The following is a 115343-nucleotide window of genomic DNA, read 5'->3' as shown; positions in this document are numbered from 1 at the left end:
TCGGTCGGAATCCTGATCAACCCGGCCATGATTGTGACCTACGCCGGGCCTATTGCCCTCATCACGGTGGTAACGCTGGTGGGGAAAGCCGTGAGTATCACCGCCGGGGGGTTGATCTCGGGCCAGGGATTGAAAACCTCTATCCAATCGGGGATGAGCGTGTCGCAGATTGGGGAGTTCTCGTTTATCATCGCTACGCTGGGCGTGACGCTCAACGTGACCAGTGACTTCCTGTACCCCGTGGCAGTGGCGGTATCGGCCATTACCACGTTCACCACGCCGTACATGATTCAGTTAGCCGAGCCGCTGTACAGAGCTACTGAGCGAATGCTGCCCGAGAAGTGGCTGAAATCTTTGAACGAGTACAGCTCGGGCACCCAAACCATCTCCACTACCAGCGACTGGAAACTGGTGCTCAAGTCTTACATGATCAACCTGGTGGTGTACTCGGTCATCATCATCAGCATTGTGCTGCTCTCTGCCCGTTACCTGAACCCGCTTATCACCCAGCATCTGGTAGACGGAAACCTGGGCAACGTGGTCACCACGGCCATTACCCTCATCTTTATGGCTCCTTTCCTGTGGGCGCTGGCGGTGCACCATCCGCAGCAAGAGGCGCAGGGCCGTATCTGGGCCAACCGTAACTACCGAAGCCTCATCATTGTCCTGGAGTTTGGCCGCATCGCGGTAGCTATCCTTTTCATCTGGTTTCTGCTGAACCAGTTCTTCTCGGTGCAGCTGGCTATTCTGGGGGGACTGTTGATTACAACGCTCATGGTGGTGTTCTCCAAAAGAATCCAGCGGTTCTACATTAGGATTGAGAACCGGTTTGTCAGGAACCTGAACGCCCGGGAAATCCACGAGGCCGCCAAAATGCACCACACCCTCACGCCCTGGAATGTGCACCTTACCAGCTTTGACGTCACCCCCGAATCTGTGGTGGTGGGCAAAAGCCTGCTGGAACTTCAGGTAAGGGAGAAATACGGGATAAACGTGGCCGTGATTGAGCGGGGCAACCGTACCATTCTGGCCCCCACCCGCAATGAGCTTCTGTTCCCCAAAGACAAACTGTACGTCTTTGGGTCAGATGAACAGATGGAAGCTTTCCGGCAGTTTATCCAGACCAGTGTTGTGCTGCCAGACGAGGTAGAAGGACAGAAAGAAGACATCCGGCTACAGAAGCTGCAGGTGAAATCAGACTCGGCCTTGCTGCACAAATCCATCCGGCACTCCGGCGTACGTGAAAAAACCCGGGGTCTGATTGTGGGGATTGAAAGGAAAGGCCAGCGCATTCTCAACCCAGATTCTGAGCTTCATTTTGAAGAAGGCGACATTGTCTGGATTGTGGGCGTGCCCCGGCGCATTAAGCAACTGGAGGAAACCCTGGTAAATGAAGTAGCCCCGTTGTAAACAGGGGTGAAGCTTGGCCCAGCCGGTGGTTTCTGATGACCAGACATTTTCTGTTTTCCTTCTGTTTTTTCAAAAACAGGGCTAAAACGCCTCAGGCCGATTAATTCCCAATCACCTAAAGTATCTTCCATCACCGGTGATATACCTTCTGGCGCAAGCGAACCAGGTAAATACCAGTTGGAGGCGGAGATTTCTATTGGGAGCCAGAAAGGCCGGATGTATGTCTGGCCTTTGTTGGTTTATTTTCTGAAAACAGCCTTAAAACAAGTGTGACTCAGAAAGGGCAGCGGTGCGTTTTTGCCCACTTTTAGCCAAAATGGCTTAAAAACGGAGATAGTCTCTATCAAAACAATGATATACTAGAACAGAACACTCGCGGGACGTGAGCGAGTGAAGTCATTACCCTTACTGTTAATTGCTGTTGCGTAATGCTGCCGGTGGTGCCCGGCGAGTCTGGAGACTCGCTTTATCCCATGTCACGAGACTGGAGTCTCGCGCCAGTTTTTTATTGGCTCACCCTGTAATACCGCCTGCTCCAAAGACCTTGGAGTGTCTTTAGATTTATGAGTGTCTACGCCTCTGCCGTTTTAAGCCTGTTTTCCCTAAATCGACCCCAAAACGCCTAACTGGGCCCAACTACAGCATTCTGTAAAGGAGCAATAAAAAAGGCCAGACAATTGTCTGGCCTTTTTTGGTGGAAACGGGTTAAGAATTAGCCCGCAGTTACTACTGGTTTGGTGGCTACTAGTTTCTCTCTGTCTACGTTGGTGGTGTCCACTACAATTGGAGCGGCAATGAACAGGGTAGAATAAGTACCAGTCAAGGAACCGATCAACATGGCGAAGGAGAAGCCTCGCAGGGTCTCACCACCGAAGATGAACAGGACAATCACTACCAGCAATACCGTTAAGTTGGTGATAATGGTACGGCTGAACGTGCTGTTCAAGGCGGGGTTCACAATGTCGCGGAACTTCAAGCGTGGGTTCTCTTGGGTGTATTCCCGTATCCGGTCAAACACAACCACGGTGTCATTGATGGAGTAACCAATGATGGTTAGGATAGAGGCGATGAATACCTGATCCATCTCAAAAGAAACCCCGAACAGGTTGGCAATGGTGAAGGCCGAGAACACAATCAACACGTCGTGGATCAAGGCGATTACCCCACCCAAGCTGAACTGCCAGCGGCTGAAACGGAACGCCAGGTAAAGGAAGATACCGGCAAAAGAAAGGAGCACCGCAATGATGGCCGTCTTCTGGATATCATCGGCCATGGTAGCGCCTACTTTAGAAGAGCTTACAATGGTTGGGTTCTGCGCGCTGTACTGTTGCAGACCTTGAACTAAGGCGGTTCTTACCGTTTCATCAGCCTGGGTTGACTCATCTTCCGCAATGTAGCTGGTGGTCACTTTCAGGCGGTTGGGAGAACCGTAGGTTTTTACCTCAGTACCGGCACCCTTGAACTCGTCATCCAACGCAGATCTTACCTCAGAGGCCGCAACCGGATTGTTGAAGTTCACCACGTAAGAACGACCGCCTTTGAAGTCTACGCCCAAAGGCAAATCGCCTTTGATGAAGACCGCCGCAATCCCAAAGAGAATGAAGGCCGCAGAGAACACGTACGCTTTCTTACGGTTGCCTAAGATGTCAAACTTGATGTTCTTGAACCAGTTTCTGGAGAGCGGGGTCTCCAAAGAAAGGCCGTTGAAGTTCTTGCCAGAGGTCATCCATTCTACTAACAGACGGGAAATGAATACCGCACTAAAGAAGGAAGTAGCAATACCAATCATCAAGGTGATGGCGAATCCTTTTACCGGGCCAGACCCGAAGAAGTACAGAATAATACCCGCCAATAAGGTAGTCACGTTGGAGTCAAAGATGGAGCTGAAGGCTTTGCTGTATCCTTTTTTGATCGCTTCCTGAATACCTAAGCCCGAGGCCAGTTCTTCCTTGATCCGCTCAAAGATGAGTACGTTCGCATCCACAGACATACCCATGGTCAATACCATACCGGCAATACCCGGCAAGGTGAGGGCGGTGCCAAACTGGGCTAAGATTCCAATGATGAAGAAGATGTTGAAGAACAGGGAAACGTTAGCCACCAAGCCACCTTTGCTGTAATACGCAAACATGAACAAGACTACCAGACCCATACCGGCCAAAGAAGAAACAAGGCCTTGGTTAATGGCCTCCTGACCTAAAGACGGCCCCACAATGGCTTCTTCCACAATACGGGTAGGAGCAGGCATTTTACCGGCTTTCAGGATGTTGGCTAAATCTTGGGCTTCTTCAATGGTGAAAGAACCAGAGATAGAAGAGTTACCGCCACTGATCTCGCTTTGTACCACCGGGGCAGAATACACGTAGTCATCCAGTACAATCGCCACCTGACGACCGATGTTGTCACCGGTCAGACGCTGCCATCTTTTAGAGCCGGCGGCGTTCATGCTCATCGTGATTTCCGGGCGACCGGTCTGGTCGTAATCCTGACGGGCGTCTGAGATGAACTCACCGGTTAAGGGGGCTTTGCCGTCGCGGCCTTTCTTCACGGCGTACAGTTCCAGGAACTCAGCCCCGTCATTGGCAACAATTGGCTTCACACCCCACAGGAACTTCATGTTCTGGGGGAAGATCGCTCTCACTTCCGACTTGGCAAACAGCGCGTTTACTTTGGCGGTGTCACGCACGTTGGTGCCTAAACCACCTGGCAGGGTAGTGAACAGACGCGCTAAAAGTGAGCTTTGGTTAGGGTTGATGGAGTCTTGCTGGGCAGCGGCGCTGTCAGCGAGTTTGCTTAACTGGGCAGCCAACGCAGAAGAATCTGCCCCTGCGGCGGCAGTCAAGGCGTTAGAGGTAGTGTCAGCCGCCGAAGCAAGCGCAGCCGAAGGCGCAGCAGTGCCTTTCAGTTTGTTAGCCGCTTCTTCTTTTACCAGGTAGTCGTTCAACTGGGTGAAATAAGGGCCATATTCCTGTACGCTCCATACTTCCCAGAACTCCAGGTTAGCGGTTCCTTGCAATAATTTACGAACGCGCTCTGGGTTGTCTACGCCCGGTAACTCAATCTGGATGCGGTTGGTACCCTTCAGGTGCTGGATGTTAGGCTGGTTTACCCCGAATTTGTCAATACGGGTGCGCAGAATGTTGAAAGAACGGGCCACCGCATCATCCACTTCTTTGTTGATGACGTTCAGAACCTCCTTGTCAGTAGAGTTGTAGCTTAAAGAACGGGTGGTGCTGTTGGCGAAGATGGAAGCCAGTTTCGCGTTAGGCTGCAACTCACGGTAAGCGCGGTAGAACAGGTCTACAAAGCTCTCCTGGCTGGTGGTCTGCAACTTCTGGGCACGGGTGATGGCTTGCTCAAAAGCGGCATCTCTGCGGCTTCCGGCCATGGCCCGGATGATCTCTACCGGAGAAACCTCCAGCGTTACGTGCATTCCGCCTTTTAAGTCAAGACCCAGGCCAAGCTCGCTTTCTTTTACTTCCTGGTACGTGTACTCCGCACCCAGGAAGTTGAAAACCGGGGCTTTCCAGACAGAGTCCAGGTAAGATTGTCTTTTGTAATGGTCAACGGTGCCGGTTTTGGTGGTGGCAAACCGGGTGGCGTCTTCTTCTACGCCTTTAGAGACCAAAGAGAAGGACAGATAGTACAGGCACAACGCCGATACGATGACCGTCAGGGCAAGGATAAAACCTTTGTTACGCATTGGTAATGAATGAATAAAGAAAAATGAAAGGAATGATGCTACTAGAAAGAGGCGGCTAAGCCGATTATGCCCTGTTTTCTGAAAAGGAAGCAGAAAACGCCAGGCCTAGAGCCCTGAAAGTGAATGCGGAGGTTACCCCGGAAATGCGCGTGAAAAGCGGAAAATTCCGGGCAGAGGCGCTAGGGAGCGTTGGGAGAGATGGGCAGCGTGGCCAGTTGTTGCAGTAAGAACGCCCAGTAGGGGGTGCCTAAGGATGTTTTAACCAATTGCTGCACCGGCGAAATGAAGGTGAGGCGCAGGAAGGCAGCAGGCTCAGCTATCTCTAAAGCAACAAAAGAAGTGGTGGCCTCAAAAGAGACTTTCTGTTTCACCACAGATGATTCCGCATCGCGGCCCTGTTTGTTCACTGCGGCCTGCTCTGCCGGGGAGGCCGAGACGTGGGCATAAGCCGGTAAGGCCCGGTGGTTGACCGTGAGCACCAACAGCAAGGCAATGCTTGTGCAAAGCAGCCGCCAATTACGTTGTATGTAGTGCGTGGGTTTCATCTCTGTAAGCAAAGATAGCGGATTCTTAAAGAAAACAAAAGCCTCTGCTGTGGGTTGAACAGCAGAGGCTTTTGTTAAGTGCCCTTGGGGGTAAGAAAAGGTTATTTTTTGATTTTAGAGTTCAGGTAGGTCACCAATACCTCCAAGCCCACCTCAAAGTTGCGGTTGTTGGGAATGATCACATCGGCATCGTTCTTGAACGGCTTTATGTACTTCTCATACGTGGGGGCCACGTGGTTGGTGTAGCGGTACAACACATCATCCAGGTCATACCCCCGTTCTACTTTATCCCTTAAGATGCGGCGCTGTAGTTTGATGTACTCTTTGGCGTCAATGTACACCTTCATGTCCAGCAGCTTGGCCACTTGTTCAAAGTAGAACACGAAAATGCCTTCCACCACTACAATAGGCGCCGGTTTAAACTCCAACTGGCGCGGAATCACGTTTGCATTGTTGAACGTGTACTCTTTGCGGTAAACGGTTTCGCCTTTGCTTAGCTGGAGAATGTCATGGGCATACGCCTCGCTGTCAATAGAAGTGGGCAAATCAAAGTTGTGAAAGCCGTTTTCGTCTATAAACTGTTTGTCGCGGTCGTGGTAATAGTTGTCCTGCGAGACCAGGCAAATGTCTTCAGGTGCATACGAAGCCAGTAGTCTGCTCAGAAATGTGGTTTTTCCTGATGCGCTCCCTCCCGTGATTCCTACAATAAATGGCTTTTGATGCATAAATTACGTTTGGTTTACGGCGCGCAAAATTAGCTTTTTGTGGGCATGATGCCTAACGCGCCTTCAAAAGAATTTATCAGGTGCCGGTTTGCACGTAGCGGTGTTGCAGAAAGGAAACCAATTGCTGTACCGCCCGCCCCCGGTGGCTGATCTGGTTTTTCTCCCGGCTGTCCATCTCGGCGAAGGTGCGGCCATGGCCCTCCGGCACAAAGATGGGGTCATAGCCAAACCCTTGTTCGCCCCGCGGGGCCTCCATGATGTGGCCTTCCACAATGCCGTCAAACAGGTGCTGCTCGCCTTCTTCCAGAATAAGCGCGATGGAGGTTCTGAAGCGGGCTTTTCGGTTAGGCTGACCTTGCAGTTTCTCTAATACTTTCTGCATGTTGGCCTGGTCTTCGCGGGCGGGGCCGGCGTAACGGGCAGAATAAACGCCGGGTTCGTGGTTAAGCGCTTCTACCTCTAACCCCGTGTCATCGGCGAAGCAGAGTACCTGGTACTTCTCCCACACGTAGGAAGCTTTTTGCAGGGCATTGCCCTCCAACGTGTCCTGGTCTTCGGCCAGTTCCTGGGTGCAGCCCAGGGCTTCCAGGCTGACCAGCTCAAAAGGCGGCCCCAGCAGTTGCTGGATTTCCTTTAATTTATGGGCGTTGTTTGAGGCGAAACAGATTTTCATGGGGTATAAAGTAAGGTGCAGCAATGATACTGCGTGTTAACGGCAGTTCAAAGAAAAACAAAACCTGTATAGTAGATGTTGTGACTCGTTTTGAAACCCTGTAACCAGAATTTCTACTACGTTCATCAAGCTACGCATTTAGGAAGAACGGTAGCGTCTTGCCCAGCCGCTGAACTCCTCAACGTTTTTAATAGGTCATCAGGCTTTTTGATGTAATTTTGCCGCGGCTTTCCCGGTGAATCCTGCAAGGACAATGCTGTTTATGGGCTGTTTTTCCGTTTTCGGGCTTTTTTCAGGAAAACAGGTTAAAAACAGCGCTTGCCTTAAAACAGAAAGCCACGTATGAAGTTAGTTAATCGTGCTCCTTCTTGCCAGAATGGAGCATGAAAGGAAAGCGACAACGTAAAAGCGTATACACTGCTTTTAAACCACATGAATTGCGTTGTGGACTTCAGCAGCGCCTGACAGGTGTCCCGCATTGGAGGGATGCCGAAAATGAAAACAAAGACTATAGATGAAATTCCATAATGATGACGATAAACCGGTAAGACGGCCCCGCGCGCAGGTACTCTCCAAGCAATTAGACCGCGTGTTCACCGAGCTGAATTCCATCGCTTCGTTTATCGGTCGTTTTTTTAAGGAGGTGTTTATGCCGCCTTATGAGTTCAAAGAAATCATTAGGCAGTGCTTTGAGATTGGGGTGAAATCGCTGCCGCTTATTTCCCTTACCGGTTTTATCATTGGCATTGTGTTCATGAACCAGTCCCGGCCCTCTTTGGCCGAGTTTGGGGCTACCTCGTGGCTGCCCTCGTTGGTGTCTTTGGCCATTGTGCGGGCGTTGGCTCCGCTGGTGACGGCTTTGATTGGGGCGGGCCGCATTGGGTCTATGATTGGAGCCGAACTAGGTTCCATGAAAGTGACCGAGCAGATTGAGGCCATGGAAGTATCGGCCACCAATCCCTTTAAGTTTCTGGTGGTAAGCCGCGTGCTGGCCACTACGTTTATGATTCCGGCCCTCATGATGTACACCATGCTGGTGGCGTTATTGGGTGCTTTCCTGAATGTGAACGCAAACGAAGGCACCAGCTTTGTGACGTTTTTTTCCCAGGTTTTTGACGCCATCACGTTTCTGGACATCTTTTCTTCCTTGTTCAAGTCGGCCCTCTTTGGGTTTACCATTGGCGTGGTGGGCTGCTACAAAGGCTACAATTCTTCAAAAGGTACCGAGGGCGTAGGCAAAGCAGCCAATTCGTCCGTAGTAACAGCTATGTTTTTAGTGTTCATTGAGGAGTTGTTATCCTTGCAGATAATTACGGCGCTCCGTTAGTACTTAGAAGGCCATGAAACAGACACAACCGGTTATTGACAGAAGCAACTGCGTCATCAACATCAGGGGGCTGGAGAAATCCTTCGGTGATCTGGATGTCCTGCGCGGCGTGGATCTGGACTTGTACAAAGGGGAGAACCTGGTGGTGCTGGGGAAATCCGGAACCGGGAAGTCGGTGTTGATCAAGATCATCTCTGGCTTGCTCAAACCCGATACCGGGGAGGTAAATGTGCTGGGCAAGAGGGTTGACAAATTGAAAGGCCGGGCACTAGACCAGCTGCGCCTGAAAATAGGCTTCTCTTTCCAGAACAGCGCCCTGTATGACAGCATGACCATCCGGAAGAACCTGGAGTTTCCGCTGGTGCGTAACCGCCGCGACCTGACCCGGGGCGAGGTAGATAAAATGGTAGAAGTGGTGCTAGACGCCGTGGGCCTGTCCCAGACCATTAACCAGATGCCTTCGGAACTGTCTGGCGGGCAGCGGAAACGGATAGGCATTGCCCGCACCTTGATCCTGCGGCCCGAGATCATGCTGTACGATGAGCCCACCGCCGGACTAGACCCCATTACGTGTATTGACATCAATAACCTGATCAACGAAGTGCAAAGCCGCTTCCATACCTCTTCCATCATTATCACCCATGACCTGACCTGCGCCAAAGACGTGGGCGACCGGGTGGTGATGCTGCTGGACGGCCAGTTTCAGCGCCAGGGAACGTTTGAGGAAGTGTTTGACACCCAAGATGAGCGGGTGAAATTATTTCATGATTACAATTTCATAGATTAGATGAGTGCAGTAGAAAATAAGCGAGCCGTAGTGGTGGGAGTCTTTGTGTTTTTAGCGCTGGTGATTCTGGTGGCAGGCATCTTTGTGCTGGGCGGCCAACAAAAACGATTCACCAAAACCATTCAGGTGTCTGCCGTTTTTGATGACGTAACGGGTCTGAAAATAGGCAACCAGGTGCTGTTTTCCGGGGTGCGGGTAGGCGTGGTGCAAGGCATCGCCTTTGAAGGGCCCTCACAGGTAGCCATCACCATGGACATCACCCAGGAAGCCCAGAAATACATCCGCAAAGACGTGAAAGCCACCATTGGTTCAGAAAGTCTAATTGGGAATAAAGCCATTGTGCTCACGGGAGGAACCCCGCAAATGCCTGTGATACAACCGGGGGACCGTATCGCCACCTCGGCCCAACTCAGCACCGAAGAGATGATGCAGACCCTTCAGGAAAACAACAAGAACCTGCTGGCCATCACCAATGACTTCAAACAGTTAAGCGCTGGTTTAGCCAAAGGCGAAGGCCTGGCCGGCGCCCTGCTCACCGATGACCAACTGGCGCAGAACTTCCAGGCCATTCTGGCGAACTTACAGAGAACCTCGGCCACCAGCGTGCGGGCGTCGCAGGCCCTGGCCCAGTTCTCCAACAAACTGAACACCCAGGGCGGCCTAGCCGATGAGTTGCTCACCGATACCGTCACGTTCAACAAGCTGCAAGCCACCATGACGCAACTGGAACAGGTCATGAGCACGGCAAACCAGATCACCAGCAAACTCAACACCACCACCGACAAATTCGGCTCTAACAGCAATGCCCTAGGCGTACTCCTCAACGACCAGGAATTTGCCGTGGACTTGCAGATGACCATGCAGAACCTGGAATCTGGCACAGATAAATTAGATGCCACCCTGGAAAGCCTGCAGCACAGTATTCTGCTCAACGGGTTCTTCCGCCGCAAAGCCAAACGCGACGCCAGACAGAAAGAACGGGAGCAGGAACGCCAGGAAAGGCTCCAGAAGCTGGATGAGAAGGAGGGCAAGAAAAATCAACTCCCCCTAACCCCTCCTGACACGTTAGCGCCCGCTCATTAGCAACGTACCATCTCGGCCTTCGGGCACCCCTCCTAAATTAGGAGGGAAGTTGTTTTGTTGTACGTAAATCAGCTTGTGTTACCTTGAAGGGGGAAAATCCCGCTTGGCAGGCGCTATTGGAATAGAAGTGCTACTACTAGAGAAAGCATTTAATACTATGGCGCGGAAGGTACTTCCGTGACTTTTAACCCATGAGGCACGGGAGTATCTTCCGCGCCATAGTGGCAAATGTATAAAAGGCAGTAGAAAAGAGCTAGAAACTATTCGGCAAGAAAGACGGAGCGCACGGAGGGAAAAAGGAAACAAGAAAGCCCATAAACCAGCAAATCTACCGCGCTACGCCAGCCTAGACAAAAAGCGTGCACAAAAGAAATAGCAGATCAGCTTGGTTGTACTGCTCAAAAATTACGGCAACTCTCTTCGTCTCTCACCTCAAGAATGCTCAGAATAAATCAGCAGAGAAGCCAAAAAGGAAATTCTCCAATCTCTCAATAAACCCATTTACAGGCTCTTTTCCCAAAACAAGCCCCAAAACGCCTACAGCAAATAAGCATTCCATTCCTGCTCCGCCAACACCACCCTGATATGCTCCCGCAGGGTAGTCGCCAAAGAATAGCCGGTGTAGGTAGAAGAGATAGGGTAGAGCGTGTGGTGGCGGTTGATGAGGGTGGCAATCTCCAGTTTCTTGCAATCTTTGTCCAGGAACGCCCGCAAGGTATAAGCTAAAGTTTTACCGGTGTTCAAGACATCATCCACTAACACAACGGTGGTGTTGGTCAAAGAAGAAAGGGCAGGGGAGATGGCAAGGTCATGGGTGAGTGGCTCGGTCTTGTGCAGCGTCACCTTCAGCAAAGAGACCTCCAAAGGCGAAATAGCCCGCAGTTCCTGGGCCAGCAGTTGCGCCAGAAAGTAGCCGTTCTCGTGGATGCCGGCCAGTACCAGTTGCTTCTCCTCAAAGTTGTGCTCATAGATTTCAAACGCCATGCGCTTGATTTTCTGCAGGATCTGGTGATGGTCCAGGATGCGGTTCTCTAGTGTAAAGACCATGGGGCGGTGCTGTTTTCGGGCTAAATTACCAAAATAATTGCCAAAACAGCCGCATGGCACGCGGCAGAGTTGTATCTTTGGAAATATTTCTGAGAAAAGGTTTTAAATCTGAGGCAAATGCTTTACTTTTGCAGTCCTATTCCAGAAATCCGAAGTTAAAAATATAGAATAATGAAAAAGGACCTTCATCCTGAATACAGAGAAGTGGTTTTCCAGGACACTTCCAGTGATTTTAAATTCATCACCCGTTCTACCATGAACTCCAATGAGACCATCACCATGGAAGACGGCAAGACCTACCCCGTAATCAAAGTGGAGGTTTCTTCTGCGTCGCACCCGTTCTACACCGGTAAAAACATCTACGTGGATACCGCCGGGCGTATTGACAAGTTCAAGCAGCGTTACAAGAAATAAGCGTGTTGACGGTTCACCGTATAGAAGTCTTCCTGATACTTTTTCAGGGAGACTTTTTTATTTTTGCCTTATGAACATCATTCTCTTTGATGACCCGGTGCTGCGGGCCAACCTGCTTCCGCTTACCTTCACCCGGCCGGTGGCCGAGATCCGGATCGGCATCATGACCATTGCCCAGAAGTGGCAGCTTCTCTCTGGGGGGGTAGTTTCCTACCTGGCCGAGGATTACCTGCAAAGCAAATTCAGGCAGCGGCTGGAGGGAGGGAAGAACTTTTACGTGAACGGAGCTGTCTGCCCTACGGCTGACCTGGTAGCGCAGATAAACCAGTTACCTGCCGGCGGAACGCTGTTTCAAGACAGTCTTCTGGTGGCCCTGAACGCCGATAGCCTGGAACTGGGAAGCGTAGAGGAGGTATACCAGCACACTACAACCCACAGAAAGCAGATAGAGCTTCCGCCGCATGCGGTCATTCAGCAACTTTGGGATATTTTCAGGTTCAACGGCGCGCAGATACGGGAAGACTTCCAACTGGTCACCAGAGGGCGGGTAAGTCAACCGCTGGCAGACCCGCACACGGTGGCGTATAATGCTGAGAACATCTTCATTGAGGAAGGTGCCCAGTTCAAAGCCGCTATCCTGAACGCCGAAAACGGGCCCATTTACATCGGGAAGAACGCGCAGATACAGGAAGGTACCGTCATTAGAGGGCCATTTGCCATTTGCGAGGAAAGCGTCATCAACATGGGCGGCAAAATGCGCGGCGACGTGACCATAGGGCCTTTCTGCAAAGTGGGCGGCGAGATCAGCAACTGCGTGTTCTTCGGGCACTCCAACAAAAGCCATGACGGGTTTTTGGGCAACTCGGTGGTGGGAGAGTGGTGCAACTTCGGGGCAGATACCAACACCTCCAACCTCAAGAACAACTACTCCAACGTGAAACTGTACAGCCATGCCCAGGAAAAATTCGTAGACACCGGCCTACAGTTCTGTGGCCTGATTATGGCCGATCACGCCAAAACGGGCATCAACACCATGTTCAATACCGGTACGGTGGTGGGCGTGGGGGCCAACGTGTTCGGGGCTGGTTATCCGCCCAATTTTATTCCGTCGTTTACCTGGGGCGGCGGGGCCGAGCCGCAAACGTTCAAGTTGCCAAAGTTCTATGAAGTGGCCGGGGCCGTGTTCGGCCGCCGAGGATTGACGGTCACCCAGGAAGACCGTGCCATCTTTGACCATTTGTTTGAGGTAACCAAGCCTTCCCGCACCTGGGAGGAAGCGCCAGCAGGGACAATCGCTTCACCACAAAAGACAGAAGTGACCGGACAGAAATAACTATCTTTTCTCCTTGTCCTCCTGGAAGGATCTTGGCGGCGAACGGCAATGGGCTTAATTGACCGCTTTTCTAGCTCCCCCACAAGATCCTTTCAGGAAGACAATATAGATAGCCTCATTTGTCCTGCTACACAATCCCTTCGGCGACGGCTGGTTTTTACGCTATTTTCTGAAAAGTAGGGCAAAAACCAGCCGTCGCCGTTATCTTTACAGACAAATGGCGGGGAAGTAGGTTTCTCCGGCCCTCGTTTAAAAACAGTAAATTCATACGTGCAGTTTTCCCAGATATACGGCCACCAGGAAACAAAGCAACTGCTGCTCAATTCCGTCAAAGCCCAGCACGTGGCCCACGCGCAGCTTTTTTTAGGTTCTGAGGGAAGTGCCAACCTGGCGCTGGCGCTGGCCTATGCCCAGTACCTGAACTGCGAAGACCCGCAGCCCCAGGATTCCTGCGGCGTGTGCCCCAGCTGCAACAAAATAGGCAAGCGCATTCACCCAGATCTGAACTTCGTGATGCCGGTGACCAAAGTGAAAGACCAGGATGCCCTGAGCAAGAACTTTGTGACCCAGTGGCGCGTTTTCCTAAGCGATAGCCCGTACCAGACCCTCAACGACTGGATGCAGTTCATTGGCGCCGAGAACAAACAGGGCTCCATTCCGGTAGGCGAGAGCCGAGAGTTGGTGCGCATGACCTCGCTCAAAGCCTTCGAGGCGAAATACAAAGTCATTGTGATCTGGTTGCCCGAGCTCATGAACGCCAGCGCCGCCAACGCCCTCCTGAAGCTGTTGGAAGAACCGCCCGCCGCCACCGTGTTTCTGCTGGTGAGCAACGCCTCAGACAAAATCATGCCCACCATTTTGTCCCGTACCCAACTGGTGAAAGTGCGGGCGTTCACCGATGAAGAAGTCATCCAATACCTGGTAGAGCAGCAAGGCACCGAGCGGGAGCGCGCGTACCAGGTGGTCTCTTTGGCCGAAGGAAACCTGCAGGCCGCCCGCGTCCTGAGCCAGGAAATGACCTCAGATTACTTTACGTTCTTCCTGAGCTGGATGCGCCTGTGCTACAACCATAAGTTTGCTGGCGTACTGGAGCAGAGCGAAGATTTCCAGAAACTGGGCCGCGAGAACCAGAAGAACTTCCTGCAGTTTGCGCTGGGTTTGCTCAGAAAAGTGCTTTTGTACGGCGTAGACAGCAAGCTGATTGCCTTTCTGCCGCCGCCCGAACTGGACTTCGTGCAGAAGTTCGCCAAACTCATCCACCAGGGCAACGGGGCGCAACTGTCGCAGGAATTGAACGAGGCGCATTACCACATTGAGCGGAACGCGCACCCTAAAATCACGTTTTTAAATACGTCCATCCAAATTGCCCAGCTCATCAGGCCGGTGGCATAAGTTACTAATATGGAAACAACCCAATCAACGTCTCCCATTCGCATTGGTACCCGCGGCAGCCGCCTCGCTTTGTGGCAGGCCCATCACGTGGCTGACACGCTGCGCGCCAACGGCCTGGAAGTGGAGATCGTCACCATCACCACCAAGGGAGATATTGTTTTAGACCGTTCTTTGGATAAAATAGGCGCGAAAGGCGTGTTCACCGAGGAACTGGAGGAAAGCCTGCGCACCGGGGCCACCGATATTGCCGTGCACAGTGCCAAAGACGTGCAGTCCACCATTCCAGACGACCTGGAACTGCTGGCCTTCATGGAGCGCGAGAAAGTGCATGACGTGGTGATTTCCTTTGACCCGTTGTTCAAGTTGGGCGAAGGGCAACAAGTCATCGGGACTTCTTCCACCCGCCGCCGGTCTATGCTCAAGCGGTTCTACCCCAACGTGATTACGGCTGAGTGCCGGGGCAACCTGCAAACCCGTATCCAGAAACTGAAAGACGGCCAGTACGATGCCATTCTGCTCGCCTACGCCGGGGTGGCCCGCATGCAGTACGACCACATGATTGCGCAGCATTTGCCATTGGATACATTCATTCCCGCCGCCGGGCAGGGCAGCGTGGCCATTGAGTGCGCCAAAACGCTTCCGCTGGAACGCAAGCTGAACCTGAAATTGGCCTTAGACCACAAACCTACCCACCTCTGCCTCTTGGCCGAACGTGCCTACCTACGCACCATGGAGGGCGGTTGCAGCATCCCGTCCTTCGCCCTGGCTACCCTTGACGGCGAGACCCTGACCCTAAAAGCCGGGATCATCAGCCTGGACGGTGAACAACTTATTCTGGAGGAAATGACCGGTTCTTCTGATCAGGCTGAGGCCATGGGAGAGCAACTGGCGCACGTTGTTCTAAGCCAGGGCGGTGACAGAATCCTGAAATCGATTAGAGCAGAACGCTAATAGCGGAGCCAGAGTTGAACCGAGATTCTTTGAGTTGCCTCACAACGTCAAAAACAAGAAATATAGAATACCTGTTTTCGGCTTTATTTCCTGAAAACAGCCTTAAAACGATGCTTGCAAAATGAAAAGAAGTTTATTCCTACTGACCATGCTGCTGCTGTTGAGTGTGGCGGGCATGGCCCAGAAGAAAAGCAAGAAAGATTACCTGGTCACCATCTCCACGCCACAGGGCATTATACGGTTGGTCTTGTTTGAAGACACGCCCAAGCACCGCGAAAACTTCCTGAAACTGGTGAAACAGAAGTTCTATGACGGCACCACTTTCCACCGGGTTATCAAAGATTTCATGATCCAGGGCGGTGATCCTAACACCAAGGACAGTGACCCCGATAATGACGGAGCCGGTAATCCGGGGTACACCCTTCCTGCCGAAATCCTTCCGCACCACAAGCACGTCTATGGCGCTTTGGCGGCTGCCCGCATGGGCGATGAGATGAACCCTAACCGTGAATCCAGCGGCTCTCAGTTCTACCTGGTAGAGAACCATGAAGGCGTGCCGTTCCTGGACAAGCAATACACCGTGTACGGACAGGTGATTGACGGTTTGTCTGTCATTGACAAAATAGCGGACGCCCCCAAAGATTACCGCGACCGCCCTACCCAGGACATCAAGATGACGGTGACCGCCAACAAGATGAAGAAAAAGAAAATCACTAAATTGTACGGCTACCGCTACGAATAACCTTCCACTATGAAGACCATCCTCATTACCGGTTCCAACGGTCTGCTGGGGCAGAAACTGATTGGCCTGCTGCACACAGAAGCGCACATCAAATTGATAGCCTCTTCCCGTGGGCAGAACAAATTAGCCGGTTTGTACCCGCACGTAGCCTTCGCGGCCATGGACGTGGCCAATGCCGACCAGGTGGAACAGGTAATTGCCCAAACCCAGCCTACGCACATCATCCACACCGCGGCCATGACCAACGTAGATGACTGCGAGAGCCAACGCGAAGAATGCTGGAAACAGAACGTAGACGCGGTAGAGAACCTGGTGAAAGCCTGTGAACGGCACGGCGTGCACCTCATCCACGTCTCCACTGATTTTATCTTCGATGGTGAAAACGGCCCTTATACCGAGGAAGCCGAAGGTGCGCCCGTCAATTTCTACGGCGAGAGCAAACTGGCCGCCGAGGAACTGGTGAAACGCGCCGCCTGCAAATGGGCCATCCTGCGCACCGTATTGGTCTTCGGGATTGTGCATGACTATGGCCGTTCTAACATTGTATTGTGGGTGAAAGGCAGCCTGGAGCAAGGCAAGCACATCAAAGTAGTGAATGACCAACTCCGCACGCCCACCCTCGCCGAAGACCTCGCCCAGGGCTGCTGGCTCGCCGCCCAACACGACGCCCAGGGCATCTTCAACATCTCCGGCGAAGAGTTATTGACCCCGCACCAAATGGCCGTACAGGTAGCCGAGTACTTCAACCTAGACAAAACCCTGATTGAGGAAGTAGACGGCACCCTCTTCACCCAACCCGCCAAACGCCCGCCGCGCACCGGTTTTGACATCACCAAAGCCAAAACGCAGCTAGGCTTCCAGCCCCGCACCTTCAAAGAAAGCATTGCCATTGTGGCAGGGCAGATTTAAGCGGCCGGCCTATCTCTAGAAAATCGGTTTTGGGGCTGTTTTCATCAAAACAGCCCCAAAACCGATTTTGCTTTATTGGGTAAGCTACCATCATCCTTCCCTCTACTTTCCCCGTAGAAAGCGTCTATGCTGAACCGTCTGCTTCGCGCTCTTCAGGGTTACTTTTCGTTCTCCCAACGGGAGCTGAAGCAGTTCTTTATTCTGATTTTTCTGATGGTAGTGCTCATAGCGGCACCATTTTTCTTTTTCCAGGACGATGTTCCCTATGACCCCACCGCCGACCAGCAGCTGCTGGACAGTCTGGTAGTACAATTGGATACCCAGGTAAAAGTAGCCGAAACCGAAAGAGCGGGCTCCTACCGGCGCAAGCCCATCAAACTATACCGCTTCAACCCAAACCAGCTAACCGTGGAGCAGTGGCAGGAATTGGGGCTCAACAAGTACATCGCGCAGCGCATTCTCAACTACAAGGCCAAGGCCGGTGCCTTCAAAAGCAAAGCCCAACTGCAGAAAATCTACGGCCTCCCAGATTCGCTTTTCCAGTTATGGTACCCGTACATCAACCTACCCGATGAAAGCCCCGGGTACGCAGACACGTACAAAAAAGACCAGCCGTTTTCGGGGCCTTATCCAGAAAACAGGCCTAAAACGGAGTACCCGCGCAAGCGGTGGGAGGTACAGCCGTTTGACCTCAACACCGCCGATACCACCGAGCTGAAGCAGATTAAAGGGATTGGCAGTAAGTTGTCGGCCAGGATTGTCGCTTTTAGGAACAAGATGGGCGGCTTCCACTCCGTAGAGCAGGTGGCGGAGGTCTACGGGTTGGCCCCCGAGATAGTGGACAGTGTGCGCAAGTACGGCTTCCTCTCCAAAGCCAACGCACCCCGTAAGATCAACCTCAATACGGCCACGTTTGAAGCGCTTCGGCAACACCCGTACATCGGTTTCAGCCTGGCCAAAGCCATTGTGAATTACCGCACGCAACACGGGCCGTATCCTAGTCTAGAAGAACTCCGCAAAATCAAACTCATAGAGGAGGCAAAGTTCCAGAAGCTGCAGCCGTATTTGACGGTTCAGTAATTTCTGTTTTATGGCTGTTTTACTTAAAACAGCCTGAAATTACAGTAACTAGGTTATTTGTAGGGGTAATCCCTTGTGGATTGCGTGTGGCAATGCGTAATTTAACCACGCCCTAAAAACGCGAAATTCTTCGTACAACACCCTCCAGGCCTCACCGTTTACCTTGTATGCCCAATCCCGAAACCCCGCTTCCGCACCTGCTCAAACAGTACCAGCGCCGTCTCCTGAATCTTAGTGGTTCCAATAGGTCTCTGGTGTTACTTAAGCCCTCCGCCAGCCTGCACTTAGACCTTCACGCTCTGGACTTCGCCCACAAAAGTCCGTCTTATGAGTACGTGAAAGACCTTTTGGCCGGAAAGCAGAACCTAACGCTGTGTGCCGTTGCCGATGCCCGGGATGCCACCTTGGCCCCGCTCACCAAGAGCCTGAAGACCATCCAGCGCCGGGCACACATGATCTGGGAAGAGCGCGGCGCGAAGGAGTTGTTTGTGGGGTGGCCCTTCGTGGAGGGCACTTTCACAGATGGGACGCTCGTGCGCTGCCCCTTGCTGTTTTTCCCGGTGGAACTGCGGGTGAACGAGAAACGCCAATGGCAACTGGTGCGCCCAGAAGACTCGCCTGCTTTCTTCAACAAAAGCTTTCTGCTGGCTTACGCGCATTACCTCAACCTCACGCCAGATGAGGCGCTCATGGAAGAGGACTTTGACGAGTTTCCTTCCGATGACCTGCAATTCCGCACCAAGCTTTATGAACTTTTGAAGGAAAGTAACCTGGAAATCAACTTCAATCAGGAGTTGATGAAAGACGCGTTGCAGCCGTTCAAAGCCTATAAACGCGATGATCTGGAGAAAACCTGGAAACCCGGCCAACTGAAACTCCAACCCGAAGCCGTGCTAGGCATCTTTCCCCAAGCGGGTTCCTACCAATTAGCAGACTACGATGACCTGCTGGAAAACCCGCCCGCGGAGTCTTTGGAGGAACTGCTCTTGCCGCAAACCGAGGTCACCTCCGCGCAGGCGCAACTGGAGCAGCAACTGTTCACCGCCTTTGACGCCGATGCCTCGCAGGAAGCCGCACTCCGGCAGGTGAAAGCGGGGCAAAGTGTGGTGGTGCAGGGGCCGCCGGGCACGGGCAAATCACAGCTCATCTGTAATTTGGTGTCAGATTACCTGGCGCGGGGCAAAAGTGTGTTGGTGGTGTGCCAGAAGCGGGCCGCGCTGGACGTCGTGTACCAACGTCTGTCCACCACCGGCTTAGACCAGTTCTCGGCGTTGGTGCATGACCTGAACTTAGATAGACCGGCGGTTTTCTTTAAAATACGGCAGCAGATTGAGCAGGTAGAAGAATACCAGCGGCAGAACGTGGCGTTAGGCAACATTCAGGCCGAACGGCAGTTTCTGGAAACCAGCCGCCGCATCAACCAGATCTCTGAACGGCTGCACAGTCTGAAAGAGGCATTGTTTGATACCGAGACCTGCGGCTGGTCGCCCAAAGAATTGTACCTGCGCAGCAACCCACGGGCCCCGCACCTCTCCGCCGAAGGCATTTACCTCCACTTCACCGCTACCACCTGGCAAGAGTGGCGTCCGCGCCTGCTGCATTACCTGCAAGACGCGGTACTGCTGCAAAGCCCGGATTTCCCGTGGAACGACCGCCGGTCTTTCCATCACCACACCTGGACAGAACGCCAGAAACTGACCCAACTGCTGACCGAAATCCCGGCTTCGGCGCAAGCCACTGCCGGGCAAGTACAGGAATTGATCCCTTCCCAAGCCGAACCCTGGGACGCGCTCCAGGCCTTACTGCAGGAACTGCCCACCCTTTACGCCGTGCATAACGCCTTGGCAGACAAAGTGGTTTCCCGCCTGTTTTTCGGAAATCTGGCCCAAACCAAGGACTACAAGCAGCGCGAAACCCAACGAACCCAACTGCAACAGGAAACCGCCGCTACGCAAACCAAACTTTCACCTACAGAGGCCCAGCAAGTCACTCAATTATTGGCGGCGTATGACCAAGCCCAACGCGGTTTCCTGAGCAAAATCCAGTGGAGTTTTTCCTCAGATAAAAAGAAACTGGCGGCGTTCGCCGAAGGCAAGAACCTGACCAACTCAGATACCGCCGTAGAGCACCTGCGCACTGCCTTGAAGCAATGGGAAGCTCTGCAAACCCAATGGCAAAACTTAAAATTGCTGGAACCCGCTTTAGAAGTTCCGGCTGATTTTTTTGGAGCGGAGGCTATTCAGGAATTGGCAGCCCTGCAGCAGGCGTGGGAACAGCGGAAAGTCATTCAAAGGCTCATCGCCTATGACGTTTTGCCAGATACTCTATTGCAGACGCAGACAGAGCGTTTTAGGGCTATTTTCTCGCAAACACTGCCAAAACTAAAGCAGCTGCAGGAACAGATCCGCGAGTGGGAAAGCTGGCTTACTCCCTCGCAGATAGAGGTGATGGCTACGGATGCCAATGCCACTCAGAGAATGGGGCAAAGCCTGGCCGAGCACTTCGACCGGATGGTGCTTTTTGATGCTTTGGTGCAAACCTTCTCACCTGAGTTGCGGACTTGGCTGGATGACCTGCGGCCCGCAGTTCCGCAAAGCGTGGAAGCCCAACTGCAGGCAGTAGAGAATAGCGTTTTACTAGCTTGGGTGCAGCATCTGGAAGGCCAAAACCCGGTGCTCACCATTGTGAGTACCGGTGAACTGGAGCGGCTGGAGACTGAACTGCAGGAAAAGATCAAGCAGAAGGCCGAGCTGAGCCGCCAAATCATTTTGCTCAACCTGCGCGAGCAGACGTACAAGAGCATGGAGTACAACCGGCTGGGCAATCCGGTTACGTACCGCCGCTTGCTCACGCAGGTAAGTAAAAAGCGGATGCTGTTCCCGCTGCGCAAACTGAACGCTGAGTTTGGCGCGGAAATACGTCAGTTGCTGCCGTGTTGGCTGGCTTCGCCCGAAACGGTCTCGGCGTTGTTTCCGCTGGAGCGCATCTTTGATCTGGTGATCTTTGACGAAGCCTCGCAGTGTTTCGCGGAGGTGGGTATTCCGGCTATGATTCGGGCAAAACAGGCCGTAATCGCCGGTGATGAGCAGCAGTTGGGGCCGTCAGACCTGTACCGCGTGCGTTTCGGGACAGATGAGGACGAGACGGAGGAACTGTTGGTGGAATCGCTGTTGCAGTTGAGCGCGCTGCACCTGCCGCAGACGCTGCTTTCTGAGCATTACCGCAGCCAATACCCAGAGTTGATTCAGTTCTCCAACCAGCATTTCTACCGGCATAAACTCCAGCTTATTCCTAAGTTGGAGGCCATGAATACCGCCGAGCCGGCGCTGCAATACCTGAAAGTAGAAGGCGTTTGGGAAAACCAGACCAACAGGGTAGAGGCCGAACGCGTGCGCGATTTGGTGTTTGAGTTGATGAGTAAGGGCGAAACCAACATTGGGGTGATTACCTTCAACTTTCCGCAGCAACAGTTGGTGCAGGATTTACTGGAAGAAGCGGCCCTGGCCCAAAACGTGAAACTGCCCCAGGAACTTATCATCAAGAACATTGAGAACATTCAAGGCGATGAGCGGCAATACATCATCTTCTCCATTGGGTACGCGCCTGATGCCACCGGCGTGGTGCGGGCCATGTTCGGGAGCCTGAACGCGGCCAAAGGCGAGAACCGGCTGAACGTGGCCATCACGCGGGCCATCAAACGGGTGTACGTGGTGACCAGTCTGTGGCCCGAGCAATTCCCCACGGAGAACGTGAAACACCCTGGCCCGAGGCTGTTGCGCGAGTACCTGGCCTTTGCCCGCGAGGTGAGCGAGAACGGCTTCACGCCCAGGCCATCGCCCCCGGCCAACATCCCCTCGGCCTTGCTTTTGTACCCGGCGTTAGTAAAGGAGTTTGGCCAAAACAAGACAAATACGCGGTTATCCTTGGAACTTCCCTTTGCCGACCTCACTTTCCGCAACGGCAGCCGGTATGAGGCCGTAGTGTTAACGGATGACGATCTGTACTTCCGTAGACCTTCGGCCAAAGCCTCGCACGCCGATGTGCCTTTGCGCCTCAAAGCCCGGGGCTGGAAATACGGAGCCGTGTACAGCCGTCAGTTCTGGAACCAGCCTGAGCAGGTCTGGCAGAAACTCACCCAATTGTCCCAACCCTATGAAAAGTAAATTACTGGAAATTACCGCCGGCCTTAGCTTGCTCGTTGCCGTGGCCTGTGACACCGGATCGGCGCAGGGCGAAAACGTGGCCTCAGATACATCAGACAAGAAAGAAGGCAAGAAAAAGAAAGACAAGAACCCCGCCTCTGAGGGCTTTGCCGTCAACAACAAGTATGACCTGCGGGAGATGAGCAAAATGGGCAAGGAATCGGTGCCCGAAAGCTCAGGGCTGGAGGCTTCCGCCGATGGCAATTTCTGGACGCACCCAGACGCGGGCAATGAGGCGGTTTTATACAAAATAAACCAATCTGGCGAGCTGCTGGAGACCATGAACGTGCAGGGCGCCAAAAACAATGACTGGGAAGACATTACCCGCGGCACAGACGGGTTCCTCTACCTGGGCGACATGGGCAACAACGAGAACACCCGCCAAGATCTGCAGATTCTGAAGGTAGACGAAAAAGCGAAGAAAGTGGTGGGCACCATCCCGTTCAAGTACGCCGACCAGACAGAGTTTCCGCCATCCAAGCAGAACCAGAATTTTGACGTGGAGGGCTTTCTCCTGCACAACAACGCCTTCTACCTCTTCACCAAAAACCGGGGCAAAGGCGACTGGGTGAAACTCTACAAGGTCGCCAACCAGCCGGGGGCAACCCAGACCGTAGCCCCCCTGGACAGTATCCAGATCACCACCAAAATCACCGCCGCAGACATTTCCCCAGATGGCCGTCACATTGCCCTGCTGGGCGAAGGTTGGGTTTACCTCTTGGCCGCCGATAGCCCCGAGCAGGCATTCAAAGGCAGGAAAGAGCAGATTCCGCTGGGCAAAGTAGGCCAGGCCGAAGGATTGGTCTTCGTGAACGACACCGACATGATGATCTCCAACGAGAAGGGAACGCTGTTTATGCTGAGTCTGAAGAAGTAGCCGTTTTGCGCCTGTTTTCAGGAAAACAGGCGCAAAACGGCAAGTGGGCTCCCTGTTCTTTCCACTTGAAAACTCGGTAATAAAAAGTACCAGGCCTTCCCGCTGGCGAGAAGGTTTGGTAGGTAACTTGAACCCGCTGACCAGCCCGGAAGCGGTTTTCTGTATCTGGTCTGTTTTTTCCAAAACAGCCGGAAAACGCTCCGGTCTTTTTTCCGTTTGAAGGGAATACATCAGGAGGGAAGCATCCTTCAGACCAAACCTTCAACCTCAGCAATATGTCTACTATCATCTTGGTAACCGGCGCGACCGGCACCGTTGGTTCTGCCACCGTAAAAGCACTTTCGGCGTTGGGGGCTGATGTGCGGGCTGGAGTACGCTCCCTCATCAAAGGAGATAACCTCAAGCGCCTGCCCGGGGTAGAACTGGTGGAAATCAACTTTGAGCGGCCAGAGAGTTTGGCGGTGGCTTTCACCGGGGTGAACACTGCTTTCCTGATTACCCCTTTTACTGCCGATCAGGTGGAAATGGCCCAAAAACTGACCGATGCCGCCCAGGCCGCCGGGGTACGGCATGTGGTACGCCTTTCGGCCAGCGGGGCGGAGGTGGAGCCGGGCATCCAACTGGGGCAGTGGCACCGCCAAGCCGAAGATTACCTGAAGAGCTCTGGACTGAATTATACGCTGCTGCGGCCCGGCTCTTTCATGCAGAATTTCGTGCACCAGTACGCGCCCAGTATAAAAGCTGAAAACGCTTTCTATCTGCCCATGGGGAATGGCCGGGTCTCTTACATTGACGTCAGGGATATAGGAGACGTAGCCGCCCAAATCTTACTGCACCCCGATGAACACACGCAAATGGCTTACACCCTCACCGGCCCCCAGGCCCTTTCTGGCTACGAGATAGCCGAGGTTTTCTCCAGCGCCACCGGCCGCCCCATTGAATACCTAGATGTACCGGAAGAAGCCGCCCGCGCCGCCATGCAACAGCAAAACTTACCAGACTGGATGACCGAAAGCCTACTGGAACTGAACGCCATTTCCCGCGCCGGCTACGCCTCTGGCGTGACCAGCGACGTGCAGCAGATCATAGGCCGCCCGCCTTACACGTTTGAGGAATTTGCGGTCACTTACCGGGATTGCTTCTAACGTATCAAATAAAGTATGTCAAACTAATTTTTCCGCGTACTTAGCTTCGTACAACTGCTATACCTTACAACAAAAAGCCCCGCTAGTTTCAGCGGGGCTTTTTGTTGTAAGGTATAGGCTAGAACCTACTAACGGTCATCTCTGGAAGAACCACCACGGGAAGAACGTCCGTCACGGTTGTTATCCTCAGAATCATCATGGTCATTGGAGTTTCCGTATCTGGAGCGATTCTCGTAGCCAGAGCCGCCGCCGCCATAGCTGGATTGTCTGCCTTGCGTGTCACCATAGCCGCCGCGAGAGCCCATACCAGAAGAAGAGGCACCGTAACCGCTGGAGCTGCCGTAGCTGCTGCCCCCTTGGCCGTAGCCGCCCATGCCGTAGTCACGGCTCTGGTCGCCGTAACCGCCGCCGGTAGAGGCACCGCCGTGGCCGTGCTCCTGGCCGCCATTTCTGGAACCGGTACCGGAGGAACCATATCCACCGCGCGAGCCCATGTCATTGCCCAGGTTGCCGTAGTTGGAACCGCCAAAGCTGCCACCGCCATGACCGCCTTGGCCATAGTTGCCGCCTTGTGATCCCTGGCTGGCTCCGTCAGAAGAACCGCCGTAGTTGCCACCGCCCATAGAACCGTAGCCGCCCTGGGAACGGTTGCCGCCTCCCTGCGAAGAACGGGAACCAAAGTCGCCGCCCTGGGCATTGTGGGTGCTGTAACCACCTTGGCCACCGCCACCGCTCATAGAGCCGTAGCCGCTGCTATCGTTGCCTCGGCCGCCCTGTGAGCCGCCACCGCCTTGCCAATCCTGGTTTCCGCCCTGGGAGGAGCCGTAACCACCGCGGGAGCCCCTGTCATTGCCCATAGAACCGCCGTAGCCGCCTCTTGAGCCCATGTCATGTGAACCGTAATTGCTGCCGCCCCGGCCAGAACCGCCGCCACCGTATTGGGTGCTGTACGCGTTTCCGCCCTGGCTGTAGCCACCGTCATAGTCAGAATTGCCATCGTAGCCCTGACCACCGCGTGAGCCGCCACGTGAACCGTATTCTTCGCTGTAAGAACCACCTCTGGAGCCCATAGAACCGTAAGAGCCGCCTTGCTGGTTGCTGTAGCCTTGGCTATATCCACCGTGGCCGCTGCCTTGGCCGCCGCCGTGCATGCCGTAGCCGCTCTCAGTGCCGTAGCCCATTTGGTTTCCGTAATAGCCAGAGCCACCGTAGTTTGAATAACCGCCGCGGTCAGATTCTGAGCGCGAAGAATTTCCGGCGTAGCCGCCTTGTGAACTCATGCCATACGGGTTGCTGCCCATGCCAGAACCGCCGCCGTAACCACCTTGACCGCCTTGTGAGTGACCGGTATGGCCACCATAGCCGCCCATACCATAGTTGGAGCTACCTTGGTTGCTGTTGCCGCCGTAACCGCCTTGTCCGTAGTTGGAACCACCTTGGTTGCCGTAGTTGCCGCCACCTTGTCCGCCGTAACGGTTGTGTTGGTCATCATGGTTGTTCCAGGAGTTTCCGCCGCCGAAGCTGCCGTTATTGCCTCCTCCCTGGTAGCCGTTGCCAGCACCTCCAGCTCCGCCGCCGCCTTGTGCGCCGTAGCCGCCTTGTTCACCGTTGAAGTTACCGCCACCACTAATGCCGCTCATGGAAGAACTGCCCTGGTTGCCGGTTTCGCCACCTTGTGAGCCGCCGTAGCCCATGCCGCTTCCCATGGAGGCCGCTGAGCCGCCGGTTGTGTTGTTATCTGAGGTAGAAGCCGAGGCAGATTTGCCAGATGATTTACCGGTGCCTGATTTATCTCCCGAAGCCTTGGCAGAAGTAGAAGAACCTGCTTTAGAGCCGGCTTTTGGAGTAGAGGAAGTGGAAGAAGTTTTGCTTCCGGCGCCTTTCCTACCCGCTGTCGTTTTGGACTCAGATGAAGAGGTTCCGGTTCCGGAAGTATTGGAAGAATCGCTGGAGCCACTGGCTCCTGAACCACTTTGCCCCGTCATACCAGAAGATGAGCCAGAGCTGCCTTGGGCGCCCGAAGATCCAAGAGAGGCATCTGAGGTTGAGCTTTTGCCCATCGCATCAGATGAAGAGGAGGTTGAAGCGTTTGCACCCATGCCACCGCTGCCTGATCCAGTAGTAGAGGAGCCTTTATTATCGTTTTGCTGCCCTTTTTGATTGTCTTCCATGGTTGAATCTCCTTTGTTTTAGGTTTATGAAATAGTGAGTTTGGAAAGCTTGCCTTAGAAACAGGCGTTGTACCCACTTCTGAGGAAAGTGTTTATACTATACGAACCGGTGTTTGCATGGTTAACTCCCGCATTGCGATTTTTTAATCCAGAAAGAATATATAAGAGAATAGCCTTAAAATTTATGTCAGGTTGGAGGGGTTAATTGTGAATTTAATTTTTGCCCTTGTCTTTTCTGCCTGATTTTTGAAAAAGAGGTAAAAACTAGAAAGTGGTTTTATGCCATTGCTAGATAACAGGTACGCATTGGAGTTGAAGTGGCGGCAGTGCTTTAGCGGGAGGGGCTCTCTTTGGGGCTTATCCAAAGGGAAAATAGCAGCAGATCTCCTCTGGCACGAAAGTAAATCTGTGACTTGCAAAGTTATGTGCCTGATGTTACGCAAACGTGCTGGTAGCTCCTGGTGCGTCTGGAGACTCGCGCCAGTTTTTATTGGCTCCCCCTCCCTGTACTACCGCCTGCTCCAAAAGACCTTGTCGCGTCTTTAGACCTGCGAGTGTCTGTGCCGATGGCTCGCCAATCAGGAGATTGGCTGTCCAGGGGTGCGTAGAGCGCTGGCGCTAACTCTACGCACCACAACAGTATGGTTCTTAGGCACAGGACGGCTGTCTCATGCCAGTTCATGCTAAACCTGTGAGGTCTCCAAGACCTCACAGGTTTCTCCGTTTTGGGCTCGTTTTTCGCAAAACAACCTCTAAACGCATCAGCGGCCTCCTCTGTGAGAGAGGTAGGGGTGAAGCTCCTGCATAACGGCAGTTATATGCGTCACGGAAGTAAATCTGCGCCCTAGCCTGCCAAAAGCAGTAAGTTGGGGAAGCTCCCCTCCTGGGCAAAGGCTAATCTTGTAGAGAAAAATATTTCCCTGCTGTTCGGGAGTTCTACTCCTGAACCTGCCTGCTGCGGAATTCCACTCCGCCGGGAGCCACGGGTAAAAGAAGGGGAGTGGAACTCCCCGGCAATAGGCTTCCGGAGTGGAACTCCGAAAGAGCGGTTTGATTCTCTGGAATCTTTTGGAAATAAATAACCGTTCTTTTTCCCTACAAGATTAGCCTCCGAGGGGGGGGCGCTGTCTCAAGCAGTAATAGCCTTATCTTAACGCACTTATCTCAGCCGGAAGGCTGGGCCCCGTGGCCGTGAGCGGTTACTGCTACTTATGCCAAAAGGAGCCCATAAACCCATAAATCGGGGGTTATTCTAAGGAAAGGAATAAGGCTGGCACAAAGACAATAGCTACTGAGTTTACCTCACTTCTCGCCTCAAGAATACCCGGAAGGGCTGCCAGGATTTTATACTGTTATCCTTTCCCGTCCGCTTTTTTTTGCAGGGTGTTGGGACTGGCGGTGGCAGGAATGTCCACCTCCAGGTTGTTCAGCAGTTCTTCGGCGTCTTCCTGTTCTTCCTGGTTGGGTTCCGGAACGTGGTGCTCGTAAGCTTCCAGGGGTTCATAGTTCAGCCTGACGAACATGGGGAAATGGTCTGAGCCAAAGAAGGGCAGGCGCTTCATCCTGATCAGCCGGAAGGCCGGGTCATAGAAGATATGGTCCAGGGAGTATCGGAAGAAAGGCACGAACGCATTGTAGGTGTTGTAGAACCCCCGGCCAATACGCGGATCCAGTAGGCCGCTTAGTTTCCGGAACAGGTTGGTGGTGTACGACCAGGCCACATCGTTCAGGTCACCTATGACAATGCTGGCGTACGGCGAGTCTTTGGCCATTTTAGCCACCGTGAGTAACTCGGCCTCACGGGTGTCTGTGTCTTTGTGCAGGTGCGGCGGCTGCGGATGGACGGTAAAGAGATCAAACTTTTTGCCGCTTGGCAACTCAATCAAGGTATAAAAGGAGGGAATTCCTTCTTCCACCAAATACCTGACCTCTGAGTCTATGAGCTTGAACTTGCTGTACAGCATCATGCCATAGGTGTTCTCCAGCGGTTCTTTGATGCAGTAAGGATAGCGGTCATCCAGTTCAGAGATGGCGTCTGCCCAGCGCTGGTTGGGTTCATTGATGAGCAGCAGGTCTGGGTCGTTCTCCTTTACCACTTTCAGGAAGCGGTCATAATTGGTGTTGGACATGCGTACGTTGGAAATCATGATCCCGAAGGAGTTCTTGGGAGCCTTGATCCTGGATCTTAGCGCCTGCACCCGCACAAAGGGAGTGAATTTGTGAACGTGCACCAACTCATTGACAATGGCCAGTACCAGCAAACCCGCAAAAATCTTCTGGGTAAGCAACTCGTACCCGAACAGGTAACCATAGCCCCCCAACACCAGCGTACCCAGCAAAGCCACCTGCACCCGTGGAAAATCCAGTATTCTTATCCACCAATTGGTGCTTTTTACCAGCGTTAGCAGCGAAGCCAAAATAAAAAAGCAGCCAAGCAGCTCAAGGGCGAGTTTCATAGGTCAGTAAAAGTTAGGTTCGTTCACATACTGTTTTTGGGGAATAGAGTTGCCTAAGTAGAAATACGGGTAGAAGGCTCTAAACAATTACCGCCAAAAAAAAGTCGTTTCCAGCTTGATTTGCCAAAATCAGGCCAGAAACGACTTTCAGGATTTAACGCTGGCTGGGCTTAAGGAACTGCCTTTTCTACCCGTATGCCTACCGCCATAATGCCCGGTAAGGGGTCTTGGCGCATGTATTGGTTTAGTTTAAGCTGGTATTTCCCGGCCTGGGGGAAACGCACGTTCTTGAGTCCCCTGAACCGGTGGTCAAAGATATCACCGGCGCCGCTACCTTTGGGCTCACCCGTTTTAGGATCCATCAGGAACATCTCGTGCAGCATGGAGCTGATCTGCTTTCCGTCTGGGCCTACCAGAAAGTGCCGCAGGTACAGATTGTAGAACGGGTAATGCAGCGCGTTACGCACGTTGAAAAACACGTTGTACCGCTGCGTGGTATCTGTGATCTCAAACTCAAACACGGGGGCCAACGCCACTGGCCACTGGTTGTCTGGAATGTCCTGGTTTTCCTCAAACACGCGGTTCGCGTCACAGCTGCCCAGCAACAGACCCACGCATAACAAAATCAGGCAAAGACGAAAAGACTTTCCCATTACGCTTCTGCTTGTGGTGGTGCGCCTTCCGGGCTACCGGGGCGGCGGTTTCTGTGGTTCCGGTTGCGGTTCCGGCGGCTGCGTTGCTCTCCTTCGGGCCGTGGCGGGGCTTCTGGTCTTTCCGGTGCTGCTACTGCGCCGGGAGTTGCGGCCTGCGGTGCTGCCGGTTGTGGCCTGTTTTGCGGCGGTCGCTGCCCTGGCAGACGCTCTGGCCGGGGTGGCCGGTTCTCTCTGGGCGGGCGGTTCTGCTGGTTCTGGTCACGCTCTGGGCGGGGCTTGCCTTGCGGCTGCTGGCCTTTCCCCTGGGGTTCGCGCTCAGGCCTTGGCGGTCTGCTTTCAGAGGTTGCCGGTCTGTCGCTACCGCGCTCAGGGCGTGGCCTTGGTTCTGCGGGAACCGGCCGGCCCGAAGGACGGTCACGGCGCACTTCTGGGGTGGGGGCTGCTTGGGCCAACACTTCCGAGGCAGCGGTGGCGGTGCCTCCGTTTTTATTCTTCTTCTTGTTGCGTTTTTTCTTGGCTTTGTATTGCTCGTCCAGACGGTCTAGGTTGCCTTCCAGGGCTTCCACAAAGTCCACCACTTCGGGCTGCTGCTTTTTCACTTCCTCGGCCAGGTTCTCCGGCATTTCGCCGGCGGCGTTCATTTTCAGAACCTCGTGCACCCGCTCCACGGTGACCGGGAACCAGTTGCTGTCGCCCCGGTACCCGAACCACATGATGCGGCGGAAGATGTCGGTCTTCTGCAGAAAGGCGTCTCCGGCTTTGGTTTGGAGCGGGCGGTTTACGTTCGGGATGTCTTTGAGGGCATCCATGTACGTTTCCAGCTCATAGTTGAGGCAGCACTTGAGGCGCCCGCACTGGCCAGACAGCTTGCTGGGGTTCAGAGATAGGTTCTGGTAACGCGCCGCCGTGGTAGAGACGCTCCTAAAATCGGTGAGCCAGGTAGAGCAGCACAGTTCACGGCCGCAAGATCCAATGCCGCCCAAACGTCCGGCTTCGTGCCGCAGGCTGATTTGGCGCATCTCAATCCGTACCTTGAATTCCTCAGCCAGTTTCTTGATCAGTTCCCTGAAATCCACGCGGTCATCGGCGGAGTAGAAGAAGGTGGCTTTGGTTTTATCGGCTTGGTACTCTACGTCTGAGAGCTTCATTTTGAGCTTGAGTTCCTGCACAATGGCACGGGCGCGGTACATGGTGGTGGGTTCCTGCTCGCGGGCGAGGTTGAACTTCTCCATGTCTTTCTCGGTGGCCACGCGGTAGATGCTCCGGAGCTCGTCGTTGTTCTGAACCTTTTTCTTGTTCATCTGCAACCGCACCAGCTCGCCCTTCAGAGACACATGGCCAATGTGGTGCCCGTTGGGCACGTCTACCACCACGGCGTCGCCGGTGATGAGCGGCAGGTGGTTGATGTTCCGGAAAAACTCTTTGCGCCCGCCTTTGAAGCGGATCTCTACTATGTCAAACTCTTTGAAAGACACGGGTATTTCCATGTCTGAGAGCCAATCAAATACATTTAATCGGTTACAGCCTCCCGTGCTGCAACCGCCGTTGCTTTTGCAGCCCGCTACAACTTCGGTGCCGTCAGGCGAAGAAGTCGTTTTGGTGCCGCAGCCGCCACTAGAACATGAACTACATCCCACAGGTCAATTTCCTTTATATAGATAATTCTTGTTTTCAAAAAAATAGCTCCTATTGCCGCCGTAAAAGCCAAGCTCCATCTCCCGTTCAACTACTGGTGATTTTATCCTCTTGAAAATAAATGACTTAGAAGACGAGGTGTATGGGGATGATGGGCTTTCAGCCGTTTGGCTTCGGCAAATACTGAGAGCCTAATTAACAAATATAATAACTTAATCTGAATAGGCAGGTACGTTTGCCTATGTTATCCACATTCTGTTTCAGGCTTATTTTGTTGAAAATAGCCCAAAAACAGCTTAAACTCCCCAACAAAGAGGGCAGGGCTATGCGTTCCCTTAGAGCAGAATGAACCACGTTAACTGAGGTTTAGAGCCTGTTTTCAGAAAAGTAGCCTGAAAACGGGAGGGATGAGCACTGCACGCCAATAAAGAATGGAAGGGGGGTTACTTTACGTGAATTAGGGAATTAGCCTGTTTTGATTCTCTTCCCTGATTTTGTTATTTGGCTTCGGCTTCACCATCACCTTCACCTATGACCTTTGCTTTTGCAGAAACACTGCCGGTAGACAGACTGTGCACGCTCTTCAATGCCGCTTTCGCGGATTATGTACCGCCCATGGTGCTCATGCCAGCCATTCTGGAAATGAAACTTCGGCGGGACGGTACCCACCTGGCCGTTTCTCCGCTGGCCGTTTACCAGAACGAACCTGCGGGTTTTATCTTGAATGGGATTGGGATCTGGCAGGGCCAAACAACCGCGTACAACGGCGGTACCGGCGTGGTGCCAGAAGCCAGGGGGAAGGCGCTTACCCAGCGGTTGTACGCGTTCTGCCTGCCCATGCTCAAAGAACACGGGGTTACGCAGTGTCTGTTGGAAGTGATTCAGGAGAACACGCGGGCACTCGGGATTTATGAGCGCCTGGGGTTTGAGGTTCCCCGGACGTTCCATGTTTTCAGGCATTCCAAAGCAGACCTGCATTGGCATTCGCACGCCCCGCAGGAGGTGTCATTCCACCAGGTTACTTTCCTGAAGTGGCCGCTGTACCAAACGTTCTGGGACGTGGAACCGAGTTGGCAACACCACACGGCCGCCATTGACCGAAGCGCCGCCTACGTGCAGGTCGTAGAAGCGCATGTTTTGGGGGAGTGTGTAGGCTATGGTATTGTGTACTTAACCACCGGTGCCATCGCGCAGTTAGCCGTGGCTCCCGCCTGGCGTAGAAAGGGAGTTGGCCAGGCGTTATTGCAACAATTGGTGTCCGTCACCCCCTCGCCGGTGGTAAGCGTGATTAACGTAGATGAGCGGGGCGAAAGCCTTTTAACATTCTTGAGGGGTAGGAAGATGCCGGAACTACCGGGTCAGTTTGAGATGCTGTGGCAGGTGTGAAGCTGTGGTTTAGGGGCTTTTTGGGAAAAAGAGGCCATACTTGTTATTGGTTGGTTTCTGTGCTTTAGCATTTGCCTGGAATTGGCTTCTTTAGAGAGAATACGCTTCTAGACGTAATTCTATTGCAATTAGGAGGTGCACGCCTTATGCTGTTCCCTTGGTTTGTCTGCCTAATGCGTGGGTGCAGGTGCTGTATTGTTTCATCTTTGGCGGTATGCGCTCACGGCCGCGGGGCCCCGTCTTCCCTTCTCGCACTGCCCTTTCGGCCTGTGAAGTCTGTTGTTCTTAGCTGAGGTCTGTCCAGGGCCAAAAGCGAGGCGCGCTCAGGAAAGATTGGAAATGGGGAAAGTAGCAGAAGCGGTGATGCCGGAACTGGGATGACAATTGTACCTGTGTAGAGACCAGGCAGTGCCTTGTCTCTAATGCGCATTCAAGGTGTATTCCCTCCTGGGAGGGGTAGGGGTGGGTTCTGGCTCCACCAATTCCTGTTAAGGCGCACCAATTATTCAAGAGTGGAATGCTTTTAAAGCATTTATGCTTCAACCTCTCTTCAGTTCAAAACTGTGACTTATAGCCTACCTCACAGCTTCATTCTTACGCCAAGGGCTAAGTTGAAGATTTTGGCAGGGCTTAAGTATGCTGGGTTCTGTACGTAGGAAACAATGTATTCAACGTTAGAGCCAACTTCATAATAGATCCCGAATCTGTTCAGTTTTTCTACTCTGGTGAAATCAACCTGACCGCCTAAGAAGTAATAGAGGTGAAGGGCCGTGGAGAAGCCGTAGTAGCTTTTGGGGTACTTGTCGTGCGGCTCAAAGGCAAAGTACTCGTTCCCGAAGGTGTACCCTAGCTGCAGCCCGGTTCTAAGTGACTGCCAATCCAGTGATGTTACCTGAATAGCGCGTAAGGGCACGTAAGTAGCTTTTATGGCCGTGGTAAAGATTCTGTCTCCGCCTATCTTCTGGGGCAGGTACCCCAAGAACAGATCTGTTTCTAGTTTCTCTTTCAAGAAAGATCTGCCCGCCCCCACAGAGAGAAACCCAAGGTCTCCGGCAAACTGAGCTTTTACGTGGAAAGGTGATGGTGTCCGCTCCTGGCTGTAGGCACGAAGGGAAACAGTATAGAACAGGAGCGAAAGTAGGAAAAGGGCTGCTGGTTTCATGCTAGAAGGCGATTCTTTTGATGTCATAACCGCCTTCCCAGATTCTGATGTAGGAAAAACCTCTTTCTTTCACAGTAGTGGTGGCATGATACAGAATGTGATTATCATATGGGTATTCTGAGAGCCATCTATGGATGTGCCCGTAAAGGCTTAAAGATACCAGATTGCTCTCTTTCAAAGTCTGGTGAAAGGGAAGCTCTAGTTTCTTGTCAAAATCGCCGTCATAGGGCGGAATATGAGAGATAGTAATGGCTTGCTTCCAGGTGGCACCAGGTTCTTGCTGCAATTGCCCGCGCAGCCAACCCAAATCAGGCACTTTTCCATTGAAGCTGTACTCGCGGCTGTTGGTGTCAATGAATACAAACTTGGTATGGCCGTACACAAAGGAGTAGTTGAAGTCACCGTACATCTTTTTATAGACCTTTCTGGCGTTGGCCAGCATGTCATGGTTGCCAATGACCGTGAAGTAGGGCCACTTGAGGTCTTCCATGATATCATGAATCCATTTGAACTCCTGGGTCATCCCGAAATCTGATATGTCCCCCTGGTGTACCACGAAATCAATGTCCTGGAACCCGTTTGCTTTTTTGACAAAGTCTTGGGCGTCATCATAAAAGCGCTGGGTGTCACCCATCACAATCAGTTTTAGGGTATCGCCGGGCTGTTGTTGCCTAATCTTTTGAAGATTGTAGGCCGTTAGGTTTTTCTCGTCACTATCTAGTATGATCTGGTTTGGGTGGTACTCAAAAAGCCCGTCGCAGGAGGAAAGGGCCAGCAGTAAAACCGCCAAGATTGGTAAGCATTTGTTCATAGGGTATGGGAGAAGCTAAAGGGTCAAGTTAAGCGGTGCCAAGGCTGCAGGAATAAGGTATGGCGTTACACAATAGCTGCTCTTGCGCAGTTCTTCTGCCAGACGAATACATCCTTAGCACGTTTGTGCTTGGGCAGCCGAAATCTGTTGCGGAGCAGGGCAAAGTTACGCAGGGTTGCAGAAGCTTTTCTCACGAATCTGGAGCTATTTTATAGTTTTTGTATTCTCCAATTCTATAACCTGTCAGGCGCTCTACAAAGAGCTTAAACCTGTCCTTCAGTTCAAGTCTCTTTTTAGAGATGTCATGCGTAAACTTCCAGTTCTTTTGCCTGACCCGTTCGGTCATGACGGTGGGGTGCGAACCTTCAAACAATTTCAAAGCATCTATGCCTGCATAATCAAATTCCTCGGCTTTGACTATTATCTGATCCATGTACTCATCTGAGTGCCAGAGTTTCCCGAAGTTCTCTTGCTTTCGTTGCATGGCCTTGGGTTCCTTGACATACCCATAATGGTACACGTAGGCGTCTATTGGTTTCACCTGAAGCTTCTGATTTTTACCTTTCCTGAAGCCTTGTGCATCTTGGTAGGAGTAGATGCCATGGTGGTTGCGGATAACCCTAATCTCATGGCGGTACCACCGGGTTGATTCCCCCAGATATTCATAGGAGCCATAAAAGTGCTTATACTTGAAAAGCAGCCCATCTAGAGCAGGAGAGTCTTTGTATTTGAGCATGGCTTCCCTTATATTGGGATAGTACTGGTCATGCACCACTTCATCACCCTGTATGTAAAAAGCCCAGTCAGCGTCAGGGGAGATAGCGGCAAACGCTTTATCTGTCTCAAGCGCTAACACCTGCCCACCTTTCCGGAGAGAGGTATCCCATTCCGTTTCTATGATCCTAATCTTTGGTGAATCTATTCCTCTTATAAGTTCCAGGGTATTGTCTTCTGATTTGCCAACGGCCACTACTACTTCATCACAAAGAGGCAAGATGGAGGAAATGGACTCTAGTATGGGATAATCATATTTTATAGCATTCTTTATAAAGGTAAATCCGCTAACTTTCATACTGGTGGCAGTGACTTTAAACAACCGGGTTTTTTCCTCAAAAGCTTACAAGAATTGTGAAAGGTAGCCGCCTTACAAGTTCTTTAGCGGTTTAATACTTTAAAAATAAGACTTAAAGTATCTGAACTTAATAATTTAGATAAAACGAAAATTTCTTTATAAGAGCAATCCAATGTTTGAAAAAAGAGAAACCCGGCAGTAGTAGATACTGCCGGGTTTCTCTTTTAGAGCTTGTTTACATTTGAGGTTTGCCGCTCAACTAACCAGAGAAAGGTTCTGCGGAAGCGTTTTTTGAGCCGCGTAGCAGCGCTATGGGGCGAAAAAAAGGCGAACGCAGGTTCTTTTTATGGCCGTTTGTAGCGCAAAAATGAAATTTAAACATGCTCTTAAAAGTGGGTAAGGAAAGAGCAGTTAGTAATCACTTTCTCTTCTCTTTTTAGCCCTGTAATAAGCGATCACCCCGTAGCCAATGATGGCGGTTACGGCTAGTTGCCGTAGAAGGCCGGAACGGTTGTGTTGCCATTCGGCTTTCATGCCCTTCTCAGCGATGATGTTAGGGAAACGGCCGCCTTTTATATCTTCAATAATGCCTTCCACCACATTAATGCGGTCTGCCAGCACCAAGGGCAACCAGTGGCCGTAATCGTTCTCGCTTTTCTTGAAGGCCAGGCGCCGGATCATGCCGCTCAGTCCCGATGGTGGGGTAGAAGTACCAAAAACAGAGGTTACGTTTGGGCGTTCTATAGAATGTAACACCTCAACCGTGATTGGTTGCTGCGTTGGTCGTTCCCAGGTATACCCTTTGTCCTCCTCTCGGGAGCGGTTTCTCATGGGGTAGGTAGGATCGTTCTTTGGGTCGGCGTCTATGCCCCAACCTATGATATGTGCATATTTTTCAGGGGTAGTTTCCATGGTATTTCTCCTTTAGATTCTGGCTGATGGTGGAATAAGAACTGGTTTAATGCAGTTGTCTAGCTTCTCAGAGAACATGCGGTACGCATCAGACACTTCTTCCAGCGGAATGCGGTGCGTGATTAGCGCTTTGGGGTTCAGGACGCCGTTTTGCACGTGCTCAATCAATCTTGGAAGCAAGCGTTTCACGGAGGCTTGGTTTGCCCGGATGGTGATACCCTTGTTAAGGACGTTTCCAATTGGGACTAGGTTGTCGGTTGGGCCATAGACTCCTACAATAGAGACAACACCGCCTTTTTTTACGCAATTGATGGCCCAGTGCAAGGCGGTGGCAGAACCCGCCTGCAGAAGCAGTTTTCTACCGGTTATGGTTTGCATGGCGTTACCGGTGGCCTCGGCTCCCACGGCATCAATGCAGACATCGGCACCCAGCCAGTCAGTGGTTTTCTTGATGAACACCGCCGGGTCGCCAATCTCGTTGTAGTTATAAGCCTCGCACTGCGCATAGTTTTTAGCAAACTCCAGACGGTAATCCAGTTTATCAATAATGATCACGCGGCCCGCGCCAAACAGCCAGCAGCAACGGGCGGCCATGATGCCTACCGGCCCGGCCCCAAACACCACCACGGTATCGCCGGGCTGGATACCGCCCATCTCGGCGGCCTGGTACCCGGTAGGCACTACGTCGGTGAGCATAACGGCATCATCTGGATCCATGCCCTCCGGGATCACCGTAGGGCCCACGTTGGCATACGGTACCCGCACGTATTCGGCTTGTCCGCCGTTGTAACCGCCAGCTGTGTGGGAGTACCCAAAGATACCGCCCACGGCCGTGGCCTGCGGGTTAGACTCATGGCAGTTGCCGTACAGTTCCTGCTTACAGAAAACGCACTGCCCGCAGGCAATGTTGAAAGGTACCAGTATGTGGTCGCCCACTTTCAGCTTGGTAACCTCTGACCCTATTTCTTCTACTATGCCGGTGAATTCATGCCCAAACGTCATCCCCACGCGGGTGTCTGGCACTGAACCATTGTACAAGTGAAGGTCAGATCCGCAGATACAGGAACGCGTGACGCGGACAATAGCATCCTGCGGATGCAGGATTTCGGGCATGGGTTTGTGATCTATTCGGACCCGCAAAGGCCCCCGGTAATTCATGGCTAGCATAAGAATTCTCCTTGGGTTAAGGTAACACAATGATTTAAATGTGATTCAATGCTCTGGTAAATGGCTTTACACCAAACAAGTAGCTTTCAGGTATTCACAGTATAGATACTTGCATACTTTTTTAAAGTTTCAGGAGCCAGTTGCAGCAGCAGAAAAAGTGTTGAACCAGAAGGCATTGTCGGCCGGTAAAAGCGGGTGCCGTTTGACTTGATTTTTGGGAAAATGAGCTAAAAACGGAAATTCTCTATTGCCCCTAAGAGGTAACAGATCGCTAAAATTTTGCAGGAACTACTGAGGCGGTTTTTCTAGCTTTGTGCCCTTAAACATCCTGCTAAGCCGTTCTTGTGAAAATTGGCAGGGCGGGATACACTTGTAACGCAGCGTACATGAGCATTGCTTTCAGAGCCATAGAAGAGAGAGACAACCCTGTGCTGGCGAACCTGATTAGAAAGGTTTTCAGGGAATTTAAAATAGATAAGCCCGGAACCGTCTACACAGACCTTACTACCGACGATTTGTATCATCTTTTTCAGACCCCCGGTAGCGCTTACGTGGTAGCCCAAATGGAGGGCGAAATCATAGGCGGCTGCGGCGTGTACCCTACTGACGGCTTGCCCCAGGGCTGTGCCGAACTAGTGAAGTTTTACCTGGCGGCAGAGGTGAGGGGCCAGGGAATAGGCTACCAATTGCTGCAACACAACATAGAACGGGCAAAAGAACTTGGCTACCAGCAACTTTACCTGGAGTCTTTCCCGGAGTTGGCCAAAGCCGTGAGCATGTATGAAAGGGCAGGGTTCACGCCATTAGATCACGCCCTGGGAAACTCGGGCCACTTTGCCTGTAACATCTGGATGCTCAAAAACCTATAGAAGCAGCCTGCATAAAACAGAAAAGGTCAGATGCTTCCATCTGACCTTTTCTGTTTTATGGGGTCACCTGTTGTAAGATGCCGTTTTGAGGCTGTTTTCTCAAAAATGAACCTAAAACGGCTATTTCCCTAGCCACTCTTTAAACGCCGCCGCCCGTTCATTGCTGATGATGATTTCTTTGTCGGTAACAGGTTTTACGTACACTTTCAGGCGGCCTTTCAGGTACGGATGAATCTCATCAATGGAGTGGATGTGGGCGATGAACTGGCGGTTGAGGCGACTGAACTTCTCGGGGTCTAGAAGTTCCTGCAGGGTGTCTAGGGTGTAATCTGTGATGAAGCGCTGGCCGCCGGTGGTGATCAGGAAAACGATCTTGTCCTCGGCGTAGAAATAGGCAATCTCATCAGTAGAGACAGAGCGTATTTTCTGGCCGCTTTTCACCAGGAAGCGGTTTTTATAGTGAGGGGCCTCTGCCGTAGACGAGTTCTTGTTGAGCAGGGCCATGATCTGCTGCATGTCCAGGGCGGGGGCGGCGGGCTGGCTTTGCCGCAAGGCTTTGAATTTGTCCATGGCCGTGCCAAGGTCTTCGTTGCTGATGGGCTTGAGCAGGTAGTCAATGCTGTTCACCTTGAAGGCTTTGATCGCATACTCGTCATACGCCGTGGTGAAGATGATGGGGCAATCTACTTTCACCTTCTGGAAAATCTCAAAACTGTTGCCGTCAGACAAATGGATGTCCAGAAAAGCCAGGTCTGGGGCTGGGTTAGACTCAAACCATTTCACCGCATTCCGGATGGAGTCAATGGTGGCTACCACCTCAATGGTGGGGTCGTAGCGCAACAACTGGGCTTCCAGTTTTTCCGAAGCCAGGTATTCGTCTTCAATCAGGAGAATGTTCATCAGGCAGCCTTGTTAAGAAGCGGTAATTTAGCAATGAAAGTAGAAGCGGTTACTTCCACATCCACTTTTTTGTCGGTGATAAATTTATAGCGGTTGATGATGTTCTTGAGACCCACGCCGGTAGATTCTTCATGGCTTTCCCTAAGCTGCAGGTTGTTCTTGATGATGATGTAATCGCCTTCCACGTACACGTCAATAAAGAGGGGTTCATCGCGGCTCACAATGTTGTGCTTGATGGCGTTTTCCATGAGCAACTGCATGGTGAGGGGCGCTACCTGGAGGTGCAGCAGATCATCGGGCACGTCCATGTTCACGCGCAGGTTTTCCCTGAACCGTATTTTCAGCAGGAAAAGGTAAGAATAGATGAAATCCAGCTCAGTGTGCAGGCTTACCAGCTCTTTGTCTTTGTTCTCCAGCACGTAGCGGTACACTTTAGAAAGCTGCTCTACAAACTTGGCCGCCAGATCCTGGTCTTTGTAGATGAGCGAGGTAAGGGCATTGAGGCTGTTGAACAGAAAATGGGGGTTTACCTGCTGCTTCAAGGACTCAAACTGCACTTTGATGGTCTCCTTTTTCAGCTTTTCAGACTGCATGAGGTAGCGGTGCCACTGGTTGTAGAAGTAAATGCCAGACCGTATAAAATGCACGAACAGCAGAATGATGCTGCCAAACACAAAGAATTCTTTTATGTTGCGCAGGGTAGTGGCATCTTGCGCTTCATACGTCATCTGGCCGAAGATGAGACGGGGCATGATCTCAAAAAGCACCATCACCAAGAGGATGTAAATTTGAACGGCAATCCATTCATAGATGAAGCGGCGCAACCCGTACTCGCGCCAATCATATTTCTTGCTCAGGCGTTTGGCAATGCGGCGGGTACCTTCCAGCACCGCGTTCACCATTAAGGCATCATAGAAAAGGCGGAGACCATCTGACGTGTCAAAATCACGCACTCCCGCGTGGTCAATAAAGAAAAACGTCCAGAAGATAAGGAAAGCGATAGCCGTGTTACCCAGGTAGCGCAACAGGTGCTTATGCTTGAATTTGAATTTTTTTTTCATGAAGGGCGACTGTACAAACAGCCTATCCAAAAACTCTGTGGAGAGAAGCATAGTTCAAGACGTAAGTAAGCGCGCTCCCGCCTATAAAGGGAAAACTGAGGTGCGGTCTACCCATGCTAATGGTTAGTAATGGAATTCTGGTTTACGCGTGCTTTCTGAAAATTAGGCTTAGAGCATGTTTAAACTTTGTCTTTCGTGCTGCAAACGGCATAGAGAGAACCTGCGTTCGCGCTTTCTTCGCCTTCGTAGCGCTGCTACAAGGCTCAAAAACAGGCTTCCGCAGAACCTTACTCTTGCCGTTTTCGCTTACCAATCCAAAGTTTAAACATGCTCTTAAAAACGGAGTCTGGTGGCGCCTGTAAAATGCTGGGGAACGGAAGGCTGCCCCTTTAACGCTGCCGCCAGAAAATGAACTAACTTGTACAGACGGCTTTTTTCATAAGTTTGCGTAAAAACGCAGCAGCACGTTACGCTGCCATTATGGTAAATTGAGGCTTTTGCCGCAGGCAGGCAATAAAATCCTGACCAAAACGGAAATTAATCTACTGAAGCTGTGGTATGTACAGCTCAATTAATTCAGTTCTAACTTAATTACTATGAAATTTATGAATTCTGCCTGGTTGTATTTGATAGTAGCGGGTATCTGCGAAATTGGTTGGGCCATAGGATTAAAGTACACCGAAGGGTTTACCAAGTTGTGGCCTACGGTGATCACCGTCGTCATCATGATCCTGAGTTTTGTCTTGCTGGCCCAGGCCATGCGCACCTTACCGGTTGGCACGGCCTATGCCTCCTGGACGGGAATTGGGGCGGTGGGGACTGTTGTCTTAGGAATGGTCTTGTTCAACGAGCCCAAAGATGCCGTGCGGTTGATCTGCATCGGGTTGATTATTGCCGGGGTGCTCGGGTTGAAGTTTTTGGCGAAGGAATAGGTAGGGAGAGGTTTGTCTTTTGGGTGCTATTTTGCGAAAACAGGCCTAAATCAGATTGTCTATTTTGTTGTAAGTACGCGGACAAAATTAGTTTGTCCTACTCTTTTGTCTTCCTCCTGGAAGGATCTTGGTGGCGAACGGCAATAGCGCTCCATCAAAGCTATTCTAGTTTGCCACAAGATCCTTCCAGGAGGATAAATAGGATAACGTAATGCTGTCTCCGTACTTAGGTGTTTGAGGATAGCCGGCTTTCGCGTAGGTGTAGGAACTGTGTTGTTTCATCCCAAGCGGGAAATGCTCACAGCCGCGAGGCTCTACTTTTCGCCTAAAACCCCGGATGCCGGGCTCCGCCCGATACCTTAGACCTTTAGGCACTCACCCTAAAGGCTGGAAATGAGTGCGGGTAGTGAACGCCTTTGCTGCCTGGAACAGTGAACTACCCCCTGCCCCTCCTTAGCCAAGGAGGGGAGCTTTCCTGACCTACTGTTGGCCTACTTGGGACGAATCAACTACCGTGGCTCACCCCTCCATTTCGCTGGCGCGAGTCTCTGACTCGTGTCTACGGATAATGGGTAGTCTCCTGACTACCCTCGCTGCCCCGCAGCGACAGGCGCATTGCTAATCTTTCTATGTTTTAAAGCCGCATGGGTACAAAAAATTGGCAGATGCTTAGCAACCTTAAAAGCAGTATTATCTAACCCTGTTTCAACCCTGATTTCTGAAAAAGAGCACTAAAACAGCTTATCGCCGGTAGGCCAGCAGAGCCTCGTTGGTGAGGAGGTAGAGGAACTTGTCACCTACCAATACCTGCCGATAGGGGAGAGGCTGCTCTGGCAAGGCAACAGTGCGGGTCTGGAACGTGTAAAGGTGCTGGAAATGGAGCTGGTTGTTGGAGAGGTAATACAACTCATCGCCCACAAAGCCCACGTAGGAAAGAGTAGGCAGTGCTAACTTCTTCTGGTAGTTGCCCATGTTGTCAAACACGTAGACACCCGAGGAGCGGTCTACCATGTACAGTTTGCTTTGGTACTCGCGCAGGAAGGTGATGTCGTGTTGCCTTCGGTCTAGGAGCAGCTCCAGGGGATTTTCAAACCCTACCTGGTTTACCCGGGTATCGATTTTAAGTAGCCGGAACGTGGTTTCGTCAAAAAGCCAGAGCCGGTCATCGGCGGCCAAGGTAGCAGCCCTGATGGTGCCGTCGGTGTATTCCCGTAAATCGGCAAGGCCTAAGGGGGTGAGAAACCTATCCAGGAGTTGTACGCGCTGCCGGTCATCGTAGAACACCATGATCTTGGCGGGGCTCCAGGCCTCTACCATTGCCACGCGTCCCTGGATGGGCGGCGAAAACGTGTTGATGACTTTGCCCAGGGTGTCTAGCTGGAGGATGTTCTGCCGGGCATCTGCCAGGTAAGCGCGGTCAAACCGGTCAATGGAAAGCAAGGCATTTCCTCTAACGGGTAACTGGAACGCCAACCGCCACGCCGGGGCCTGCGCCTGAAGGGAGGCGGGCACCCAAAGGAGCCAACAGGAAATCCCCAGACAGAGTTTAAGCAGGTTGTGGTTCAAAGTACGTGAGCGTGAGATCCTGTCCATCATATACGGCGTAGGAGCAAAAATTGACCCATTCTCCCAAATTCAGGTAGCGGCTACGCTGGCCAATAGGTAAATCTAAAGGTAAGTGGCGGTGCCCGAAGATGTAGAAATCATGGTGCTGCCGTCCTTCCACCCGCTGGCAATAGTGCACCAGCCATTCGTCATCGCCTTTGAAGACCTCGTCTGCCTTGGTGTTCTGGATCCGGCTGCGGCGTGACCAGAAACTAGCGAGCCCAATGCCCATGTTAGGATGGATACGCGCAAAGAACCACTGGCTCACCGGGTTGGCGAACACGCGTTTCAGGACTTTGTACGTGTAATCTTTGGGCCCAAGACCGTCGCCGTGGCCAATGTAGAAAGAATGCGGGCCGATGGTGATGGAAATAGGTTTTCTGAACACGGGAATGTTCAGTTCTTTGGGGAAGTAGTCAAACATCCACATGTCATGGTTTCCCGTGAAAAGATAGATGGGAATACCGCTGTCGGCTATTTCGGCCAGTTTGCCCTGCAACCGGATGAAGCCTCTGGGAATGGCGTGCCGGTATTCAAACCAGAAATCGAAAATATCACCTAAAAGGAAAATGGCCTGGGCATCTGCTTTGATCTGATCTAACCACCGCACAATCTTTTTCTCGCGCGCCAGGCTTTGCTCCGGAGAAGGTACGCCTAAATGGAAATCTGAAGCGAAGTATACTTTTTTACCGGGCGGCAGGTGGTCAATCGGTGTGATCATCAATCAGAAACAAGATAAGTTCTTTGGGGCCGTGGGCACCCATCACCAAGGTTTTCTCAATATCGGCGGTACGGCTGGGGCCGCTCACCAAAGATAGCATGGAAGGCAACCGGTTGCCGTATTTGCCCTCTACAAATTGCAGGGCTTGTTTAATGTCTGGCACCAACTGAGACAGCTTGGCCACCACCAGATGCATGGCCGGGAATATTGAAAGTCTTCTTCCGCTGGCATTGGCCGAGGAAACCAGAATACTGCCGGTACGCGCCACCAACGCCTCGCAGGTGGTGAGGGAAGCCTGCGCGTTGGTGATGAAATCATCCTCGGTGCCGTTGAAGTTGATGCCCCCGGCGTGCAGGATTTTCTTTAACGTGGGTTCCCACACGTAGAGGTTGTCAATGCCGCGTTCTTTCTTGAACTCAAAAAGCTGGTCAAAGAAGTCTTCCTCGTGCTCGCAGTACACAAAGGTGCCGCTGTTGCGGATAAACGTCTCTGCAAACTGTACAGAAAGGTCTTCCAGCAGTGGGCCGTAGACTGAGGTAGAGAAGTCTGGGGTAGGAGGCAGAAAAGGCGCTGACTTCGCCAGCGCCTCTCTTACCTTGCGGAGCACAATCTCTTTGGATTTAGCTTCGTACATGTTGTATTTCCGTTTAGGGCCTACTTTTCAGAAAAGGACTACGAACTGAAGGTAGTTCCTTCTCCGCTGGAAGAAGGGGCACCGGTAGGTTCAGCGGCCGTAGGCGTGTCTTCCAGGTTTTGCTGGGCACCGGTTGGGGTAATGGTATGGTTTTCGCCGGCCACCTCGCTTTGCGTCTTGCTGCGGTCTGTACCGGCGGTATGGGCCTGGTAGTTGGTTAAGCCTTCAAAAGGTCTTGGGCCAACCAAACGCTCCAGGTCATGCTGGAAAAGGATTTCCTTCTCCAGCAATTCTTGGGCTACCATTTCCAACTCGTTCCGTCTCTCTGATAGTAACTGAAGGGTACGCTGGTACGCATCACTTACCAACAGACGTACCTCTGAGTCAATGGTTTCAGCGGTAGTTTCTGAATAAGGCTTCGTAAACGTATTGTCCGGCTGCTTAGAGTCATAGAAAGACAGGTTGCCAATACGTTCATTCATCCCGTACATGGTCACAATGCTGTAGGCCATTTTGGTAATCCGCTCCAGGTCACTCAAGGCACCCGTAGAGATTTTCCCAAACACGATCTGCTCTGCGGCGCGGCCACCCAAGGCCATGCACATCTCGTCTATCAACTGCTCTGTGTTGTACAGGAACTGCTCTTTTGGCAGGTATTGCGCGTAACCCAACGCGGCAACGCCCCGCGGTACAATGCTCACTTTCACCAAAGGGTCACAGTGCTCCAGGAACCACCCGGCAATGGCGTGGCCCGCCTCGTGGTACGCCACAATCTTCTTTTCCTGCGGCGAGATGATTTTGTTTTTCTTCTCCAAACCACCAATCACGCGGTCAATGGCATCGTTGAAGTCCTGCATCTCCACCGCTTTTTTGTTACGGCGGGCCGCAATCAAAGCAGCTTCGTTACACACGTTGGCAATCTCAGCCCCGGCAAAACCAGGCGTTTGGGCCGCCAGTTTCTTGGCGTCCACATCGGTTGATAAAGTCAATGGGCCTAAGTGTACCCCAAAGATATGGGTACGACCGTTGATGTCTGGCTTGTCAATGCTGATCTGGCGGTCAAAACGTCCTGGGCGCAGCAAGGCAGAGTCCAGAATGTCTGGGCGGTTGGTAGCGGCCAGAATGATTACCCCGGAGTCCGTCGCGAAACCGTCCATCTCCACCAAAAGGGAGTTCAGGGTGTTCTCGCGTTCATCGTTCCCGCCGGGCATCTGTCCGCGGCTGCGGCTACGGCCAATGGCGTCAATCTCGTCAATGAAGATGATACACGGGGCTTTCGCTTTGGCTTGCTTGAACAAGTCACGCACGCGGGCGGCACCCACCCCCACAAACATCTCCACGAAGTCAGAACCGGACAGGGAGAAGAACGGCACTTCGGCCTCGCCGGCCACGGCTTTCGCCAATAAGGTTTTACCAGTACCCGGAGGGCCTACCAGCAAGGCACCTTTCGGGATTTTGCCTCCCAGAATGGTGAACTTGGTGGGGTTCTTCAGGAACTCTACAATCTCCTGGATCTCTTCTTTGGCTTCCTCAAGGCCAGCCACGTCTTTGAACGTGATCTTCACCTTGTTTTCGGCATCAAACAGCGCGGCGCGCGATTTCCCGATGTTGAAGATCTGTCCGCCGGCTCCTCCGGTGGCCATGCGGCGCATCAGGAACCAGAAGCCTACCATGAGCAGGATGAAGAACGGCCAGCCCATCAAAAGCTCCAGCAAGCCGGTGCGTTTCTCAATCTCCAGCGGTACGCGTTGTTCACGCGGCAGGTTGGCCTGCAATTGATCCAGATCCTGCTTAAAGCTCTCGGCGGTAATGATTGGGAAGTGGTAGTGCGCGCCTTGGCTGTTCATGCTGAAACTACCCCCGCGGCTCTCCAACTCTGTCCGGTACTTGTCGTTTTTCAGGGCTTCCTCTTTCAAGGTCACCTCCGCCACATTGTTGTTTACCACGGCCACTTTCTTCACATCCTGCGCCAGCAGCATCTCCTCAAAGCGCGGCTGCCGTATCTCTACGGTGGCGTTCAGGTTGTTGTAGTAGGTAAGGCCGAAAATAAAAATCACGAGTGCCGCCAGCACCCATATTTGCATGGTAGGACGGGGCGGCGTAGTGGGGATTATGTTTCTTTTCTTCTTTTTTTCTGGTTTTTCAGTCATGGGTTGTTCTCTCTCAATAAAAAGTAAACCTCTGGGCCGGGGGTTTGTTTAGACCACAGCCGATGTAGTAGTGCCTTCCGTAGGCGCCACGTGCGTAATTTCGGCATCGCCCCAGAGTTCTTCCAGTGCGTAGAAATTACGCTTGTCCTTGAGAAAGATATGGGCCACTACGTCTACATAGTCCAGCACCACCCACTCACGGTTGGTACGGCCTTCACTCTGCCAAGGATGTTCTTTGGTTAATTTAAAAACTTCTTCTTCAATAGACGTAGCAATAGCATCTAGCTGCGTGTCTGAGGTGGCAGAGCTTATGATAAAGTAGTCTGAGACGGCATTCTTCAAAGATTTCAGGTTGAGAACGACAATATCAGCTGCTTTTCTTTCTTGCATGCCTTTTACTACCAGTTCTGCCAATATGTCGGAATTGTCCTGAATCGGGTTGTGTTTCATTTGGGAAATATAAATTTGATCTTCAAAAATACTAAAGTCTTTGCAAAATAAATTACCAGATACCCTTTTTATAGGGCAGCAATTGGTTTTTCTGCCAGAATGTGCCTCTACCAACACAGAGGCACACTTGCTTCTCAACAAAAATGAAGCCACGGATGGTTGTGTCATAGTGGCGGGTGCCCAAACGGGCGGGCGCGGCCAACGTGGCAATACCTGGGATGTGGAGCCTGACAAAAACATTACGTTGTCTGTCATTTTAAAGCCAACCTTTTTAGAGGCGCAGCAGCAGTTCTCGCTCAATATTGCGGTGTCTCTGGCCGCGCTTGACCTGTTGCAGGAGTATTTGCCCGCGGGCGCTAGCCTAAAATGGCCCAATGACCTGTACTGCCATGACAAGAAAATGGGCGGCATCTTGATCGAGAACTCCGTGAGCGGGCGTTTCCTGCAGCACAGCGTGGTGGGCCTTGGGATCAACGTGAACCAGGTGACCTTTGCCCATCCCCGGGCTACCTCGCTGGCTTTGCTTACCGGCCAACAATATCCCCTTCCCAACCTGATCAACAAGTTACTGGAAAGTATTGAAAGAAGATACCTGGCCTTGCGCAGTGGAGCCGACGCGGCCCAAAAAAGGGAGTACCTGCAGCACTTGTACCGCTACCAGGAATGGCATTTGTACGAAGTAGGAGGGCGGGTGCTACCGGGGCAGATAACCGGGGTGGATGCCATTGGGCAACTGGCGGTACTGATGGAACAAAAATTGCAGTTCTTCCAGTTCCAGGAGATTAAGTTTGTGATTGAGGAGTGATGGTTTTAGGCCTGTTTTACGAAAATAAGGCTTAAAGCAGCTTGTATTTAGAAAAGAGTGGACCGGATTTTAGCCGATAGAAGATAGTGAAAATCCTATAATTAAGTTTGTTCTTTAAGTATAGGTTGCTATATTTGACCAATTCTGAAAATAGACACCACCTTCATAGGCATATATGGTATGAAAATCTTTACACGCATTTTCCTGGGGGTGCTAACCCTGGGCTTGGTTTTTGGCAGTAAAGCGTCCACCCTGGGCGTGCTACCCGGTGGCTTGCCGTTGGGTACCCGCACCACCGAAGCTTCTACGTCTGACACCGTTTTCCATAACTGGCGGTCTTCCCTTGGTTCAACGATAGCGGAATTCAGGATATTGCCCGCGCTGAATATCGCATCCATTAACCCGAACGTGAATAAGTATTCGCCTTTGCTGAACCTGACCAACAATGCAGGCGCGAAGGCCAAGCCGGGCTTGCGGCAGATAGTAGCTGCGTACGCCAGTACCGGTAAGATCTTTGCCTCAAACCAGGGAACAAAAGAGCCTAAGTTAGTTCCTTCTTTGAATGCGTACCCAAACCCCTCCAGAGGCATAACAAAAATCTCGCTGAGTTCGCTGGGCGATGAGAACTACAAAATACGAATCTCCAACGCCATTGGGAAAGTGTACAAAGAGATTCGGGTTTTGAAGCCTGCCACCACTGAAACAGTTGAAGTAGACCTTTCTCCCTTGCCCGCCGGTATTTATTTCTACAGCCTGCTGGTGAACGAAAAGATGGTGGAAACCAAACGACTGATTCTGCAACAGCAATAAGTTGCCAGCTGCTTAAGTTATAGAAGAGCCAGCCTGCGCTGGCTCTTTTTTTATTTATTGGGGTTGGCAAGAGGCTAGACGTGCAGAAAATTGCTAATTTCGAGGGTTCAATCTTTAACACATCATGTTGCAATACAATAGGATCAACAATCTGGTAGGTTGGCTGGTATTTGCGGTGGCCACCATCGTGTATGTACTTACCCTGGAGCCAACGGCCAGTTTCTGGGACAGCGGAGAATTCATTGCCAGTTCTTATAAACTATTAGTGCCACATCCGCCCGGGGCTCCTTTTTACCTGTTGCTGGGGCGTATCTTCTCTTTATTCGCGAGTGACCCTTCGCAAGTGGCCTGGTGGGTGAACCTGCTTTCTGCCCTTTCCAGCTCCTTCACCGTCCTGTTCCTGTTCTGGACTATCAGTATTCTGGCGCGCAAATTATTGGTGCCTGCTCCTAAAGCACCGGCAGGGCTTTCCGCTGCGGCTACGGAGACAGAAACCTCTGTAGAGCCAACCCTGGGGCAAACCATTGCCATCATGGGCGCGGCCACCGTAGGAGCATTGGCCTTCACCTTTTCAGATTCGTTCTGGTTTTCGGCGGTTGAGGCCGAGGTGTATGCCATGTCCTCCTTCTTTACCGCCTTTGTGGTGTGGGCCATGCTCCGCTGGGAAAGCCGGGCGCATGACGCCGCTTCAGACAAATGGCTGATCCTCATCGCGTACATGGTGGGGCTTTCCATTGGCGTTCACTTACTGAACCTGGTGGCCATTCCGGCCCTGGCCTTTATTTTCTTCTTCCGGCTTAGAAAGTACTCAAACAAAGGGGCCATTGTAACCCTGGTGGTGAGCGCCGTGATTCTGGGCGTGGTGCTGGTGGGAATCATTCCGGGCCTGCCGTCCATTGCCGGTAGCTTTGAGGTGTTGTTTGTGAACAGCTTCGGGTTGCCGTTTGGCGCGGGGGTGATCTTCTTTGTGGTGCTGTTTATTGGGGCACTGGTGTGGGCCGTGCGCCATGCCATCAAGACCGGGAACCGCACCCTGCACACCGCTCTGCTGAGCTTGATCTTCGTGCTGATTGGCTACTCTTCTTACCTGATCATCCCCATCCGTTCGGGGTATGACCCAACCATTGACGAAAACGACCCAGAGAACATTGTGAGCTTTGTGTCTTACCTGAAGCGGGAGCAGTACGGCGACCGTCCGTTGCTGTTTGGCCCGCAGTTCAACGCTGAGCCCATTGACCAGAAAGAAGGCGATGCGCAGTACATCAAAGGTGAAGACAAATACCTTGAGGTAGGCCGTAAGGTAGAGGCAGTGTATGACTCTAAAGACAAGACGTTATTACCGCGCCTGTACAGCAACCAGCCCGGGCACATTGCCCAGTACAAAAAATGGGTTGACATTCAGGAAGGCCAGAAACCAAGCTTCGGGGCAAACCTGAGTTTCCTGTTCCGTTACCAGATGGGCCACATGTTCTGGCGCTATTTCGGGTGGAACTTTGTGGGCCGGGAGGGTGACATCCAGCAGTCTGGCGTGTTGTGGCCGTGGGAAGGCAGCGAGGGCTTGCCGGACCGCATTGCCGGGAGCAAAGCCCGTAACAACTTCTTGATGCTACCGCTGGCCCTGGGGATTCTGGGCTTGATTTTCCAAATCAGAAGAAAACAGCGCGATGCTTTTGTAGTGGGCCTGCTTTTCTTCTTCACCGGTCTGGCCATTGTGATTTACCTGAACCAGCCACCCATTGAGCCGCGCGAGCGGGATTACACCTTTGCCGGTGCCTTCTACGCCTTCTGCATCTGGATTGGCCTGGGCGTTCTGGCTATCGCCGATTTCCTGCGGAGAACCCTGAAATCTGACGTGTTGGCGGGCGTAGTGGCTACGGTGGCAGGGTTATTGATTCCGGGGGTGATGGCGGCCCAGGGCTGGGATGACCATGACCGCTCAGACCGGTACCATTCCGTAGATTCGGCCAAGAACCTGTTGAGCTCTGTGGCGCCCAACGCCATCCTGTTCACCAACGGCGACAATGATACCTTCCCGCTTTGGTACGCCCAGGAGGTGGAAGGTTTCCGGACGGATGTGCGCGTGGCCGTTCTTTCCTACATGAACACCGACTGGTACCTGGACCAGATGAAGCGGCAGGCCTATGAGTCTGAGCCGTTCCCCATGACGCTGGAGAATGAGAATTACCGCCAGGGCATCAACGACTACCTGCCGTACGTGGAGCGCCCCGAGGTGGCCAGTGGCATTGACCTGAAACAGTACATCCAACTGGTGAAGCAAAACCACCAGGCCCTGCAGATTGGAGACCGTTCAGGACGTACCTATCTGTCTTTCCCAACCAAGAACTTCTTCCTGAACGTTGACAAAAACGCTGTTCTGGCAGCCAACGCCGTAGCCCCGGCCTACAGAGACTCTGTGGTGAGCCAAATGCGCTTTACCATTGACAAGGCCGGTCTGGAGAAAAAGCACCTGGCTATTCTTGACCTCATTGCCAACAACAACTGGCAGCGTCCGGTGTACTTCTCCACCACCGCCGACAACTCTGATTTCCTGGGCTTAGACAACTATCTGCAGTTAGAGGGACTAGCCTACAGAGTGGTACCGGTGCAAAGCAGAACCTCTGATCAGATGGGCTACATCGCCAAAAACATCATGTATGACAACATGATGAACAAGTTCTCCTGGCGCAACCTGGACCGTACAGACATCTTCTATGATGAGAACTACCTGCGTTTCCCGGCCAACGCCCGTGACAAATACTACCAATTGACCATGGAGTACCTGAAAGCCGGAGACAAAGCCACCGCCAAAAAGATCATGGACTACTGCTTCACGCAGTTGCCAGACAAATCTATTCCGTATGACTATTACATTCCGCCGTTTGTGGTGCCGTTGTACGAAGTAGGGGAGCAGAAACGGGCGCAGGAGATTGTGAACACCATGTCGGCCCGGTCAGATGCCGCGCTGCGCTACTATTTCACGCAAAACTCCATGTTTGAGACCGAGATCCGCATCAATCTCTTCATCTTGCAGCAGCTGATCCAGGTGGCCCGCCAGGTGGGCATGACTGAGAAAGCCACCGAGATTGAGCAGAAGTTCATGCAGTATTACGGCCAAATGGGCGGTTCATAAGTAGCTTTGATGCCACATAGGAGAGGCTGGGTAGAAATATCCGGCCTCTTTCTGTTTTAGGGCTGTTTTGTGGAAAATAGGCCTAAAACAGGGGCGGGAAACGTTCGTACCTTCAAAGACCGGTTTTGGTGGGTTTTTCTCAAAAGACGGCCAAAACGGGAAGAGGAAATCTGCCCGGCAAGCTTCTGTTACATTTCTGCGGAAATACGGCTACCTTTGCAGGCAATTCAGAATAGCAGGTAAGCTGCAGATCAACGCATAACATCCATGGAGAATAGAAATTACAGAGATAGAGACGGTGGCGGAAAGCCAAGGCACTACACCCAACCCAAGGTAGATAAAATGGAGATGGTGTTCGGCCTGCGGCCGATACTGGAGGCCTTGCACGCCGGTAAGACCATGGAGAAAATCTATCTGCTCAAAGGAACCAAGCACAGCATCAGTCAGGAAATCACCGAACTGGCCCGCGAAGCCCAGATTCCCATCTCGCTGGTGCCCAACGAGAAACTGGACCAGCTTACCCGCAAAAACCACCAGGGGGCCGTGGCCTATCTGTCGGCGATCTCTTATTCTCCGTTAGACGAGATGGTGGCTTCCCTCTTCGAGAAAGGCAAAGATCCCTTGCTGTTGGTGCTAGACCGTATTACCGATGTGCGGAACTTCGGGGCTATTGCCCGTAACGCCGAGTGTATGGGCGTGGACGCCATTGTGATCCCGAGCCGTGGGGCCGCCCAGATCAATGCCGATGCCCTGAAAACCTCGGCGGGCGCCTTGAACCTGATTCCGGTTTGCCGCGAGCAGAATCTGAAAGACACCCTGCACTTCCTGAAGCAGTCTGGTATACGCGTGGTGGCCTGTACCGAGAAAGCCGACGATAACCTCACCGATGCCGCCGTTGACTTGACCGGCCCGGTGGCCGTGCTCATGGGCAGCGAAGAAGACGGTATTTCGCCGGAATATTTGAAAAGAGCCGATGTGCGCGTGAAAATCCCGATGGTGGGCCAGGTGCAGTCGCTCAACGTGTCGGTGGCCAGCGGCATCATCTTATACGAAGCCCTAAGACAGCGGAAAGCCCAATAGGCCTTCCATTTTAGAGGGCACAAGAAAAGCGTTTTGCGGCTGTTTTCACGAAAGTAGCCGCAAAACGCTTTTCTTGTGCCCTCTTGGTTTTGGTGGAAGTACCCATGATACTGTAATTGGCGCTGGAGACCCAAAGAACCGCCTTGTCAAGGAAACCAGCAGGTAGCCGCAATGGAGTGAGGTAGTACTGCTTGAGACGGCGTCTTGCTTGTTGGTGTTATCCCCCATAGCCGTCTGGCTAAGAAGGAATGTGTATGACGTTGCAGGGTAAGGTCGCTACGGAATACCCGGCCATGTAGCCTCGTTACCCTGTAACGAGGTACTTGTGCAAGGGGAAATGACCTCCGCTTCTCCTTAGCCTGACGGCTATGGTGTTCTCACCAACAAGCCTTCGCCCCACCAACAAGCACAGAACATTTCATAAATGTGATGCAGCCTTTTCGCCGTCTGAAGGGTCTTTCTCAAAAGAGATGCTATGAAAAATAAGTTACTGATTCTGTTACTGGCGTTCCTTTCCTTTTCCTGCTTCGACAAGGAAGATGGGAGTCCAGCGGTGTTGCCTAGTGGTAGTGGTACGTACGTTGGCACGTTTACGCGGTCAAGCCCTACGGCTGATTATGCGACCGCAGAGGTGACCCTTGTTTTGAAGGACAACTCCTTTTCGGGAAGCAGTGAGAAAACCAAGTACCCGGCAATTGGCAAAGGCACCTACCATGTTGTAGAAGGGCAGAAGATAATTTTTGAGGATAAGTCTTTCTGGACGGCAGAATTTGACTGGACGCTTATCCTGGATGGTGAATTCTCTATAAGTACCGCAAATGACATGGTAACCCTTACCAAGCAGCAAGGAGGCATGACTGATGTTTACCGGTTAGTCCGGCAAACGGGGAACCGATAGATGATTGGTAAAGCAAAAAGCGGGGTGCTCTTTACCAAGGGCACCCCGCTTTTTGCTTTAGGTTATAAGAGCTTGTTTAAATTTCAACTTTGTGCTGCAAAGGCCCATAAAAAGAACCTGCATTCACCTTTCTATCGCCCCGTAGCGCTGCTACGCGGCTCAAAAAACGCTTCTGTAGAACCTTTCTCTGGTCATTTTCGCTGGCAAACCTCAAATTTAAACAAGGAAGCTGTTTAGAGTTTTATGCCTGTTTTCCTAAAAGTAGCCTGAAAACGGGTTACAAGCGGATGCTTGCGGCAGTGTACAGATAAACCTCTTGTTTTTGGCCTGTTTTCATAAAAATAGCCTAAAAACAATGGCCAAAGCGGATGCTTCCCCAGAGGAATTGCTTTAAACGCCCATTAATGAAAAATTCTAAGCAGGTTCAAGCTCTAAAACGCTAAATGAAATTCTGGCCTTTCATGGCCCTGGCATCGGCCACAAAGTCTTTCACTTTTTGCTCATCTTCGCGGCGGCACACCATAAACACGTTGTCATGGGCGGCTACAATGTAGTCTTCCAACCCCTGTACCACCACCAGCTGATCTTGCGGGGTTTTGATGATGCAGTTCTTTACGTCATACGTCAAGATATTGCCGTCTATTACATTGCCTTCGGGCGTTTTCTCAGACAAACTGTACAGAGAATCCCAACTGCCCAGGTCTGACCACCCAAAATCGCCCAGAATCACAAATACGTTGTCTGCTTTTTCCATGATGCCGTAGTCAATGGAGATATTGCGGCAGTGGGAATACGCTCTGTTGATGTACGCCTCTTCCTGGTCGGTGTCCAGAACGGGCAGGCCTTCTTCAAAGGTTTCGGCCATGTCGCTCAGGTAGTGGTGGAAGGCTTTCACAATGGCCTGGGCGTTCCAGATGAAGATACCGGCGTTCCAGACAAACTCGCCGCTGTCCAGAAACATTTGGGCAATCTCCAGCGAGGGCTTTTCGGTGAACGTCTTTACCTTTTTGAGGGTGCTGTTTTCATCGTCAATAAACTGGATGTAGCCATAGCCGGTGTGCGGACGGGTGGGCTTGATGCCCAGGGTTACCAGAATCTCGCTGCTGGCGGTGGCGGCCAACGCTTCCTTTACACAGTTTTTGAAAGACTCTTCCCGCAAAATCACGTGGTCTGCCGGGGCAATCACAATGTTGGCGCCGGGGGCTCGCTTCGCGATTTTAAAGCAGGCATACGCAATGCAGGCGGCCGTGTTCCGCCCAATGGGTTCCTGCAGAATCTGGTTATGGGTGAGGTCTGGCAGATGTTCCCGCACCAGGTTGGCGTAGTCGCGGTGGGTGACTACTAGGATGTTCTCTGGCGGGCAAATGCCTGCAAAACGTTTTACGGTGGTTTGGATCATGCTTTCGCCGGTGCCCAGCACATCATGGAATTGCTTGGGATGGCTAACCCGGCTGAACGGCCAGAAGCGACTTCCAATGCCGCCTGCCATGATCACTACGTAGGTATTGTTGTTCATTTAGTTTAGACTAGTCCTTCTTTGAGCAAATCATGTAAGTGTACAAAACCAGAGAAAGTGCCGGCTTTGGTGACAATGAGTTGCGTGATGTTTCTTTTTTGCATAGTAGCCAGGGCTTCTACGGCATATTCGTCACAATCAATGGTGAGCGGCGAGGGGGTCATGATGTCGGCGGCCGTAATTCCCGCTAAATTGTCAAAGTTGGAGAGCATGCGGCGCAAGTCTCCGTCTGTGATAATCCCCGTCAAGTTACCAGAATTATCCAGAACCGCCGTAGCCCCCAGGCGTTTTGAGGATATTTCAATAATAATCTCCTTCAATGTGGCGTCTGTGCTCACTTTTGGGGCGGCATTGAGACTGTAGATATCCCCCACTTTCAGGTAGAGTCTTTTGCCCAGGGAGCCGCCGGGGTGCAGTGCCCCAAAATCTTCTTTGCTGAAATTGCGGGACTCCAGCAGGCAAACGGCCAGGGCATCGCCTAAGGCGAGGTGCGCCGTGGTGCTGGTGGTGGGAGCCAGGTTGTTGGGGCAGGCCTCGCGCTCAATGGTGGCGTTGAGCACAAAATCAGACTGCCGGGCCAGGTACGAATCTACGTTTGACACCAAAGCCGCCAATTTGGTGCCTTTGCGCTTGAGCAACGGAACCAGCACCTTTATTTCTGGGGTATTGCCGCTTTTAGAGAGACAGATCACAAAGTCATCGGCTTGGATCATTCCCAGATCGCCGTGAATGGCATCGGCGGCGTGCATGAAAAGGGCCGGGGTGCCGGTAGAATTGAGGGTGGCCACAATCTTGGCCGCAATATTGGCGCTTTTGCCAATGCCCGTGACCACTACCCGGCCCCTGCTGGCCAGAATGGCTTCTACGCAGGCCTCAAAATCTTCATTCACGTAGTCGGCAAGTTTCAGGATGGCGGTGGCTTCCTCTTCCAACACTTTTTTTGCGATGCTTTTGATATTTTTCGTGATATTCAAGCTAGATTTGTATTAGACAAGACAACAACAGAAAGTACAAACCCTTGTTTCTCGACAACAAGCATATTACATGTTAGTAAAACAAGAATCATTAAAGAACAAATTAAAGGAAGTTTTCGGCTATAGTCAATTCAGGGGCAACCAGGAGGCGATTATTGAAAACATCATGTCTGGCAAGAACACCTTTGTGATCATGCCAACGGGTGCCGGAAAATCACTATGCTATCAGCTCCCGGCTTTGGCCATGGAGGGAACGGCAATCGTGATCTCGCCTCTCATCGCGCTGATGAAAAACCAGGTAGATCAGTTGAACGCTTTCGGGGTGAACGCCCAGTTCCTGAACTCCACGCTCTCCAAAGCCGAGATGAACAAGGTGAAAAGGGAAACGGTGAGCGGCGAGGTGAAACTGCTGTACGTGGCCCCGGAGTCCTTGACCAAGGAAGACACCCTTGATTTCCTGAAACAGGCCAAAATCGCGTTCGTGGCCATTGACGAAGCCCACTGTATTTCTGAGTGGGGGCATGATTTCAGGCCGGAGTACCGCAAAATCAGGGGTATTATTGACAATATTGGCAATCTGCCCATCATCGCGCTCACGGCCACGGCCACGCCCAAGGTGCAGCTGGACATCCAGAAGAACCTGCAGATGGATGACGCCTCAGTGTTCAAGTCCTCTTTCAATCGTACAAATCTGTACTATGAGGTGCGGCCTAAACACAATACCAAAAAGCAGCTCATCCAGTACATCAAAAAGCACAAAGGCAAAAGCGGCATTATCTACTGCCTCAGCCGCAAGAAGGTAGAGGAGATTGCCGAGTTGCTACAGGTAAACGACATTAAAGCGTTGCCGTACCACGCCGGGCTTGACTCGCACGTGCGCATGGCCAACCAAGACGCGTTCCTGAACGAGGACGTGGATGTGATTGTAGCCACCATTGCTTTCGGGATGGGGATTGACAAGCCCGATGTCCGTTTTGTGATTCACTATGACACACCTAAGTCCATTGAAGGCTACTACCAGGAAACCGGCCGCGGCGGCCGTGACGGGCTGGAAGGCAACTGCCTCATGTTCTACAGCTATGATGACATTGTAAAGCTGGAGAAATTCAGCAAAGACAAGCCCGTGACGGAGCGCGACAACTCCAAACTGCTCTTGCAGGAAATGGCCTCTTACGCCGATTCTGCCGTATGCCGCCGCCGCCAGTTGCTGCACTACTTTGGCGAGCACTATGACAAAGACTGCGGTTTCTGTGATAACTGCGTGCACCCTAAAGAGAAGTTTGAAGCCGAGCAGGAGCTGACGTATGCCCTGAAAGCGGCGGTGCAAACAAACCAACGGTTCGCCATTGACCACCTGGTGCACGTGCTCATTGGCTTGAAAGACCAATACGTGGAAAGCTACAGCCATGACCAGTTGGAGGTGTTTGGCGTGGGCAAAGAACAGGAGCCCCCTTTTTGGAATTCCATCATCCGGCAGGCCCTTTTGTTTGACTACCTGGAAAAAGACATTGAAAACATAGGTACGCTCAAGATCACCGAGAAAGGCGAGAAGTTCCTGCAGAGCCCGCACCCCATCAAATTTGCCAAAGACCACAACTTTGACGAGGAGGTGCAGCAGGAAGAAGAGAAAGAGGAAACCCAGGCCGCGGCCGGGCATGACGCCGTTCTTTTTGACATGCTCAAGGCGCTGCGCAAGAAACTGGCCAAAGACATGAACCTGCCGCCGTACGTGTTGTTCCAAGACCCGTCCATCAAAGAGATGGCCACCACGTACCCCACCACCAAAGAAGACCTGGCGCACATTGCCGGGGTGGGCATGGGCAAAGTGCAGAAGTTCGGGAAGCCGTTCCTGGAGCTGATCGCCAAATACGTGGAAGAGAACGACATTGTCACCGCCGCCGACGTGGTTGTGAAAACCACCGTGAACAAGTCAAAGCTCAAAATCTACGTGATTCAGCAGATAGACAAGAAAATGGATCTGGAGGAGATCGCCAGCTCCAAGGGAATTACCATGTCTGAGCTGATTGAGGAGATTGAGCACATCTGCTATTCCGGCACCAAACTCAACCTGGACTATTATATCAACGGGGTTCTGGACGAAGACCGTCAGCAGGAGGTGATTGATTATTTCCTGCACGCCACCACTGATAACATGGCCGAAGCCATCAAAGAACTGGGCACCGATGATTATACCGAGGACGACCTCCGCCTGATGCGGATCAAGTTCCTCTCTAAATACGCGAACTAATTTTGGGCAGAACAGAAAAGCAGGTGACCTCACCTGCTTTTCTGTTTCCTTTATGTGGCACCATTTTAGAGGTGTTTTCTTGAAAAGTAGCCCTAAAACGGCGGCACCAACATTGTATCCTGCTGAGAGCTTGTTTAAATTTGAGTTTCGCAGGCGAAAACGGCCAGAGAAAGGTTCTGCGGAAGCGTTTTTTGAGCCGCGTAGCAGCGCTACGGGGCGAGAAAAAGGCAAACGCAGGTTCTTTTTATGGTTGTTTGCAGCGCGAAACTCGAATTTAAACATGCTCTTAAGCCCCGCTTAAGTTAAAACCATGCTAGTATGAACGTACTGATAATAGGAGCGGGGGGCCGTGAGCACGCCCTGGCCTGGAAAATTAGCCAAAGCCCTTACTGTGACAGAATCTTTGTAGCCCCAGGGAACGCGGGCACCGCGCAGATTGCCACCAACGTAGACATCTCCATCACTGATTTTGAGGAACTGGCCAAGTTTGCCACCGATTTCAACATCATGATGTTGGTGGTAGGCCAAGAGGCAGCGCTGGTAGAAGGCATTGCTGATTATTTCGCGGAGAAGGAGTTTTTGAAGCATATTCTGGTGGTTGGCCCGCGCAAAGCCGGTGCCCAGCTGGAAGGCAGCAAAGATTTCTCCAAACAGTTCATGCGCAAGTACGGCATTCCAACGGCCCGTTATCAGACCTTCACGGCAGAGAACTTTGAGCAGGCGTTAACCTATTTGCAGAACCACCCGTACCCCGTGGTGCTCAAAGCCGATGGCCTGGCTGCCGGCAAAGGGGTGGTCATTGCCCAGAATTACGAAGAAGCGAGTGCCGAACTGGCCGGCATGCTCCAGCAAAACAAATTTGGGAAGGCGGGCAGCAAAGTGGTCATTGAGGAGTTCCTGCAAGGCATTGAGCTTTCAGCCTTTATCCTTACCGATGGCCAGGAGTACGTGCTCCTGCCCGAGGCCAAGGACTATAAGCGTATTGGCGAGGGGGATGCCGGGCTGAACACCGGCGGCATGGGCGCGGTCTCCCCCGTCCCGTTTGCCGATGCAGCCTTCATGGACAAGGTGCGCACCCGCGTGATAGAGCCCACCTTGCGGGGTTTGCAGCAGGAACAGATTCCGTACACCGGTTTCCTGTTCATCGGGCTGATGAACACCAACGGCGAGCCGTACGTGATTGAATACAACGTGCGCCTGGGTGACCCCGAGACCGAGGCCATTCTGCCCCGCATCAACTCAGACCTGTTTGAGCTTTTCAGGGCGCTGCATGACCACGAGTTAGGGCAGTTCCAACTGGAGATTGATCCCCGGTCGGCCACTACTATTTTCCTGGTGTCAGGCGGTTACCCCGAAGAGTACGAGAAAGGCAAAGAGATCCGGGGGCTGGAGAGTGCTTTCCCAGAAAACACCCTTTGTTTCCACGCCGGTACCAAACAAACCCCGTCTGGGCAAATTGTCACTGATGGCGGCAGAGTTATTGCCGTAACCGGTTTGGGGCAGGACATGGAGGAAGCCCTGGAGAAGGCCAACGCCGCCGCCGCCCAGATCACGTGGGAGGGACGCAACTTCCGAAGAGACATTGGCTTTGACCTGAAACCGTATTTCACGGAGCGTATTTAGGTCTCCTGCAACCGAAGTGCGTTTTGCGGCTGTTTTGCGGAAAACGGGCCCAAAACGCAAAGGCCTCTGAAGTCTCCAAGACCTTACAGGTTGAGAAAGTACGGTAGTAAGTACTGGCGCGAGACTCCAGTCTCGTGACAAAGGGTGAAGCGAGTCTCCAGACTCGCCGGAAACCACGAACTTCTTTTTAGTTGTGCGTAGAGTTAGCGCGAGCGCTCTACGCACTTCCGGGCAGCCAATCTCCAGATTGGCGTAGAGGTGATCGGCGCAGACGCTCGCGGGTCTTTTAAAGCAAGCGGTATGGACAAAGAGAAGAGGCAGTTGTTTCTATGCAGTTCCTTATTTCCGTTTATGCCCTGTTTCCCTGAAAACAGGGTAAAAATGACAAAGGCCAACCTGCGCGCTGGCCTTTGTCATTTTAGTGGGCGTCTGTGAACGCGAACTTTGCGGCAGAATCTCGTAAAAGATACCTCATCAAACATAAACGCCCCATGTCCTTACAGCCTGACTACACCACTGCCGAAGAAGCCGTTAAACTGATTAAATCCGGAGACCGTGTGTTTGTGCACGGAGCCGCCATGACGCCGCTGCGGCTGGTAAATGCCGTATCTGCCCGGGGCCCGGAGCTCCGTGAGGTAGAGTTCATCCACATGCACACCGAGGGCGAGGCACCCTACACCCATCCAGAGCACATAGGCAGCTTTAAAACCAACGCCTGTTTTGTGGGCGGTAACATCCGGCAGGCCCTCAACGAAGGCACCGCCGATTACATTCCTATCTTCCTGAGTGAGATTTCTTTGTTGTTTCGCCGTAACATTCTGCCGTTGGATGTGGCCCTGGTGCAGGTGTCGCCGCCCGACGCGCACGGCTTCTGTAGCCTGGGCGCTTCGGTAGATGTGGCTTTGTCGGCGGTGGAGACGGCCAAGATCCTGATTGCCGAGGTGAACCCGCAGGTGCCGCGCTCGCACGGCGACGGGGTGGTGCACATTAGCAAGTTCCACGCCAAGGTGCAGGTAAACGAGCCGCTGCCGGCGCACAAGAACAAACCCGCCGGCGAGGTGGAGACGCAGATTGGGCAACTGGTGGCGTCGCTGGTGGAAGACGGCGCTACGTTGCAGATGGGCATTGGCGGTATTCCAGACGCGGTGCTGGCCCAGCTGGGCAACCATAGAGACCTGGGCATCCACACCGAGATGTTCTCAGACGGCATTATTCCGCTGGTGGAAAAGGGCGTGATTACCGGGGCCAAAAAGAAAGTCCTGAAGCACAAGATTGTGTCCTGCTTTGTGAACGGCTCGCAGAAGGTCTTCGATTTCCTGCACGACAACCCGGCCGTGGTGATGAAGGAGACGGTGTTTACCAATGATACGGCCATTATCCGGCAGAACCCCAAGACCACGGCCATCAACAGTGCCATTGAGGTAGACCTCACCGGCCAGGTCTGCGCCGACAGTATTGGAACGTACCAGTTCTCGGGCGTGGGTGGCCAGATGGACTTCATGCGCGGGGCGGCCCTCTCAGAAGGCGGCAAGCCGATCATCGCGCTCCCGTCCATCACCAACAAAGGCGAGTCCAAGATTGTGCACATGCTCAAACCTGGGGCCAGCGTCACTACCACCCGGGCCCACGTGCGGTACATTGTCACGGAGTTTGGCATCGCTGATCTGTACGGCAAGAACCTCCGGCAGCGCGCCACAGAACTCATTCGCATCGCGCACCCCACGCACCAGGCAGAACTGGAGCGCTTGGCCTTTGAGCGGTTTAAGGTCTTGTAATGGCGGGCTGCTAAACCTGTGAGGTTTTGAAAACCTCACAGGTTTTTGCGTTTACAGCTTGTTTTCAGTAAAACAGCCTTAAAACAGGAGCGCCTGACTTGAGAAAGTCAGGCGCTCCTGTTAATGGTGGAAGGTTTCCGCAGATTAGCAGTACTCTTCAAACGCGCCTTGCAGGTTGTCTACAATGCGGGTTAAGTCGTTGCCTTCAATGTGGTGGCGCTCAATCACGTGTACCAACTCACCGTCTTTGAACAATGCGATGGAAGGCGAAGACGGCGGGTAGGGCAGCATGAACTCACGTACTTTGGCTACAGCTTCGGTCTCCATGCCGGCAAACACCGTTACCAGTTTAGAAGGTTTTTGCTCAGTGCTGGCCACGGCCATTTTCAGGGCTGGACGGGCTTTGGCGGCGGCACAGCCGCACACAGAGTTTACGGCTACCAACACGGTGCCTTCTTTCTGGTTTAAAACGGCTTCTACTTCTTCAGAGGTCATTAACTGCTCAAAGCCAGCAGAGGTAAGGTCTTCCCGGATAGGGGCGACCATATATTCAGGATACATTGCCATGGTGATGGATGAATTAAAGGGTGAATTCTGTTTCTGAGGTAAAATTACGAAATCAATGGTAAAACACCGCAGGTACCTTTCTGGTTTCCAAAAGCATACTAATTCTCTTATCAGAAACTCTTTGTCAACGGCATGGAGGGTATTCCTTTGTTGAGGGGAGTAGAGGATTGGAGCAGCGGCTACCTCCATTTACAGCAGGGACGCATGAAACGAAGAACTGTTGTGGGAAAACTTTTCCCTGAAAAATAGAAGGAAAGAGAGAGAAGTGTTACCTTTGCAGGGCAGAACAACACAGAACCGTGCTCCTCTACATGGACTTCGCTTAAGGAATAGGAGAGAGGACGTAGAAACCTGATTATTTTTAAGCTAGTTTCTTGCAATTTATCAGACAAGCTTGTAGTTTTGCAAACTCATTTAGAATCAGAGTCAAAAGCATTTATCTATATTCACAACCATGGCTAACCATAAGTCAGCATTAAAGAGAATCAGATCTAACAACGCGAAACGCTTGCTGAATCGCTATCAGGCGAAAACCACCCGTACCTTTGTAAAGCGTTTAAGAAACACAACCGACAAAGCCGAGGCGCAAGAGCTGTTCAAGACGGTATCTGGTATGCTGGACAAGTTGGCCAAGAAGAACGTGATTCACAAAAACAAAGCGGCCAACAACAAATCGAAATTGGCTAAATTTGTTAATACATTAGCTGCTGCCTAATTCCTTCAGGTAGTATTTACCTTCTCGGGTAATCATTAGAAGCCTTGCTGTCAGCAAGGCTTTTTGTGTTGTAGTGGGTTTTGTGGCTGCTTTCTAAAAGTACTTCTACAATCCCTATTGGTTTATTTCTGTGCTTGGGCCTGGACTTGGCTTCTTCTTTCGTGAGGTTGGTGGGTGCACGCCTTTTGCTGTTTCTTTGGCTTGTCTGTTTTTGCATGGGATTGGTGGGTGCACGCCTTTTGCTGTTCCCTTGGCTTTTCTGTTTAATACGTGGGTGCAAAGTATTGTTTCATCTCTGGCGGTATGCGCTCACGGCCGCGAGGCCCCGTCTTCCCCTCTCGCACTGCCCTTTCGGCCTGAACTGTTTGTCTACCTTAGTAGATGCCTATCTAGGGCCAAAAGCGAGGCGCGCTCGGGGAAGACTGGAACTGGGGAAAGTAGCAGAAGCCGTGGTGGGAACCCGTAGAGACCAGGCACTGCCTTGTCTCTACGGGTTCCTTTCTCCTGCAAACCACGCATTCTTTTCCCCTGCAGAGTCATATTCCCCTCCTCAGAGGGGTAGGGGTGGGTTTCACAGGCTGCTGTCTCCTGCAAGAGCGCATAATCATTCAAATAAGCCTATAAAGCAAACGGGCCAGCCCTCCTTAGTGGAAGACTGGCCCGTTTGCTTTGTGGAGTTCTAGGGTTAAACGTGGTATGGCTTAGTGTACTACGCTTAACTTAATCATGTTGGCGCGTTTCTTCTCCATTACAGGCATGGAACCAATATTGATGAAGATGTCGCCGGTCTCTAAATGACCTTCTTTTACCAGAATTTCCTTTAAATCGGCGATGGTCTCATCTGTGGATACGAACCGGTCATAGTAGTAACCCCTGATGCCCCAAACCAGGTTAAGGGTATTCAAAAGCACCCGGTTATCGGTGAAGACAAAGATATTGGCTTTAGGGCGATGCTTGGCTAACTGGATAGCTGTGTAACCCGACTTGGTAAGGCAGATAAGTGCCTTGGCATCAGTGTCGCGGGCCAGGTTAACGGCGCTCGCCACCACGGTGTCATTGTAAAAGGTAGGGGCCTCCCGGTTGAATACGAAGTTGCGGTGGTAAACCGCAGCCTGTGTCTCAACGGATTGAATGGTGCGCACCATGCTGCGGATGGTTTCAATAGGGTAAGCTCCGGCGGCCGTCTCAGCACTCAGCATCAGCGTGTCGGCGCCGTCCACTACCGCGTTGGCTACGTCATTGGTCTCGGCACGCGTAGGGCGGGGGTTGGTGATCATGCTTTCCATCATTTGGGTAGCCACAATCACGGGTTTGCCTAAGGCGTTGCATTTCTCCACAATCATCTTCTGGAGCATGGGAACGCCTTCCATCCCTACTTCCACCCCAAGATCGCCGCGGGCCACCATGATCGCATCTGTCGCTTCAATAATGGAGTCAATGTTGCGGATAGCCTCTGGTTTTTCAATCTTGGCTACTACTTTGGTGTCTTTTCCGCGTTCCGCAATTATTTGTTTGATTTCATGGATGTCTTCCACTTTGCGAACAAAGGAAAGCGCGACCCATTCCACGTTGTTGTCCAAGCCGAAGTGCAAGTCCTGGATGTCTTTCTCGGTTAAAGAAGGAGCGGTAACCACGGTGTCTGGCAGGTTCATGCCTTTGCGGGGTTTTACCACACCGCCATAGACTACCTCAGTTAATACCTCATTCACTCCATCTGTACTGATGACGCGCACTTCCAGTTTACCGTCGTCAATCAAGATGGCATCGCCGGGGCGTACATCCTGGGCCAAACGGGTGTAGCTGTGGGACAACCGCTGCGGCGTACCCATAGACTTGTCACAGACAAACGTCAGTTGCTGGCCTTCCACAATCTCAATGGCGCCGTCTTGCACATCATTGATCCGTATTTTGGGGCCCTGCAAATCTTGTAAGAGGCATATATTAAAACCTTCTGCGGCATTGATGGCGCGTACGTGCTCAATCACCTTTAAATGTTCTGGGTGCGTGCCGTGTGAGAAGTTTAAGCGAAAAACATCTACTCCTTCCTGAATAAGCGCGCGCAGGCGCTCAGGGGTGTTGCTGGCGGGGCCAACGGTGGCAATAATCTTGGTGTTGTTGAAATGGATAGCCATGCGCTAAAAAAGCAGGTTTTCTTTATAACGTAAACAATGTGGGTCAAAGGAACGCACGTACTGCACTAGCGGTACGGCGTGTAGGGTCTGAAGGATTTCCTGCTGCCATTGGCTCAGGACCCCAGACACCTGTATGACATAATCGTACTCTTTAATATCAGGGACCAGAAAAGGAGAGGAAAGGGTGCTGGTGCCTACAGAACGATTGCGAAACAAACGGAGAGAGCCATGCTCGGCCCGGTGCAGGTAGTTGGAGATGATCAACCGTCCCTTGTTCAGGAAATCAATACACAGGTCAGCCTGTTTCACCAGCCTGATGCCGAAGTACTTGTTAAGCGCCCAGGCAAGTGTGTATTCCTTGCTGGATGATACCACTCCATAAAGCTCGAAATCAAAATCGTGTTCTACGTCTAGACGGAAAGATTTCATGGGTTGCGGTACTCTGGTGAATGTAAAGTTGGGCTGGCAATTTAAAGAAGGGATTTGGAAACTCAAGTTAACTTTTAGAAAAGTACCAGAATAAAACAAATGCATGCATTTTGTTTGACATTGTGTTTCCAAATCCATTTCTTTGCACTGTGTTTTAAAAAACTTCTAAAAAAATGTCAGAAATCGCAGAAAAAGTAAGAGCTATCATTATTGACAAATTAGGCGTTGAAGAATCTGAGGTAACGCCTGAGGCTAGCTTTACAAACGACCTGGGTGCCGACTCTCTTGATACCGTAGAATTGATCATGGAATTTGAGAAAGAATTCAATGTGTCTATTCCAGACGACCAAGCTGAGAATATTGCAACGGTGGGCCAAGCGATCAGCTACCTGGAAGAGCACGCAAAGTAATCTCCTCCTCCCTTTTTTCTTCTATCGATCCAATTTTACCTAATCAATATAGGTTCTTTTCCTCTACTAGCAGCGTATGGAGCTTAAGAGAGTTGTAGTAACAGGCCTTGGTGCGCTTACCCCACTGGGGAAGTCAGTTTCTGAATATTGGGATGGCCTTGTGAACGGAGTAAGTGGGGCCGCGCCTATCACTCGCTTTGATGCCTCAAAATTTAAGACCCAGTTCGCCTGCGAAGTAAAGGGGTATGATCCTGAGCAGTATTTTGAGCGAAAAGAGGCCCGCAAGATGGACCTCTTTTCGCAATTTGCTGTCATTGTCGCCGACCAAGCCGTTAAGGATGCCAATTTGGAAGATGAGTCTTTAGACAAAGACCGCATTGGGGTAATCTGGGGGTCTGGTATTGGCGGCTTGCGCACGTTCCAGGAAGAATGCGTGAACTTCGCCAACGGCGACGGAACCCCACGCTTCAATCCTTTCTTCATCCCTAAAATGATCGCCGACATCAGCGCCGGTCATATCTCCATCAAATACGGCTTTAGAGGTCCTAACTTTGTGACTGTATCTGCCTGTGCTTCAGCTACCAACGCATTGATTGACTCTTTCAACTACATTAGGTTGGGAATGGCAGATATTGTGTTGAGCGGTGGTTCTGAGGCAGCCGTAACCGAAGCCGGAGTTGGAGGGTTCAACGCCCTGAAAGCCCTTTCTGAGCGCAACGATTCTCCCGAGACCGCTTCCCGTCCGTTTGACAAAGACCGCGATGGGTTTGTGTTGGGCGAAGGAGCCGCCGCCATTGTGCTGGAAGAGTACGACCACGCGAAAGCCCGCGGTGCTAAAATCTACGCCGAGCTGATTGGTGGCGGAATGTCTGCCGATGCGTACCACATTACCGCGCCGCACCCAGAAGGATTAGGCGCCCGCAACGTGATGAAAAACGCCTTGCGCGATGCCGGTATCACGCCAGAGCAGGTAGACTATATCAACGTGCACGGTACTTCCACGCCGCTTGGCGACGTAGGGGAGGCCAAAGCCATTGAGCACGTGTTCGGCGACCATGCGTACAACCTCAACATCAGTTCTACCAAATCCATGACCGGCCACCTGTTAGGGGCGGCCGGGGCCATTGAGGCGGTCGCTTCTATCCTGGCTATCCAAACTGGTATTGTGCCCCCTACTATCAACCATATCACCGACGATGAGCAGTTTAATTCCAAGCTGAATTTCACGTTCAACAAAGCTCAGAAGCGCGAAGTGAACATTGCCTTGAGCAATACCTTCGGATTTGGCGGACACAACACCTCTGTGATTTTCAAGAAATTCACTGAATAGCATTGAGCCCGATCAGACCGGTCTTTCGCGCAATCCATAAATTCTTCTACAAGGACAAGGCTTTTGTGAATGCCATCACCCACATCACGGGCATGGCACCAGATAACCTGCACTTGTACCAGTTGGCGTTCACGCACACCTCATTTGTGCGCCAAAACCTGAACGGAAGCCAGGAAACCAATGAGCGCCTGGAGTTTTTGGGCGATGCCATTCTGGGCGCAGTCATTGCCGAATACCTTTTCAGGAAATACCCTTACAAAGACGAAGGCTTCTTAACCGAGATCCGGTCGCGCATGGTGAACCGGGAGTCTTTGAACAGCCTGGCCGTAAAAGTTGGGCTACATTCGCTTATCAAAGTAGACAACATCTCTGGGGTAACGCGGCACAAGTTCATCAACGGCAACGCCTTAGAAGCTTTAGTAGGCGCTGTGTACCTGGACAAAGGCTACGAAGACACCAAAAGCTTCATCCTGAAGAAATTGGTGAAGCCGCACTTTGACCTGCACCAACTCACCACCACCACCAGCAATTTCAAAAGCAAACTCATAGAGTGGGCCCAGGGCCAGAACCGCAGCATCAGGTTTGAGATTGTAGGCCAGAAACAGAGCGGCAGCACCACTGAGTTTACCGCCGCCGTAGTGGTAGACAATGACATCATTGCCAGCGGCAGCGGCCTCTCCAAGAAGAAAGCCGAACAGGCCGCCGCCGAGAAAAGCATGGAAGTACTCAAAGCCACGGGTATCAACCTCCCTTAATTCCCCCTTCTCCGTTTTAGGCCCCTTTTCCAAAAATAGCCCTAAAACGGCAAAGCCTGTTTGGGTCATTCCATGAATTTACGTGTTCATGGTAGGGGCAATCCCTTGTGGTTGCCCTTTCTTGTGATTGCCTTTTCCATTCTACCTGCTATTTACCCGAGAATGTACGGACAGGTCGCGACCTGTCCTACACTTGCAGAAAACATGCACCATCTAACGTGAAGGGCAACCACAAGGGATTGCCCCTACATTTTCGTGCCGTTTCAAGAGAGAATAGGATGGCTTTTCTCCTCAATTCTTGGTTCTGAAGACAAGGTTCTTAGTTTTGTATGGCTTGGCAGCCGTACGTCTTATATCTGCCAGAAACCCGTATTTCTAACTTGCAGGCATATTTTTGCGTTAGAAAAGCCAAAACAGAACCAAACTATGAAACTTGCCGGCGCCGCCCTCAACCAAACGCCCCTGGATTGGGACAACAATCTCCGCAACATCAAAACCGCCATTGAACAGGCCAAAGAACAGAACGTAGACCTTCTCTGCCTGCCCGAGATGAGTATTCCCGGGTACGGCTGCGAAGACCTGTTTCTGAGCGAATGGGTGAGCGTGGAATGCTTTGAGCGGCTGCTGGAGATCAAGGACTGGTGCGACGGCGTGATCGTGTGCGTGGGCCTTCCCATTAGATTGAACAACACCACCTATAACTGCGCCTGCGTCATCAGAGACAAAGAGATTCTGGGTTTTACCGCCAAACAGTTTCTGGCCAATGACGGCGTACACTATGAGCCGCGCTGGTTCAGTTCCTGGGTGCCTAATACCATAGAGGAATTTGACGCCTATGGCCAGACGTACCAGATAGGGGATATCATCTATGAGCACCAGGGCGTGAAATTCGCGTTTGAGATCTGCGAAGACGCGTGGCGCAACGCCAACCGTCCGGCCTATCGGCATAAAGAAAAGGGTGTGCAGCTCATCATCAACCCCAGCGCCAGCCACTTTGCCATGAGCAAGACCGATGTGCGTTACCGGCTGGTGGTAGATGCGTCCAGGGAGTTTGAATGCACCTATTTGTACGTGAACCTGCTGGGCAACGAGGCCGGGAAAATGATCTATGACGGCGAAATCCTCATTGCGCAGAACGGCAACGTGGTGCTTAGAAACCAGCTCCTTTCCTTTAAGAGCGTGGACTTTGAGTGTGCCGATGTCTCTTTTGAAACGCCGTTGCCGCCCGTAATAATGGATCTGTTGCCCGTAGATGAAAACCTGGAGTTTATTGCGGCTATTTCGCTGGCCCTGTTTGATTACCTGCGCAAAAGCCGCAGCCGCGGGTTTGTGTTGTCGCTGAGCGGCGGGGCCGATTCTTCTTTGTGTGCCGTGGCCGTGGCCGAAATGGTGCGCCGGGCGGTGACCGAGATTGGGCTGGAGGAGTTCGCCCGTAAAACCAACTGCCTTACCCCCAGCGAACGCACTGAATACAGCCTACTTTCTGGAAACGAGCTCCAAAACGCCCTGGTTGGCAAATTGCTGGTGACCGCCTACCAGGGCACCAAAAACTCCTCAGATGACACCTACCGTTCCGCCCAGGAACTAGCCAAATCCATTGGGGCCGTTTTCTACAACTGGACTATTGACGAGGAGGTGAAAAGCTACCAAGGCAAGATTGAACACGCCATCGGCCGCGGGCTGACCTGGGAGCACGATGACATCACGTTGCAGAACATTCAGGCGCGCGTGCGGGCCCCCGGTATCTGGATGCTGGCCAACCTCAGGAATTCCCTTTTGCTGGCCACCTCCAACCGGTCAGAGGCCTCGGTGGGCTACGCCACCATGGACGGCGACACGGCTGGCAGCATTTCGCCCATTGCGGGCGTAGACAAATCGTTTATACGGCAGTGGCTGGTATGGGCCCAGTTGGAGTTAGGCTACGAAGGATTGCAGTACGTGAACAACCTGCAGCCCTCGGCCGAGCTTCGGCCCCTGGAAAATACCCAGACCGATGAGGAAGACCTCATGCCGTACCCGCTCCTGAACCAGATTGAACGCCTCGCCTTCTATGAGCGCCTTTCGCCGCAGCAGGTATTTGAAAGGCTGAAAGGCACTTACCCAGATGAACAATTGCGCCAATTCCTGCAACGCTTCTACTCGCTCTGGAGCCGCAACCAATGGAAACGCGAACGCTACGCCCCGGCCTTCCACCTGGACGACTACAACGTGGATCCGCGCAGCTGGCTCCGGTTCCCCATCCTCAGCGGTGGTTTCCGTCAGGAACTGGATGGGCTGCGGTGAGGATGTGGAAATTGGGAGATGTGAGGTTCTGGCCGCGTTTCTGGGCTGTTTTCTGAATAATAGGCCAGAAACGCGCTACCGTAGAGACGCAAAGCTTGCGTCTTTCCTTTGCAGGAAGCTTTTGCCCTGTTTTAGGTAAAATAGGCTATAAACGTTCATCAACCGCTGGAGACCCAAGGTGTTGCGTTTCCGTAGAAAGCAATTATGGAAGAACTAGAGTGCCCACCGTATTTCAATGACTTGGAACGCCGGGTGTGGCAGTTCGCCGTAGCCGCGCACGGGGAGCAGCGCCGCAAATACAACCATGAGCCGTACGTGCGGCACGTGGAACGGGTGGCGCAGACCGTCATGGAGTACGGCGGTACCACGGGCATGGTCATGGCGGCGCTGCTGCATGATGTACTGGAAGACACGCCGGTAACTGAAACGGAAATGCAGGCCTTTCTGGAAGAGGTCTGTGCGGGTACTATTGTGAAACCCACCGAGGTGCTGCAGATGGTGCTGGATCTCACCGACCAATTCACCAAGGAACATGCCCCTGGCCACAACCGCAAACGCCGCAAGCAGCTGGAGGTGGAACGCCAGGGACAGATCTCGGGCCGCGCCCAAACCATTAAACTCGCCGATATCCTTGACAACACCCGCGACATCATTGCCCAGGATATCAGCTTCGCGAAGGTGTATATACCGGAGATGGTGGGCTTACTGGAAGTCCTGAAATCGGCGGAGCCGTTCCGGCTGTACCTGTTGGCCTGCTATGAAGTGCAGAATGCCTTGTTCAGGTTGGAGGAAGAGCGGCGCAATAAAGCGCAGAAAGACGACGTGATTGACTCATAAATAGGAACCCTGCTTTTCTTCACTAAGAGCTAGTTCAAATTTGAGGTTTGCCGGCGAAAATGATCAGAGAAAGGTTCTGCGGAAGCGTTTTTTGAGCCGCGTAGCAGCGCTACGGGGCGAGGGAAAGGCGAACGCAGGTTCTTTTTATGGTCATTTGCAGCGCAAAGATGAAATTTAAACATGCTCTAATACCAAAAAAGAAGCCCCTGTTTGAGGGGCTTCTTCTGGTTCTGAAAGAAGAGGAAGTACCTAGTTGGCTTCGCCGGCTTTGGCGTCATCGTTGCGGATGGATTTGCTGCGGCGTGGTTGCTGGTTCATCTCCATTTTCCCGAAACGGTACGAAAAACTCACCCGCACGCTGCGGTTGTAATTCTGGTTGATGCTGTTCTGTACGAAAGTACGGCTCTCTAAGTCAGAAGTAAACTTAATGGTCTTAGAAAACGGGTTGTCAATTCCCAGGCTCAGGCTGCCTTTCTTATCCCATAGCTGTTTTCTGATGCTGAAGCTGGAGTAATAGTAACCTGAGAACTTCCCTTGCACGGTGGGGCGGGGCGAACTGTAGTTCCCGAAGAACTGAACGGCCAGATCTTTCCTGATCTCATATCCAGAGTTTAGGCTTACGTTGTACTGCATGGCTGAATTGCTTTGGATAGAACTCCGGAGCGAGATGTAGTTCAGGTTGAAAGACCCACCAATGTTCCACTTGGGCATAGGTTTGGTGTTGCCCGAGAAGCTAAGGCCGTAGGTGGCGTTACGGCCAATGTTGAAGTACGTGGTATACGAAACATCTGGCTGCTGCCAGGTGCCATCAAGTACCGGTAGGGCTCCTTCTTCCCCCACAATGTTCCGGATAGATTCAATGGCATTGTTGGTTTGCCTCCAGTACAGAGACACGTTGATAGAGCTGGTCTTGAAGTAATTGCTATACCCCAGCTCATAGGCGTGTGACAGTTCTGGCTCCAACTCTGGATTCCCGAATGACACGTTTTTATCGTCAATGATATTCACGTATGGGTTCAGGTACCAGATCTGCGGGCGTTGAATCCGCTGGGTGTACCCCACTCTAAACGTCTGGCTTTTGAAGGTTCTGGAGATTAAGATATTGGGGATGAAGTTGTAGTAGTTGTCAGTGAACGGGTCTTGGTAGGGCTGTATGTACTTGCCGTCAATGTTGGTGTATTCAAAACGGGCCCCAGACTTAACGTTGTAGTTTTTGAGCAATTTAAAGCCGTAGGAAGCGTAAGCCGAGTACACATCCTGGTCATAGGTGAACTCATTAGGGCGTAATTCCTCTGCCTCAGTAGACAACCTGATTCTGCGGTACAGGGCATCGCTTTCGGCGTGCCGCAGAATGCCTTTGGTGCCAATCTCTAGTTGGGTCTTGTTCTGGAACGGGTGCACATAATCTACCTGGAACGTCATTTCGCGGTTCACGCCTTCGTTGGTGTTGCGCAGCAGAGTGTCTAGTAGGTAATCCTGGTCTAGGTAAATATCTTGGTTTGTAGAACTGTTGCTGGCTCCTTTGTTCCATTGTGCCAACACAGACAGTTCCTGCTGCGGCTTGAAGATGTGGGTGTAGCCCATGTTCACATCTACGGAGGCGTTCTTGCTGGCCCCTCTGCTTACGTTCTCAATTTGCTGGAGAGCGTCATCATACCTGGTCAGCGACTCCTGGAAACCTTGGTTCCGGTAATTGCCGCGGTAGATATTCACGCCCGCGTTGATGGTGTTAGAGGAATCAAGATCTGCATCAAAGCCCAACTGACCGTATACGCCCCCTCCGCGCCGCTTTGATTCTCCCATTTGGTCAAGCATGGTGTTGAATCCTTCAGAGTCGGGGTTCGTACGCGTTGCACGGTGCAGCTCACTTTCGTTTTTGTTGTTGTACTGCTGGTGGGTACCCAGGCTGGCGTTAAAGCCTACTTTGCCCCGCCGCACGTTCACGTTGGCGTTGCCATTGGAATTACGCGTGCCCACCGAAGTGCTCACGCTCCCGTTCACGCCGTACAACGTGTTCTTTTTGGTGATGATGTTGATGATCCCGGCGGTGCCTTCGGCGTCATATTTGGCCGAGGGACTGGTGATGACCTCCACGGTTTTGATCATGTCAGACGGAATCTGGCGCAGGGCATCGGCCACGCTGTTGGCCATAATGCTGGACGGTTTGTTGTTGATGAGCACCCGCACGTTTGAGGAACCCCGCAACTGCACGTTTCCGTCCAGGTCTACGGTAAGGGAAGGTACTTTCTTGAGCACGTCTGAGGCGTTGCCGCCAATGTTGGTGATGTCCTGGTCAGCGTTGTACACCATGCGGTCTACTTTGTCTTCCACCAGCGGTTTCTCACCTACCACCGTTACTTCCTTCAGTCTGTTCTGCACGGGTCTAAGCACTATCCTGCCTAATTCCACTTCGTTGTCTTTCTCAGAAACACTTACCCCAGAGCGGCTGAACGTTTCATAACCAATAAAGCTCACCGAAACAGAATAGCTCCCGAAGGCCACCCGGGACAAAGTGAACCGGCCCCGCTCATCGGTGACGGTGCCGTCTATGGGCTTGCCGGTGGCGGTGTTAATCAGAGAGACGGTGGCAAATTCCACGGGTTTGTTTGTGGATGAGTCCGTAACCACGCCGCTGATTTTGCCGGTAGCCCGCTGAACGCCGCCGCCCGAGGCAGTAGCTGGAGACGGAATAGGGGCTGGGGAGGGAACTTGGGCATGAAGGCTAGACACAGCCGCCCAATACAGCAAAGCAATGAGTAAAGAATGACGCATGAAGAGGTTCTTGAAGAAAGAATAAGGTATGATGAGATGTAAGATTTTAATAAACCGAATAGTAGATTTTGCATTGGAAAGAGCTGCGGTTACGCAGTTCTAGAAAGGAGAGAAATAGGGATGAAAGACGGGTCGGAAAGAAGGGTGGTAAGGCACTGTATATATTGATAAGTACGCGGTTTGTCTTCGTGCTGGAAGGATCTTGGTGGCGAACGGCAATAGCACTCCATCAAAGCTATTCCAGTTCGCCCACAAGATCCTTCCAGCACGACAAATAGTCATAACGTAATGCTGTCTCCGTACTGAGATTCTATTTATTGAATAAACGATTACCGGCTAAAAGACAGAGCAAGAAAGGAAAGATTGCTTTCCTTTATTTGGGCGTTCTGTTTCCAGCTTGTTTTGGTAAAAGTAAGGTAAAAACTGCCGCCATCATTAGTTTTTGGCAACGTAACGCATTAATTATCTTGCTGTACCACCACGTTCATGCCTATTCCTATGGCCGACATCTTATCCCACTTGGCTTGGCTTGCGTCTTTGTAGAAGGTTGTATGAAAACCGGGCATAGACGCAGCAATGGTTAAACTGTTGTTTTGGGTTCTGGGCGCGCAGTCAATCCATTCCAACGCAATGGCGAAGTCTTGCTCTACGTAAATGCCATAAGGTTCTAAGTCAATTTGCAACCAACCTTTTTCCTTGTTCTTGACGGTATAAAGTATATCTGTGGGCGTAATATTCTGGGCGGGCCTGCCCTCTTGGAGGGTATAAACTTTCACCCTGAATTTTACCTGATCATATCTGTTAGAGGTGAGGCAGAAGTTTAGTTTGCTAAGGAAGGCCAGCTTGTCACGGTTGTTGATTTGGATGCCTAACTCCCTGCCAAGGTTTTCCTCAATTGGTCGTTGAAAAACGCTGAAATTATGATGGAACAGGGTGATAGGGCCGGCATTACCCCCAAGTTCTTTGGTTTTCCATTTCCTGGTGCCCACGCTCACTTCAGAAAGTTGCACCGGTGCGGGATTTAGCGTAATGGTAAACTCGTTTTGGGGAGTTTGGCTGGCCAGAAGTTCCTCTATCTTTATCTCTTGGGCTTCATACCCAATGGCCGAGATTCTGACGACTTTAGTTCTTTGGTTGGCGGGAATGGTAAAGGCGAACCCCCCTTTTTCATCTGAGATAGTGCCCGTAGATTCATCCAGCAGGCCAACACTGGCGTAGGCAATAGGTTTTTGGGTGTCACGGTCTAACACCTTTCCGGCCAGGGAAGCCGCCTGACGCGAGGTTTGGGAGTGATCATAGTTCCTTGAGAAGGCAGGGTAAATAGCCGTGGTCAGCGCGCAGGCTAAGAATGAGGTAAAGATGAACTGCTTCATGAACCGGGAGGTAAGCTTCCGGCAAGAGAATGCACGCTTGCCGGTAAGTAAGAGTTAAGCAAAAAAGAAAGCCGAAAGTACTGTACCTGAGCTACTCCCACCCAATCCTCTACCGCTTGTCAGCCGCTTTTATTTCAAACGGAAGCAACATAGAAGTATTATATATAGCGTAAAAGAATTTTTGGAAGAGCCAGTTTTAATTGAGTTGGATGGCTTTTGGCCTGTTTTCCGTAAAAAGGTGCCAAAACGCGAAACAGAAGCGCGACGGCACTGCTGCCATCGCGCTTCTGCATGTACTTTAAAAGGAATTATTACTGTACGCCACCGCTGCCTTCGCCTTGTTTGGCGTCATCGTTGCGGATAGACTTTTTGCGGCGTGGTGGGCCTTGCTGCTGCATTTTCCCGAAACGGTACTCAAAGCTTAATCTAAACCCACGGTTATATTGGGTCACTAAGGAATGCGTGCTGAAAGGCAGGTCGTTGGTTTGGTTTCTTCCGGCTAATCTGTTCTCAAATTTGAGTGCCTCTCTGAACGGGTTATCCATGCCTAAACTCAAGGCTCCCTTTTTCTCAAATAACTCTTTTCTGATGGCCAGGTTGTGGTAAGAGAAGGAAGAAGCGGTGCCCTGCAACTGTATTCTGGAGGAGTTGAACCCGCCAGAGAACTGGGCGCTAATGCCTTTCCCGAACGTATAGCCCGAGCTGATGTTGAGGTTGTACATCCAGCCGGAGTTGGAGGCGAACGGTGCATTCAGTTCTACATAATACAGGTTCAGGTTCCCGTTGATGTTCCAGGCCGGAATTGGTTTGGTAGAACCAGACAAACTCATGCCGTAGGTTTTGTTTCTGGCGATGTTGTTGAACGTGACAAACGTGGTATCACGCAACACCTCAGAAACAGATTCAATGGCATTGTCTGTTACCCGCATGTACACCGAGGCGTTGATTGACGTGGTTTTGAAGAAGGTGCTGTAGTTTATCTCATACGAGTCGGTTAACTCGGCATCCAATCTTGGGTTACCATACACCACCAGGTTGGGCCCTTGCTGCTGGCGGTACGGGTTCAGGAAGAACAGCTGCGGTCTTTGGATACGCTGGGTAAAGGATGTCCGTAGCTTCATGTTCGGCTTAAGGTCATAGGCCAAGGTAATGTTAGGAATGAAGTTGTCATAATTGGTGGAGAAGTCCTGCGCAGGGTTGGCGAAATCTCCGGCCACGTCTGTGTATTCATACCGTCCGCCAAACTTCAGGGCAGTTTTCTTAGTGAGGTTGAACCCGTAAGATACGTAAGACGCCATTACATTCTGGTCATAGGAGAAGCCACTGTTCAGGTCAACGCCGTCATAAAGCGAGGCACTGGACACATCGCGCAAAATGCCTTTGGCTCCTACTTCCAACAAGGTGTTTTTAGGCATGGGGTGCGCATAATCTGCCTGAAAGGTAAGTTCTTTGTTGAGGCCTTCGTTTTCATTGAGCGTGGCAGAACGCAACGGGCCTTCTACTTCATACCTGGTTTGGTTCACGGTATTGTCCTGCTCCGTTTGGCTGTAGAGGGCCAGTAACGTTAACTCTTGCTGCGGCTTTTTGAACAGATGGGTATAGTCCAGGTTTAAATCCATGCTTAACCGCTGGTTGTCGTTTTTCATGGATAGGTTGTACCTGTCCAGAAGTGACGGCTCCAGAAAACCATTCCCCGCTTCGTTTTGCCCGGCCCGGAAAGTGGTGGCGAACTGGTGCGACCGCATCTTAAAGCTGCCGGTGTTCACCCTGATTCCGGCCGCAAGGGTGTTTTTCTCATTGATATCATAGTCCAGCCCTAACTGGCCAAACCCAAACATGCCGTCCACGGTGCTGGTGCCTAATTGGGAGGTGGTGTTCTCCACTCTCTCTCCGGTAGACGGCAAGATGGCTTGGTTCACCTGGTTCAGGTTCATGGCTCCTTTGCTGTAGAACCTATTCGCGCCCGCGTTTACGTTAATACCAAGTTTCCCTTGCTTGATGCCTACGTTGGCGTTGCCGTTGCTGGAACGGGTGCCTCCGGTTAGCGTCACTGAGCCGGTCACGCCCTGCAAGCTGTTTTTCTTAGTAATGATGTTCACAATACCGGCAGTTCCTTCGGCATCATACTTCGCCGATGGGCTGGTGATAATCTCCACGCTCTTGATCACATCGGCGGGAATTTGCTTGAGGGCATCGGCCACGCTGCCGGCCATCACGGTAGAGGGTTTGCCGTTAATGAGTACCCGCACATTGGAGCTGCCGCGCATCTGAATGTTCCCGTCCTGATCCAGAGAAACGGAAGGCACTTTCTGCATCACATCGGCGGCCGTACCGCCGGCGTTGGTAATGTCTTTTTCGGCGTTGTACACCATGCGGTCTACTTTGTCTTCAATCAATGGCTTTTCGCCCACCACGGTCACTTCCTGTAACTTGGTTTGGGCGGGGCTTAGCGCCACCCGGTTCAGGTTCGCGTTTTGGTCATTGGCCGAGAGGGTGACTTGTTTCAGTTCTTTGGTTTCATACCCAATAAAGCTGATGTTGAGGGTGTACGTACCGTTGGCGACTCTTGCCAGGGTGAAGCGGCCTTTCTCGTCGGTCACGGTGCCGTCTACGGTTTTGCCGGTGCTGGCATTTATCAAGGCGATGGTAGCGAACTCTACCGGTTTAGAGGTTTCAGCATCTACAATGGTTCCGGTGATTCTTCCGGTTCCCTGAGTGGTTGGGGCGGCAGGAGCAGCACCAGCCGAAGGTGGGGTGTTCACTGGGTTCTGCGCCCACAAAGGGGCAGAGGTGGCGCAGCTTAACAAGGTTAAGAGCAGAAGTTTTTTCATAAAAAGGGTTAAAGGAAATAAAAGCGTCTTGCAACGGAAGAGATGGTGCGAGTAGCAGTGAGGAGCCAGAACCGGCTTGTGGCTCCTCTGCACGGCCTCTTATCTTTTCAGTTGAAGCATTAGTATGGAGAGGGAAAGGAATATTACAGCACCCATTACAAAAAGAAGCTTTTTAACAAAACTTTAACAGGCCACCACCTAAGCCATTTTGGTGAAAGCAAAGACAGTGAGCAAATTAGAGTTGTTTTCACTACTTTCCGGTGTTTGGGACTTATTAAAGTGCAAGGAAAAGACGTGGAGAAAAGGAGAACCTACCCAAGGAAATGAGAATGTGAGACAGCAAGCGCCGCGTGTACCTGCCAAATGGTATAGAAAGCGTAGGGGCAATCCCTGGTGGTTGCCCTTTCCGTGTTGTCCATGGTGCTTTTGTCTACCTAAAAGAATCTGGTGGGCGAACCTGCCAGGCCCTTGAATACGCGCTACTACCGTTTGCAACCCAGATCCTCCCAGGAGGACAAAGAGGATAGAATATAATCTCAATTCCAAAAAAGGCAAAAAGGCGAGTTTGCCTAATAGGGCTATCTAAACAGATGCCGTCAAGGTCTTGAGGCCATTTTAGCAAGAGACCACAAAAAACTGTTTTAAAGCTCTTTTACAGAAAAGAGCCCGGAAACGAAGCCCAGGCCCATGCCAAACGCATTTACAGCCAACCTTCCCGCACCGCTTTCGCTACCAGTTCTGAGGTGCTGGCGACCCCGGTTTTGGCCAGGATATTTCTTCGGTGCGTGTTCACGGTGTGCTGGCTGATGTAGAGTTTCTCCCCAATCTCGGGGCTGTGGTTTCCGGCAATGAGTAAGGATAGGATTTCTTTTTCCCGTTTGCTCAGCACTTCCTTGTCTGAGCAGAAGATGTGTTTGGCGTTGACATCCAGGTAGGAGGGTTCTCCTTCCAGACCGATAAAAGACAGAACGGGTTTCCCTTCCTTCTTGAGGTGGGAGATATCGGTGTGCACGCCCAGGGTGCGCAATACGCCGCCTGCCTCATCTGCCTGAATGGTGACTACCTGCTGAAGGATGCGGAGGTACTCGCCGCTGGCTTTCCTGATGCGGTAATCATACCTGACTTTGTACTTCAGACTTTTGCCTGGTGGCAATTGGGTGAAAAACTCGGTCACGGCATTTTCAAAATTCAGGAAATACGGCAGGTCATCGGGGTGAATTCTGTCCAGAATGGCAGGCACGGTGAAATCCTCGGGATGGTAGCCCAGCAAAGCGGTTACGTTCTCACTGACATATTCAATCTTGGCTTCCAGGCAGTTGAAGAGGTAGTAATAGAATTCCCCCACCTCAAAGATGTTCAGCAGTTTCTTATGGATTTCCAGCTCATACTTCAGCTCAGGAACGGTGGATTCTTTGGAAATCTGTTTCCAAATCTTCTGGGCTTCTTCAAATGCAATCAATCCCATCTTCTTGGTACGTTAAAAGTATTGAATAATGGTATGTCTTTAAGTGATAGATATCATTTATTATATCAAGTTACGGATTAGTAAAAAAAAGTATTACATTAATTGAAATATTTAGCTAAAAAATATGCGAAAATCAGGGGTAGCCGAGTTGTGTCTTGTATAAATTCCTGTTTTCTGCTCTTTCACGGGCTGAGGGGCTCCTGTTTTGCCCCTGTTTTTCTGAAAACAGCCTTAAAACGTGTTTGAGTTTTAGGATAGCCAGCGAAAACGGCTAGGGTAAGGCTCTGTTCTGCGGAAGCCTGCTTCAGCCCCTCATGGGAACGCTACGCAGGCGAGGAAAGCGAAACCACAAGGTTCTTCTATGGCCGTCTGCCGCATGAAGGGCAAATCTTAGGCATGTTCCCAAGGAGGCTTATTTGGTCAATAACACCACCCCCAGTTTCAAACCCAGATACAGGTATAAACCTGAGTTTCCGTAATCAAATAGATTCCGGTTGAAACGGGGGGCATGATAATCTGAGGTGGTGCTGCTGTAATTGTAGCCAAGGCCAATGTTGCTGTCCAGCAGAACCCGGCCAGAGAAAAATCCTTCCTGAGTGCCATATAAGACCAGCGCCCCCCACCTGTTTATCTGCTCTGTGAAAGTGTGGTACTTGAACTGATAATACAGCAAGCCATCTTCCGCCCTTTCCTGTATCCAGCCTTCTTTTTCAAAATCTATGTTAAAACGGTGGAAGGAAAACCCATAGGCGATATACTTGGCGGAGTAGGTTTGCTGATTGAATTTCCGGAAGTAGATGCGGTGCTGTACCTCGGCTCCTGCTCCTTTCACATAAGAGAAGTCTTGGGCTTCTTCTTTTCTAGTGGTGAAGAAATCAGCAAAGCGGGTGCTGCCTGCATACACCCTGGCCGAGAACAGAAGGCTGTGTCTCTTGCTGCTCCGCAGGTGCTTCTCCAGATCCAAGTGATAGCCGCGTAGTAGAAGGTGTTGCGGGCTTATCAGCAGTGAAAGCCTCTTGGTGGCCAGCGAGTCAGCTTGCGGAAAGGCGATTTGGGGCAGAACCACAAGAGCCAGAAAGAAGACCACGCGCCATCGTTTCAGGAACATACCAGAGCAGGGTGAGGTTAAAGGGCAGGCTGAACGTCTATTTTGCTAAGCAATTCCAGCGCATTCTGGGTGTAACGGTACTGGTACAACCCATCCTTGCCAACTACCAGAAGGTGACCGTTCATGGGGATCACATCATACGCGCTTATCTTGAAATGCTGTTTTAGCTGGAGCGATTTCACATTACTAGCATCATACATCTTCAACCCATCGTCGCAGACAAATAAAATGTTCTGGTCAATACCCAGGCCTTTGGGGCCGGTCATGGCATACTGGGAAATGAGTTTAGGGGCGTTGATGTTGGCTAAATCTACCACCTGCAATTCATTGATGCCCCGGCAGAAGTTTTCGGCATTGAGCGTGATGTAAGCGTACCGGCCGTCGGTCACTACGGGATCACAACTGACAATGTGCTCATACGTGGACAAAAGCTGGGGATGTTCCTGGTTCTGGATGTCAAGGATGTACATTCCGTTCTGGGAACCTATGAAAAGTTTGTCTTGATAGGGGAAAATAGTCTCAATGCCGGTTCCTAACTCAAAAACATCTTTCATTTTGGGGTGGGCAGGGTCTGCGATGTTGAAGATGTTCACCTTGGTGTCATCAACGGTGTACAACACGTCGCCAGCCACGGCAAAGCGGGCCATGGAGCCTCCCTGGCCGGTAGACTGCGCAGGCGCAACGCTGCTGTCCTGACTACAGGAGAAGAACGTGAAGGCGCAGCAGAGCAGAAAGGCGATAGAGTGAATAGTTGGCTTCATGGCTTTACTGTTTTTTTAATTTCCAGGCTACAATCACCGCATCTTGAGGAGTACCTGAGGCCAGTGCTTCTGAGGTGAAGTGGTCTGGCGGAAGCAGCGCCGGAAAAGTGTTCTTCACCCGGTTGATCTCCCTTATGTTGCTCAGATCACTGATGTCAATGGCAACCAGGTCTACCGCATTGTCTACATAGAGAATATCTTGCTTCACCGCGAAATCCAGATTGCCCGGCACCTGAACAAAAGCGATGTTCTGCGGATCTTCTGGGTTCTGGTTGTGGACCAGATGCACGCCTTTGTAGGGTTCATTGATGAGGATATAATCACCGTAGCGGTACAGCTTGCCGGTTTTGGAGATGGGTTTAGCGGCTTTTAGAAGAACAGAGGCCTCTAACTGCGCCCTGCTCATCAAGATTGGCTCATACGCAGAGACAGAGAACTCTTCGGACCATGAACCAGGGCAGGAGGTAAGCCCGAAAAACAAAGCCATAAGTGCTAAGAGGTAGACGTTTTTCTTCATAAGCAGCTAGAAAATAAGTTCTTGGGTCACTGTAAGTTAAGGAAAAAGAAGTAGCCCCGCCAAGGGTTAACCAAAATTTAACAGTGCAAATATTGTATCCCCAATGCTTGCGCTGAGGTAAGGAGAGGTTTTGAACCCAAAAGGCTGCGTCTAAGGCAGGCAGAAGTGCATTTACCTCTACTTGGAAGAATAGGATCTTTAAAAATTGAAGGCTTTACCAGCAGGAGCCAGGCAAGAAAGCCTTCAGCAAACCAGAAATCAGCTTGCTAAGGAACTAACATGAAAATACATTTCCGCCTTCGCTTAAAAAAGAAGCCTTCTGCTTTCAGGCTATTTTCAGAAAAATAGCCTGAAAGCAGAAGGCTTCTTACAAGGTGTTCTGGAAGAACCGTTACTTTTAACTCACCTGCTCCTGAAGCAACAATTCTTCACTTCTAATGTGCTTTAAAGCCTTGATGCCACTGAACAACTTGGTGAGGAAGATGAATTTGAGGATGAGACCCGAGATGGGGTTGGCACCAGTCTCTGTAGCGTGCACTACCGTGAGCCCCATGTCTAACACTAGAAAACCAATGGCCGCATAAAGAGCGCCCAGTGATTGTTTCTTCTTCACCAGAAACCCCAACAGCACGTAGACTGCCCCAATCAAGACTGCCCCCCAGCCTAGCCCCAGGGCGCTCAGGAATTCCAATTGCGCCAGTTCTGTCAAAAGACCCAACAGAATATTGAAACCGGCAATAAACCACAGAACGTTTTCGGCGGTTTTCACTTGTTCCAGCGGGTGGGTTCCGCTTCCGGGTACTGGTTGCCCGTCTAGCAGCACTTCCAGCACAGGATTGAAGCCTTCTTGTTTCAACTGCACTAAAAGCGCCCGCCCGTTAGACAGGGGGAAAGTCTGTCCCTTCTTCAGCTCTTTTGCGTTGGGAATCTGGCCTATGACGGTGCCATCATGCGTAATGGTCATATTCTTCCAGTTAAAGCTCCATTTTACAGTGATGGTTTCACTGGAAGGTAGCGTAAAGGTTCTGATGGGCATAGGAGCGCGGGTGTGAGAAGTGATGCCTTGAAGATAAGTGAAGGAGAAGTGAGGTGCAAGCGGCGGCTCTGCGTTATAAAGAGTATTTTACTACCTGACGTTCCGCCCTCCTGCCGGTGGTTCCCGGCGAGCCTGGAGACTCGCTTCATCCCGTATCATGAGACTGGAGTCTCGCGCCAGTTTTTTTATTGGTTCACCGTACAATACCGTTTGCTCCCAAAGACCTCGTAGCGTCTTTAGACCTGCGCGCGTTTGCCCCGATAGCTCGCCAATCAGGAGATTGGCTGTCCAAGAGTGCGTAGAGCGCTGGCGCTAACTCTACGCACAACAAAATGTCTCGCACCAGTAGATTCTACACCTGTGAGGTCTCCAACATCTCACAGGTGTAGCGTTTTGAGGCTGTTTTCTGCAAAACAGCCTCAAAACGCATCAGCGGGGCTCTCTTTTCTGTGGGTGAGGCCCTCTTTCTGCGGAAGGTCAGTTAATACGTAAAGCCGTTTTTGATCCTTTTTCTTGAAAACAGGGCCAAAACAAAAAAATCCCGGGAGCTACCTGAGAAAGTAACTACCGGGATTGATCTCTCCAAGAGCTTGTCTACAGAAGAATTCTATTCAAAGTCTGCCATCACCCGTAGTACGGTGCCATCCAACGCTGGGGTGACTTTAATCTGGCAGGAAAGGCGGCTGTGGTTAGTGAGGTTAGGAAGGTTCTCCAGCATGTACATCTCATCATCAGAAGCCTCGGGCAATTCAGGGCCTTCCAGCAGTTCCACGTGGCAGGTGGCGCACAGGGCCATTCCGCCGCAGGTAGCCTGAATGTTGAATTCACTGGCTTTCAATACTTCCATCAAACTCAGGCCCATGTCTGTGGGGGCTGGTACGGCAATACGCTCTCCGGCGGGGGTTTCTACGTAAACGGTGATGTCTTCTTGCATGGCATTACATGGTGGGCACTCCGTTTACGGTAGTGTATTTCAAAACGAATTTCTTGTCTGGGTTGATGATGGAGTACGCGCTCTGGGCCATCAGCGCCGCCTCATGGTAGCCGCACAAGATCAGCTTCAGCTTGCCCGGGTAGGTGTTGATGTCCCCGATGGCGTAGATGCCCGGCACGTTGGTGCTGTAGTCTACGGTGTTCACCACAATGGCAGATTTCTCCAGTTCCAGTCCCCAGTTTTCCAGCGGGCCCAGCTTGGGCACCAACCCGAAGAGCGGGATAAAGTAATCGGTTTTTATTTTGTAAGGATCGGCCCCGTCTGGTACCAGGGTCACGGCGTCTAATTTACCGTTGCCGTGTACCTCAGTCACGTTGGATTTCAGCAACAACCGCATGTGGCCTTCTTCGGCCAGGCTAGATACCTTGGCCGCCGACTCAGGCGCACCTCTGAAGGTGGTGCCGCGGTGTACCAGGGTAAGTTCTTTGGCCACATCGGCCAGGTAAATGGCCCAGTCCAGGGCAGAGTCACCGCCACCGGCCAGAACCACGCGCTTGTCGCGGTAGTGTTCTGGGTCTAGGATCATGTAGTTCACGCCTTTGCCGCCTTCAAAGTTGGCCAGGTTCTCAATGGCGGGCTTGCGCGGCTCAAAAGAACCCAGGCCACCGGCAATCACGACTACTTTGCAGCAAATTTCAGTGTTTTCGTTTGTAACTAGTCTAAACGAGCCATCTTCCAGTCTTTCCAGGTCTTCTACGCGCTCCCCCAGGGTGAAGGTAGGGTGGAAAGGGGCAATCTGCGCCATCTGGTTCTTGATCAGGTCGCCGGCCAGAATAGACGGGAAGCCGGGGATGTCATAGATGGGTTTCTTGGGGTAGATCTCAGAAAGCTGGCCGCCTACCTGGGGCAGGGCGTCTACCACGTGGCACTTCATTTTAAGAAGACCTGCTTCAAACACCGCGAACAGCCCTACCGGCCCGGCGCCAATAATACAGATATCAGTAGTTACAGTTGACATAAAAGGTATATAAATCTAACAGGCAGTCAGGCATCTCCTTTTCTGCCCCCATGGGTTGCGCAAACAAGATACTTTTGGTTTGCGCCCACAAAGTAACATCATTTTAGTTAAAAGTGTTTCCTAAGAAGCAGAACTGATTCTTGCCCCTCATGGATTAAATTGTAATTTTAGCCCTCCTAACTGTTTTTACATGCTGAACTTTATCACCTGGGATGTTTCGCCCGATATTTTTTCGCTTGGCCCGGTAACGGTACGTTGGTACGGGTTGCTGTTTGCCATGGCTTTTGTGCTCACCCAGCCCATTGAGAAATATATCTACCGCAAAGACGGCCGCACCGATGAGGACGTGGATATCCTGACCATGTACATGATCATCGGCACTGTGATTGGCGCGCGCCTGGGGCATTGCTTGTTCTATGATCCGGTCTACTACCTGTCTAACCCTATTGAGATTTTCAAGATTTGGGAAGGCGGCTTGGCCAGCCACGGTGGTACCATCGGGATTTTGGTAGCCCTGTACCTGTTCTGCCGTAAACACAAGTTTGATTACCTGTGGGTGTTAGACCGCATTGTGATTGTGGTGGCCGTGGGCGGAGCCTGCATCCGGTTAGGGAATCTCATGAATTCTGAGATTATTGGCCGCCCGAGCGATGTGCCGTGGGCCTTCAAGTTTGTAAGGAACACTGAGGTCTTTAACGGTGTGCCCGCGTACGTAGATCCGCGCCATCCGTCGCAGCTGTACGAAAGCCTCTTCTGCGTGTTCCTGTTCATCCTGCTGTATTACCTCTGGAAACGTGGTGCCGGACAGATCAGGGGCCTGTTGTTTGGTCTGTTTGTGACGTTGTTGTTCAGTTTCCGGTTTCTGGTAGAGTTCCTGAAAGAAAACCAGGAGGCCTTTGAAGACGAATTGCCTTTGAACATGGGCCAGTGGCTGAGTATCCCGCTAATTATTGTGGGTATTGGCGTCTTGGTTTACGCCGCCAAACAACCCCGAACGCCCCAAAAGGCAACTACCTAATCTGTTTTAGGCCTGATTTTAAGAAAGTAGCTTTAAAACGCCCGTCTTCGCAGAAGCATTTGCGGGACGGGCGTTTTGCTTTAGGGCAGATGGAACATTCGTTTTAAAGGCGCTTTCAGAAAACCAGGCCTAAAACGCGGTTGTGTAATTTCTGTGCATTGGGTTATCTGTTTGTTCCGTGGTATTAGCTGGTGCCTGCAGTTTGCTGTTCCCCTGGCTTGTCCGCTTTTCTCGTGGGTGCAGGTGCGGTATTGTTTCATCTCTGGCGGTATGCGCTCACGGCCGCGGGGCCCCGTCTTCCCCTCTCGCACTGCCCTTTCGGCCTGAGCCGTTTGTCTCTCTTAGTTTTGCTTATCTATGGCCAAAAGCGAGGCGCGCTCGGGGAAGACTGGAACTGGGAAAGTAGCGGAAGCGGTGCTAAAGCAGCAATATCGGTGATGATAGAACCTGTAGAGACAAGGCATGCCTTTTCTCTTACACGCATTCCTATCCCCGGCAAAGGCGTATTCCCCTCTGAGGCTCATCTTGTAGGGAAAAAGCGGCTGATTGTTTCCTTGGCCTGTCCCCTGACAGGCCAAGGCAGGGGACAGGCAGGTTGAACCGCTTTTCTCCCGTCCTGGCAGGGGACAGGACGGGGAAGCGGGTTCGTGCGTTTTAGGCTCGTTTTCCGAAAAACAGGCCCTAAACGCTATCCCCGCTCTTCCGGAGGCGTTCGGTCGGGGAGTTCCACTCCCGAACAGCGGTATCAACAAAAGTTTCCCTACAAGATGGGCCTGGAAGGGGTAGGAGTGGGTTCCGACTTTCCGCCATCTCCTTCAAAGGCGCACCAATCATTCATAGGGGTATTAGAACGGGAATGCCGTGCCGAACTGAAATTCGGCACGGCATTCCCGGTAGAGGAGAAAATTCTAGTTTACCTGTAAACCGCTGTTGGGTACAAAGTCCAGGGAGACGGAGTTCATGCAGTAGCGTTTGTAGGTAGGGGCGGGGCCATCGTCAAACAGGTGGCCCAGGTGGGCATCGCAGCGGCCGCAGAGGACTTCTATGCGCTCCATGCCGAAGGAGTGGTCTTCTTCGTATTTAACGGCTGTTTTCCGGAAAGTCTCAAAGAAGCTGGGCCAGCCGCAGTCACTCGCAAACTTGGCATCAGAGGCAAATAGTTTATTTCCGCAGGCGGCGCAGTAGTACGTGCCTCTGCCGGTGTAATTCCAGAGTTTGCCGGTGAACGCGCGCTCGGTGTCTTTTCTGCGGGCCACCTGGTAAAGATCGGGCGGCAACACTTTCTTCCACTCGGCATCAGAAACGTGCAGGGTGGTGGTGTCTGTGCGGGAGTAGTACGGGTTCTTCGGGTGCTGAGAAGTTGCGGGGCTTTGTTGGGCCGTGACCATTGTGGGTGCCACTACAGCAGATTGTTGCGCGGTTTTCTCGGCCGAACTCTGACAGCTGAGCAAGGGCAACAGGAAAAGAACGATCAAAAAAGGAATATTTTTCATGGAGTAGCGACGCATCATGGGTGAATACCGCTAGAACAAGTACGGCCAACAGAAAGTTTGCGGATTTCCAGCGTCTCTGTTTTCTATTCCCGTTTAGGGGCTGCTTTTAAAGAAACAGCCCCTAAACGGGCGCAACGCGTAAGCCGGAAACACAGAAACGGGGAATTACACCCCAATGTCCTCGTTCCAGACGGCGGGTTTCTCCTGGATAAACTTCTGCATGAGTTCGTGGCACTCCTGGTTGTCCTCTACCGTTATTTCCACCCCGCGGGTGCGCAGCAGTTCTTCCTCGCCCACAAACGACTTGTTTTCGCCTATTACCACTCTGGGGATGCCATACAGCAGAATAGTGCCTGAGCACATAGAGCACGGCGACAAGGTGGTGTACATAGTACACTCGCGGTACACCGAGGCGGGCTGACGACCCGCGTTCTCCAGGGCATCCATTTCGCCGTGCAGAATGGCGCTGCCGTCCTGTACCCGCTTGTTGTGGCCCCGGCCAATAATCTTTCCCTTGTGCACTAGTACCGAGCCGATGGGAATACCACCTTCTTCGTATCCTTTTTTCGCCTCTTCCAGGGCCGCTTGCAAAAATTCGTTCATAGTTTTCTATTGTTTACGATGATGTCTGATGCCTAAAAGTACCGGCGAGACCACCAGACTGATAAGCCCCGCCGATATGAGCACAATGATAGGGTGGTAGGGGTCTCGCTTGATTCCTTCGCCTAGCTGGGATCTAATCCCGACAACCGCCGCCATCACCACCACCATCACTAACCAGTACGTGCTTTCCCCTCTTTTATTTCCGGGTAACTCCCTTTGTTTGGGGAGTTGTACGATAAACCACATTAAGACCAAGAGACCAACCAAAGAAACGATACTCTGCCTCCATAAGCCAGCCATCCGGCTGCTGATGGGCTTTGTCAAGGTGTCTGTGCCCAACTCCACAAAAGGCAGCAGCTCATCCCGGTGACCGGGCGAGTGGGTAAGGATATCCAGCACTAAATGAGAGAAAGTGCCCACCAAGATGCTAAAGATCACCACCACATAGTTCTTCTTGAAATAGGCTGCCCAATCAAACGCGGTATATTTAAGAAGGCGCATCCGCAGAAACGCAGGTAAGTTCTGGAGCAACGGATCGCGTACTACCAGGTGGAAAAGAAAGGAAAGCAACAGCCCCAGCGGTAGGTTGAAGTAAAAGATTCCCCACCAGGTATGGCTGTGGGGGTCATGTTCGCTCATGCGCAGGAACTTCTCAAAGTCAGGGGCCATGCTGCCAATCACCAGGCCTGTGCCAGACCGGCACTTTTTGGGAAGCGCCAGCAACGGCAGAACCACGGCCGGATGGGAGAAGGTGAATGACATGAGATCGGTTTTAAACTGGAAAAGAGTTCCTAAAGGTACAACGCAAGCCGAAAGGTGAAAGGCCGCCTGTCCCGTTTTAGGCCCAGTTTTTCCAAATCTTGCCAAAAAGAGGTGAAATAATGCGGCAGACTGCAGCAAGGCTAGACGGTTTTCTGAGGTCTCTTGCTGGTTAAGGTCTGGAGAATACTTGCTGTTTGATCTTGATCAGGAACGGCAGAAGAATCAGACTCAGTAACCCCGCAGAAATGGCCGCCACAAAAATATAGTAGCGGTTCAGCATGCCGCCCGCCATTACCCATAAGGCTACTACCACGCACACGATCACGCCTGACATACACCAGAACCCCAGAATAGATCTCTTTTCCAGCGGCTTTTTTTCCTGCGGTAATCCATAAATAAAGACAGCCATCACAAAGCCTCCAATCACAGACAGCACCTGCTGCAGGAACGTGAACCAAGGTCGGCTGAAAGGCTCTGGCAAAACCGGCTGCAACAGAAACGGGAACATGCGCACCCCCCGGCCTTCCTTGTGGGTAAACGCGTCCCAGCCTAAGTGCGAGACAATGCCTATCAGCAAGGAAAGTACTACTACCGGCCAATGCTTCCTGAAATGCGTTTTCCAGTCAAACCGCTTGAACCGGTCAAAGCGCTTCCGCAGAAAATAGGGAAGGTGGTCAATGAGCGTGTTCCGGACAATGAGATGGAAGAGAAAGCAAACCAGCAGCCCCACCGGCAGATTGAAATAGAAAATGCTGGGCCACGTGTGACTGTACGGGTCATGGAGGCTCATCCTGATGAACTTCTCAAAATCTGGAGCCATGCTGCCCACAATCAACCCCGTGGCGGAGCGCCACTTCTGGGGCAAGCTAATCAGGGGTAAGACAACGGCTGGGTGCGAAAAGGTGAAGGGCATGTAGAAAGAAACTTAAATCAGCTTAACGGAAAGGCGGAGGGAATGGATGCCGCTACCATTATTGTGTTAACCTTTTCCTGCCTTCCCCTGCGTGTAATAGAAAGACTAATTTGTTGGCACTTTTGGAGCATAAGGATCTTGATGGGTAGAATAGGTCTGGTCTTCGTAAATTAAGAGCTTGTTTACATTTGAGGTTTGCTGGCGAAAACGGCCAGAGAAAGGTTCTGCGGAAGCGTTTTTCTCGCAGCGTAGCAGCGCTACGGTACTAGGAAAAGGTGAACGCAGGTTCTTTTTATGGTCGTTTGTAGCGCAAAGATGAAATTTAAACAAGCTCTAAAATGTACTTTCCGTTGTGGAATCTTTGATAATCTATGCTGAAGTTTTTGTCTGTATAAAGTTCTTCTCCGCTTAGGCTAAAAAAGGTGACTTTCTCTGTTGGTTTAAGAAAGAGGCTCTGGATCTTCCTTAACCTTTGCATGTCCTTTTCCTTAAAATTTGGAGGAAAAGTTGTGTCAATGTCAGGTGTTTTGATAAATACTAACATATTCTCAACAAAGGTGTAATAGCTTGGATAGGCTAAATATGCCTTTTCCTCTTTCTTTTGATCCTTGAGCCTACTGAAGTTCGTATTGATATAATAGCTCCTAATAATTCGTTTATTGTAGGGATTATATTCATCTGGAGGGCTTATAGAAACTACTATATGTCCATAGCCCTTGCTGAAAAGGGTATCTTTCAGCCTTTGTTCTGAGATGAATTTGATGATTTCCTTAGTTAGTACTGTATCTATGATTTCTATTTCCCGGATAGCCAGAGCATTATCCTTTTTGTTTTGATGGATGAGCTTGTCTATTCTATTTTGTATCTGGGTGCTTTGCGAGCAAGAAGCACTTAGGAAAACTAGAAAGAATATAAAGTAGAGGAGTAAAACTTTCATGTTTTATTAGGTGAGACTTGAGGTGTTTTAGGTATTCTACTACTAAATAAACAAAGCAGGGGCATCTGTAATAAGCATCCCTGCTTTGTTTATTTAGTAGTAGAATAGACTTGGATTAAGTACTTTTTAACAAGTTTTATATGGCTTATACGTCCGGAAGGTAAGTTTTCTATGCATGAACCCAACTGCTCCAAGTGATTACTGGGAGCAGTTGGGTTCATTTTTTCAAATGTCAATAATCTTCGTGCTGTTTAAAATATATTGGTCTTACCTTGTATAAATGTAACGTATTCTTACTTGGTTCTACCTCAACTATGAAGAAAACATACTGGTTAAGGTATGGGAAAGGACGTATATGTACATCTTCGGCGACCTGCATGTAATGGGTAAACTTTAATTTTTTAAGAAAGGATTTATCTTCTTTTATGCAATTCCCTTGATGGTAAGAAAATGAAAGTTGATTGAACATGAAATCTAATAGGTTAGGTGTATGGTATATGAATACACTACTTGTTTTACTTGCTTCTCTTCTCTCTGCTTGCATACTTCCATCATTCTGAAATAAGATAAAGATTGTGTCTTGCACGGTAGAAGTTTGGCTAAAAGCCTTGTTACAGGTAAAAAGCACAAAAAAAAAGATGAGGAATTTACTTTTTTTGCCCATTTTATTTTATAAATATTATTTATAGCAGTCAAATTTTTTAGCACTAATGAATTTACTCCATTGTGTCATATATTCTGTTTCTTTACCCTTAGCTGTTACCTCTTGTTGCCAATAATATGAATCACTTGTGCCTTTAAGTGCCATAGCTCTGTACGGCTCTAAACTACTTCCTATTTCCTGAAATGTTAGAGGGTAATTCTCCTGTACGAATTCCCGCAGCCCCTCGGCCATTTGGTCAGTGTGACTGGCGAAAAAATCGTGGGTGAGCCGTTGCAAATTATTGTTTGAACCTTCTGTAGCGTCAATATAACCAATGAGCTCCTGTAAAGTCATATCATCCACGTGCTTTGGTCAACTGGAGACAACATCGGTGCCTAGCACTGATACGGCGTGTTCCCTGAGCTGCGCATGGAAGGCCTCGTGAAAGAACGTTGCCGTAGTCCAGAGAGCGTGCTGTATTTCACCGATATTCTTATTAAGTGTGATATAGTAGTTGTTCCCTGTCCGCAAGGTGGTGCCTTCTCCCGAGGTGGCTCCCAGTCTGAAGGTGAGGTTAATCTGGTTATTTGCTTTGAAGGCAGTAAGCATATTGTTGAAAGAGGAGTTTCCTTGAATAAGTGCCTCATAAATACAATCGATCTTGGGGCTTTGAGTGATAGTCGAGTCTTTGATTACATTATAGCTAGGTTGTGGTTTAGGCTCCGTGTCGCCGTCCCCTCCGCTGCTGCCAGTTCCGCCGTAGCCGCCGTCATTAGCGTTATGAGGAACCGTTTCCTCTGTGTAATCGCAGAGATTTACATAGGTGATATTGGTGTACTTATGGTAGCAATTGTCCCCCACGCACACCCAGCCACTATTTTGCTCCAGCGGCACAGAAAAGCAGCCGGACCGGGCTTGGCTCGGGGATACGCTTCCGGCACTTCCCTTCCTAGCCACCTTGCTTATCTTGCCCTGCGCGTAGTAGTAGCCGTTGACGAACTCCCCGCTTAAGTTGGTGTAGAACAACAAGCCGGTGAAGTCCTGGGGCACGTTTCGGTACCCGAAGTCCCGCGGGGCCTTGCCGTCTGCCGAGTAGGCGTGCATGAGGGCGGCGAAGATTTCTCCCGTTCGCCTATCTTTCAGCACCAGTCCCTTGCTGAGGCCATTCACGGTGGTGCCGTAGCCCTTGAGCAGGAACCCGGGCCGGCTCTCAAATGTAGCAGATGCGTTCACCACGTAGTAGTTCTTGTCCTCCGAGGCTGTGGCCTTGCTCCAGTCTGGGGTGAAGACGTAGGGCTTATGCTTGGCCCTCTTGTTGGCGGCGGCAGACGGCTTGCCTGCGCCGCTGGCCGCAAACCATTCACGGGCCTGCTGCACGGTAAGCCCGTTCATATTTTCAGCTAATTCAGTCACGGGGTCATCTTGCTGGCATCCCCCAAATAGAAGTAAAAAGGCCATCAGAGCCAATAGGTAAAAGTTTTGATTTCGCATATTGAATTTTGGTTAAGTTTAGGTAGGATTAAATATGCTCAGCCAAAAACAAAGGAAACTTTGGGTTAAAACGTAACAAGGCTTTTTGGCCTTAGTAGCACTGCAAATACGGGGTAAAACGTCTATAAAAGACTATTAAGCAAGAAAGTATGGTTAAAAGGATGAAGGGAAAGGGTATTTTTTGACATTCGGGCCCTAATGGAAATACCTGCCTAGGTTCCCACTAGGGACTGTTTTAAGCCCTCTTTTCCCAAAACACCTTCCAAATGCAACCACCAAAAGCTCCCCTCTCCGCGGGAGAGGGGCCGGGGGTGAGGTCTCCTACGGCACCGGGTCGTACCCATGCCCGCCCCAGGGTTGGCAGCGGCCAATCCGTTTCAGGGCCATCCAGCCGCCTTTGAACGGGCCGTACTTCACAATAGCCTGGTGCGCGTAGGCCGAGCAGGTGGGCGTGAAGCGGCAACTGCCGGGCGTGAGCGGCGAAATCATATAGCGGTACACCCACACAATCCCCAGAAAAAGGTGCTTGAAAAGCCAGTTAATTACCTGCATATGCTGCTAGTTTCGGGAAAAAAAGGCACAAATCCTTACCTTTGGGTTTTCTAACAAACAAACGTTATGCTTAAAAAGATCTATAGTTTACTCCTGGTGGGTTGCCTGGGCTTGTCTATGAGCGCCCGCGCCGATGAGGGCATGTGGTTGCCGCTGCTGGTAAAGCGCCTCAACCACGTGGATATGCAGAAACAAGGGCTGCAACTAACCGCCGAGGAAATCTACAACGTGAACAACGCCAGCCTCAAAGATGCCATTGTGCAGTTTGGCGGCTTCTGTACCGGTGAGTTCGTGTCCAAAGAAGGCCTGTTGCTCACCAACCACCACTGCGGGTATGATGCCATCGCTTCAAACTCCACACCGCAGGACAACATCCTCAAAAATGGTTTCTGGGCCATGACCCGCCAGCAGGAAAAGAAAAACGAAGGCCTGTTCGTAGACATTCTGGTGCGCATGGAAGACGTGACCGGCCAGGTGCTGCAAGGCATTACGCCGCAAACGCTTGAGCAGGAGCGGAGCCGTCTGGTAGCCGAGCGTTCCAAGTCCATTGCTGATGCGGCCAAGAACAACGGCCAATACGTGAGTTACGTCCGCGATTTCTTCAATGGCAACGAGTTCTATATGTTCGTGTACGAGCGTTTCTCTGATGTGCGCCTGGTAGGAACCCCGCCGGAAAGCATCGGGAAATTCGGGGGCGACACCGATAACTGGATGTGGCCGCGCCATACCGGTGACTTCTCTATGTTCCGGGTGTACATGAGCCCAGACGGGAAGCCCGCCACCTATTCTGAAAAGAACGTGCCGTACCGTCCTAAGCACCACCTGCCGGTTTCCATGAGCCCCGTGAAAGAAGGCGACTTCTCCATGGTGTTCGGGTTTCCGGGCCGTACCACTCGCTTCATGGCCGGTTCTGGCTTAGGCATGGCGGTGGAACAGTCTAACCCCGCCCGTATCAAATTGCGTGAGCGCCGCCTGGCTTTAATGAAAGAAGCCATGGACGCCTCACCCGCCGACCGCCTCAAACTGGCTTCCAACTACGCCAGCATCAGCAACTACTACAAATACTACATCGGGCAGAACGAAGGCATCAAGCGCATGAAAACGCTGAACAAGAAAGCCGCCGAAGAGAAAGCCTTCCAGGAATGGGCCAACGGCAACGCCAACCGCAAATCTCTTTACGGCTCTGCCTTGGCAGATATCAACGCCTCGTACGCCGGACAGCGCGCTTATAACCTATCGGCCATCTACCGCACCGAGGCTGCTTTGGCGCCGCAATTGATCGCACACGCCTATCAATACACGCCGCTCTACAATATGCTCAAAGCCGGTAACGTAGACAAAGCCAAACTACAGGAACTGACCTCGGCCTACAAAGACATGAACCAGGAGTTCTACGCCAGCTACGTGCCGTCTTCTGACCAGAAGATCTTCGCCGAGCTGATGCAGATGTACTACCACGATGTACCTAAAGCGCAGCACGCCGATATCTTCAAAGACCTGACTTCAACCTACAAAGGCGATTTCAAGAAATGGGCCGCCGATGTGTACAGCAAATCCCTGCTTTCTTCTGAGGCCAAAGCCAACGCATTTTTAGCTAATCCAACGCTGAAAGCCTTAGAAACTGACCCGGCGTTCAAATTCATGCGCGCCGTGCAAACCAACTACCAGGAGAACATCCTCCCCAAACTGAACGAGTACAACGCTGCTTTGGGTCGGGCCAACCGTCTGTACGTAGCCGGTCTGCGCGAAATGCACCCCAACAAGGTGTTCTACCCAGACGCCAATTCTACCCTGCGCCTGAGCTACGGTACCGTCAAAGGCTATGAGCCCCGTGACGGCGTAGAATACAAATACTATACAACCATGGATGGCCTGGCCGAGAAAGAAGACCCTACCAACCCAGAGTTCATCGTGCCCGCCAAACTCATGGAACTTTACCACAAGAAAGACTACGGCCGCTACGGCGAGAACGGGGAGCTGCGCGTAGGCTTCATCACCAACAATGACATCACGGGCGGTAACTCCGGTTCACCTGTCATCAACGGCCGCGGCGAGTTGATAGGCTTGGCCTTTGACGGTAACTGGGAAGCCATGACCGGCGACCTGGTCTTTGACCCCGAGTACAAGCGCTGCATCAACGTAGACATCAAATACGTGCTCTTCGTGATAGACAAACTCTCCGGCGCCGGTCACCTGGTAAACGAGATGACCCTGGTAGACAAAGGCAACCCCAACACCACTTTTAACCCGGCCATCAATGACGTGAAGATGGACGGTAAAATGGAGATTGAGACGCCCGAAGGCCAGATCAAAATCAAGAAAAAACGCAACGAGACCAAAATCAAGAAGGAAACCAAAAAGCAGAAGAGCTAAGAGCTTGTTTACATTTGAGGTTTGCCGGCGAAAATGGCTAGAGAAAGGTTTTGTGGAAGCGTTTTTTGAGCCGCGTAGCAGCGCTACTCAACCGCGAACGCAGGTTCTTTTTAGGATTGTTTGCAGCGCAAAGATGAAATTTAGACAAGCTCTAAGCCGTTTCTGGCTTAATTTTCAAAAGATAGACCTAAAACGCCCGGAGATTTCTCCGGGCGTTTTTTATTGCTTGTGCCTGGAGGTAAGTATGGACACCACATTAGTTTGACCTATTTTTTTGTTGTCATCCTGGGAGGATCTTAGTAGCGAGCGGTACTAGTGCTCCAGTAAAGCTATTCTAGGTTGCCGGACAGAAAGGCTTATTTCTAGCCTGTTTGCCGGAAAGAAGACCATAAACGCCGCAATAGGCTAGTTCCTGGCAAGGCACGCGCGAGTCCTCCAGACACTCCGAAGTCTAGGACGCAACCAGCGTCTCCGCCATTCTCTTTACTGGCGCGAGTTTCCAACTCGTGCCTACGGGTGATGGGTAGTCTCTGACCACTTCACTGCACCGCAGCGAAAGCGGGGTACCTGATTATTCAATGACCTACTATAGCGCAGATTTATTTCTGCCCTTGTCTACAAAACATAAGTGTTAATCAGAGTCTCAAAACTATTTTGAAACTTTCTACCAATAAGTAGCACTTTGTAAATACAAGTTCGTAGTAGAAGCATTCGCCAATTCCCATCTGCCTATGCCTCCATTGTTACGCTACAGCCTGTTGCTTACCTTTTTAGGTCATTCCTTTTACCTCCAGGGGCAAATCAGTAGTTCAGCGGTAGGTGCCAGGGCCGTAAGTGTAGGCGGAGCTGCCGTTGCTTTAACAGACGTCTGGTCACTGAGCAATAATCCGGCGGGCATGGCGGCCCTGGAACACCTGGAAGTAGGTGCCTACGCGCACAACCGCTTTTCCATCGAAGAACTCACTACGGTAGGGCTGTTGGCTGTGTACCCACTCACGAAGTTAGGAGCCGTGGGAATTGACGTACAGCGGTTCGGCGGAGATTTATACAATGAACAGCGGTTAGGCATCGGGTTGGCGCATCAACTGGGCGTAGTTCGGCTAGGCCTGAAGGCCGATGTACTACAGGTGCGGGTAAAGGAGTGGGGCAGCCGCAAAGCGGTGGCGCTGAGCATGGGAATCCAGTCAGAAGTAATACCCGGACTTACGTTTGGGGCTCACATCTACAACCTGAACCAGGCCAAACTGGCGGAGTTTGAAGACGAGCGGGTGCCCACCGTCATGAAGATTGGCTTGGGTTTTCAGGCCGCCACCAAGGTCTTGCTGGTGCTGGAGGCCGAAAAGGAGTTGGAGCATCCGGTGGCCGTGAAAGGCGGCATTGAGTACCGGTTGTTACCCGCGTTGGGCTTGCGCACCGGCTTCAACTCGGGCACCAGGGCAGGCACGGCGGGCGTAGATGTCAGGTTCAAACAGTTTCAGGTGGCGTATGCGTTGGGCGCGCAGAACCAGTTGGGCATGAGCAATTACTTGTCAGTGGGGTATCAGCTGAAAAAAGAGCCGCAGCCATGAAGTGCGGTTTTTGGCTTGTTTTCCTGATAATAGGCCTGAAACAGGTGGCCGTAGGGCAAGAGGTGCCTCGCCCGGCGGTAGACGTGGAACTGCTGGTGCAGGAGCTTTTCGCGCAGCAGGACGATGAGAACACCGTGGCCCATGAAGACCTCTATGAAACCCTGCTCCAGTATTACCGCCAGCCCTTAGACCTCAACCGTGCCTCCCGCGAGGAACTCCGCAGCCTTTTCCTGCTTTCCGAAGGGCAAATTTCCGCGCTCCTCCAGCACATTCAGGACAATGGCCGTCTCCTCAGTCTTTATGAACTACAGGCTATTCCCGGGTTTGACCTCATCTCTATCCGAAGGCTATTGCCTTTTGTGACGGTGCAGTCGCTGGGGCAGCTTGGGCAGCGGCCCTGGCGGGAACGCTTGAAAAACGCCGCTAACCATTCGCTGCTTCTTCGGTACGACCGTACCTTGCAGGAGCGCCGCGGCTACACGCCGCCCGAGGGCCGTTCCACTACCCGTTACCTGGGTTCGCCAGACAAATACCTGCTGCGGTACCGCCTCAGCCATCCGCGCGATTTCAGCTTCGGCGTCACCGCCGAGAAAGATGCGGGCGAGCCCTTCACGTGGAACCCAGCGCAACGGCTCTATGGGTTTGATTTTCTCTCGGCGCACGCCCAATTGTATGACCGGGGAGCTTTCAAAACCATCGCCCTAGGCGATTACCAGTTACAGTTTGGGCAGGGCCTGTTACTTTCCAGCGGTTTGAGTGTGGGCAAAGGCAGTGAGACCATCACCACCGTGCGGCGCAGCCAACTGGGCATTAGGCCGCACACGTCCAGCCTGGAGACTAATTTCTTCAGAGGGGCGGCCGCTACCCACCGCTGGCGGAGGCTGGAAACCACCCTTTTCTATTCTAACCGAAGAACGGATGCCGCGGCGGGTGATGCCTTAGCAGAAGACACTACTTTGCTGACGCTGGGGGGGCTGCAAACCTCGGGCCTGCACCGTACGCCTACGGAGTTCAAGAACCGGCAACGGGCGCGGGAGCAGGTAATGGGCGGAAATATCACGTTCCGTAATCCAAGGCAGACGTTTAGCATGGGCGTGACCGCTTTGCATACGTCGTTTGATATGGCGCTGCAGCAAAAACCGGAACCCTACAACCTGTTCACCTTCAGCGGGAACCGGAATACGGCGGTGGGACTGCATTACAGCTATCTCTGGCAAAATTTCAACTTCTTCGGGGAAACGGCGCGTTCCGGTGACGGTGGGGTGGGCACGGTGAACGGGGTGTTGGCGAGTCTGTCAGAGAAAGTAGAGGTGGCCCTGCTGTATAGGTATTACGCCCGTGATTTCCAGACGCTGTACGGCGCGGCGTTCGGGGAAGGCAGCCGGAACCAGAATGAAAGCGGCCTTTACACGGGCCTCAAGCTGAAACTGAGCAACCGCTGGCAACTCACCGGCTATTATGACCGCTTCTCCTTTCCCTGGCTCCGCTACCGCATAGACGCCCCCTCCACCGGCGAAGAATACTTGCTGCGCCTGCAGTTCATGCCTTCCAAATCAACGCTCCTTTACGGGCAGTACCAGTATGAGCGCAAAGCCCGCAACGAGACCATTGCCGGCGAAGCCTTACGCTGGGTCACCGAAACGCACGCGCACCGTTACCTGCTGCTGCTGGATGTAAGCCCGTTGCCTTTTCTGCGGTTGCGTTCCAGAATACAGGCAAGCCAATTTAGGCAGACCGGCCCCCGCCGCACCGGTTACTTCACGGCGCAGGATGTGAGTTGGGAGCACGGCAACACTCGCCTCAGCGCCCGTTACGCCCTCTTTGACACCGATGACTATGACACCCGCCTCTACGTGCCCGAGCAGGATGTGCTGTATGCTTTCTCCATTCCGGTGTTCACGGGGCGGGGCACCCACGTGTATTTATTGGCCCAGCAACGCATTTCCCGCCACCTGGATTTCTGGTTTAAACTCAGCCATACCCATTACCGGGCGCAAAACACCATCAGTTCAGGCTTGGAACAGATCCAAGGGCCCCAGCGCACCGATGTGCGGACGCAGGTTCGTTACCGTTTTTAGGCTGTTTTCCAGAAATGAAGGGTAAAACAGGCTTCCGCTAAGGAGTGGAACTGGAAGAAGGGCAATCCACCCGGCCATGTTGCTGTCCAAAGCCGAGGCATTTGGGTGATCAACACAGAACAGGACAGAGCATCAGCAGAAAGAATGGCAGATGCGCTCGCCCCGCTACACCACGCGTTGGGATGAGTTGCTAAAAGTGAGCTCGTAATCCGTTTTAAGCCTGTTTTGCGGAAAACGGGCTCAAAAGTTGTGTAACGTCCGTTAGTACTCAGGAAGGCAAGTTACACATAGAGCAGGCCTTTGCTTGCTTTCGCATGGGAAACAAAGTCTTTTACCTGCTGTTCATTTTTGCGCTGGCAGATCATAAGCACGTTGTCATGCTCCGCTACTATATAATCCTGCAAGCCTTGAATGACCACCAGTTTGTCCTGAGGGGTTTTGATGATGCAATTCTGGGTGTCATACAGCATGGTGTCACCGTCTATGACATTTCCCTCGGGGGTTTTGTCGGCAATGCTGTAGAGCGAATTCCAGGTGCCCACATCAGACCAGCCCAGGTCTCCTAAGATCACGTGCACGTTTTCCGCCTTTTCCATAATGCCATAATCAATAGAGACGTTTTGGCAGCGGGGGTAGGCCGCATCTATAAAGGCTTCTTCCTCAGGGGTGAGGTAAGCGGCAGTCCCCTCCTCAAAAAGATCTGCGACCTCTTTCAGGTGCATTCTGAAGGCATTCAGGATGGACTGTGCACTCCAGATGAAGATCCCGGCGTTCCAGACAAAATCGCCGCTTTCAAGAAAGGTCAGGGCCGTTTCTAAGGAGGGTTTCTCTGAAAAGGTTTTCACCTTCTTTAAACTTTGTGACGTGTCTGGCTGGTATTGGATGTAGCCGTAGCCGGTATCTGGGCGGGTGGGTTTGATGCCCAGCGTAACCAGAATATCTTCTTGGGATACAGCCTCCAAGGCCTGGTGCACACATGCTAAAAAGGCCTGCTCGCGTAGAATCACATGGTCGGCGGGGGCTACAATGATGTTGGCGCCAGGGTTTTTCTGGGCTATTTTGTAGCAGGCATAAGCAATGCAAGGGGCGGTGTTGCGTCCTATAGGTTCCTGTAGAATTTGCTCATCACTAAACTCAGGAAATTGCTCTTGTACCAGGGCTTTGTATTCTCGGTTGGTTACTATATAAACGTTTTCTTTAGGACAAACCGTGGAGAAGCGTTTTACGGTGGTTTGGATCATGCTTTCCCCAATGCCCAGAACATCATGGAACTGCTTTGGATAGTTGGTGCGGCTGAATGGCCAAAAGCGGCTCCCAATCCCCCCGGCCATAACTACTACAAAGGTATTCTCAAAAGTATAAAGCATGTGTATTAAATTTCTTATTAGTTAAGTATAAATTTAACTGAATGTTTACGGATTTAGAGACAAATATATAAAATTTTTGTTACGTTTCAAGATAATTTATTAATATTGCCAGCGGGTAGTATGTCTATCTGCTTAGAAGTGCTTGCCTGGGAATGATTTGGCTACTGCTGCTTTATTTTAGTAAGTGCTTGTTAATCAGTAGGCAAAAATGGAGATTTGCTTTCAGGATGGCTACTTTAAGAAAAGTAGAATAGTGCCTTGCAAACAGTGCGAGCGGTCAGGTTTGCAGGGGCTGGCTTATTGGGGCTAATGTAGACCAAAGGATGGGCGCCGTGTAGAAAGCTTCTGGAGACTTGCTTTGCTTATGCTTTCTTGTAGAGCAGGTTTAACCGTAGTGCGAAAAAGGTAAAGTGTGAATATATACTAAGCGTTATATTTTTTATTTAAGCAAATATCTGTTTTAATTAGTTAATCTTATGAGAATTGCAGTAGTAGGAACGGGCTACGTAGGCCTGGTGACAGGCACATGCTTCGCCGAAGTGGGTATTGATGTGACCTGTATTGACGTGAATGTCAAGAAGATCGAGGATCTGAAACAAGGCATCCTGCCCATCTACGAGCCTGGCCTGGAGGAGATGGTGCTCCGCAACGTGGAGAAAGGCCGCCTTCATTTCTCCACCAACCTGGCCTCCGCCATCAAAGGCTGCGACGCCGCGTTTATCGCCGTGGGTACGCCTCCGGGCGAGGATGGCTCGGCCGACCTTAAATACGTATTGGGCGTGGCCCGCGAGATCGGCCAGCACATGGACGACTACCTGGTGGTGGTAACCAAGAGCACCGTGCCGGTGGGCACCGCCAACAAAGTGAAGCAGGCCGTAGCCGAGGAACTGGAGAAACGCCAGTCCGCTTTAACCTACGACGTGGCTTCCAACCCTGAGTTCCTCAAGGAAGGTGCGGCCATCGATGACTTCCTGAAGCCAGACCGTATTGTGATAGGGGTGGAGAGTGAGCAGGCCGAGGAAGTAATGCGCAAGCTCTACAAGCCTTTCCTGATGAACGGCCACCCCATCATCTTCATGGACGTTCCTTCCGCTGAGATGACCAAGTATGCGGCCAACTCCATGCTGGCTACCAAAATCAGCTTCATGAACGATATCGCCAACCTGTGCGAGATCATGGGCGCCGATGTGAACATGGTGCGCCGGGGTATTGGCTCTGACAGCCGTATCGGTAACAAGTTCATCTATCCGGGTATCGGTTATGGCGGCTCTTGCTTCCCTAAGGACGTAAAAGCGTTGATTAAAACGGCCGAGGACAACGGCTATGAGATGCAGATCCTCAAAGCGGTAGAGTCGGTGAACGAGAACCAGAAGGAGGTGTTGTTCAACAAGGTGATGAAGCACTTCGGCGGAGAGATTGCCGGTAAAACGTTCGCGCTTTGGGGCCTTTCCTTCAAGCCGAAAACCGATGACATGCGTGAGGCGCCGTCTCTGGTGATCATTGACAAACTGTTGGCCGAGGGCGCCAGCGTGAAAGCCTATGATCCGGTGGCTATCAAAGAGGCCAAGCACATGATCGGGGAGAATGACAAAGTAGAGTACGCTAAAGACGAATATGAGGCGCTGATTGATGCCGACGCCTTGCTGATTGTGACCGAGTGGCCTGAATTCCGCTCGCCCAACTTCCAGGTCATTGGTAAACTATTGAAAAACAAAGTCATCATTGATGGCCGCAACATCTACGAGGCCAAAGAGCTGCAGGAACTGGGCTTCGCCTACTACGGCATCGGGGTTCAGGAGGTGCAACCGGTTATTGAGACAACAAACTAAGCATGGCAACAGAGAATAGAAAACGCGTACTGATCACCGGCGCGGCCGGTTTCCTGGGCTCGCACCTGTGCGACCGCTTCATCAAAGAGGGCTACCACGTGATCGCGATGGACAACCTCATCACCGGCGACCTGAAGAACATAGAGCACCTGTTCAAACTGGAGCAGTTCGAGTTCCACCACCATGACGTGTCCAAGTACGTGCACGTGCCGGGCCACCTGGACTACATCCTGCACTTCGCCTCACCGGCTTCGCCGATAGACTACCTCAAGATCCCTATCCAGACGCTGAAGGTAGGATCTCTGGGCACGCACAACCTGCTGGGCCTGGCCCGGGCGAAGGGTGCCCGCATGATTATCGCCTCTACCTCTGAGGTGTACGGCGACCCGGAGGTGCACCCGCAGGTGGAAGAGTACTGGGGCAACGTGAACCCGGTAGGACCCCGCGGCTGCTATGACGAAGCCAAGCGCTTCCAGGAGGCCATCACCATGGCCTACCACACGCACCACGGCGTGGAGACGCGCATTGTGCGCATCTTCAACACCTACGGCCCACGCATGCGCCTCAACGACGGCCGCGTACTGCCCGCTTTCATGAGCCAAGCGCTCAGGGGCGAGGAACTGAGCATCTTCGGCGATGGCTCGCAGACCCGTTCCTTCTGCTACGTAGACGACCTGGTAGAAGGTATCTACCGGTTGTTGCTGAGTGACTACGCCCTGCCGGTGAACATCGGGAACCCGTCTGAGGTGACCATCAAGGAGTTTGCCGAGGAAATCTGCAAGCTGACCGGGGTAGAGCTGAAACTGGGCTACCAGCCCCTGCCCGAGAACGATCCGCAGCGCCGCCGCCCCGATATCTCCAAAGCCAAGGAGATCCTGGGCTGGGAGCCGCAGGTATCCCGTTCAGAAGGGTTGAGACGCACCCTGGAGTACTTCAAAGAGCACGTGGAGACTGCGCCTACTGAGGCGCTGACTTTCTAGAAGCTAAGTTGACATAAACTTAAAGAGGGTTTACAGCCATTGGCTGTAAACCCTCTTTTGTTAGATAGTCTCAGAGAAGGAATGATTTCCCTCGCTCGTGGGACGCGAGCGAGGGTTCTGAATAGTTTATCACTACTTTTCTAGGATTACCTTTTGTTAAAAAAGGAAGCTGTTTAGAGTTTTGCGCCTGTTTTCCTAAAAACACCCTGAAAACGGCGGTACAAGCAGATGCTTGCGGCAGTGTACAAATAACGGCCTCTTGTTTTCTGCCTGTTTTCATAAAAGTAGCCTAAAAACGATGGCACTGGTTGACGCTTGCCCCAGAAGAATTGCTTTAAATGCCGGTTAATGAAAAACTCTAAACAGATTCAAGATTACAATACCTGGGCCTGTTTAGGTTTTTTCAAATCCAGTCCCTGCCGCAAGCGTTCGCTTGTGTGCGCGCGTTTTTAGGCTGTTTTTCTGAAAATGGCGTCTAAACGGAATGCCTGCTCTCCTTTAGTAGGCACAAACGGATGCTTGCCCAGAAAAACCGAGGCAAGCAAGCCAATAGTGGTGCCTTACATGAAAACTCTAAACCGCTCCGCCTGTTTAAAACAGGAGCAAGCAAGACTTGAATCTATGTCAAGTCAAACCTAAGTTTCCCCAAAGTGGGATAAGGGACAATTGTTTTATTGGCGAAACGCTAGAAGCACCCAAAAGGCAGGTACAACAATCGTTTATGAGCTGTTTCAAAGAAATCTGCCGTAAAACGTTTTGCTAAACAAACCTGAGTTCAGGGGAAAAGCCTTTAGGGCTGACAAGTACCCTCAGTAACGCAAATTGCGTCCACTAGCTGTAGATTCTCCCTTTGCGCCTGATCTTACCCCAGGAGTCTAAACCCAACAAGCACAGTATTCGGTCGTTCCCCTTTGAAGCTAATCTTGCAGGGATACTTTAGCTAACGTTGCTGTTCGGGATTTCCAATCCCGAACCACTCTGTCGGGGAATTTATCAATCCCCCTTCGGGCCAGTTGGGTAGATACGGGGACTGGTAAATCCCCCGACAGAGTCCTTTCGGATTGTTAAATCCGAAAGAGCGGGAGGAGTAAAAAACGCCTTTTCTTTCATTAAAATGGGAGAATCTGGCCCTGCTTTCCTTGGCTTGTCCCCTGACAAGCCAAAGTATATAAGTTGCAGGCTTGAATGTTTTTCTTCCGTCCCGTCAGGAGACAGGCCGGCGAAACGGGGGGAGCGGGAAAAAGCATTAGGAATGCGTGAATCTGTACGTGTAATCATTCCCTTACCCTTTCAGACCTAATCTTGTAGGGAAAACAACAAGAACGGCCCTTGCTGTTTGGGAGTTCTACTCCCAAAACTGCCTGCGGCGGAGTTCTACTCCGCCGGGAGCCCCGGGCAAAGGAGGGGGAGTGGAACTCTCCGGCAGGTTGCTTCGGGGGTGGAACTCCGGAAGAGCGGTAAAGTAGTTTGGTTTTCTGGAATTTTCAGAAAATAAATAACCGTCCTTTTCCCTACAAGATGAGCTTCAAAGGGGGACGGCCAGATACTGTGCCGGTTGTTATAGACTCATGAGGATCAGCCGCAAGGGGAGAGTCTGCCCTTAGAACGGCAATATGGGTGGGTAGAGAGCCAGACAGCTCCTGAGTTCAGCTTTCCAAGGAGATAGACACCTACCGCTTTAATGCTTCGGGAGGCATTGTAAGGTACTGGGAACGATGGTAACTGTAATTGGAACCTGTTCAGTAAAGCCTCCTGAAAATACCTTCACCCTTGCTGCGTGTTTCACCAGCAAGCGGAAAGGCCTCTGCTTCTGGATTGTTGGTGAGAAAACCAGCAAGGGCGGCTGGTTGTCTGTTCTGTAATTTGTTTGAGGTGGAACAAAATCGCTCCTAGCGGTTGATTGTTTTGTGCCAGATTTGAAGAAAAAGGCCTATAAACAGACCATCTGCGTGTCTGTAAGCCTACCCAAATCACTTTTATACAGGCAGGGCTTTTCCTGGCTGTCAGCAGATTTGGGTAATAGTAGTTGCTTGACACTGAGGTATATCCGGTGTTTCGTGGCTGCCTGGTGGAAAGCTGTGTTAATAAATTGTAAATTTTGCAAGGCCTGTAAATAGTGATTTTAATAGTTTGAAACCCTTGTAAATAGAAAATAATAGTTTTATTAAGTTGTTAACAGAAAGATTATCAGCTAGATACTTGTATTTTTTGGATCAATGTAAGAAAGGTGGGTATGGGGTGAAGTATAATCTAAACAATATAGTGAATCGTCTCAAGGATATATCGTACCTTTGCGGCATATGTGCGGTATATCAGGAATCTACGCTTTTACTCAGGAAGGCCGCTTGGCCATCCAACGTTTATCAGACTCAACTGACGCGCTGCAATTGCGCGGGCCAGACTCAAGCGGGCATTTTACCCATGGGCCGGTAGGGCTGGGGCATCGGCGGTTATCCATCATTGACGTAAGCGAGGTGGCGTGCCAGCCCATGCATACTGAGAATGAGCGCTATACCATTGTGTTTAACGGCGAGATCTTCAATTACCAGGAGCTGAAGAAACAACTCGTGGAGAAAGGACACACCTTCTTCTCGCAGTCAGATACCGAGGTACTCCTGAAGTACTACATAGAAGAAGGCCCCTCTTTCCTGAAAAAGCTGAACGGCTTCTTTGCCTTTGCTATCTATGACAAGGAAGAAGAGAGCTTGTTTGTAGCCCGGGATAGATATGGCGTAAAGCCCCTCCTGATGTTTCAGGACGAGGATAAACTGGTGTTTGCCTCAGAAATGAAGTCGCTGCTCACGTTCGGGATTCCGCGTAAGTTAGACTATGCTTCTTTGTATGAATACCTCCAGCTCAACTATATTCCGGCGCCCGCTTCCATTTTCAAGGGAGTGAAGAAAGTAATGCCCGGCCATTACCTCATGGTAGGTAAAAAGGGCAACGTGGAGGTGAAGCGTTGGTACAAGATTCCGTACGACGAGAAAAAAGTAAAGCACAGCGATCTCTCCTATGAGGCCCAGCAGAAGAAGCTGGTAGACCTCATGGACGGAGCCGTGCAACGCCGTATGATTGCCGATGTTCCCTTGGGCGCTTTCCTGAGCGGGGGCATAGACTCCTCGGCCATTGTGGCCCTGGCTTCGCGGCATACCCAGCACCTGAACACGTTCTCCATCGGGTATAAAGACGAGCCGTTCTTTGACGAGACCAAGTACGCCAAAATGGTGGCGGACAAATACAAGACCAATCATACGGTCTTCTCGCTCACCAATAATGATTTATACGAGCACCTGTTCCGAGCGCTCGACTACATAGACGAACCCTTTGCCGATTCCTCGGCCCTGGCCGTCAATATCCTTAGCCACTATACCCGCCAAAAAGTGACTGTCGCCTTGTCAGGCGATGGGGCAGATGAGCTGTTTGCTGGCTACAACAAGCACATGGCCGAGTACAAAGTGCGCCAAGGCGGATTTGCCGCCGAAACGGTTGCGGCATTATTGCCGCTGTGGGAAATGATGCCCAAATCCAGGAGCTCTTCCTTCGGTAACCGCATCCGGCAGTTCCAGCGTTTTGGCGAAGGCATGAACCTTTCTGCCAAAGACCGCTACTGGCGCTGGGCCTCTTTTGCCACCGAAGAAGACGCCAAATCTCTGCTCAGCGGGAAATCCAAAAAGATGCTCTCCAAAGATGTCTACAAGAAACGCAGGCAGAAGATTTTAAGCCATCTTTCCCAAAAAGGGGACATAAACGAGGTGCTGTTGACCGATATGCAGTTGGTTCTCCCTAATGACATGCTGACCAAAGTGGATCTAATGTCCATGGCCAACAGCCTGGAAGTACGCACGCCCTTCCTGGACTATAAAGTCGTGAACTTTGCCTTCTCTCTGCCCCAGTCTTCCAAGATTGACGGCGGCATGAAAAAGAAGATAGTACAAGACGCGTTCCGGGAAATGCTTCCCCCAGAATTGTACAAACGCCCCAAGCACGGTTTTGAGGTTCCCTTGCTAAAATGGTTCCAAAACGAACTGCGGCCCATGATCCTAGATGACCTGTTGTCCGATGCCTTCATTGAAGCCCAGGGTATTTTCAGCCTGAAAGAAATCCAGCGGCTTAAGGCGCAGCTTTTCTCCAAGAACCCTGGTGACATTCACGCCCGCATCTGGGCACTGGTAGTATTCCAGCACTGGTGGAAAAAGTGGATGGCGTAGGGTGCTAGGGAGAAGCGGAAAGTGATCAATAGTATTTTGTTAAAGCTTTTCCAATTGAAATAACAGAAATAAGAGGTGCAACCAAAAGAGCATGCCATGTTTTTACTAGGTATTGCCAAAGCAAATGAGGGTAGCAGGTCTCTAAGTCAGAGTACTTCCATGTACATGTGGATACTGCGCCACCTAGGCGGGGCTTTTAGGATAAGATTGAATATTCATGAATAAGGGAATTGTAGTACAGGCGTTAGATAGCATTGCTTATTATCTTAATAGCAAAGAAAGATGGAAGGCGATTTATATTTTTATTTTATTGTTATTCTCTTCAGTTCTAGATGTTTTTGGTCTGGCGGCCTTAATACCTATTATTATGGCTGCCTCAACACCGGGAGGGGGGAGAGATGATAAATACTTAGGGATAATCTATGAAGCTTTTAACTTTCAGAGTGAAAAAGCTTTTTTAATTTTTTTAATTCTTGGCATATTCTTTTTCTTTCTATTTAAGAATGTTTTTACCACTTGGATAAACTATAAACAAGTCCGTTTTACAGCAGATATCGCCTTGAAGGTTATTGAAAGACAATTTAGTAAATATACTAATTTGCCTTTCTGGCATTTCAATAATGAAGGATCTGCCAAACTAATCAACAATGTGCTTAATGTTCCTCAATATTTTGTTAGTGGAATAATTCGTCCCATTTTTATTTTGTTTTCAGAGATAACTATTATTTCTGTTATACTCCTAGGGATTATAGTATACCAACCAGTACTTTTTGCTGTACTAATACTTGTGTTAGCTCCAACAGCTTATCTAACGTATCAATTTCTTAAAAATAGATCTGGAAAAGTAGGTGAAAAGCTGAACGAACTTCGCCCCCCCTCTTACAGCATAATTAATAATATTTTTAATGGATTTGTTGAGTTGAAGCTAGGTGATAAAATAGAAGAGTTTAGGGGGAGATTTATGCAAAACCAAACAAAGGTGCAAGCGCTGGAAGCTAAGTCATATCTGTTCTCCTTGATTCCATTAAAGATAATAGAAATGGTGGCCATTTTAGGTGTAGTAGCTATATTTCTTCATTCTATTCTCTTTCTAGAAAACCAAAACAGTCTTATAACCATTGTAGGATTATTTGCGGCAGCTGCCTATAGATTGATGCCATCAATAAATAGATTGTTAACTTCCCTGGTTATGCTGAAACAAAATGCAGTGGCAATTCAAGAATTAAAGAGTTATCAAGAGTATGAAAAAAACCTTGATAATTCTACTGATAGAGAAACCATGTGTTTTACTAAAAGTATAAAATTTGATAACGTAAGTTTTTCTTTTCCAGGTGAAGAAAAACTTACGTTAAATAAAATTCAATTTACAATAAATAAAGGCGATAAGATTGGTTTTATAGGAGCCTCTGGGTCTGGTAAGACAACCTTGATGAATATCTTACTAAGGTTTTATCTGGAGCAACAAGGCCAAGTGTTAGTAGATGGGCAGCCTTTAACAGAAAAGAACAAGAAGGATTGGTATTCCATTGTGGGTTATGTAAAACAGAATACATTTTTGATGGAGTCAACCATTAAAGATAATATAACCTTATCAGATGAAAAAGTAGACCAGATAAGGCTGGAAGAAGCCATAGAGAAAGCTTCTTTGAGAGAATTTGTTAATTCTTTGCCAGAAGGGGTAAATACGTTCATTGGAGAGGGAGGTTCAAGGCTTTCTGGAGGACAAAAGCAAAGAATAGGAATTGCCAGAGCATTATACAAGAATACTCAGGTTCTAATTTTAGATGAAGCGACCAGCGCGCTTGATACTGTTACAGAGCGTGAGGTTAGTGAGGCCATAAGCAAGTTGTCTCAAACAGATATCACTATTTTTATCATTGCCCACCGAATAACAACGCTTAGAGATTGTGATAGAATTTTTGAGATGAAGGATGGTGAGATTATAGCAGAAAGAGCTTATAAGGATGTGGTAAAGGAAATTATATAATAATGTATTCTGTTTTGTCTTTCTGGTGTTAGAATTAAGTAGAGCCTATCTGTTGTGTGCAAATTATAGGAATTTAATAATTTAGAAAAGAGGCATTAATTAAATTGCCTACTTTTTAAATTAAAATAGAGAGATTAAAATAGAAAGTGAAATGAATATAAATGTAACAAAAGCATTTTTGCCACCCATAGAAGAGTACCAAAAATATATTGAGACAATCTTTAAAAGAGTTTGGCTTACCAATAATGGGCCTTTGTTAAATGAATTAGAGCTTAAACTGAAAGAGTATCTTCAGGTGCCTCATATGCTTTTTCTGAGTAATGGTACAGTGGCAATTCAGATTGCAATAAAAGCATTACAATTGAAGGGTGAAATAATTACTACTCCTTTTTCGTATGTAGCAACCACTTCTTCTATTGTATGGGAACAATGCAAACCAGTATTTGTAGATATAGACTCAGATACATTTAATATTGATCCGGCTAAAATAGAAGCAGCTATTACTCCTAATACTTCAGCCATTCTTGCGACACATGTTTTTGGTAATCCGTGTGAGATAGAGATAATTCAGGCTATTGCTGATAAACACGGGTTAAAGGTAATATATGATGCTGCTCATTGCTTTGGTACTACGTATAAAGGTAAATCAGTTTTTCAATATGGAGATATTAGTACCACCAGTTTTCATGCTACAAAGTTATTTCATACAGTAGAAGGTGGCGCGGTATTCACGAACCAACCCGATTTGTTGAAGAAGATGGCTTTGTTACGAAATTTTGGCCATACTTCTCCATCTACCTTTGATGGAATAGGAATTAATGCTAAAAATTCCGAATTGCATGCAGCGATGGGACTCAATGTATTAAAGTATGCTGATGAGATTAAGGCTAAACGCAAAGAGCAATGGAACTATTATAGAGAGAAACTTATCTCCCTAGATGTAAAATTTATTTCTATCACTGAAGGTACGGATTACTATAATGCATCCTATTTTCCTATTTTATTTAAAACTGAGGAGAAACTCATGCGATCAGTAGAGGCACTAAATTTACAAGGTGTTTACCCCCGAAGATATTTTTATCCATCTTTAAATCTGTTGAATTACGTAAACCCAACAAGTTGCCCCATTTCTGAGCAAACGTCAAAGATTGTCCTGTGTTTACCTTTGTATCATGATCTTTCATTGGAAGAACAGGATATGATTTGTAGAATCTTATTGAGAATACAAAATAATTAAGTAAATGTCTACAATTGCTATAATGCAGCCTTATTTCTTTCCATATATTGGCTACTTCAGTTTGATAAAACATACTGACAAATTCGTGATTTTTGACCCAGTCCAATATATTAAGAAAGGCTGGATCAACCGGAACCGAGTATTAAAGCCCGGCGAAGGCTGGCAGTATATAATTGCCCCTGTGCAATCTCATGAGTTTAATGCTTTGATTAAGGATATCCAAGTGGTTGAAGGAGATGAATGGAAAACCAAAATTATCCGGCAGTTAGATCATTATAAAAAACGGTCTCCGTTTTATAAAGAGACTATACAGGTATTGGAAGAATGTTTCCAATATAAGGAAACTTCTATCACAAAAATCAATACATTTTATTTAAATAAGATTTGTCAGCACTTGGAAATAGAATTTGATAACGAAATCTATTCAGAAATGGACTTAGATGTGGCAAATCAAGTAAATGCTTCAGATGAATGGGCTTTGCGTATCTCAGAAGCAATGAGGGCAACCACTTATATTAATCCGCCAGGCGGAATGTCTTTTTTCGATAAAAGTAAGTATGACTTAGCGGGTATTAAATTAGAATTTATGACATCCAAGCTTGGATTATATAATCAGAAGCGTCCAGGGTTTGAAGCTGGATTGTCTATTATAGATGTTATGATGTTTAACGATGTGCCCACCATAAACGTAATGCTTGACCAGTATGAACTCTCCTGAACCAATAGGTGGGTATTTTGGGTTTGAATTTAAAAGAAGGGGGCTCTATTATCCCGATTTATTGGCATTAAATTCAGGCCGGAACGCATTAGAATATATATTGCTGGCTCGTGAATATAAAAAAGTATATATTCCTTATTTTACCTGTGATGTTATGCTTGAGCCTTTGCTTAAGCATAACATCAGCTATGAATTTTACTCAGTAAACGAGAAATTAGAAATAGATAAACTGCCACTTCTGCAGGAATCTGAAGCATTGCTGTATACTAATTATTTTGGACTCAAATCTCTTTATGCTGAAAGTTTAAAGCAAAAGATAAATAGGCTAATTTTAGATAATGCACAAGCTTTCTTTTCCCATCCTTTGCAGCAAGTTGACACTATTTACTCTCCAAGGAAATTCTTTGGTTTGCCAGATGGTGCTTACCTTGCTTCTGAAGCAAGATTAGGAACAACTTTTGATAAGGATGCTAATTCTGTGGAGAGATGCAGTCATTTGCTTTTGCGCCTAGACATAGGAGCCGAAGGCGGCTATGCTGCTTTTCAAAAGAACGACTCTTCACTAATTGGTCAGCCTATCCAATTGATGTCGGAGCTAACTACAAATTTATTATCAGGGATTGATTATGAATGGGTACGGGAGAGAAGGAACCAAAATTTTTTATTTCTGCATGATAAACTTCAGGTGTACAACGAGTTTAAATGGATCAAATCAAGTGATGTAAACGGTCCGATGGTTTATCCATTTTACTTTTATGATCCTGGTATAAGGCAGAAATTGATTGATGATAAAATCTTTATAGCCACGTACTGGTCAAATGTTTTCAATTGGGCTGCTGAAAATTCGATTGAGTACAATGCGGCAACATATTTATTGCCTCTCCCCATCGATCAGCGGTATAATAGACAAGATATGGAAAGGATTGTTTATAAGATTAAGGAGCTACTGTGAGTATTTATATCCGTCCTTTACAAGAAGCAGATGCTTTAACTTCCTATAAATGGAGGAATGATCCTGCTATTTGGCAGTTTACCGGGACACGTCCAGACCGGGAAATAACTCCAGATATAGAGCAAGAATGGATCAAAACGGTTCTTGTTCGTGACAATGAAAAACGGTTTGCTATCTGTATCTCTGGTACAAATGAATATATAGGAAATGTGCAAATAACTAACATAAATAGTTATGATGCTGAATTTCATATCTTTATTGGGGAGAAAAAATACTGGAGAGGGGGCTATGGTTCTGCTGCAACAAATTTATTAGTAAACATAGCTTTCAAAGAGTTAGGTCTTCAATGTATTTACTTATATGTAAAAAAAGATAATATTGGAGCTGTCAAAGCATATGAGAGAGCAAAGTTCTATAAATTGCTCGATTTAGATAATGGTTTTATTAAGATGGCCACTTATGTAATTGATATAAAACCAAAAAAAATAAGCGTATTTATGATAGCTTTTAATCATCAGAGATACATAGCTCAGGCATTAGATAGTATCTTGATGCAAAAGGTTAATTTTGATTACGAGATTGTAGTTGGAGAGGATTATTCAACTGATGATACAAGAAACATTATTTTAGATTATCAAAGGAGATACCCTGATAGATTTAAGTTGTTGCTTCATTCCGAAAATTTAGGAGCGAGTCAAAACCAAATACAAACATTGCGAGCTTGCAAAGGTGATTATATTGCTATGCTTGAAGGAGATGATTACTGGATAGATCCATTTAAGTTGCAAAAACAAGTAGATTATTTAGAAGCAAATCCTGGTTTTGTAATTACTTGTCATTCTAATTATAATTTACTTCCGAATAAAAAGTTGGAATTAAGTAAAAGGATAATAAGTAATGATGAGCTAAGTATTGTAGATCTGTCAAAAGGAACTTTTATATCTACCTTAAGCGTGGTTTTTAGAAATCACATAATCTTAGAATTTCCCCATTGGTTTTATAATTCGCCTGTCGGAGATTACCCTCTATTTATGCTTCTAGCAAGGTATGGGGATATTAAATATTTTTCAGAACCAATGGGCGTTTATAGGATACATACTGGGGGGGTATGGTCTAACACAAATCTATTGACAAATATAAGTAGATGGATTATTTTACTTGATAACTTATTAACTGAAGATTTTGAAGATGATGTAAAAAGAAATTTAATAGATCAGCGGTTGTTGAATATTAATGAACTTTTAATCCATTATGTAAAATTTTCTTTTTGGGAGGAGTTTTCAAACTTGTTAAACAAATATTCTAAAGACTACCCAAATCTTAAAGATGATTGGCTCTTTTTGAAGTTACCCGAAGTTATAAGTGGTAAAGGCGAAAATGCTTATTCTACAATTAAAGAATGTTTTAATCAGGCTTTAATTAATATTAAACAATTTATAAGACGTTAGTGTAAAATACTAAATTATAAGTTGATCCACCTAGAGTTTTAGATCCAAGAGTAAATCTTTTTTTTTAGAGGATAAGAACTATATATTCTTTAAACAGAAATAATATAGCGGATATATGATTTTCCAGTAGGGTAAACTAGGGGCAGGTATTTTGTTAATAATATTCAAGAAGTGAGTATTGTACATTAAATAGCTTTAATATAGTTGTAGATGGCGGAATTGAGAACAAGTAATCAAACATTAGATGGTCGCAATTGTTAATTCATGGAATTTAGTATTAAATTTGGACTTAAACAATTGATATGAAGAAAATGACAAACTTCTAATCGTTTCAGGGCTTTTGAATATCTAATATAAGAAATACATTTTTAATGACGTTGCCTAGAAAAAACATCTGTATCATTGGCGGGGGAGGCTTTATGGGTTCTGCCTTTAGGAGCTATTTGTCATTAAATGCTTATAATATTTTTACGATTGGACGATCCTTAAACATATCATTATTCCCAAACGAAGAATATTTTTCTGTTGCTGAATACTCTTTCAAACATTTGGAAGAATTGCTAGCTGGTAAAAGATTTGTTGCAATTGTAGATTTTGCCTATACCTCTGTGCCAAATACAAGCTTTGATGATCCAATTAAAGATTTTTCAGATAACCTGTATAATGTTATAAGGCACTTGGACTTTGCCCGTGTTATAAAAGCTGCAAGATTTGTTTATATATCATCAGGGGGAACCGTTTATGGAGAGTCTAACTCTAAGCCTTTTTCTGAAGATGCTCCTAATTTCCCTCTATCGCCTTATGGGGTCACAAAACTAGCCTGTGAACGGTATGTTTACATGTACAACCGCTTACATAACTTGCCCACTTTAATTGTTAGGCCTTCAAATATATACGGCCCTGGTCAAAAGCCGTTCAGAGGACAAGGGTTGGTTGCCACTGCTCTAGGATTAGCCGTCAAG

The 115343-nt window shown here is 50.5% G+C and carries 92 protein-coding genes and 1 pseudogene (2 of these 93 running past the window's edge); 46 read left to right on the top strand and 47 right to left on the bottom strand.

The genetic code is table 11. The features are described 5' to 3' along the window. On the top strand, positions 1-1410 hold the 3' portion of the coding sequence (locus HHO50_RS02055; protein ID WP_181304340.1) for a cation:proton antiporter. Its footprint begins 843 nt before the window's first position; only the last 1410 of its 2253 coding nucleotides appear in the window; its start codon lies off the left edge, out of view; its stop codon occupies positions 1408-1410. Between the two features lie 712 nt (positions 1411-2122). Here the strand turns inward: HHO50_RS02055 and secDF are convergent. The 4 genes from secDF to HHO50_RS02035 form a co-directional block, all read right to left on the bottom strand. Then, positions 2123-5113, bottom strand: coding sequence for a protein translocase subunit SecDF (gene secDF / locus HHO50_RS02050; RefSeq protein WP_181304339.1), 2991 nt, complete (start codon positions 5111-5113; stop codon positions 2123-2125). A gap of 179 nt (positions 5114-5292) precedes the next feature. Beyond that, the gene (locus HHO50_RS02045; RefSeq protein ID WP_181304338.1) at positions 5293-5658 is read right to left on the bottom strand and encodes a hypothetical protein; all 366 of its coding nucleotides are present in this window, start codon (positions 5656-5658) and stop codon (positions 5293-5295) included. A gap of 101 nt (positions 5659-5759) precedes the next feature. Then, positions 5760-6383 (bottom strand): uridine kinase, encoded by a 624-nt coding sequence (locus HHO50_RS02040; protein WP_181304337.1) that lies wholly within the window; start codon positions 6381-6383, stop codon positions 5760-5762. A gap of 76 nt (positions 6384-6459) precedes the next feature. Then, positions 6460-7056: a non-canonical purine NTP diphosphatase gene (locus HHO50_RS02035; RefSeq protein ID WP_181304336.1), complete on the bottom strand. Its 597-nt coding sequence runs from the start codon at positions 7054-7056 to the stop codon at positions 6460-6462. Between the two features lie 514 nt (positions 7057-7570). Between HHO50_RS02035 and HHO50_RS02030 the strand changes: the two genes are divergently transcribed. The 3 genes from HHO50_RS02030 to HHO50_RS02020 are packed head-to-tail and all read left to right on the top strand — an operon-like array spanning position 7571 to position 10253. Next, entirely contained in the window at positions 7571-8383 is an 813-nt protein-coding gene (locus HHO50_RS02030) for an ABC transporter permease (RefSeq protein WP_181304335.1), read from the top strand. A gap of 13 nt (positions 8384-8396) precedes the next feature. Further along, positions 8397-9170, top strand: coding sequence for an ABC transporter ATP-binding protein (locus HHO50_RS02025; protein ID WP_181304334.1), 774 nt, complete (start codon positions 8397-8399; stop codon positions 9168-9170). Continuing rightward, positions 9171-10253, top strand: a complete 1083-nt coding sequence (locus HHO50_RS02020; RefSeq protein WP_181304333.1) for an MlaD family protein — start codon at positions 9171-9173, stop codon at positions 10251-10253. It abuts the gene before it with no gap. A gap of 537 nt (positions 10254-10790) precedes the next feature. Here the strand turns inward: HHO50_RS02020 and HHO50_RS02015 are convergent. After that, positions 10791-11300, bottom strand: coding sequence for a phosphoribosyltransferase family protein (locus HHO50_RS02015; RefSeq protein WP_181304332.1), 510 nt, complete (start codon positions 11298-11300; stop codon positions 10791-10793). 171 nt (positions 11301-11471) lie between these two features. Here HHO50_RS02015 and HHO50_RS02010 point away from each other — a divergent pair, with 171 nt between their 5' ends. From HHO50_RS02010 to HHO50_RS01965, 10 genes are all read left to right on the top strand, one after another. Next, positions 11472-11714: a type B 50S ribosomal protein L31 gene (locus HHO50_RS02010; protein WP_181304331.1), complete on the top strand. Its 243-nt coding sequence runs from the start codon at positions 11472-11474 to the stop codon at positions 11712-11714. Positions 11715-11784: 70 nt separating this feature from the next. After that, complete coding sequence (locus tag HHO50_RS02005) at positions 11785-13047, top strand: GlmU family protein (RefSeq protein WP_181304330.1); 1263 nt, start codon at positions 11785-11787, stop codon at positions 13045-13047. A 270-nt stretch (positions 13048-13317) separates the two neighbouring features. Further along, complete coding sequence (locus HHO50_RS02000) at positions 13318-14439, top strand: DNA polymerase III subunit delta (protein WP_181304329.1); 1122 nt, start codon at positions 13318-13320, stop codon at positions 14437-14439. Between the two features lie 9 nt (positions 14440-14448). Beyond that, complete coding sequence (gene hemC, locus HHO50_RS01995) at positions 14449-15390, top strand: hydroxymethylbilane synthase (protein ID WP_181304328.1); 942 nt, start codon at positions 14449-14451, stop codon at positions 15388-15390. A gap of 121 nt (positions 15391-15511) precedes the next feature. Continuing rightward, positions 15512-16132, top strand: a complete 621-nt coding sequence (locus tag HHO50_RS01990; RefSeq protein ID WP_181304327.1) for a peptidylprolyl isomerase — start codon at positions 15512-15514, stop codon at positions 16130-16132. Between the two features lie 9 nt (positions 16133-16141). Continuing rightward, positions 16142-17041, top strand: coding sequence for an NAD(P)-dependent oxidoreductase (locus HHO50_RS01985; protein ID WP_181304326.1), 900 nt, complete (start codon positions 16142-16144; stop codon positions 17039-17041). A gap of 126 nt (positions 17042-17167) precedes the next feature. Beyond that, positions 17168-18121, top strand: coding sequence for a helix-hairpin-helix domain-containing protein (locus HHO50_RS01980; protein ID WP_181304325.1), 954 nt, complete (start codon positions 17168-17170; stop codon positions 18119-18121). Positions 18122-18288: 167 nt separating this feature from the next. Next, entirely contained in the window at positions 18289-22284 is a 3996-nt protein-coding gene (locus HHO50_RS01975) for an AAA domain-containing protein (RefSeq protein ID WP_181304324.1), read from the top strand. After that, a complete protein-coding gene (locus HHO50_RS01970) occupies positions 22274-23200 on the top strand; it encodes a hypothetical protein (protein ID WP_181304323.1) in 927 nt (308 codons plus the stop codon). The genes HHO50_RS01975 and HHO50_RS01970 overlap by 11 nt, the downstream gene beginning before the upstream one ends. 275 nt (positions 23201-23475) lie before the next feature. Further along, positions 23476-24345 (top strand): SDR family oxidoreductase, encoded by an 870-nt coding sequence (locus HHO50_RS01965; RefSeq protein ID WP_181304322.1) that lies wholly within the window; start codon positions 23476-23478, stop codon positions 24343-24345. 128 nt (positions 24346-24473) lie between these two features. On the opposite strand, the gene HHO50_RS01960 is transcribed toward HHO50_RS01965, so the two are convergent. The 4 genes from HHO50_RS01960 to ricT form a co-directional block, all read right to left on the bottom strand. Continuing rightward, a complete protein-coding gene (locus tag HHO50_RS01960; protein WP_181304321.1) occupies positions 24474-26516 on the bottom strand; it encodes a hypothetical protein in 2043 nt (680 codons plus the stop codon). A 1352-nt stretch (positions 26517-27868) separates the two neighbouring features. Beyond that, a complete protein-coding gene (locus HHO50_RS01955; RefSeq protein WP_181304320.1) occupies positions 27869-28972 on the bottom strand; it encodes an endonuclease/exonuclease/phosphatase family protein in 1104 nt (367 codons plus the stop codon). A 170-nt stretch (positions 28973-29142) separates the two neighbouring features. Further along, positions 29143-29625, bottom strand: coding sequence for a gliding motility lipoprotein GldH (locus HHO50_RS01950; RefSeq protein ID WP_181304319.1), 483 nt, complete (start codon positions 29623-29625; stop codon positions 29143-29145). After that, positions 29625-31262 (bottom strand): regulatory iron-sulfur-containing complex subunit RicT, encoded by a 1638-nt coding sequence (gene ricT, locus HHO50_RS01945; protein ID WP_370457512.1) that lies wholly within the window; start codon positions 31260-31262, stop codon positions 29625-29627. The genes HHO50_RS01950 and ricT overlap by 1 nt, the downstream gene beginning before the upstream one ends. 529 nt (positions 31263-31791) lie before the next feature. Here ricT and HHO50_RS01940 point away from each other — a divergent pair. Continuing rightward, positions 31792-32646 (top strand): GNAT family N-acetyltransferase, encoded by an 855-nt coding sequence (locus HHO50_RS01940; RefSeq protein WP_181304318.1) that lies wholly within the window; start codon positions 31792-31794, stop codon positions 32644-32646. Positions 32647-33226: 580 nt separating this feature from the next. Here the strand turns inward: HHO50_RS01940 and HHO50_RS01935 are convergent. The 5 genes from HHO50_RS01935 to HHO50_RS01915 form a co-directional block, all read right to left on the bottom strand. Next, on the bottom strand, positions 33227-33808 hold the full coding sequence (locus tag HHO50_RS01935) for a hypothetical protein (protein ID WP_181304317.1): 582 nt from the start codon (positions 33806-33808) through the stop codon (positions 33227-33229). A 1-nt stretch (position 33809) separates the two neighbouring features. After that, a complete protein-coding gene (locus HHO50_RS01930; protein WP_181304316.1) occupies positions 33810-34619 on the bottom strand; it encodes a metallophosphoesterase in 810 nt (269 codons plus the stop codon). 190 nt (positions 34620-34809) lie between these two features. After that, positions 34810-35691: a glycosyltransferase family 2 protein gene (locus tag HHO50_RS01925; RefSeq protein ID WP_181304315.1), complete on the bottom strand. Its 882-nt coding sequence runs from the start codon at positions 35689-35691 to the stop codon at positions 34810-34812. Positions 35692-36102: 411 nt separating this feature from the next. Beyond that, positions 36103-36603, bottom strand: coding sequence for a hypothetical protein (locus HHO50_RS01920; RefSeq protein WP_181304314.1), 501 nt, complete (start codon positions 36601-36603; stop codon positions 36103-36105). A 12-nt stretch (positions 36604-36615) separates the two neighbouring features. Continuing rightward, positions 36616-37770, bottom strand: coding sequence for a zinc-dependent alcohol dehydrogenase (locus tag HHO50_RS01915; RefSeq protein ID WP_181304313.1), 1155 nt, complete (start codon positions 37768-37770; stop codon positions 36616-36618). A 386-nt stretch (positions 37771-38156) separates the two neighbouring features. Here HHO50_RS01915 and HHO50_RS01910 point away from each other — a divergent pair, with 386 nt between their 5' ends. Continuing rightward, positions 38157-38639 (top strand): GNAT family N-acetyltransferase, encoded by a 483-nt coding sequence (locus tag HHO50_RS01910; protein ID WP_181304312.1) that lies wholly within the window; start codon positions 38157-38159, stop codon positions 38637-38639. Between the two features lie 120 nt (positions 38640-38759). On the opposite strand, the gene HHO50_RS01905 is transcribed toward HHO50_RS01910, so the two are convergent. Both HHO50_RS01905 and HHO50_RS01900 read right to left on the bottom strand, forming a co-directional pair. Next, positions 38760-39539 carry a LytTR family DNA-binding domain-containing protein gene (locus HHO50_RS01905; RefSeq protein ID WP_181304311.1) on the bottom strand — a complete coding sequence of 260 codons (780 nt, stop codon included), beginning with the start codon at positions 39537-39539 and terminating at the stop codon, positions 38760-38762. After that, positions 39539-40600 carry a sensor histidine kinase gene (locus HHO50_RS01900; RefSeq protein WP_181304310.1) on the bottom strand — a complete coding sequence of 354 codons (1062 nt, stop codon included), beginning with the start codon at positions 40598-40600 and terminating at the stop codon, positions 39539-39541. The genes HHO50_RS01905 and HHO50_RS01900 overlap by 1 nt, the downstream gene beginning before the upstream one ends. Positions 40601-41205: 605 nt before the next feature. Here HHO50_RS01900 and sugE point away from each other — a divergent pair. After that, complete coding sequence (gene sugE, locus HHO50_RS01895) at positions 41206-41532, top strand: quaternary ammonium compound efflux SMR transporter SugE (protein ID WP_181304454.1); 327 nt, start codon at positions 41206-41208, stop codon at positions 41530-41532. A gap of 741 nt (positions 41533-42273) precedes the next feature. On the opposite strand, the gene HHO50_RS01890 is transcribed toward sugE, so the two are convergent. Genes HHO50_RS01890 through rsfS form a run of 5 tightly spaced genes read right to left on the bottom strand, consistent with a single transcriptional unit; the run spans position 42274 to position 47092 of the window. Further along, the gene (locus HHO50_RS01890) at positions 42274-43098 is read right to left on the bottom strand and encodes a hypothetical protein (RefSeq protein ID WP_181304309.1); all 825 of its coding nucleotides are present in this window, start codon (positions 43096-43098) and stop codon (positions 42274-42276) included. Beyond that, positions 43079-43858: a UDP-2,3-diacylglucosamine diphosphatase gene (locus HHO50_RS01885; protein ID WP_181304453.1), complete on the bottom strand. Its 780-nt coding sequence runs from the start codon at positions 43856-43858 to the stop codon at positions 43079-43081. The genes HHO50_RS01890 and HHO50_RS01885 overlap by 20 nt, the downstream gene beginning before the upstream one ends. Continuing rightward, positions 43842-44492, bottom strand: a complete 651-nt coding sequence (locus HHO50_RS01880; protein ID WP_181304308.1) for a lactate utilization protein — start codon at positions 44490-44492, stop codon at positions 43842-43844. Before HHO50_RS01880 ends, HHO50_RS01885 begins: the two co-directional genes overlap by 17 nt. Positions 44493-44530: 38 nt before the next feature. Continuing rightward, positions 44531-46642, bottom strand: coding sequence for an ATP-dependent zinc metalloprotease FtsH (gene ftsH / locus HHO50_RS01875; protein ID WP_181304307.1), 2112 nt, complete (start codon positions 46640-46642; stop codon positions 44531-44533). A gap of 48 nt (positions 46643-46690) precedes the next feature. Continuing rightward, positions 46691-47092 carry a ribosome silencing factor gene (gene rsfS / locus HHO50_RS01870; protein ID WP_181304306.1) on the bottom strand — a complete coding sequence of 134 codons (402 nt, stop codon included), beginning with the start codon at positions 47090-47092 and terminating at the stop codon, positions 46691-46693. A gap of 40 nt (positions 47093-47132) precedes the next feature. Between rsfS and HHO50_RS01865 the strand changes: the two genes are divergently transcribed. From HHO50_RS01865 to HHO50_RS01840, 6 genes are all read left to right on the top strand, one after another. Next, positions 47133-47897 (top strand): biotin--[acetyl-CoA-carboxylase] ligase, encoded by a 765-nt coding sequence (locus HHO50_RS01865; RefSeq protein ID WP_181304305.1) that lies wholly within the window; start codon positions 47133-47135, stop codon positions 47895-47897. A 180-nt stretch (positions 47898-48077) separates the two neighbouring features. Further along, entirely contained in the window at positions 48078-48707 is a 630-nt protein-coding gene (locus tag HHO50_RS01860) for a T9SS type A sorting domain-containing protein (RefSeq protein WP_181304304.1), read from the top strand. A 124-nt stretch (positions 48708-48831) separates the two neighbouring features. Then, entirely contained in the window at positions 48832-51837 is a 3006-nt protein-coding gene (locus tag HHO50_RS01855) for a DUF2723 domain-containing protein (protein WP_181304303.1), read from the top strand. Between the two features lie 267 nt (positions 51838-52104). Further along, positions 52105-52917 (top strand): 23S rRNA (guanosine(2251)-2'-O)-methyltransferase RlmB, encoded by an 813-nt coding sequence (gene rlmB, locus HHO50_RS01850; RefSeq protein ID WP_181304302.1) that lies wholly within the window; start codon positions 52105-52107, stop codon positions 52915-52917. Between the two features lie 475 nt (positions 52918-53392). Further along, positions 53393-53815: a hypothetical protein gene (locus HHO50_RS01845; protein WP_181304301.1), complete on the top strand. Its 423-nt coding sequence runs from the start codon at positions 53393-53395 to the stop codon at positions 53813-53815. Beyond that, positions 53816-54052: a hypothetical protein gene (locus HHO50_RS01840; protein ID WP_181304300.1), complete on the top strand. Its 237-nt coding sequence runs from the start codon at positions 53816-53818 to the stop codon at positions 54050-54052. A 202-nt stretch (positions 54053-54254) separates the two neighbouring features. On the opposite strand, the gene HHO50_RS01835 is transcribed toward HHO50_RS01840, so the two are convergent. Continuing rightward, positions 54255-55331 carry a mannose-1-phosphate guanylyltransferase gene (locus tag HHO50_RS01835; protein ID WP_181304299.1) on the bottom strand — a complete coding sequence of 359 codons (1077 nt, stop codon included), beginning with the start codon at positions 55329-55331 and terminating at the stop codon, positions 54255-54257. 5 nt (positions 55332-55336) lie between these two features. Then, on the bottom strand, positions 55337-56305 hold the full coding sequence (locus tag HHO50_RS01830) for an SIS domain-containing protein (protein ID WP_181304298.1): 969 nt from the start codon (positions 56303-56305) through the stop codon (positions 55337-55339). A gap of 70 nt (positions 56306-56375) precedes the next feature. On the opposite strand from HHO50_RS01830, the gene recQ reads away from it, so the two are divergent. From recQ to HHO50_RS01815, 3 genes are all read left to right on the top strand, one after another. Beyond that, positions 56376-58553, top strand: a complete 2178-nt coding sequence (gene recQ, locus HHO50_RS01825; protein WP_181304297.1) for a DNA helicase RecQ — start codon at positions 56376-56378, stop codon at positions 58551-58553. A gap of 318 nt (positions 58554-58871) precedes the next feature. Next, a complete protein-coding gene (purD, locus tag HHO50_RS01820; RefSeq protein WP_181304296.1) occupies positions 58872-60176 on the top strand; it encodes a phosphoribosylamine--glycine ligase in 1305 nt (434 codons plus the stop codon). 491 nt (positions 60177-60667) lie between these two features. Next, entirely contained in the window at positions 60668-61951 is a 1284-nt protein-coding gene (locus HHO50_RS01815) for an acetyl-CoA hydrolase/transferase family protein (RefSeq protein WP_181304295.1), read from the top strand. A 144-nt stretch (positions 61952-62095) separates the two neighbouring features. Here HHO50_RS01815 and HHO50_RS01810 read toward each other — a convergent pair whose 3' ends face one another. After that, complete coding sequence (locus tag HHO50_RS01810) at positions 62096-62512, bottom strand: BrxA/BrxB family bacilliredoxin (RefSeq protein ID WP_304621520.1); 417 nt, start codon at positions 62510-62512, stop codon at positions 62096-62098. 460 nt (positions 62513-62972) lie between these two features. On the opposite strand from HHO50_RS01810, the gene rpsT reads away from it, so the two are divergent. Further along, positions 62973-63233: a 30S ribosomal protein S20 gene (gene rpsT, locus HHO50_RS01805; protein WP_123127420.1), complete on the top strand. Its 261-nt coding sequence runs from the start codon at positions 62973-62975 to the stop codon at positions 63231-63233. Between the two features lie 16 nt (positions 63234-63249). On the opposite strand, the gene HHO50_RS01800 is transcribed toward rpsT, so the two are convergent. The 3 genes from HHO50_RS01800 to HHO50_RS01790 all read right to left on the bottom strand — a co-directional run bounded on the left by HHO50_RS01800 (position 63250) and on the right by HHO50_RS01790 (position 65794). After that, a complete protein-coding gene (locus HHO50_RS01800) occupies positions 63250-63450 on the bottom strand; it encodes a hypothetical protein (RefSeq protein WP_181304293.1) in 201 nt (66 codons plus the stop codon). 484 nt (positions 63451-63934) lie between these two features. Further along, positions 63935-65365 (bottom strand): pyruvate kinase, encoded by a 1431-nt coding sequence (gene pyk / locus HHO50_RS01795; protein WP_181304292.1) that lies wholly within the window; start codon positions 65363-65365, stop codon positions 63935-63937. Positions 65366-65368: 3 nt separating this feature from the next. Continuing rightward, positions 65369-65794: an IPExxxVDY family protein gene (locus HHO50_RS01790; RefSeq protein ID WP_181304291.1), complete on the bottom strand. Its 426-nt coding sequence runs from the start codon at positions 65792-65794 to the stop codon at positions 65369-65371. 173 nt (positions 65795-65967) lie between these two features. Here HHO50_RS01790 and HHO50_RS01785 point away from each other — a divergent pair, with 173 nt between their 5' ends. The 5 genes from HHO50_RS01785 to HHO50_RS01765 all read left to right on the top strand — a co-directional run bounded on the left by HHO50_RS01785 (position 65968) and on the right by HHO50_RS01765 (position 71409). Continuing rightward, on the top strand, positions 65968-66204 hold the full coding sequence (locus HHO50_RS01785) for an acyl carrier protein (RefSeq protein ID WP_048919546.1): 237 nt from the start codon (positions 65968-65970) through the stop codon (positions 66202-66204). Positions 66205-66280: 76 nt separating this feature from the next. Further along, positions 66281-67534 (top strand): beta-ketoacyl-ACP synthase II, encoded by a 1254-nt coding sequence (gene fabF / locus HHO50_RS01780; protein ID WP_181304290.1) that lies wholly within the window; start codon positions 66281-66283, stop codon positions 67532-67534. 2 nt (positions 67535-67536) lie between these two features. After that, positions 67537-68289 carry a ribonuclease III gene (gene rnc, locus HHO50_RS01775; RefSeq protein ID WP_255478553.1) on the top strand — a complete coding sequence of 251 codons (753 nt, stop codon included), beginning with the start codon at positions 67537-67539 and terminating at the stop codon, positions 68287-68289. 426 nt (positions 68290-68715) lie between these two features. Further along, positions 68716-70572, top strand: a complete 1857-nt coding sequence (gene nadE / locus HHO50_RS01770; RefSeq protein WP_181304289.1) for an NAD(+) synthase — start codon at positions 68716-68718, stop codon at positions 70570-70572. Positions 70573-70776: 204 nt separating this feature from the next. Then, positions 70777-71409, top strand: a complete 633-nt coding sequence (locus tag HHO50_RS01765) for an HD domain-containing protein (protein WP_181304288.1) — start codon at positions 70777-70779, stop codon at positions 71407-71409. Positions 71410-71658: 249 nt separating this feature from the next. Here the strand turns inward: HHO50_RS01765 and HHO50_RS01760 are convergent, their stop codons facing one another. The 11 genes from HHO50_RS01760 to HHO50_RS01715 form a co-directional block, all read right to left on the bottom strand. Next, positions 71659-74181 (bottom strand): TonB-dependent receptor domain-containing protein, encoded by a 2523-nt coding sequence (locus HHO50_RS01760; protein WP_181304287.1) that lies wholly within the window; start codon positions 74179-74181, stop codon positions 71659-71661. Between the two features lie 458 nt (positions 74182-74639). Then, positions 74640-75554 (bottom strand): carboxypeptidase-like regulatory domain-containing protein, encoded by a 915-nt coding sequence (locus HHO50_RS01755; protein ID WP_181304286.1) that lies wholly within the window; start codon positions 75552-75554, stop codon positions 74640-74642. Positions 75555-75712: 158 nt separating this feature from the next. Continuing rightward, on the bottom strand, positions 75713-75847 hold the full coding sequence (locus HHO50_RS21175; protein ID WP_255478552.1) for a hypothetical protein: 135 nt from the start codon (positions 75845-75847) through the stop codon (positions 75713-75715). An 18-nt stretch (positions 75848-75865) separates the two neighbouring features. Beyond that, positions 75866-78385 carry a TonB-dependent receptor domain-containing protein gene (locus HHO50_RS01750; RefSeq protein WP_181304285.1) on the bottom strand — a complete coding sequence of 840 codons (2520 nt, stop codon included), beginning with the start codon at positions 78383-78385 and terminating at the stop codon, positions 75866-75868. A gap of 700 nt (positions 78386-79085) precedes the next feature. Then, a complete protein-coding gene (locus HHO50_RS01745; RefSeq protein WP_181304284.1) occupies positions 79086-79850 on the bottom strand; it encodes a LuxR C-terminal-related transcriptional regulator in 765 nt (254 codons plus the stop codon). Between the two features lie 412 nt (positions 79851-80262). Further along, positions 80263-80958: a hypothetical protein gene (locus tag HHO50_RS01740; protein ID WP_181304283.1), complete on the bottom strand. Its 696-nt coding sequence runs from the start codon at positions 80956-80958 to the stop codon at positions 80263-80265. 17 nt (positions 80959-80975) lie between these two features. Beyond that, positions 80976-81719 carry an LVIVD repeat-containing protein gene (locus HHO50_RS01735; RefSeq protein ID WP_181304282.1) on the bottom strand — a complete coding sequence of 248 codons (744 nt, stop codon included), beginning with the start codon at positions 81717-81719 and terminating at the stop codon, positions 80976-80978. Positions 81720-81723: 4 nt separating this feature from the next. Beyond that, a complete protein-coding gene (locus HHO50_RS01730) occupies positions 81724-82236 on the bottom strand; it encodes a hypothetical protein (protein ID WP_181304281.1) in 513 nt (170 codons plus the stop codon). A 397-nt stretch (positions 82237-82633) separates the two neighbouring features. Then, positions 82634-83272 (bottom strand): hypothetical protein, encoded by a 639-nt coding sequence (locus HHO50_RS01725; protein WP_181304280.1) that lies wholly within the window; start codon positions 83270-83272, stop codon positions 82634-82636. Between the two features lie 607 nt (positions 83273-83879). After that, complete coding sequence (locus tag HHO50_RS01720; protein ID WP_181304279.1) at positions 83880-84206, bottom strand: 2Fe-2S iron-sulfur cluster-binding protein; 327 nt, start codon at positions 84204-84206, stop codon at positions 83880-83882. A gap of 4 nt (positions 84207-84210) precedes the next feature. Continuing rightward, positions 84211-85224 carry an NAD(P)/FAD-dependent oxidoreductase gene (locus HHO50_RS01715; RefSeq protein ID WP_181304278.1) on the bottom strand — a complete coding sequence of 338 codons (1014 nt, stop codon included), beginning with the start codon at positions 85222-85224 and terminating at the stop codon, positions 84211-84213. Between the two features lie 190 nt (positions 85225-85414). On the opposite strand from HHO50_RS01715, the gene lgt reads away from it, so the two are divergent. Next, on the top strand, positions 85415-86242 hold the full coding sequence (gene lgt, locus HHO50_RS01710) for a prolipoprotein diacylglyceryl transferase (RefSeq protein ID WP_181304277.1): 828 nt from the start codon (positions 85415-85417) through the stop codon (positions 86240-86242). Positions 86243-87150: 908 nt separating this feature from the next. Here lgt and msrB read toward each other — a convergent pair. The 8 genes from msrB to yidD all read right to left on the bottom strand — a co-directional run bounded on the left by msrB (position 87151) and on the right by yidD (position 93636). Further along, positions 87151-87753, bottom strand: a complete 603-nt coding sequence (gene msrB / locus HHO50_RS01705) for a peptide-methionine (R)-S-oxide reductase MsrB (RefSeq protein ID WP_255478551.1) — start codon at positions 87751-87753, stop codon at positions 87151-87153. A 147-nt stretch (positions 87754-87900) separates the two neighbouring features. Next, complete coding sequence (locus HHO50_RS01700; protein WP_181304276.1) at positions 87901-88338, bottom strand: nucleoside deaminase; 438 nt, start codon at positions 88336-88338, stop codon at positions 87901-87903. 6 nt (positions 88339-88344) lie between these two features. Further along, entirely contained in the window at positions 88345-89100 is a 756-nt protein-coding gene (locus HHO50_RS01695) for a DUF4184 family protein (RefSeq protein WP_181304275.1), read from the bottom strand. 169 nt (positions 89101-89269) lie between these two features. Beyond that, positions 89270-90013: a DUF4184 family protein gene (locus HHO50_RS01690; RefSeq protein WP_181304274.1), complete on the bottom strand. Its 744-nt coding sequence runs from the start codon at positions 90011-90013 to the stop codon at positions 89270-89272. Positions 90014-90335: 322 nt separating this feature from the next. After that, positions 90336-90950 (bottom strand): hypothetical protein, encoded by a 615-nt coding sequence (locus HHO50_RS01685; RefSeq protein WP_181304273.1) that lies wholly within the window; start codon positions 90948-90950, stop codon positions 90336-90338. 679 nt (positions 90951-91629) lie between these two features. Next, positions 91630-91956, bottom strand: a complete 327-nt coding sequence (locus HHO50_RS01680) for a hypothetical protein (RefSeq protein ID WP_181304272.1) — start codon at positions 91954-91956, stop codon at positions 91630-91632. Between the two features lie 9 nt (positions 91957-91965). Further along, positions 91966-93006: a hypothetical protein gene (locus HHO50_RS01675; RefSeq protein ID WP_181304271.1), complete on the bottom strand. Its 1041-nt coding sequence runs from the start codon at positions 93004-93006 to the stop codon at positions 91966-91968. Positions 93007-93405: 399 nt separating this feature from the next. Further along, positions 93406-93636, bottom strand: a complete 231-nt coding sequence (gene yidD / locus HHO50_RS01670; protein ID WP_181304270.1) for a membrane protein insertion efficiency factor YidD — start codon at positions 93634-93636, stop codon at positions 93406-93408. Positions 93637-93702: 66 nt separating this feature from the next. Here yidD and HHO50_RS01665 point away from each other — a divergent pair, with 66 nt between their 5' ends. From HHO50_RS01665 to HHO50_RS21470, 4 genes and pseudogenes are all read left to right on the top strand, one after another. After that, a complete protein-coding gene (locus tag HHO50_RS01665) occupies positions 93703-96009 on the top strand; it encodes a S46 family peptidase (RefSeq protein ID WP_181304269.1) in 2307 nt (768 codons plus the stop codon). A gap of 731 nt (positions 96010-96740) precedes the next feature. Then, positions 96741-97577 (top strand): hypothetical protein, encoded by an 837-nt coding sequence (locus tag HHO50_RS01660; protein ID WP_181304268.1) that lies wholly within the window; start codon positions 96741-96743, stop codon positions 97575-97577. Next, on the top strand, positions 97574-99655 hold the full coding sequence (locus HHO50_RS01655) for a hypothetical protein (protein WP_181304267.1): 2082 nt from the start codon (positions 97574-97576) through the stop codon (positions 99653-99655). The genes HHO50_RS01660 and HHO50_RS01655 overlap by 4 nt, the downstream gene beginning before the upstream one ends. A 139-nt stretch (positions 99656-99794) precedes the next feature. Further along, positions 99795-99863, top strand: a pseudogene (locus HHO50_RS21470) (DUF4113 domain-containing protein); the annotation flags it as partial. A gap of 73 nt (positions 99864-99936) precedes the next feature. Here HHO50_RS21470 and HHO50_RS01645 read toward each other — a convergent pair. Continuing rightward, positions 99937-101022, bottom strand: a complete 1086-nt coding sequence (locus HHO50_RS01645) for a mannose-1-phosphate guanylyltransferase (RefSeq protein ID WP_255478550.1) — start codon at positions 101020-101022, stop codon at positions 99937-99939. Between the two features lie 476 nt (positions 101023-101498). Here HHO50_RS01645 and HHO50_RS01640 point away from each other — a divergent pair, with 476 nt between their 5' ends. From HHO50_RS01640 to HHO50_RS01600, 9 genes are all read left to right on the top strand, one after another. Beyond that, entirely contained in the window at positions 101499-102851 is a 1353-nt protein-coding gene (locus HHO50_RS01640; protein ID WP_181304266.1) for a UDP-glucose/GDP-mannose dehydrogenase family protein, read from the top strand. A 2-nt stretch (positions 102852-102853) separates the two neighbouring features. Beyond that, complete coding sequence (locus tag HHO50_RS01635; RefSeq protein WP_181304265.1) at positions 102854-103831, top strand: UDP-glucuronic acid decarboxylase family protein; 978 nt, start codon at positions 102854-102856, stop codon at positions 103829-103831. A 2300-nt stretch (positions 103832-106131) separates the two neighbouring features. Beyond that, a complete protein-coding gene (asnB, locus tag HHO50_RS01630; RefSeq protein WP_181304264.1) occupies positions 106132-108039 on the top strand; it encodes an asparagine synthase (glutamine-hydrolyzing) in 1908 nt (635 codons plus the stop codon). A 217-nt stretch (positions 108040-108256) separates the two neighbouring features. Further along, a complete protein-coding gene (locus HHO50_RS01625) occupies positions 108257-110026 on the top strand; it encodes an ABC transporter ATP-binding protein (protein WP_181304263.1) in 1770 nt (589 codons plus the stop codon). Positions 110027-110177: 151 nt separating this feature from the next. Further along, positions 110178-111263: a DegT/DnrJ/EryC1/StrS aminotransferase family protein gene (locus tag HHO50_RS01620; RefSeq protein WP_181304262.1), complete on the top strand. Its 1086-nt coding sequence runs from the start codon at positions 110178-110180 to the stop codon at positions 111261-111263. Between the two features lie 4 nt (positions 111264-111267). Continuing rightward, entirely contained in the window at positions 111268-111981 is a 714-nt protein-coding gene (locus HHO50_RS01615) for a WbqC family protein (RefSeq protein WP_181304261.1), read from the top strand. Then, positions 111968-112933: a hypothetical protein gene (locus tag HHO50_RS01610; protein WP_181304260.1), complete on the top strand. Its 966-nt coding sequence runs from the start codon at positions 111968-111970 to the stop codon at positions 112931-112933. Before HHO50_RS01615 ends, HHO50_RS01610 begins: the two co-directional genes overlap by 14 nt. After that, positions 112930-114381 carry a GNAT family N-acetyltransferase gene (locus HHO50_RS01605; protein WP_181304259.1) on the top strand — a complete coding sequence of 484 codons (1452 nt, stop codon included), beginning with the start codon at positions 112930-112932 and terminating at the stop codon, positions 114379-114381. Before HHO50_RS01610 ends, HHO50_RS01605 begins: the two co-directional genes overlap by 4 nt. Before the next feature lie 371 nt (positions 114382-114752). After that, a protein-coding gene (locus tag HHO50_RS01600) for an NAD-dependent epimerase/dehydratase family protein (protein ID WP_181304258.1) crosses the window boundary here: on the top strand, positions 114753-115343 show its 5' portion. 363 nt of this gene lie beyond the right edge of the window; the window shows 591 of its 954 coding nt (coding positions 1-591); it begins with the start codon at positions 114753-114755; its stop codon lies off the right edge, out of view.

The sequence above is a fragment of the Rufibacter sp. XAAS-G3-1 genome (genome assembly GCF_013623775.1).
In the GTDB taxonomy this organism is placed as follows: domain Bacteria; phylum Bacteroidota; class Bacteroidia; order Cytophagales; family Hymenobacteraceae; genus Nibribacter.
This window is presented reverse-complemented; position numbering and strand designations above follow the sequence as displayed.

Coding starts and splice junctions, on each gene's coding strand:
- secDF (WP_181304339.1), bottom strand. CDS start 5,113: ATGCGTAACAAAGGTTTTATCCTTGCCCTGACGGTCATCGTATCGGCG.
- HHO50_RS02045 (WP_181304338.1), bottom strand. CDS start 5,658: ATGAAACCCACGCACTACATACAACGTAATTGGCGGCTGCTTTGCACA.
- HHO50_RS02040 (WP_181304337.1), bottom strand. CDS start 6,383: ATGCATCAAAAGCCATTTATTGTAGGAATCACGGGAGGGAGCGCATCA.
- HHO50_RS02035 (WP_181304336.1), bottom strand. CDS start 7,056: ATGAAAATCTGTTTCGCCTCAAACAACGCCCATAAATTAAAGGAAATC.
- HHO50_RS02030 (WP_181304335.1), top strand. CDS start 7,571: ATGAAATTCCATAATGATGACGATAAACCGGTAAGACGGCCCCGCGCG.
- HHO50_RS02025 (WP_181304334.1), top strand. CDS start 8,397: ATGAAACAGACACAACCGGTTATTGACAGAAGCAACTGCGTCATCAAC.
- HHO50_RS02020 (WP_181304333.1), top strand. CDS start 9,171: ATGAGTGCAGTAGAAAATAAGCGAGCCGTAGTGGTGGGAGTCTTTGTG.
- HHO50_RS02015 (WP_181304332.1), bottom strand. CDS start 11,300: ATGGTCTTTACACTAGAGAACCGCATCCTGGACCATCACCAGATCCTG.
- HHO50_RS02010 (WP_181304331.1), top strand. CDS start 11,472: ATGAAAAAGGACCTTCATCCTGAATACAGAGAAGTGGTTTTCCAGGAC.
- HHO50_RS02005 (WP_181304330.1), top strand. CDS start 11,785: ATGAACATCATTCTCTTTGATGACCCGGTGCTGCGGGCCAACCTGCTT.
- hemC (WP_181304328.1), top strand. CDS start 14,449: ATGGAAACAACCCAATCAACGTCTCCCATTCGCATTGGTACCCGCGGC.
- HHO50_RS01990 (WP_181304327.1), top strand. CDS start 15,512: ATGAAAAGAAGTTTATTCCTACTGACCATGCTGCTGCTGTTGAGTGTG.
- HHO50_RS01985 (WP_181304326.1), top strand. CDS start 16,142: ATGAAGACCATCCTCATTACCGGTTCCAACGGTCTGCTGGGGCAGAAA.
- HHO50_RS01980 (WP_181304325.1), top strand. CDS start 17,168: ATGCTGAACCGTCTGCTTCGCGCTCTTCAGGGTTACTTTTCGTTCTCC.
- HHO50_RS01975 (WP_181304324.1), top strand. CDS start 18,289: ATGCCCAATCCCGAAACCCCGCTTCCGCACCTGCTCAAACAGTACCAG.
- HHO50_RS01970 (WP_181304323.1), top strand. CDS start 22,274: ATGAAAAGTAAATTACTGGAAATTACCGCCGGCCTTAGCTTGCTCGTT.
- HHO50_RS01965 (WP_181304322.1), top strand. CDS start 23,476: ATGTCTACTATCATCTTGGTAACCGGCGCGACCGGCACCGTTGGTTCT.
- HHO50_RS01960 (WP_181304321.1), bottom strand. CDS start 26,516: ATGGAAGACAATCAAAAAGGGCAGCAAAACGATAATAAAGGCTCCTCT.
- HHO50_RS01955 (WP_181304320.1), bottom strand. CDS start 28,972: ATGAAACTCGCCCTTGAGCTGCTTGGCTGCTTTTTTATTTTGGCTTCG.
- HHO50_RS01950 (WP_181304319.1), bottom strand. CDS start 29,625: ATGGGAAAGTCTTTTCGTCTTTGCCTGATTTTGTTATGCGTGGGTCTG.
- HHO50_RS01940 (WP_181304318.1), top strand. CDS start 31,792: ATGACCTTTGCTTTTGCAGAAACACTGCCGGTAGACAGACTGTGCACG.
- HHO50_RS01935 (WP_181304317.1), bottom strand. CDS start 33,808: ATGAAACCAGCAGCCCTTTTCCTACTTTCGCTCCTGTTCTATACTGTT.
- HHO50_RS01930 (WP_181304316.1), bottom strand. CDS start 34,619: ATGAACAAATGCTTACCAATCTTGGCGGTTTTACTGCTGGCCCTTTCC.
- HHO50_RS01925 (WP_181304315.1), bottom strand. CDS start 35,691: ATGAAAGTTAGCGGATTTACCTTTATAAAGAATGCTATAAAATATGAT.
- HHO50_RS01920 (WP_181304314.1), bottom strand. CDS start 36,603: ATGGAAACTACCCCTGAAAAATATGCACATATCATAGGTTGGGGCATA.
- HHO50_RS01915 (WP_181304313.1), bottom strand. CDS start 37,770: ATGCTAGCCATGAATTACCGGGGGCCTTTGCGGGTCCGAATAGATCAC.
- HHO50_RS01910 (WP_181304312.1), top strand. CDS start 38,157: ATGAGCATTGCTTTCAGAGCCATAGAAGAGAGAGACAACCCTGTGCTG.
- HHO50_RS01905 (WP_181304311.1), bottom strand. CDS start 39,539: ATGAACATTCTCCTGATTGAAGACGAATACCTGGCTTCGGAAAAACTG.
- HHO50_RS01900 (WP_181304310.1), bottom strand. CDS start 40,600: ATGAAAAAAAAATTCAAATTCAAGCATAAGCACCTGTTGCGCTACCTG.
- sugE (WP_181304454.1), top strand. CDS start 41,206: ATGAATTCTGCCTGGTTGTATTTGATAGTAGCGGGTATCTGCGAAATT.
- HHO50_RS01885 (WP_181304453.1), bottom strand. CDS start 43,858: ATGATCACACCGATTGACCACCTGCCGCCCGGTAAAAAAGTATACTTC.
- HHO50_RS01880 (WP_181304308.1), bottom strand. CDS start 44,492: ATGTACGAAGCTAAATCCAAAGAGATTGTGCTCCGCAAGGTAAGAGAG.
- ftsH (WP_181304307.1), bottom strand. CDS start 46,642: ATGACTGAAAAACCAGAAAAAAAGAAGAAAAGAAACATAATCCCCACT.
- rsfS (WP_181304306.1), bottom strand. CDS start 47,092: ATGAAACACAACCCGATTCAGGACAATTCCGACATATTGGCAGAACTG.
- HHO50_RS01860 (WP_181304304.1), top strand. CDS start 48,078: ATGAAAATCTTTACACGCATTTTCCTGGGGGTGCTAACCCTGGGCTTG.
- HHO50_RS01855 (WP_181304303.1), top strand. CDS start 48,832: ATGTTGCAATACAATAGGATCAACAATCTGGTAGGTTGGCTGGTATTT.
- rlmB (WP_181304302.1), top strand. CDS start 52,105: ATGGAGAATAGAAATTACAGAGATAGAGACGGTGGCGGAAAGCCAAGG.
- HHO50_RS01845 (WP_181304301.1), top strand. CDS start 53,393: ATGAAAAATAAGTTACTGATTCTGTTACTGGCGTTCCTTTCCTTTTCC.
- HHO50_RS01840 (WP_181304300.1), top strand. CDS start 53,816: ATGATTGGTAAAGCAAAAAGCGGGGTGCTCTTTACCAAGGGCACCCCG.
- HHO50_RS01835 (WP_181304299.1), bottom strand. CDS start 55,331: ATGAACAACAATACCTACGTAGTGATCATGGCAGGCGGCATTGGAAGT.
- recQ (WP_181304297.1), top strand. CDS start 56,376: ATGTTAGTAAAACAAGAATCATTAAAGAACAAATTAAAGGAAGTTTTC.
- purD (WP_181304296.1), top strand. CDS start 58,872: ATGAACGTACTGATAATAGGAGCGGGGGGCCGTGAGCACGCCCTGGCC.
- HHO50_RS01815 (WP_181304295.1), top strand. CDS start 60,668: ATGTCCTTACAGCCTGACTACACCACTGCCGAAGAAGCCGTTAAACTG.
- HHO50_RS01810 (WP_304621520.1), bottom strand. CDS start 62,512: ATGTATCCTGAATATATGGTCGCCCCTATCCGGGAAGACCTTACCTCT.
- rpsT (WP_123127420.1), top strand. CDS start 62,973: ATGGCTAACCATAAGTCAGCATTAAAGAGAATCAGATCTAACAACGCG.
- HHO50_RS01800 (WP_181304293.1), bottom strand. CDS start 63,450: ATGCAAAAACAGACAAGCCAAAGAAACAGCAAAAGGCGTGCACCCACC.
- pyk (WP_181304292.1), bottom strand. CDS start 65,365: ATGGCTATCCATTTCAACAACACCAAGATTATTGCCACCGTTGGCCCC.
- HHO50_RS01790 (WP_181304291.1), bottom strand. CDS start 65,794: ATGAAATCTTTCCGTCTAGACGTAGAACACGATTTTGATTTCGAGCTT.
- HHO50_RS01785 (WP_048919546.1), top strand. CDS start 65,968: ATGTCAGAAATCGCAGAAAAAGTAAGAGCTATCATTATTGACAAATTA.
- fabF (WP_181304290.1), top strand. CDS start 66,281: ATGGAGCTTAAGAGAGTTGTAGTAACAGGCCTTGGTGCGCTTACCCCA.
- nadE (WP_181304289.1), top strand. CDS start 68,716: ATGAAACTTGCCGGCGCCGCCCTCAACCAAACGCCCCTGGATTGGGAC.
- HHO50_RS01765 (WP_181304288.1), top strand. CDS start 70,777: ATGGAAGAACTAGAGTGCCCACCGTATTTCAATGACTTGGAACGCCGG.
- HHO50_RS01760 (WP_181304287.1), bottom strand. CDS start 74,181: ATGCGTCATTCTTTACTCATTGCTTTGCTGTATTGGGCGGCTGTGTCT.
- HHO50_RS01755 (WP_181304286.1), bottom strand. CDS start 75,554: ATGAAGCAGTTCATCTTTACCTCATTCTTAGCCTGCGCGCTGACCACG.
- HHO50_RS21175 (WP_255478552.1), bottom strand. CDS start 75,847: ATGCAGAAGCGCGATGGCAGCAGTGCCGTCGCGCTTCTGTTTCGCGTT.
- HHO50_RS01750 (WP_181304285.1), bottom strand. CDS start 78,385: ATGAAAAAACTTCTGCTCTTAACCTTGTTAAGCTGCGCCACCTCTGCC.
- HHO50_RS01745 (WP_181304284.1), bottom strand. CDS start 79,850: ATGGGATTGATTGCATTTGAAGAAGCCCAGAAGATTTGGAAACAGATT.
- HHO50_RS01740 (WP_181304283.1), bottom strand. CDS start 80,958: ATGTTCCTGAAACGATGGCGCGTGGTCTTCTTTCTGGCTCTTGTGGTT.
- HHO50_RS01735 (WP_181304282.1), bottom strand. CDS start 81,719: ATGAAGCCAACTATTCACTCTATCGCCTTTCTGCTCTGCTGCGCCTTC.
- HHO50_RS01730 (WP_181304281.1), bottom strand. CDS start 82,236: ATGAAGAAAAACGTCTACCTCTTAGCACTTATGGCTTTGTTTTTCGGG.
- HHO50_RS01725 (WP_181304280.1), bottom strand. CDS start 83,272: ATGCCCATCAGAACCTTTACGCTACCTTCCAGTGAAACCATCACTGTA.
- HHO50_RS01720 (WP_181304279.1), bottom strand. CDS start 84,206: ATGCAAGAAGACATCACCGTTTACGTAGAAACCCCCGCCGGAGAGCGT.
- HHO50_RS01715 (WP_181304278.1), bottom strand. CDS start 85,224: ATGTCAACTGTAACTACTGATATCTGTATTATTGGCGCCGGGCCGGTA.
- lgt (WP_181304277.1), top strand. CDS start 85,415: ATGCTGAACTTTATCACCTGGGATGTTTCGCCCGATATTTTTTCGCTT.
- msrB (WP_255478551.1), bottom strand. CDS start 87,753: ATGATGCGTCGCTACTCCATGAAAAATATTCCTTTTTTGATCGTTCTT.
- HHO50_RS01700 (WP_181304276.1), bottom strand. CDS start 88,338: ATGAACGAATTTTTGCAAGCGGCCCTGGAAGAGGCGAAAAAAGGATAC.
- HHO50_RS01695 (WP_181304275.1), bottom strand. CDS start 89,100: ATGTCATTCACCTTCTCCCATCCGGCCGTGGTTCTGCCGTTGCTGGCG.
- HHO50_RS01690 (WP_181304274.1), bottom strand. CDS start 90,013: ATGCCCTTCACCTTTTCGCACCCAGCCGTTGTCTTACCCCTGATTAGC.
- HHO50_RS01685 (WP_181304273.1), bottom strand. CDS start 90,950: ATGAAAGTTTTACTCCTCTACTTTATATTCTTTCTAGTTTTCCTAAGT.
- yidD (WP_181304270.1), bottom strand. CDS start 93,636: ATGCAGGTAATTAACTGGCTTTTCAAGCACCTTTTTCTGGGGATTGTG.
- HHO50_RS01665 (WP_181304269.1), top strand. CDS start 93,703: ATGCTTAAAAAGATCTATAGTTTACTCCTGGTGGGTTGCCTGGGCTTG.
- HHO50_RS01660 (WP_181304268.1), top strand. CDS start 96,741: ATGCCTCCATTGTTACGCTACAGCCTGTTGCTTACCTTTTTAGGTCAT.
- HHO50_RS01655 (WP_181304267.1), top strand. CDS start 97,574: ATGAAGTGCGGTTTTTGGCTTGTTTTCCTGATAATAGGCCTGAAACAG.
- HHO50_RS01645 (WP_255478550.1), bottom strand. CDS start 101,022: ATGCTTTATACTTTTGAGAATACCTTTGTAGTAGTTATGGCCGGGGGG.
- HHO50_RS01640 (WP_181304266.1), top strand. CDS start 101,499: ATGAGAATTGCAGTAGTAGGAACGGGCTACGTAGGCCTGGTGACAGGC.
- HHO50_RS01635 (WP_181304265.1), top strand. CDS start 102,854: ATGGCAACAGAGAATAGAAAACGCGTACTGATCACCGGCGCGGCCGGT.
- asnB (WP_181304264.1), top strand. CDS start 106,132: ATGTGCGGTATATCAGGAATCTACGCTTTTACTCAGGAAGGCCGCTTG.
- HHO50_RS01625 (WP_181304263.1), top strand. CDS start 108,257: ATGAATAAGGGAATTGTAGTACAGGCGTTAGATAGCATTGCTTATTAT.
- HHO50_RS01620 (WP_181304262.1), top strand. CDS start 110,178: ATGAATATAAATGTAACAAAAGCATTTTTGCCACCCATAGAAGAGTAC.
- HHO50_RS01615 (WP_181304261.1), top strand. CDS start 111,268: ATGTCTACAATTGCTATAATGCAGCCTTATTTCTTTCCATATATTGGC.
- HHO50_RS01610 (WP_181304260.1), top strand. CDS start 111,968: ATGAACTCTCCTGAACCAATAGGTGGGTATTTTGGGTTTGAATTTAAA.